The organism is Alterinioella nitratireducens (assembly GCF_013155465.1).
In the GTDB taxonomy this organism is placed as follows: domain Bacteria; phylum Pseudomonadota; class Alphaproteobacteria; order Rhodobacterales; family Rhodobacteraceae; genus Alterinioella; species Alterinioella nitratireducens.
This window is the reverse complement of the sequence record NZ_JABJVX010000003.1, coordinates 211,102-323,707: the sequence shown is the minus strand read 5'-3', so window position 1 is coordinate 323,707 and position 112,606 is coordinate 211,102. Positions and strand designations below refer to the sequence as shown.

Annotated in this window: 105 protein-coding genes, 2 tRNA genes and 2 pseudogenes (1 of these 109 cut by a window edge); 42 read left to right on the top strand and 67 right to left on the bottom strand. The window is 66.6% G+C overall.

The window, feature by feature from the left end; translation table 11 throughout:
- Positions 1-215 precede the first annotated feature (215 nt).
- Both HNS34_RS07250 and HNS34_RS07245 read left to right on the top strand, forming a co-directional pair.
- Positions 216-611 (top strand): hypothetical protein, encoded by a 396-nt coding sequence (locus HNS34_RS07250; protein WP_172319375.1) that lies wholly within the window; start codon positions 216-218, stop codon positions 609-611.
- Positions 612-689: 78 nt separating this feature from the next.
- Positions 690-1,235, top strand: coding sequence for a sugar O-acetyltransferase (locus tag HNS34_RS07245; protein ID WP_328700488.1), 546 nt, complete (start codon positions 690-692; stop codon positions 1,233-1,235).
- A 66-nt stretch (positions 1,236-1,301) separates the two neighbouring features.
- Here HNS34_RS07245 and HNS34_RS07240 read toward each other — a convergent pair whose 3' ends face one another.
- From HNS34_RS07240 to HNS34_RS07225, 4 genes are all read right to left on the bottom strand, one after another.
- Positions 1,302-2,102: an ABC transporter substrate-binding protein gene (locus HNS34_RS07240; RefSeq protein WP_172319373.1), complete on the bottom strand. Its 801-nt coding sequence runs from the start codon at positions 2,100-2,102 to the stop codon at positions 1,302-1,304.
- The gene (locus HNS34_RS07235; RefSeq protein ID WP_172319372.1) at positions 2,099-2,848 is read right to left on the bottom strand and encodes an ABC transporter ATP-binding protein; all 750 of its coding nucleotides are present in this window, start codon (positions 2,846-2,848) and stop codon (positions 2,099-2,101) included. Before HNS34_RS07235 ends, HNS34_RS07240 begins: the two co-directional genes overlap by 4 nt.
- Positions 2,841-3,548, bottom strand: coding sequence for an ABC transporter permease (locus HNS34_RS07230; protein ID WP_172319371.1), 708 nt, complete (start codon positions 3,546-3,548; stop codon positions 2,841-2,843). Before HNS34_RS07230 ends, HNS34_RS07235 begins: the two co-directional genes overlap by 8 nt.
- A gap of 171 nt (positions 3,549-3,719) precedes the next feature.
- Complete coding sequence (locus HNS34_RS07225; protein WP_172319370.1) at positions 3,720-4,496, bottom strand: hypothetical protein; 777 nt, start codon at positions 4,494-4,496, stop codon at positions 3,720-3,722.
- 194 nt (positions 4,497-4,690) lie between these two features.
- Here HNS34_RS07225 and infC point away from each other — a divergent pair, with 194 nt between their 5' ends.
- Positions 4,691-5,233 (top strand): translation initiation factor IF-3, encoded by a 543-nt coding sequence (gene infC, locus HNS34_RS07220; protein WP_172319462.1) that lies wholly within the window; start codon positions 4,691-4,693, stop codon positions 5,231-5,233.
- Here the strand turns inward: infC and HNS34_RS07215 are convergent.
- Complete coding sequence (locus HNS34_RS07215; RefSeq protein ID WP_172319369.1) at positions 5,200-5,361, bottom strand: hypothetical protein; 162 nt, start codon at positions 5,359-5,361, stop codon at positions 5,200-5,202. The two genes, infC and HNS34_RS07215, sit on opposite strands and share 34 nt — an antisense overlap.
- An 87-nt stretch (positions 5,362-5,448) precedes the next feature.
- Between HNS34_RS07215 and HNS34_RS07210 the strand changes: the two genes are divergently transcribed.
- Positions 5,449-5,757, top strand: a complete 309-nt coding sequence (locus HNS34_RS07210) for an EthD family reductase (protein WP_172319368.1) — start codon at positions 5,449-5,451, stop codon at positions 5,755-5,757.
- A 186-nt stretch (positions 5,758-5,943) separates the two neighbouring features.
- Here the strand turns inward: HNS34_RS07210 and HNS34_RS07205 are convergent, their stop codons facing one another.
- From HNS34_RS07205 to cysG, 6 genes are all read right to left on the bottom strand, one after another.
- The gene (locus tag HNS34_RS07205) at positions 5,944-6,792 is read right to left on the bottom strand and encodes a ferredoxin--NADP reductase (protein ID WP_172319367.1); all 849 of its coding nucleotides are present in this window, start codon (positions 6,790-6,792) and stop codon (positions 5,944-5,946) included.
- A gap of 73 nt (positions 6,793-6,865) precedes the next feature.
- Positions 6,866-7,261 carry a DUF934 domain-containing protein gene (locus HNS34_RS07200; RefSeq protein WP_172319366.1) on the bottom strand — a complete coding sequence of 132 codons (396 nt, stop codon included), beginning with the start codon at positions 7,259-7,261 and terminating at the stop codon, positions 6,866-6,868.
- An 11-nt stretch (positions 7,262-7,272) separates the two neighbouring features.
- On the bottom strand, positions 7,273-8,022 hold the full coding sequence (locus tag HNS34_RS07195) for a phosphoadenylyl-sulfate reductase (protein ID WP_328700487.1): 750 nt from the start codon (positions 8,020-8,022) through the stop codon (positions 7,273-7,275).
- Positions 8,012-9,676, bottom strand: coding sequence for a nitrite/sulfite reductase (locus HNS34_RS07190; RefSeq protein WP_172319364.1), 1,665 nt, complete (start codon positions 9,674-9,676; stop codon positions 8,012-8,014). The genes HNS34_RS07195 and HNS34_RS07190 overlap by 11 nt, the downstream gene beginning before the upstream one ends.
- 4 nt (positions 9,677-9,680) lie before the next feature.
- Complete coding sequence (locus HNS34_RS07185) at positions 9,681-9,980, bottom strand: DUF2849 domain-containing protein (RefSeq protein ID WP_172319363.1); 300 nt, start codon at positions 9,978-9,980, stop codon at positions 9,681-9,683.
- Entirely contained in the window at positions 9,970-11,370 is a 1,401-nt protein-coding gene (gene cysG / locus HNS34_RS07180) for a siroheme synthase CysG (RefSeq protein WP_172319362.1), read from the bottom strand. The genes HNS34_RS07185 and cysG overlap by 11 nt, the downstream gene beginning before the upstream one ends.
- Before the next feature lie 138 nt (positions 11,371-11,508).
- Between cysG and HNS34_RS07175 the strand changes: the two genes are divergently transcribed.
- On the top strand, positions 11,509-11,970 hold the full coding sequence (locus HNS34_RS07175) for an Lrp/AsnC family transcriptional regulator (RefSeq protein ID WP_172319361.1): 462 nt from the start codon (positions 11,509-11,511) through the stop codon (positions 11,968-11,970).
- Here HNS34_RS07175 and HNS34_RS07170 read toward each other — a convergent pair.
- The 3 genes from HNS34_RS07170 to dddP all read right to left on the bottom strand — a co-directional run bounded on the left by HNS34_RS07170 (position 11,967) and on the right by dddP (position 14,992).
- Positions 11,967-12,215: a DUF6455 family protein gene (locus HNS34_RS07170; protein WP_172319360.1), complete on the bottom strand. Its 249-nt coding sequence runs from the start codon at positions 12,213-12,215 to the stop codon at positions 11,967-11,969. The two genes, HNS34_RS07175 and HNS34_RS07170, sit on opposite strands and share 4 nt — an antisense overlap.
- A 72-nt stretch (positions 12,216-12,287) precedes the next feature.
- Positions 12,288-13,499 (bottom strand): bifunctional alpha/beta hydrolase/OsmC family protein, encoded by a 1,212-nt coding sequence (locus HNS34_RS07165; protein ID WP_172319359.1) that lies wholly within the window; start codon positions 13,497-13,499, stop codon positions 12,288-12,290.
- 164 nt (positions 13,500-13,663) lie between these two features.
- The gene (gene dddP, locus HNS34_RS07160; RefSeq protein WP_172319358.1) at positions 13,664-14,992 is read right to left on the bottom strand and encodes a dimethylsulfonioproprionate lyase DddP; all 1,329 of its coding nucleotides are present in this window, start codon (positions 14,990-14,992) and stop codon (positions 13,664-13,666) included.
- Positions 14,993-15,071: 79 nt separating this feature from the next.
- Here dddP and HNS34_RS07155 point away from each other — a divergent pair, with 79 nt between their 5' ends.
- Positions 15,072-15,875 (top strand): heme-dependent oxidative N-demethylase family protein, encoded by an 804-nt coding sequence (locus HNS34_RS07155; RefSeq protein WP_235952648.1) that lies wholly within the window; start codon positions 15,072-15,074, stop codon positions 15,873-15,875.
- On the top strand, positions 15,872-17,071 hold the full coding sequence (locus HNS34_RS07150) for a class I SAM-dependent methyltransferase (RefSeq protein ID WP_172319357.1): 1,200 nt from the start codon (positions 15,872-15,874) through the stop codon (positions 17,069-17,071). The genes HNS34_RS07155 and HNS34_RS07150 overlap by 4 nt, the downstream gene beginning before the upstream one ends.
- Positions 17,072-17,145: 74 nt before the next feature.
- Here HNS34_RS07150 and HNS34_RS07145 read toward each other — a convergent pair whose 3' ends face one another.
- The 8 genes from HNS34_RS07145 to HNS34_RS07110 all read right to left on the bottom strand — a co-directional run bounded on the left by HNS34_RS07145 (position 17,146) and on the right by HNS34_RS07110 (position 22,708).
- Entirely contained in the window at positions 17,146-18,228 is a 1,083-nt protein-coding gene (locus tag HNS34_RS07145; protein WP_172319356.1) for a 2'-deoxycytidine 5'-triphosphate deaminase, read from the bottom strand.
- Between the two features lie 57 nt (positions 18,229-18,285).
- Positions 18,286-18,362: transfer RNA gene (locus HNS34_RS07140), tRNA-Pro, on the bottom strand.
- Positions 18,363-18,442: 80 nt separating this feature from the next.
- Positions 18,443-19,162, bottom strand: coding sequence for a MerR family transcriptional regulator (locus HNS34_RS07135; protein WP_172319355.1), 720 nt, complete (start codon positions 19,160-19,162; stop codon positions 18,443-18,445).
- Between the two features lie 8 nt (positions 19,163-19,170).
- Positions 19,171-19,473 carry an integration host factor subunit alpha gene (ihfA, locus tag HNS34_RS07130; protein WP_172319354.1) on the bottom strand — a complete coding sequence of 101 codons (303 nt, stop codon included), beginning with the start codon at positions 19,471-19,473 and terminating at the stop codon, positions 19,171-19,173.
- 104 nt (positions 19,474-19,577) lie between these two features.
- Positions 19,578-20,567, bottom strand: a complete 990-nt coding sequence (locus HNS34_RS07125) for a beta-ketoacyl-ACP synthase III (protein WP_172319353.1) — start codon at positions 20,565-20,567, stop codon at positions 19,578-19,580.
- Positions 20,564-21,655 carry a phosphate acyltransferase PlsX gene (gene plsX / locus HNS34_RS07120; RefSeq protein ID WP_172319352.1) on the bottom strand — a complete coding sequence of 364 codons (1,092 nt, stop codon included), beginning with the start codon at positions 21,653-21,655 and terminating at the stop codon, positions 20,564-20,566. Before plsX ends, HNS34_RS07125 begins: the two co-directional genes overlap by 4 nt.
- A gap of 30 nt (positions 21,656-21,685) precedes the next feature.
- On the bottom strand, positions 21,686-21,892 hold the full coding sequence (gene rpmF, locus HNS34_RS07115; protein ID WP_172319351.1) for a 50S ribosomal protein L32: 207 nt from the start codon (positions 21,890-21,892) through the stop codon (positions 21,686-21,688).
- Positions 21,893-22,117: 225 nt separating this feature from the next.
- Positions 22,118-22,708: a YceD family protein gene (locus tag HNS34_RS07110; RefSeq protein ID WP_172319350.1), complete on the bottom strand. Its 591-nt coding sequence runs from the start codon at positions 22,706-22,708 to the stop codon at positions 22,118-22,120.
- A 151-nt stretch (positions 22,709-22,859) separates the two neighbouring features.
- Here HNS34_RS07110 and HNS34_RS07105 point away from each other — a divergent pair, with 151 nt between their 5' ends.
- Together HNS34_RS07105 and HNS34_RS07100 are read left to right on the top strand one after the other, a co-directional pair.
- Positions 22,860-23,321 (top strand): outer membrane protein assembly factor BamE, encoded by a 462-nt coding sequence (locus HNS34_RS07105; RefSeq protein ID WP_235952647.1) that lies wholly within the window; start codon positions 22,860-22,862, stop codon positions 23,319-23,321.
- A gap of 122 nt (positions 23,322-23,443) precedes the next feature.
- On the top strand, positions 23,444-24,226 hold the full coding sequence (locus HNS34_RS07100) for a GNAT family N-acetyltransferase (protein WP_235952646.1): 783 nt from the start codon (positions 23,444-23,446) through the stop codon (positions 24,224-24,226).
- Between the two features lie 116 nt (positions 24,227-24,342).
- Here HNS34_RS07100 and tyrS read toward each other — a convergent pair whose 3' ends face one another.
- On the bottom strand, positions 24,343-25,596 hold the full coding sequence (gene tyrS, locus HNS34_RS07095; protein WP_172319347.1) for a tyrosine--tRNA ligase: 1,254 nt from the start codon (positions 25,594-25,596) through the stop codon (positions 24,343-24,345).
- A 54-nt stretch (positions 25,597-25,650) separates the two neighbouring features.
- On the opposite strand from tyrS, the gene HNS34_RS07090 reads away from it, so the two are divergent.
- Positions 25,651-26,742 carry an anhydro-N-acetylmuramic acid kinase gene (locus HNS34_RS07090; protein ID WP_172319346.1) on the top strand — a complete coding sequence of 364 codons (1,092 nt, stop codon included), beginning with the start codon at positions 25,651-25,653 and terminating at the stop codon, positions 26,740-26,742.
- Here the strand turns inward: HNS34_RS07090 and HNS34_RS07085 are convergent.
- The 4 genes from HNS34_RS07085 to HNS34_RS20695 all read right to left on the bottom strand — a co-directional run bounded on the left by HNS34_RS07085 (position 26,739) and on the right by HNS34_RS20695 (position 30,257).
- Positions 26,739-27,158, bottom strand: a complete 420-nt coding sequence (locus tag HNS34_RS07085; protein WP_172319460.1) for a cupin domain-containing protein — start codon at positions 27,156-27,158, stop codon at positions 26,739-26,741. The two genes, HNS34_RS07090 and HNS34_RS07085, sit on opposite strands and share 4 nt — an antisense overlap.
- Complete coding sequence (locus HNS34_RS07080; protein ID WP_172319345.1) at positions 27,155-28,519, bottom strand: ATP-binding protein; 1,365 nt, start codon at positions 28,517-28,519, stop codon at positions 27,155-27,157. Before HNS34_RS07080 ends, HNS34_RS07085 begins: the two co-directional genes overlap by 4 nt.
- A gap of 105 nt (positions 28,520-28,624) precedes the next feature.
- Positions 28,625-29,899 (bottom strand): phosphopyruvate hydratase, encoded by a 1,275-nt coding sequence (gene eno, locus HNS34_RS07075; RefSeq protein WP_172319344.1) that lies wholly within the window; start codon positions 29,897-29,899, stop codon positions 28,625-28,627.
- A gap of 79 nt (positions 29,900-29,978) precedes the next feature.
- Positions 29,979-30,257, bottom strand: a complete 279-nt coding sequence (locus HNS34_RS20695; protein WP_235952645.1) for a DMT family transporter — start codon at positions 30,255-30,257, stop codon at positions 29,979-29,981.
- Between the two features lie 53 nt (positions 30,258-30,310).
- Between HNS34_RS20695 and HNS34_RS20690 the strand changes: the two genes are divergently transcribed.
- Positions 30,311-30,640, top strand: coding sequence for a hypothetical protein (locus HNS34_RS20690; protein ID WP_235952644.1), 330 nt, complete (start codon positions 30,311-30,313; stop codon positions 30,638-30,640).
- 110 nt (positions 30,641-30,750) lie between these two features.
- Here HNS34_RS20690 and HNS34_RS20685 read toward each other — a convergent pair.
- From HNS34_RS20685 to HNS34_RS07060, 3 genes and pseudogenes are all read right to left on the bottom strand, one after another.
- A pseudogene (locus tag HNS34_RS20685) lies at positions 30,751-30,816 on the bottom strand (hypothetical protein); the annotation flags it as partial.
- 138 nt (positions 30,817-30,954) lie between these two features.
- Positions 30,955-31,089 (bottom strand): annotated as a pseudogene (locus HNS34_RS07065) (transcriptional repressor); the annotation flags it as partial.
- A 112-nt stretch (positions 31,090-31,201) separates the two neighbouring features.
- Positions 31,202-32,455 carry a cation:proton antiporter gene (locus HNS34_RS07060; RefSeq protein ID WP_172319343.1) on the bottom strand — a complete coding sequence of 418 codons (1,254 nt, stop codon included), beginning with the start codon at positions 32,453-32,455 and terminating at the stop codon, positions 31,202-31,204.
- Positions 32,456-32,604: 149 nt separating this feature from the next.
- Here HNS34_RS07060 and HNS34_RS07055 point away from each other — a divergent pair, with 149 nt between their 5' ends.
- The gene (locus HNS34_RS07055) at positions 32,605-33,501 is read left to right on the top strand and encodes a DMT family transporter (RefSeq protein WP_172319342.1); all 897 of its coding nucleotides are present in this window, start codon (positions 32,605-32,607) and stop codon (positions 33,499-33,501) included.
- Here HNS34_RS07055 and HNS34_RS07050 read toward each other — a convergent pair.
- Positions 33,470-34,189: an endonuclease/exonuclease/phosphatase family protein gene (locus HNS34_RS07050; RefSeq protein WP_172319341.1), complete on the bottom strand. Its 720-nt coding sequence runs from the start codon at positions 34,187-34,189 to the stop codon at positions 33,470-33,472. The two genes, HNS34_RS07055 and HNS34_RS07050, sit on opposite strands and share 32 nt — an antisense overlap.
- A 77-nt stretch (positions 34,190-34,266) precedes the next feature.
- On the opposite strand from HNS34_RS07050, the gene HNS34_RS07045 reads away from it, so the two are divergent.
- Positions 34,267-34,908 carry a DUF2238 domain-containing protein gene (locus HNS34_RS07045; protein WP_172319340.1) on the top strand — a complete coding sequence of 214 codons (642 nt, stop codon included), beginning with the start codon at positions 34,267-34,269 and terminating at the stop codon, positions 34,906-34,908.
- A gap of 97 nt (positions 34,909-35,005) precedes the next feature.
- On the opposite strand, the gene HNS34_RS07040 is transcribed toward HNS34_RS07045, so the two are convergent.
- The 4 genes from HNS34_RS07040 to gltX form a co-directional block, all read right to left on the bottom strand.
- The gene (locus tag HNS34_RS07040) at positions 35,006-36,439 is read right to left on the bottom strand and encodes a protein adenylyltransferase SelO (protein WP_172319339.1); all 1,434 of its coding nucleotides are present in this window, start codon (positions 36,437-36,439) and stop codon (positions 35,006-35,008) included.
- A gap of 57 nt (positions 36,440-36,496) precedes the next feature.
- The gene (locus HNS34_RS07035; RefSeq protein WP_172319338.1) at positions 36,497-37,435 is read right to left on the bottom strand and encodes a nucleoside hydrolase; all 939 of its coding nucleotides are present in this window, start codon (positions 37,433-37,435) and stop codon (positions 36,497-36,499) included.
- Between the two features lie 240 nt (positions 37,436-37,675).
- A complete protein-coding gene (gene gltA, locus HNS34_RS07030; RefSeq protein ID WP_172319337.1) occupies positions 37,676-38,968 on the bottom strand; it encodes a citrate synthase in 1,293 nt (430 codons plus the stop codon).
- Positions 38,969-39,090: 122 nt separating this feature from the next.
- Positions 39,091-40,497: a glutamate--tRNA ligase gene (gene gltX, locus HNS34_RS07025; protein ID WP_172319336.1), complete on the bottom strand. Its 1,407-nt coding sequence runs from the start codon at positions 40,495-40,497 to the stop codon at positions 39,091-39,093.
- 110 nt (positions 40,498-40,607) lie between these two features.
- On the opposite strand from gltX, the gene HNS34_RS07020 reads away from it, so the two are divergent.
- Positions 40,608-42,707, top strand: coding sequence for a ComEC/Rec2 family competence protein (locus tag HNS34_RS07020; RefSeq protein ID WP_328700486.1), 2,100 nt, complete (start codon positions 40,608-40,610; stop codon positions 42,705-42,707).
- A 196-nt stretch (positions 42,708-42,903) separates the two neighbouring features.
- On the opposite strand, the gene lexA is transcribed toward HNS34_RS07020, so the two are convergent.
- The 7 genes from lexA to HNS34_RS06985 all read right to left on the bottom strand — a co-directional run bounded on the left by lexA (position 42,904) and on the right by HNS34_RS06985 (position 48,687).
- Positions 42,904-43,596 (bottom strand): transcriptional repressor LexA, encoded by a 693-nt coding sequence (gene lexA / locus HNS34_RS07015; RefSeq protein ID WP_172319335.1) that lies wholly within the window; start codon positions 43,594-43,596, stop codon positions 42,904-42,906.
- A gap of 80 nt (positions 43,597-43,676) precedes the next feature.
- On the bottom strand, positions 43,677-44,852 hold the full coding sequence (locus tag HNS34_RS07010) for a molybdopterin molybdotransferase MoeA (RefSeq protein WP_172319334.1): 1,176 nt from the start codon (positions 44,850-44,852) through the stop codon (positions 43,677-43,679).
- A 112-nt stretch (positions 44,853-44,964) separates the two neighbouring features.
- On the bottom strand, positions 44,965-45,438 hold the full coding sequence (gene moaC / locus HNS34_RS07005; RefSeq protein WP_172319333.1) for a cyclic pyranopterin monophosphate synthase MoaC: 474 nt from the start codon (positions 45,436-45,438) through the stop codon (positions 44,965-44,967).
- Positions 45,438-46,247: an indole-3-glycerol phosphate synthase TrpC gene (gene trpC, locus HNS34_RS07000; protein ID WP_172319332.1), complete on the bottom strand. Its 810-nt coding sequence runs from the start codon at positions 46,245-46,247 to the stop codon at positions 45,438-45,440. The genes moaC and trpC overlap by 1 nt, the downstream gene beginning before the upstream one ends.
- A 12-nt stretch (positions 46,248-46,259) precedes the next feature.
- Positions 46,260-46,910 (bottom strand): uracil-DNA glycosylase, encoded by a 651-nt coding sequence (locus HNS34_RS06995; protein ID WP_172319331.1) that lies wholly within the window; start codon positions 46,908-46,910, stop codon positions 46,260-46,262.
- Positions 46,911-47,074: 164 nt separating this feature from the next.
- Entirely contained in the window at positions 47,075-48,094 is a 1,020-nt protein-coding gene (trpD, locus tag HNS34_RS06990; RefSeq protein WP_172319330.1) for an anthranilate phosphoribosyltransferase, read from the bottom strand.
- Positions 48,091-48,687, bottom strand: coding sequence for an anthranilate synthase component II (locus tag HNS34_RS06985; RefSeq protein WP_172319329.1), 597 nt, complete (start codon positions 48,685-48,687; stop codon positions 48,091-48,093). Before HNS34_RS06985 ends, trpD begins: the two co-directional genes overlap by 4 nt.
- Before the next feature lie 191 nt (positions 48,688-48,878).
- Here HNS34_RS06985 and HNS34_RS06980 point away from each other — a divergent pair, with 191 nt between their 5' ends.
- A complete protein-coding gene (locus tag HNS34_RS06980; RefSeq protein WP_172319328.1) occupies positions 48,879-50,375 on the top strand; it encodes a divergent polysaccharide deacetylase family protein in 1,497 nt (498 codons plus the stop codon).
- Positions 50,376-50,592: 217 nt separating this feature from the next.
- On the opposite strand, the gene HNS34_RS06975 is transcribed toward HNS34_RS06980, so the two are convergent.
- Positions 50,593-51,795 (bottom strand): pyridoxal phosphate-dependent aminotransferase, encoded by a 1,203-nt coding sequence (locus tag HNS34_RS06975; RefSeq protein WP_172319327.1) that lies wholly within the window; start codon positions 51,793-51,795, stop codon positions 50,593-50,595.
- Between the two features lie 159 nt (positions 51,796-51,954).
- Here HNS34_RS06975 and HNS34_RS06970 point away from each other — a divergent pair, with 159 nt between their 5' ends.
- The 3 genes from HNS34_RS06970 (at position 51,955) to HNS34_RS06960 (ending at position 53,210) form a co-directional block, all read left to right on the top strand.
- Complete coding sequence (locus tag HNS34_RS06970; protein ID WP_172319326.1) at positions 51,955-52,368, top strand: helix-turn-helix domain-containing protein; 414 nt, start codon at positions 51,955-51,957, stop codon at positions 52,366-52,368.
- The gene (locus tag HNS34_RS06965) at positions 52,365-52,625 is read left to right on the top strand and encodes a succinate dehydrogenase assembly factor 2 (RefSeq protein ID WP_172319325.1); all 261 of its coding nucleotides are present in this window, start codon (positions 52,365-52,367) and stop codon (positions 52,623-52,625) included. Before HNS34_RS06970 ends, HNS34_RS06965 begins: the two co-directional genes overlap by 4 nt.
- An 87-nt stretch (positions 52,626-52,712) precedes the next feature.
- On the top strand, positions 52,713-53,210 hold the full coding sequence (locus tag HNS34_RS06960) for a MarR family winged helix-turn-helix transcriptional regulator (RefSeq protein ID WP_172319324.1): 498 nt from the start codon (positions 52,713-52,715) through the stop codon (positions 53,208-53,210).
- 75 nt (positions 53,211-53,285) lie between these two features.
- On the opposite strand, the gene katG is transcribed toward HNS34_RS06960, so the two are convergent.
- Positions 53,286-55,484 (bottom strand): catalase/peroxidase HPI, encoded by a 2,199-nt coding sequence (katG, locus tag HNS34_RS06955; protein ID WP_172319323.1) that lies wholly within the window; start codon positions 55,482-55,484, stop codon positions 53,286-53,288.
- A 107-nt stretch (positions 55,485-55,591) separates the two neighbouring features.
- On the opposite strand from katG, the gene HNS34_RS06950 reads away from it, so the two are divergent.
- Positions 55,592-56,515, top strand: coding sequence for a hydrogen peroxide-inducible genes activator (locus HNS34_RS06950; protein WP_172319322.1), 924 nt, complete (start codon positions 55,592-55,594; stop codon positions 56,513-56,515).
- Here HNS34_RS06950 and HNS34_RS06945 read toward each other — a convergent pair.
- The 3 genes from HNS34_RS06945 to HNS34_RS06935 are packed head-to-tail and all read right to left on the bottom strand — an operon-like array spanning position 56,476 to position 58,600.
- Entirely contained in the window at positions 56,476-56,943 is a 468-nt protein-coding gene (locus tag HNS34_RS06945; RefSeq protein WP_172319321.1) for a CinA family protein, read from the bottom strand. The genes HNS34_RS06950 and HNS34_RS06945 overlap by 40 nt on opposite strands.
- Complete coding sequence (locus HNS34_RS06940; protein WP_172319320.1) at positions 56,940-57,428, bottom strand: phosphatidylglycerophosphatase A family protein; 489 nt, start codon at positions 57,426-57,428, stop codon at positions 56,940-56,942. Before HNS34_RS06940 ends, HNS34_RS06945 begins: the two co-directional genes overlap by 4 nt.
- Positions 57,425-58,600 (bottom strand): bifunctional 2-C-methyl-D-erythritol 4-phosphate cytidylyltransferase/2-C-methyl-D-erythritol 2,4-cyclodiphosphate synthase, encoded by a 1,176-nt coding sequence (locus HNS34_RS06935; RefSeq protein ID WP_172319319.1) that lies wholly within the window; start codon positions 58,598-58,600, stop codon positions 57,425-57,427. The genes HNS34_RS06940 and HNS34_RS06935 overlap by 4 nt, the downstream gene beginning before the upstream one ends.
- A 170-nt stretch (positions 58,601-58,770) precedes the next feature.
- On the opposite strand from HNS34_RS06935, the gene dusB reads away from it, so the two are divergent.
- The 9 genes from dusB to hflX all read left to right on the top strand — a co-directional run bounded on the left by dusB (position 58,771) and on the right by hflX (position 70,810).
- The gene (gene dusB / locus HNS34_RS06930; RefSeq protein WP_172319318.1) at positions 58,771-59,742 is read left to right on the top strand and encodes a tRNA dihydrouridine synthase DusB; all 972 of its coding nucleotides are present in this window, start codon (positions 58,771-58,773) and stop codon (positions 59,740-59,742) included.
- Positions 59,739-60,797, top strand: coding sequence for a two-component system sensor histidine kinase NtrB (locus HNS34_RS06925; protein WP_172319317.1), 1,059 nt, complete (start codon positions 59,739-59,741; stop codon positions 60,795-60,797). Before dusB ends, HNS34_RS06925 begins: the two co-directional genes overlap by 4 nt.
- Positions 60,797-62,164, top strand: coding sequence for a response regulator (locus HNS34_RS06920; protein ID WP_172319316.1), 1,368 nt, complete (start codon positions 60,797-60,799; stop codon positions 62,162-62,164). Before HNS34_RS06925 ends, HNS34_RS06920 begins: the two co-directional genes overlap by 1 nt.
- A gap of 141 nt (positions 62,165-62,305) precedes the next feature.
- Positions 62,306-64,522 (top strand): sensor histidine kinase NtrY-like, encoded by a 2,217-nt coding sequence (locus tag HNS34_RS06915; RefSeq protein ID WP_172319315.1) that lies wholly within the window; start codon positions 62,306-62,308, stop codon positions 64,520-64,522.
- Positions 64,519-65,922: a nitrogen assimilation response regulator NtrX gene (gene ntrX, locus HNS34_RS06910; protein WP_172319314.1), complete on the top strand. Its 1,404-nt coding sequence runs from the start codon at positions 64,519-64,521 to the stop codon at positions 65,920-65,922. Before HNS34_RS06915 ends, ntrX begins: the two co-directional genes overlap by 4 nt.
- A gap of 323 nt (positions 65,923-66,245) precedes the next feature.
- Positions 66,246-67,622 carry a Trk system potassium transporter TrkA gene (trkA, locus tag HNS34_RS06905; RefSeq protein ID WP_172319313.1) on the top strand — a complete coding sequence of 459 codons (1,377 nt, stop codon included), beginning with the start codon at positions 66,246-66,248 and terminating at the stop codon, positions 67,620-67,622.
- Positions 67,623-67,646: 24 nt separating this feature from the next.
- The gene (locus HNS34_RS06900; RefSeq protein WP_235952642.1) at positions 67,647-69,140 is read left to right on the top strand and encodes a TrkH family potassium uptake protein; all 1,494 of its coding nucleotides are present in this window, start codon (positions 67,647-67,649) and stop codon (positions 69,138-69,140) included.
- A 147-nt stretch (positions 69,141-69,287) separates the two neighbouring features.
- The gene (hfq, locus tag HNS34_RS06895; protein ID WP_025312876.1) at positions 69,288-69,521 is read left to right on the top strand and encodes an RNA chaperone Hfq; all 234 of its coding nucleotides are present in this window, start codon (positions 69,288-69,290) and stop codon (positions 69,519-69,521) included.
- Positions 69,518-70,810 (top strand): GTPase HflX, encoded by a 1,293-nt coding sequence (hflX, locus tag HNS34_RS06890; protein ID WP_172319312.1) that lies wholly within the window; start codon positions 69,518-69,520, stop codon positions 70,808-70,810. The genes hfq and hflX overlap by 4 nt, the downstream gene beginning before the upstream one ends.
- Here the strand turns inward: hflX and HNS34_RS06885 are convergent.
- The 6 genes from HNS34_RS06885 to HNS34_RS06860 form a co-directional block, all read right to left on the bottom strand.
- Complete coding sequence (locus HNS34_RS06885) at positions 70,767-71,015, bottom strand: ribbon-helix-helix domain-containing protein (protein ID WP_172319311.1); 249 nt, start codon at positions 71,013-71,015, stop codon at positions 70,767-70,769. The genes hflX and HNS34_RS06885 overlap by 44 nt on opposite strands.
- Positions 71,012-71,191, bottom strand: a complete 180-nt coding sequence (locus tag HNS34_RS06880; protein WP_172319310.1) for a DUF4169 family protein — start codon at positions 71,189-71,191, stop codon at positions 71,012-71,014. The genes HNS34_RS06885 and HNS34_RS06880 overlap by 4 nt, the downstream gene beginning before the upstream one ends.
- Positions 71,192-72,583 carry a class II fumarate hydratase gene (gene fumC, locus HNS34_RS06875; protein ID WP_172319309.1) on the bottom strand — a complete coding sequence of 464 codons (1,392 nt, stop codon included), beginning with the start codon at positions 72,581-72,583 and terminating at the stop codon, positions 71,192-71,194.
- A 76-nt stretch (positions 72,584-72,659) separates the two neighbouring features.
- A complete protein-coding gene (gene tmpT / locus HNS34_RS06870; protein WP_172319308.1) occupies positions 72,660-73,307 on the bottom strand; it encodes a thiopurine S-methyltransferase in 648 nt (215 codons plus the stop codon).
- Positions 73,304-73,876 (bottom strand): class I SAM-dependent methyltransferase, encoded by a 573-nt coding sequence (locus HNS34_RS06865; protein WP_172319307.1) that lies wholly within the window; start codon positions 73,874-73,876, stop codon positions 73,304-73,306. The genes tmpT and HNS34_RS06865 overlap by 4 nt, the downstream gene beginning before the upstream one ends.
- A 37-nt stretch (positions 73,877-73,913) precedes the next feature.
- Positions 73,914-74,390, bottom strand: a complete 477-nt coding sequence (locus HNS34_RS06860; RefSeq protein WP_172319306.1) for an SspB family protein — start codon at positions 74,388-74,390, stop codon at positions 73,914-73,916.
- Between the two features lie 206 nt (positions 74,391-74,596).
- On the opposite strand from HNS34_RS06860, the gene HNS34_RS06855 reads away from it, so the two are divergent.
- The 5 genes from HNS34_RS06855 (at position 74,597) to HNS34_RS06835 (ending at position 88,631) form a co-directional block, all read left to right on the top strand.
- Positions 74,597-80,932 (top strand): type I polyketide synthase, encoded by a 6,336-nt coding sequence (locus HNS34_RS06855; RefSeq protein WP_172319305.1) that lies wholly within the window; start codon positions 74,597-74,599, stop codon positions 80,930-80,932.
- Positions 80,919-81,917: a glycosyltransferase family 2 protein gene (locus HNS34_RS06850; RefSeq protein WP_172319304.1), complete on the top strand. Its 999-nt coding sequence runs from the start codon at positions 80,919-80,921 to the stop codon at positions 81,915-81,917. The genes HNS34_RS06855 and HNS34_RS06850 overlap by 14 nt, the downstream gene beginning before the upstream one ends.
- 3 nt (positions 81,918-81,920) lie before the next feature.
- Positions 81,921-86,435, top strand: coding sequence for a MupA/Atu3671 family FMN-dependent luciferase-like monooxygenase (locus tag HNS34_RS06845; RefSeq protein WP_172319303.1), 4,515 nt, complete (start codon positions 81,921-81,923; stop codon positions 86,433-86,435).
- Positions 86,432-87,181 carry a 4'-phosphopantetheinyl transferase family protein gene (locus tag HNS34_RS06840; RefSeq protein WP_172319302.1) on the top strand — a complete coding sequence of 250 codons (750 nt, stop codon included), beginning with the start codon at positions 86,432-86,434 and terminating at the stop codon, positions 87,179-87,181. Before HNS34_RS06845 ends, HNS34_RS06840 begins: the two co-directional genes overlap by 4 nt.
- Positions 87,182-87,299: 118 nt before the next feature.
- A complete protein-coding gene (locus HNS34_RS06835; RefSeq protein ID WP_172319301.1) occupies positions 87,300-88,631 on the top strand; it encodes a Wzz/FepE/Etk N-terminal domain-containing protein in 1,332 nt (443 codons plus the stop codon).
- Here the strand turns inward: HNS34_RS06835 and HNS34_RS06830 are convergent.
- The 6 genes from HNS34_RS06830 to HNS34_RS06805 form a co-directional block, all read right to left on the bottom strand.
- Positions 88,625-89,701, bottom strand: coding sequence for a CpsD/CapB family tyrosine-protein kinase (locus HNS34_RS06830; RefSeq protein WP_172319300.1), 1,077 nt, complete (start codon positions 89,699-89,701; stop codon positions 88,625-88,627). The two genes, HNS34_RS06835 and HNS34_RS06830, sit on opposite strands and share 7 nt — an antisense overlap.
- An 86-nt stretch (positions 89,702-89,787) precedes the next feature.
- Entirely contained in the window at positions 89,788-91,878 is a 2,091-nt protein-coding gene (locus tag HNS34_RS06825; RefSeq protein WP_172319299.1) for an NAD-dependent epimerase/dehydratase family protein, read from the bottom strand.
- Between the two features lie 11 nt (positions 91,879-91,889).
- Positions 91,890-92,855, bottom strand: coding sequence for a glycosyltransferase family 2 protein (locus HNS34_RS06820; RefSeq protein ID WP_172319298.1), 966 nt, complete (start codon positions 92,853-92,855; stop codon positions 91,890-91,892).
- The gene (locus HNS34_RS06815; protein ID WP_172319297.1) at positions 92,852-94,081 is read right to left on the bottom strand and encodes a glycosyltransferase; all 1,230 of its coding nucleotides are present in this window, start codon (positions 94,079-94,081) and stop codon (positions 92,852-92,854) included. The genes HNS34_RS06820 and HNS34_RS06815 overlap by 4 nt, the downstream gene beginning before the upstream one ends.
- The gene (locus HNS34_RS06810) at positions 94,078-95,013 is read right to left on the bottom strand and encodes an NAD-dependent epimerase/dehydratase family protein (RefSeq protein ID WP_172319296.1); all 936 of its coding nucleotides are present in this window, start codon (positions 95,011-95,013) and stop codon (positions 94,078-94,080) included. The genes HNS34_RS06815 and HNS34_RS06810 overlap by 4 nt, the downstream gene beginning before the upstream one ends.
- On the bottom strand, positions 95,007-96,155 hold the full coding sequence (locus tag HNS34_RS06805; protein WP_172319295.1) for a Gfo/Idh/MocA family protein: 1,149 nt from the start codon (positions 96,153-96,155) through the stop codon (positions 95,007-95,009). The genes HNS34_RS06810 and HNS34_RS06805 overlap by 7 nt, the downstream gene beginning before the upstream one ends.
- Before the next feature lie 115 nt (positions 96,156-96,270).
- Between HNS34_RS06805 and HNS34_RS06800 the strand changes: the two genes are divergently transcribed.
- A complete protein-coding gene (locus HNS34_RS06800) occupies positions 96,271-97,023 on the top strand; it encodes a WecB/TagA/CpsF family glycosyltransferase (protein WP_328700483.1) in 753 nt (250 codons plus the stop codon).
- Here HNS34_RS06800 and HNS34_RS06795 read toward each other — a convergent pair.
- From HNS34_RS06795 to HNS34_RS06775, 5 genes are all read right to left on the bottom strand, one after another.
- Positions 97,014-97,769, bottom strand: a complete 756-nt coding sequence (locus HNS34_RS06795) for an SDR family oxidoreductase (protein ID WP_172319293.1) — start codon at positions 97,767-97,769, stop codon at positions 97,014-97,016. The two genes, HNS34_RS06800 and HNS34_RS06795, sit on opposite strands and share 10 nt — an antisense overlap.
- Entirely contained in the window at positions 97,766-99,319 is a 1,554-nt protein-coding gene (locus HNS34_RS06790) for a GMC family oxidoreductase (RefSeq protein WP_328700482.1), read from the bottom strand. The genes HNS34_RS06795 and HNS34_RS06790 overlap by 4 nt, the downstream gene beginning before the upstream one ends.
- A gap of 102 nt (positions 99,320-99,421) precedes the next feature.
- Positions 99,422-100,345, bottom strand: a complete 924-nt coding sequence (locus tag HNS34_RS06785) for a tyrosine recombinase (RefSeq protein WP_172319291.1) — start codon at positions 100,343-100,345, stop codon at positions 99,422-99,424.
- Positions 100,342-101,841 carry a hypothetical protein gene (locus tag HNS34_RS06780; protein WP_172319290.1) on the bottom strand — a complete coding sequence of 500 codons (1,500 nt, stop codon included), beginning with the start codon at positions 101,839-101,841 and terminating at the stop codon, positions 100,342-100,344. The genes HNS34_RS06785 and HNS34_RS06780 overlap by 4 nt, the downstream gene beginning before the upstream one ends.
- Positions 101,831-101,968 (bottom strand): hypothetical protein, encoded by a 138-nt coding sequence (locus HNS34_RS06775; protein WP_172319289.1) that lies wholly within the window; start codon positions 101,966-101,968, stop codon positions 101,831-101,833. Before HNS34_RS06775 ends, HNS34_RS06780 begins: the two co-directional genes overlap by 11 nt.
- Positions 101,969-102,120: 152 nt before the next feature.
- Here HNS34_RS06775 and HNS34_RS06770 point away from each other — a divergent pair, with 152 nt between their 5' ends.
- Both HNS34_RS06770 and aroB read left to right on the top strand, forming a co-directional pair.
- The gene (locus tag HNS34_RS06770) at positions 102,121-102,636 is read left to right on the top strand and encodes a shikimate kinase (protein ID WP_172319457.1); all 516 of its coding nucleotides are present in this window, start codon (positions 102,121-102,123) and stop codon (positions 102,634-102,636) included.
- Positions 102,633-103,748: a 3-dehydroquinate synthase gene (gene aroB / locus HNS34_RS06765; protein WP_172319288.1), complete on the top strand. Its 1,116-nt coding sequence runs from the start codon at positions 102,633-102,635 to the stop codon at positions 103,746-103,748. The genes HNS34_RS06770 and aroB overlap by 4 nt, the downstream gene beginning before the upstream one ends.
- Before the next feature lie 5 nt (positions 103,749-103,753).
- Here aroB and HNS34_RS06760 read toward each other — a convergent pair whose 3' ends face one another.
- From HNS34_RS06760 to fabI, 3 genes are all read right to left on the bottom strand, one after another.
- Positions 103,754-104,326, bottom strand: a complete 573-nt coding sequence (locus tag HNS34_RS06760) for a hypothetical protein (protein ID WP_172319287.1) — start codon at positions 104,324-104,326, stop codon at positions 103,754-103,756.
- Between the two features lie 97 nt (positions 104,327-104,423).
- Complete coding sequence (gene gpt, locus HNS34_RS06755; RefSeq protein WP_172319286.1) at positions 104,424-104,933, bottom strand: xanthine phosphoribosyltransferase; 510 nt, start codon at positions 104,931-104,933, stop codon at positions 104,424-104,426.
- 5 nt (positions 104,934-104,938) lie between these two features.
- The gene (fabI, locus tag HNS34_RS06750; protein ID WP_172319285.1) at positions 104,939-105,751 is read right to left on the bottom strand and encodes an enoyl-ACP reductase FabI; all 813 of its coding nucleotides are present in this window, start codon (positions 105,749-105,751) and stop codon (positions 104,939-104,941) included.
- Between the two features lie 144 nt (positions 105,752-105,895).
- On the opposite strand from fabI, the gene pdxH reads away from it, so the two are divergent.
- The 6 genes from pdxH to HNS34_RS06720 all read left to right on the top strand — a co-directional run.
- Positions 105,896-106,501: a pyridoxamine 5'-phosphate oxidase gene (pdxH, locus tag HNS34_RS06745; protein WP_172319284.1), complete on the top strand. Its 606-nt coding sequence runs from the start codon at positions 105,896-105,898 to the stop codon at positions 106,499-106,501.
- Positions 106,502-106,666: 165 nt separating this feature from the next.
- On the top strand, positions 106,667-107,188 hold the full coding sequence (locus HNS34_RS06740; protein WP_172319283.1) for a cold-shock protein: 522 nt from the start codon (positions 106,667-106,669) through the stop codon (positions 107,186-107,188).
- A gap of 1 nt (position 107,189) precedes the next feature.
- Positions 107,190-107,666, top strand: coding sequence for a DUF192 domain-containing protein (locus HNS34_RS06735; protein ID WP_172319282.1), 477 nt, complete (start codon positions 107,190-107,192; stop codon positions 107,664-107,666).
- 47 nt (positions 107,667-107,713) lie between these two features.
- A tRNA-Pro gene (locus HNS34_RS06730) sits at positions 107,714-107,790 on the top strand.
- 91 nt (positions 107,791-107,881) lie between these two features.
- On the top strand, positions 107,882-108,808 hold the full coding sequence (locus HNS34_RS06725) for a glycosyltransferase (RefSeq protein WP_328700481.1): 927 nt from the start codon (positions 107,882-107,884) through the stop codon (positions 108,806-108,808).
- 513 nt (positions 108,809-109,321) lie between these two features.
- Positions 109,322-112,606, top strand: the 5' portion of a protein-coding gene (locus tag HNS34_RS06720; RefSeq protein WP_172319281.1) for a vitamin B12-dependent ribonucleotide reductase. The gene runs 393 nt beyond the window's last position; only the first 3,285 of its 3,678 coding nucleotides appear in the window; the start codon lies at positions 109,322-109,324; its stop codon lies off the right edge, out of view.

Sequence of the window (112,606 nt, the reverse complement as noted above, 5' to 3'; positions counted from 1 at the left end):
ACGGCCCCACGATCGCTCGACACGAAAGTTTTCGTTTTCCGACGGCCGATTTCATGCTTGGATGGAGGCCCAAGGGCGGATCACGGCCCGCGCGGAGACGGCGCCAGAGTGCCCCGCGCCAGTTTGCCCGATCTGCGACAGGCGCGATTCGCGCATTCGTTCAGGCGCTCCGGCCTGCCCCCGCGTCCGGAGATTGAAACCAAGGAGATCATATCATGAACCGCATTTTCCTACCGCTTGTCGCCGTTGCCCTGGCCCCGTTTGCCGCCTCGGCGGAAGGGTTTTCCTCGGGCTACGTGACCGGATTCAACTCCGAGGCCGAGTGCATGGACACCGCGCGAAACTCGCTCGACGCGCATTTCCGCGAGAACGGCGGCACGCCCGATACCGGCGAGGGCAGCTATTCCATCTACGGCTTCGACGTGCCGCCGGGGATCACCCAGGTGGCCATTGTCTGCTCGGAGCATGACGGCTCGGTCGTGGCGACGGTGACGGGTTATTCGCTGGTCGAGAACGGCACGAGGCTGGAGACGGTGCAGACGATGATCGACCGCATCAACGGCACCTTCGCGCCCGCATTGCCGACCAATCCGCCGACTGGCAACAAGTAAGGCGGATCGAACCGCGAGATTGGACCGGCGTGGAGGAGACCCTCTCCATGCCGGTCGTTTCGTTTCAAGGGGATGGGCATGTCCGAGCAGGACAGGATGGCGGCGGGGGACTGGTACTCATGCCTCGATGACGGGCTGGAGGCCCTGCGCCAGCGCGCCCGCCGCGCGGTTCATGCCCATAACACGACCGCGCCCGATGCGCGCGGGGGCATGGCGCCGGAATTGGCCGCGCTCTTTGCCAGGATCGGTCGGGATGTCTTTGTCGAAGCGCCGTTTCATTGCTCCTACGGGATGAATATCCACCTCGGCGACCGGGTCTACCTGAACGCGGGCTGCACGGTGCTGGACTCGGGGCGGGTCGAGATCGGCGATGATGTGATGATCGGGCCGGGGGTGCAGATCTATTGCGCCGAACACCACAAGGACGCCGCGAAACGCATGGCGGGACAGGAGCGCGCGCATCCCGTCAGCATCGGCCCCGGAGCCTGGATCGGCGGGCGCGCGATCGTGATGCCGGGGGTGCGCGTCGGCGCGGGCGCGATCGTGGGCGCGGGCAGCGTGGTGACGCGGGACGTGGCCCCCGGCGCGACCGTCATCGGCATCCCGGCGCGCGCCATCGGATAGGGAGAAAAATCTTGTGCCAAGATTTTTCGGGCCCGAAGAATTTTGAAGGAAAATTCTTCCCCGCGCTCAGTCGCCCGCGTTGGGGAAGAACAACTGCTCTCCGTCCAGCATGAAACCCGCGATCACCGCCTGGCCATCCTCCAGCAGCCAGTCGGTGAAGGCCCGCGCGCCCTCCGCGTTCACATTCGGGCAATGCGCGGGGTTCACGGGGATGACGCCATATTGGTTGAACAGCGCCGGGTCGCCCTGGTTCAGGATCACGTGATCGCCCCGGTTCTCGAAGGCCAGCCAGGTGGCGCGGTCGGTCAGCGTGTAGGCCCCCATGCCCACGGCGAGGTTCAGCGTCGCCCCCATGCCCGAGCCGGTCTCACGATACCACCCGCCCGAGGCCGCGGCGACATCGGCGATGCCGTCCCAGAGGTTCAACTCCTTCTGATGCGTGCCGCTGTCATCACCACGGCTGGCGAAGGGGGACTCGGCAGCGGCGATGCGGGAGAGCGCCTCGGTCGCGCTGTCGGCCCCGGCGACACCGGCAGGATCATCCGACGGCCCCACGATGACGAAGTCATTATACATTAGGTCATGGCGCGCCGTGCCGTAGCCTGCGGCGACGAAGGCTTCCTCCGCCGCGCGGGCATGAGTGATCAGCATGTCGCCATCGCAGCGCTGCGCATTGCCGAGCGCCTGGCCGGTGCCGACCGCCACGACGCGGATATCGAGGCCGAGCGCCTCGGACGCGACCGGCAGGATATGGGCGTAGAGGCCGGAGTTCTGCGTCGACGTGGTGGATTGCACCAGCACGACGGGGTCGTTGGCGAGGGCCGGGGTGGCGGCAAGGGTCAGGAGGGCGGCACGCAAGATACTCATAGCAACAGCTTTCCGGTCAGGTAGGCACGCGCGGCAGCACTTTCGGGATGGGTCAGGAAGGCGGATTTCCCGGCGATTTCGTGGCAGCGCCCCTGGTGCAGGAACGCGACCTCATCCGCCAGGCGCTGGACCTGACCGGTGTCATGGGTGACGAGGATGACCTTGGTGCCGCCCTCGGTGACGCGGGCGACCAGCGCCTCGATGGCATGGGTCGCCTGCGGGTCGAGATGGGCGGTCGGTTCGTCCAGCATCAGGAGCAGCGGATTGGCGGCCAGCGCCCGGATGATGGCGAGGCGTTGCTGTTCGCCGCCCGAAAGCCTGCGGGCGGGCCGGTCGGCCAGCGCCTCCAGGTTGCCGAGCGCCAGCAATTCCCCCACGCGGGGCGCGCGGTGCCTGCGCGGGACACGGGCCAGCGCGAGGGCATGGCGCAGGTTGGCCGCGACCGAGCGGCGCAGAAGCACGGGGCGTTGCAGCACCAGCCCGATCCGTCCCTGCATGGCGCGCGGCACGATCACCCGGCCCGCGTCCGGCGCGATCAGCCCCGCGATGACCCGCAGGAGCAGGGATTTCCCGGCCCCGTTCGGCCCCAGAAGCGCGGTGACACCGCCGGGCGACAGCGTCATCTCGACCCCGTTCAAAAGCGCCGCGCCGGAGCGGCTGAGGCAAAGCCCCTCGATGCGCAGCGCGGGCGGATCGGCGGGGCGGGGCGGTTGGAACGGGATGACGCGCGGGGTGGGGTCAGGCATGCGCATGCGCCTCCATCCGGTTGCGGACGCCCAGGACCACGGCATTCAGCACCAGCGTGATCAGAAGCAGCACGATGCCCAGGCCGAGCGCCAGTGGCAGCGCGCCGCGCGATGTCTCCAGCGCGATGGCCGTGGTCATCACCCGCGTGACATGGTCGATATTGCCGCCGACGAGCATCACCGCGCCGACCTCGGCCAGCGCCCGACCAAGCCCGGCCAGCAGCGCCGTGGCCAGCGAAAACCGTCCGTCCCAAAGCAGGGTTGCCACGACATCGAAGCGGTTTGCCCCCAGAACCCGCAGCGTCTCGTCATATTCGCCAAGCAGATCGGCGAGGGTGGAGCGCGCCAGCGCCGCGATGATCGGCGTGACCAGCACGGTCTGCGCCACGATCATGGCGGCGGGGGTGTAGAGGAACTCCAGCACGCCAAGCGGGCCGGAGGCCGAGAAGGTCAGGTAGACGACCAGCCCCACCACCACCGGCGGCAGCCCCATCAGCGCGTTGACCACCACGATAAGAAGCCCGCGGCCGGGAAAGCGGACCACCGCCAGGACCGCGCCGAGCGGCAGGCCGATCAGCGCCGCCAGCAGAACGGCGGTCAGCGAGACGCGCAGCGACAGGGCGACGATTTCGATCAGGTCGGCATCGCCCGAGACGATGAGGCCGAGCGCGGTCAGGAAGCTGTCGGAAAGCGTGGGCATGGGCGGGATCCTCTCGGCCCAAACTGGCGCGAGAACTGCCAGGAGGGAAGCCCCGAAAGCGACCAGGTGGGATCGGGCTGCGAATTGCCGGTTCCGTCAGGTCTCTCAAACGAAAGACGCCCCCGGAAGCGATCCGGGGGCGTCGATCTGTCAGCCCTTGGCGGGCGCGCGTCAGTTGCCGAGCGCGTTTTGCAGGCGGGCCACGACCTCATCGACCATGCCGGGATTGTTGCGGGCCTGTTCGATGGCGGCGCGCAGGGCGACGCGGGAGACATCGGAAAGGCCGTCGGCCTCGTTGACCAGTTGCAGCGCGGCGTCGGGCTCGAACCCGTCGACGGTCAGGACCTGCGCGGGGTCGGGCGTCTCGGCGGTTTCGGTGCCGGTTGCCGCGTCAACAGCCTCCTCGACCGTGTCGGTGACGACCTCGGCGGCTTCCGTCGCAGCCTCGCCGACAGCCTGGGCAGCTTCGCCTGCGGCTTCTGCGGCCTCGGTTGCAGGTTCTTCCGCCGCTTCGGCCGCTTCGACTGCGGTTTCGGTCGTGGCGTCGACGGCCTCTTCGGTGCCTTCCGCCGCGGCCTCGGCGGCCTCCTCGACGGCTTCGGCAGCTTCAGCGGCCTCTGCCTCTGCGGCTGCCGCGGCTTCCTCGGCTGCGGCTTCTGCGGCGGCAGCTTCCTCGGCAGAGGCCTCTTCAGCGGCGGCGGCTTCCTCGGCAGCGGCGGCTTCCGCCTCGGCTGCGGCCTGGGCCGCGGCTTCCTCGGCGGCGGCAGCTTCGGCTTCCGCTTCCGCGACCGCCTCCGCCGCGGCGTCCTCGGCGGCTTCGGTGGTGTCTTCCATCACCTCTTCGGCGGGGGCGGGTTCCTCTGCGGTCTCCTGGCTCAGCGGGCTCATGAAATAGCCGATGGCGCCGATGGCGGCCAGGGCAATGATGATGATCAACGCGCGGGACATGGGGGTTCTCCAGTCTTGAAATGCTGTTTTTTGTTTCTCTCCTTCAAATACGCCGCCTGATGGGGTAGTGCAACGCCATCCCGGCCAACAATCGCCAAACATTGGCAAAACAGGCGGGGATTCGCCTTGAACCGTCAGAGGGGCAAGGTTAATTTCAATCAGACGAGAACAGTGGCAACAGAAGGAATTCGCCGATAGCCCGCAGACCCCATAACGCGCCGCCAACGCGCGACACCGGCCCCCGCGTCAATGAACGCATCCGGGCCGCAGAAATCCGCCTTATTGGCGCAGACGGTGACAATGTCGGGGTGGTCAGCCCCGAACGCGCCATGGACATGGCCGCCGAGGCGGGCCTGGACCTGGTCGAGATCTCGCCCAATGCCAATCCGCCCGTGTGCAAGATCATGGATTTCGGCAAGTTCAAATACGAACAGCAGAAACGCGAGAGCGAGGCGCGCAAGAAGCAAAAGACGATCGACGTCAAGGAAGTCAAGTTCCGCCCCAATACCGATACGCATGACTATGACGTCAAGATGCGCAACGTGCTGCGGTTCCTGGAAGGTGGCGACAAGGTCAAGGTGACCCTGCGTTTCCGCGGGCGCGAGATGGCGCACCAGAACCTGGGCCGCGAATTGCTTGAGCGGGTGGCCGAGGACGTCAAGGAGGTCGGCAAGATCGAGAACATGCCGAAGATGGAAGGCCGTCAGATGGTGATGATGATCGGGCCGACGAAGTAAGCTTTCCACTTGCTGTTGCACGGAAAGTCGGGAGACTTCGGGTGCAGGATGAAGACAAAAAAGGGGCGCGCCACCCGGGCGCGCCTCTTTTCTTTTGTCGCACGGCTCTTGATGCGCTGCCAGATCAAGGTCGGCCGAATTGGCTGGCTATCGGCAATATGTGACCCTAACGTCCTAAGGATCGTCCAATTCTGGACGGCCCAAAGGATTTCAAAATGACAGTTTCACTGCAAGTTCTCTATCCGACGGACAACGGCACCACGTTTGATCACGCTTACTATGCCGGTAAGCATATGCCGATTGTCGACCAGCATATGGGGCCACATATCGAGAATGTAATGATTATCAAGGGATTGGCAGGCGGTCCGGATGTCCCCGCGGGGTTCCACGCAATTGCGACAATGACGTTCAGGGATCAAGCCGCGCTGGACTCCGCTATGGGTGCCGCGGGGCCTGCCCTGGCTGATATTCCCAACTTCTACAGCGGGCAACCGCAAATGCTGATTGGCGAAGTTCAAGGGTAGCGGCACTGGCCTGCCGAAGGGAATGAGCTGGATCCAACCTGACTGGCGGGGGCCGGTTCCAGCGACAATTTCAGCAACGTGATAGCGTCTGGAATGCGCTGTATCTCTCGCGATCCCCGTCGCATTTTCGGAAGGGCGTAATGACCTGATCAGGACCGCAAATTCACCGCGACCCCGATTGGACGTTCAATCCAGGAACGCCTTTTCCACCACATATTGCGCGGGCTTGGAATTGGCGCCTTCCTCAAGCCCGTATTCCTCCAGCATCTCCTTCAATTCCAGGTTGAAGGCGAGGTTGCCGCAGATCATCGCGCGGTCGGTCTCGGCATTGAGCGGTTCGACACCCAGATCGACAAAGGCCTGACCCGAGCGCATCAGGTCGGTGATCCGGCCCATCCTGGCACTCTCTTCGCGCGTCGTTGTCGGGTAGTACTTGATCTTCTTCCAGAACCCCTCGCCGATCACGTCATTGAGCAGCTCATCCGTCTTGAGGCTTTCGATGATCTCGCGGCCATAGGTCAACTCGCCCGCCTCGCGGCAGGTATGGGTGATGATGACCTCGTCGTAATCCTCGTAGGTCTGCGGCTCGCGCAGGAGGCTGGCGAAGGGCGCGAATCCGGTGCCGGTGGCGAAGAACCAGAGCCGCTTGCCGGGCAGCAGCGCGTCATGGACCAACGTGCCGACGGGTTTGGGGCGCAGGATGATCTCGTCGCCCGGCTGGATATGCTGGAGCCGCGAGGTCAGCGGGCCGTCCTGCACCTTGATCGAGTAGAATTCCAGCTCCTCGTCCCAGGAGGGCGAGGCGATGGAATAGGCGCGCAGCAGCGGCTTCTGCTTGCCGGTCTTCGGGTTCACATCGCCCATCAGGCCGATCATCACGAATTCGCCCGAGCGAAAGCGCAGCGATGCGGGCCGTGTCACCCGGAAGGAAAACAGCCGGTCGGTGTAATGCGTGACCTCGGTGACGGTCTGGGCATCGGGCAGGGTGGGCACTTTGACGGCGCTGGTCTGGGTCACGGGGGATTGCTCGGTCATCGGAATACATGCGGCCCCGCAATGGGGTCGTCCTTCTAACTAGACGTTGATCTGGGTAAGGAAAAGGGGGCGTTCAGGCGGCGCGCAGCCGCGCCCGGTGGTCATGCGCCTGCCAGTCGGCGCGCGCAAGCCACTGATCCTCGGGCTGGCGCGCGGCGAGGTCGGCGTTGATCTGCACCGCATCGAAGCCCGACCGGCGCGCCATCGCGTATTGGTCGGCGAGGACATGACCGGAGGCAACAAGCCGCCCGGTATAGCCCCTCAGGCGCAGCCGCCGCGCAATGGTGAAGCCGCGCCCGTCGGCGAAGCTGGCGAAATCGACGCGAATCGCGGGGGTGGCAAGGTCCAGCGCGTCGAGATCGGCGTCGGGCGCGATGTCGAGCGCATCCTCGGCGGGAGCGGGCGCAAAGCCCGCATCGGTGACGAGAACGGCCTCGAGGGCGGCGGTTTCGGTGATCAGGTCTTTCATATCGGGTTCCTTCAGGAGGCTTGTTTCAGGGGCCCACGCACCATGCGCCCGTCGATGAAATGGATGCCGCATTCTTCCTTGTCCTGCCCCTTCCAGCGGCCGGATCGGGGATCCTCGCCGGGGGCCACTTTCGCGGTGCAGGGCGCGCAGCCGATCGAGGGGTAGCCCTTCGCCACAAGCGGGTGACGCGGCAGGCGGTTGTTGATCATGTAATCGCGCACATCCTCGGGCGCCCAATGCGCCAAGGGATTGATCTTGATGCGTTTCTGGCCTTCGGTCTCGAAGAATTCCAGGCTTGCGCGGCTGCCGGACTGGAACCGTTTGCGGCCCGTGATCCAGCTGTCGAAAGGGGCGAGGGCGGCCTCCATCGGGGCCACCTTGCGCAGGCTGCAGCAGGCATCGGTATCGCGCTCATGCAAGGTGCCGTCGGGGTCGCCCGCGATGGTGGCGATCTGGCTGGCATGGATGGTGCGCACATCCGTCAGGCCCAGGTGTTGGCTCACCTCCTGCTGGTAGGTCAGCGTTTCCGCAAACAGCATATTCGTGTCCACGAACAGGACCGGCGTGGCCTTGTCGATCACCGAAACCATGTGCAAGAGCACCACAGATTCCGCCCCGAAAGACGAGACCAGCGCGATCCGCCCCAGATCGGAATCGCTGAGCGCCCGCTCCATCACCGCCGTGGCGGAATGGTGCTTGTAGCGGGCGTTGAGGCCCGCGACCCATTCTGTGAGGTCGGTGAGGGTGGCATCAAGCGGCACGTTGGGCCTCCGGATAAAGCGCCGATTTGAACGGCTCCATGCCGACGCGTTTGTAGGCGTCGAGGAAGGTCTCATTGCGGCTTTCGCGCAGGTCCAGATAGGCCTGCACGATACGCTCGATCGCGGGCACGATCTGGTCATAGGCGAAACCGGGCCCTGTCCGGGTGCCGATCACCGCATCCTCGGTGCCGTCGCCGCCAAGCGTGATCTGGTAGTTTTCCACGCCCGCGCGGTCGAGGCCGAGAATGCCGATATGACCCACGTGATGATGCCCGCAGGCATTGATGCAGCCCGAGATCTTGATCTTGAGCGGGCCGATATCATGCTCCAGCTTCAGCGCGTCGAACCGCGTCGCGATCTCCTGCGCGACGGGGATGGAACGGGCCGTCGCCAGCGCGCAGTAATCCATGCCGGGGCAGGCGATGATGTCGCTGATCAGCCCGATATTGGCGGTGGCGAGATCAGCGGATTTCAGGCGCGCGTGGATCTGCGGCAGGTGGCGCTTGTGGATATGGGGCAAGATCACGTTCTGCTCATGGGAAATGCGCAGCTCATCATGGCCGAATTCGCGCGCGATCGCGGCCAGCACCCGCATCTGGTCCGCCGTCGCATCGCCCGGTGTCGCGCCCTGTTTTTTCAGGGACACGCTGACGATGGCATAGCCCTCGGCGCGATGCGCGGTCAGGTTGGTATCGACCCAGGAGCGGAAGACCGGATCAGCCTCGTAAGCCGCATCGAAGGGCTCGGTTCCGGCGGCTTCGAACGCGGGAGGGGCGAAGTGCCTGCTGATCTCGTCCAACAGGATGCTGGTCTGCCCGGCATCGAACTGCGTCTTGCGCAGCGCGAACTCCTTCTCGACCTCCTCGCGCAGGTTCTCCAGCCCGAATTCATGCACCAGGATCTTGATGCGCGCCTTGAACTTGTTGTCGCGCCGTCCGATCACGTTCCAGACCGCGACCGTGGCCTCCAGGTAGGGCAGCAGGTCATCGAGCGTCACGAAATCGGCCAGCACCTTGCCGATCATGGGCGTGCGGCCAAGCCCGCCGCCGACCCAGACCTGATAGCCGATCTGCCCGTCACGCTCGACAATCCGCAGGGCGAGGTCATGCGCCGCCGTCACCGCGCGGTCATTGGGCGCGCCGGTGATGGCGATCTTGAACTTGCGCGGCATGAACTGGAATTCGGGGTGATCGGTGGACCATTGCCGCAGCAGCTCGGCCAGTGGACGCGGATCGGCGATCTCATCGGCTGCCGCGCCCGCGAAATGGTCGGCGGTGACGTTGCGGATGGTGTTGCCGCTGGTCTGGATGGCGTGAATACCGACCTCTGCCAGGCTGTCCAGCATGTCCGGCACGTCGCGCAGTTTCGGCCAGTTATACTGGATGTTCTGGCGCGTGGTGAAATGGCCATAGCCCTTGTCCCAGGTCTGGGCCACATGGGCCATGCGGTCCATCTGCGCTGAATTGAGCGTGCCATAGGGGATCGCCACGCGCAGCATGTAGGCGTGCAGTTGCAGGTAGAGCCCGTTCATCAGCCTGAGCGGCTTGAACTCATCCTCGGTCAGGCTGCCGTCGATCCGGCGCTCGACCTGGGCGCGAAACTGGGCATTGCGCTCTGCCAGGAACGCGTGGTCGAAGTCATTGTATTCATACATGAGTTTACAGCTCCGCCTGTTTGCCATGGGCGTAGTTGGAGGGGCCTTGGGTGCGGAACACCTCGCGGAAATGCGTGGGCGTGGGACCATGAGGCCCGCGCTTGGCATCGGCCAGATAGGCGCCGACGATCTCTGCTGCCTGCCGCTCGGCATCAAGCAGGCGGATCGTGGCATGGGCCTCGTCCTCCAGCAGTTCGGCCTCCTCGATGCGGCGGGTCCAGCGGTCATCGACGGTCAGGTAGACGACATCGCCCTCCAGCAGGTGGTTTGCGGTGACGACTTTGGGCGTGAAATTACGGGCCATGTGCAGCCTCCGGGACTTGAGGGATTTCGGCAAGGGCCGCGCGCGGGGCGAGGCCGTAGAGAAGGATGGCGGGGCCGGACATCTCGGCCCGGTCAAGGTCGGCGGCCAGCGTGGCCAGACAGGATTGCAGCACGGTCTGATCGGCGCGCGAGGCGTTTTCGACAATGGTGACGGGGGTTTGCGGCGACGCCCCGTGCATCAGCAAGCGCCCTTGCAGGAACCGCGCACCGCGCTTGGCCATGTAGATGGCAGCAGCGGTGCCGGGGCGGGCCAGCGCGGCCCAATCCTGCTCGGCGAAGCCTTTCGTGTCGTGGCCCGTCAGGATGCGCAGGCTGGAATTGCGCCCGCGCTGCGTCAGGCTCTGCCCGATGCTGGCGGCAGCGGCCGAGGCGGCGGTGAGGCCGGGGATGATGGACCAACCGACGCCTGCCGCGTCCAATGCGGTCAATTCCTCGTCCAACCGGCCATAGATCGCGGGGTCACCGGATTTCAGCCGCACGATCTGCGCGCCGGTTCTGGCGTGTCGGGTCATGAGGGCGGCGATTCTGGTCTGGTCGGTGGAGGGGCCGAAACCCTCCTTGCCGACGTCGATCAGCGTGGCCTCGCGCCGGGCAAGCTCCAGGATTTCGGGCGCGATCAGGCGGTCATGGATGATGACATCGGCCTCATCCAGCGCGCGGCGGGCCTTGAGGGTCAGCAGTTCCGGATCGCCGGGGCCTGCACCCACAAGGGCGACATGGCCTGCCCGCGGAGCCGCGTTCAGGTGCGTGTCGAGGAGCGTATTCAGCGCCTCTTCCGCCCCTTGCGGGCCGTCCTCGGCCAGCGCGCGGGGGCCGGTGGTGAAATAGTAATCGGCCCAGAAATCGCGGCGTTTGCGGCCAAAGGGCAGCGCCTCGGCAGCGCGGCGAAACCGTTTGCCGATCCGGGTCAGCGCGCCCAGCGTCACCGGCAGACGCTCCTCCAGGTCGCGCTTGATGGCGCGCGCCAGCACCGGGGCCGCGCCCTCGGTCCCGATGGCGACCGTCACCGGGTCGCGATCGACGATGGCGGGGGTGATGAACTGGCTGTCGGCAAGGTTGTCCACGATATTGACCAGCGCACCCTCGGCCCGTGCGATGGCACTGGTGCGGGCATCCTCGCGCGCATCCTCATCGGCGGCATAGAATAGGACAGCCCCGGCCACGTCACCGGGTTGAAGCGCGCGGGCCGTGAGGTTGAGGCGGTCTTCCCCGGCCCAGGTCACGATCACGGGCGCGGGGTCTGCCGTGAAGACCTCGATCCGCGCCTCGGTCTTCATCAGCAGGCGCAGCTTGGCCAGAGCGGCATCCCCGCCGCCCGACAGCACCAGCTTTTGGCCCTCCATGGCCAGAAAGATCGGGAAATGTTTCATATTAGCCTGTTCCAAGTTCCTGCCCCAAACATAGGATATTTTCCCGGTTTTTGGCCAGATGGGCTTGCTGATAAGGACATTTGTTCGCTATGGAGGGTCGAAACCCGTTCACCGTTCCATCCATGGGAAGATTGCCAAATGTCTGTTCAGATCGACGCGCTGGATCGGAAGATCCTTCAAGCCCTGCAAGCGGATGCAGGCCAATCGCTGGATGAAATTGCCAAGAAGGTGGGCTCGTCCAAGACGCCGGTGTGGACCCGGATCAAGAAAATGCGCGAGGCGGGGATCATCGGCCAGCAGACGGTGCTGCTGGATGCCGAGGCCCTGGGGCTGGAGGCGTGTTTCTTCGTCCTCATCCGCACGTCGGAACATGAGGCGGAATGGCAGCAGAAATTTCTCGCCACCCTGCAAGCGCGCCCCGAGGTGATGGAGGCGCACAGGCTGGCGGGTGATATCGACTATATCCTCAAGGTGCGCGTGGCCAATGCGCGCGCCTATGACGTGTTCTACCAGGCGCTGATTTCAGAGGTGCGCATCTACAACGTCACCGCCCTGCTCTCGATGGAGCAGATCAAGTCGACGACGATGCTGCCGATCTAGCCGCGCTTCAGCAGGTGGCCGTTACGGCAATACTCCGGTGCCGCGTCCAGTTTGTCGTTTTCATCCAACAGCTTGCGGCAGCCGTCCTGATCGGAACAGGCGGTGCAGGACAGGATCATGTTGCGGAACTGGTAGGCGCCGGTTTCGACGTCCCTGAACAGCGCGCCCTCGAGATCGACATCGAGCCGTCCGGCCATGTCCTGAACGAGGGTCGCGGAAGTATCGAGCTTGGAAAGCAGGCCCATGGCGCGGTCCTTTCTGGTTTACGCAAGGTCATGATGGGCCAGCCAGAATTGCGCGCCTTGATTTATGTCAAGTCAGTCCACCAGCTCGGTTCTGACCGCAGCGCCTGATTCGAGCGTCCGGTGGACCGGGCATTTGTTGGCGATCTCCAACAGGCGCTTGCGCTGGCTTGCGTCGAGGTCGCCCTCCAGCGTGATGCGCCGTGTGAAGGTGTCGATCTTGTCGCCGCGCCCGCTGGCATCCTGGGCGTGAACCTTGTCATGCGTCACATCGACGGACACGCCGGTCAGGGGCCAGTCCTTGCGCCGCGCATACATGCGGATCGTCATCGAGGTGCAGGCGCCAAGACCGGCGGCGAGGAACTGGTAGGGGGTAAAGCCCTGGTTGGTGCCGCCATAGGCGCGCGGCTCATCCGCGACGGCATGGTGGAAGGGGCCGGCCTGCACGTCCTGGCGGAAGCCGTCGGGGTCGGCCTCGGTCACGCGGGTCACGCCTTCAGGCGCGCCGATGGGCGGCGCGGGCGGGCGCAGGTCGATATACTTGCCGGCCCAGGCCGCGATCACCTCGGCGGCGTATTCGGCATCGTCGGGATGGCTGATCAGATGATCGGCGTCATCCAGAGTGACAAAGCTTTTCGGGTGTTTCGCGGCGGTGAAGATCCGGGTGGCATTCTCGATCCCGACCAGCGCGTCGCGGGGGGCGTGCAGCACCAGAAGCGCCCTGTGCAGGTTGGCGATGGCCGGGGCAAGCTTTTCCGCGCGGACATCCTCGACAAAGCCCTTGCCGATCGTGATCTTGCGCCCGCCAAGCATGACCTCGCTGGAGCCGTCGGCCTCGATCCGTTCCAGCGCGTCGCCGAAATTATGCGTCACATGGCCGGGGTCGAAGGGGGCGGCGATGGTGATGACGGCCTTGACACTGTCCATATCAGGGGCCGCGCGCAGCACCGCCGCGCCGCCAAGCGAATGGCCGATAATGAGGTCGGGGGCCATGTCACGCTCGGCCAGGGCGCTGGCGGCGGCGTGCAGGTCGGCGACGTTGGAGGAGAACGAGGTGTTCTCGAACTCGCCCTGCGAATGGCCGAGCCCGGTAAAATCGAACCGCAGCACCGCGATGCCCATTCCCGCCAGCCGCGCCGCGATGCGCCGGGACGCCGCGATATCCTTGCCGCAGGTGAAGCAATGCGCCATCAGCGCCGTGGCCAGGTGCGGACCGTCGGGCAGGTCCAGCCGCGCGGCCAGCTCGATGCCGTCATGGCCGGGGAAGGTGAATTTTTCGGTGGGCATGGGCCGTTCCTTGCGCGGGGGGCGGTGCCTCAAGAGAATGTGGCCGCGGCCCCCGCGCCGCAACCCCGATCACGCGGGCGTGTTGCGGCGTGGGCGGGTGGCGGAAGAATTTTGCCCGAAAACTCTTCCCGTGGCGAAAAATCTTCTAGAAGATTTTTCCGGCGTCATGCCCCCATCAGCGCCGGATCGAACGGATACCGCGTCAGGTTCTCATAGCCATCCTCGGTGATCAGCACCTGATCCTCCAGCTTGATCGAGAAATCGCCCCCCTCGGGGCTGACCAGTGCCTCGACGCACAGCGTCATACCCGGTTCCAGCACGTAATCGAACGCGCCCTTCACCGCGTGGTCGGGATAGGCCACAAGGGGCCATTCATCGCAGAGCCCGACACCGTGCATCAGGCAGCCATATTTGAGCCTCTGAAAGGGCGGCTCTAAAACATGGGTGTTTGCCGTCAATTCCTCCAGCCCGACGCCGGGTTTCAGCATCTCCATATTGGTCATGATGTGCTCATGCGCGTGGCGCATCGCGTGGATCATGTCGGGGCGCGGGGGCAGGTCGCCGATCCACCAGGTGCGCGAGATGTCGGCGCAGATGCCGTAACAGCCGATCAGGTCGGTGTCGAAGGCGAGAATCTCGTTGTTTTGCAGCACCCTTGGCCCGCATTCCTGGAACCACGGGTTGGTGCGCGGCCCGGTGGTCAGAAGGCGCGTCTCGATCCATTCGCCGCCGCGCGCGATATTGGCGCGGTGCAGCTCGGCCCAGATTTCGTCCTCGGTAAGCCCCGGCCGCGTCGCGGCTTGCATCTCGGCCATGGACGCCTCGCAGGCCAGCATGGCGCAGCGCATCGCCAGGATTTCATCGGAGCCCTTGATGGAGCGGGCCTTTTCCGTGACCTCCTCGCCGGGCATCACCTCCAGCCCCTGCGCCTCCAGCGCGCGCAGCCCGTGCAGCATCGGCTTGTCGACGGCCAGGCGGCGCAGGCCCGGCGCGTGTCGGGCCATCAGGTCGGCCACGTCGCGGGCGAAGGCATCGGCGGCCACGTCCAGCTTGTCGCCCCGGTCGAAATAGAACAGATCCGCGCCGGCCCGCACCTCGCGCACCAGCGGGTTGTGGCCCGACAGGAAGGGCGCGTTCTTGTAATCCCACAGCACCATGTAGCCATCGGGCAGAACCAGGCAGGCGCGGAACGGGTTATGCGTGTTCCAAAGCTGCATATTGGTCGAATCGGTGGCGTAGCGGATGTTGAGCGGGTCGAAGACCAGGAGGCCGCCATAGTCCCGCTCGATCAGCTTTTCGGTCAGGCGGCCAAGGCGATAGCGGCGCATCATGGGCAGGTCGGGGAGGCGCAGGCCCGCCGCCGCAAACTCGGCATAGGCCAGTGGCGTCGGCCCGATCTCCATCCGGTCATTGTCATTCAGCGTGCCATCGGGCAGATGACTGCCCTTGGACGGGTCGATCTTGCGCACGAGCGGGCGATAGGCTTCATTCATCGCGGGGCCTCCCTGGCGACAGACTGAAGGTCCGGGGGCAGGGCGCGCTTGCGGGATTGCGGCATCATGGGGGTCGAATTTGGAACATATCTGCCAGAAGAGCCTGCCGCACGCGCCGTGGATGCAGCCCGCCACGCGGCGTCTGCCGGGGATCCAGCCGCTCGACATGGCCGATTGGCTGGTGATGGATGAGGCGTTCGGCCCGCAGATGGCCCTGCGCGACCGGCTGCTGAAGGACCGCCGCGAGGAGGTCTTCGCGACAATGGGCGGCGAGGAGGCGGCCGCCGAGGAGCTTCTGGCGCTGATCCTGACCCGTCTGGGGTCGGGCTACGAGGTCGGCGCGGGGAAGGTGACGCGCCCCGATGGCGTGACGGTCGCGCGCGACTCCGATCATCCGTTGCTGGTCGCGGGGCGGCTGGTGCAGGAGGATCTCTGCGTGCTGGACCAGGCCGAGTGTGCCGATGAGCATGTCCTGACCGGGGCCGTCCTGTGCTTTCCCGCCAGTTGGAGCCTGTCCGAGAAACTGGGCCGCCCGCTGACCGCGATCCACGACCCCGTGCCGGAATACGAAGGCCACCTTGCCGCGCGCGTTCAGCGCCTCTTTGACGCGCTGCATCCCGACCGCCCGCTCTGGCGTGCCAATGCGCTGCTCTATGCCGACCCCGCCCTGCACCAGCCGCGCCGCCATGCCGACCGGCGGGTGCAGCCGAAGGGCCAATCGCCCTTCCTGCGCTCGGAACGGCAAAGCCTGCTGCGCCTGCCGGAAACCCGCGCCGTGGTGTTTTCCATTCACACCTGGGTCGTGGCCTGGGACGATCTGACCGAGGACCAGCGCGAGGGGCTTGCCGCCCATCCGATCGACAAGGTGGGGGTGGGCGCGTGAGCCTGATCGAGGACCAGTACGACGCCTATCCCTACCCGGAACGCGACCCGAAGGACGAGGCCAGGCGCCTGATCACCGGGTCGCCTTCGCATCCGCTGGAGATCGACCATTTCGTCTTTGCGGGCAAGCGTGACTGGTCGCAGCCCTTCCGCGCCTTGGTCGCGGGGGGTGGCACGGGCGACGCGCTGATCCAGATGGCGCAGATCCTGACAAGTGCCGGAAAACCCTACGAGATCACCTATCTCGACCTCTCGACCTCGGCGCGCGGGATCGCCGAGGCGCGGGCCGAGGCGCGCGGGCTGTCAGGCATCAATTTCGTTACCGGGTCGCTCCTGGAGGCAGGGGATCATGGCCCCTTCGACTATATCGACTGCTGCGGCGTGCTGCACCATCTGCCAGACCCGCAGGAAGGCTTCGACGCGCTGGCGGGCGCGCTGAAACCGCAGGGCGGCATGGGGGTCATGGTCTACGCGCCCTATGGCCGCGCGGGCGTCTATCCCTTGCAGGAGGCGTTCGGCACGCTTCTGCAAGGCCCGCCCAGGGACCGGCTGCGCGATGCCAGGGCGATCTTCCAGCGCCTGCCCGAGGGTCATCCCTTCAAACGCAACCCGCATGTCAGCGACCACAAGGCCAGCGATGCGGGGTTCTACGATCTGCTCCTGCACAGCCAGGACCGGGCGTTCACGATCCGCGATCTTTCCGACGCGTTCGAAGCGGCCGGCCTCGCGATCACCGGCCTGCCGCAGGCCCATGCCTATGACCCCGCGCCGCTTTTGCCGGATCGGCGGATGCTGGTCGGGCTGGATGAGCTGACGCGGATGGAACTGGCCGAAAAGCTGCGCGGCACGATCCGGCTGCACGTGGCCTATGCCGCACCGAAAGCAACGGCAGAGGGGCGCGTGGCCAAGCCGACGCCTGGGTCCGTGCCGCATCTCAAGGGCGTGCAACCGGCGAAACTGGCCGCTGCCATCGCCAAGGAGGGCGTGCTGCCGATCAACCTGGGCGATGAGAAGATCGAGGTGCCGGTCTCCGCCGCTGCCGCCGGTCTTTTGCGGCACATCAACGGGCGCAGGACATTGGCCGAGATCGCGCAGGCCGAACGGCTGGACCCGATCGCGTTCTCGGCATTGTGGAACGGGGTGTCCGAGGTGCTCTGCCGCTACGGGCTGCTGTTCTACTCGACGCTTTTGCGCTGACGCCGCCCGAATGTTTTTCCGGAAAAATTTTCGGGCTGGAAATTTCTTGAAGCAAGAAATTTCGGCCTCCGGCGTCAGGACCGGAAATGCTTGGAGAGTTTCAGCCCCTGGCCCTGGTAATTCGACGCCAGATCCGCCCCATAGAGCGTGCGGGGCAGGGCGGCCATGCGTTCATAGACCAGGCGGCCCACCACCTGCCCGTGTTCCAGCACGAAGGGCGCCTCGTGGCAGCGCACCTCAAGCACCCCGCGCGCAGGCACGCCGTGGCCGAAACCGGGGTCGAAGAAGCCAGCGTAATGCACCCGGAACTCGCCCACCATGGCCAGGTAGGGCGCCATCTCGGCGGCGCAATCGGGCGGGATCGTCACCGCCTCCTGGCTGACCAGGATGTAGAAGGCACCGGGGTCGAGGATGATGCGGCCTTCCGTCGTTTCCAGCCGCTCCCAGAACTCGGCCGGTGCGTAATGCCCGATATTGTCGAGGTCGATCACGCCCGTATGCGGCTTGGCGCGGAAGCCTACGAGGCCACCGGGGCCGGGGCTGAGATCGACGGAAAAGCCGAGCCCGTCGCTGATCACCGCCTCGCCCGAGACCAGCGGCGTTTCGGCATGGCGGGCCTTCAACTCGGCATCGCTGAGCACGGCCTGCCCGTCGCGGAACCGGATCTGGTTCAGGCGCATTCCGGGGCGCACGAGCACGGAAAAGCTGCGCGGGCAGATCTCGGCGTAAAGACGACCCTCATAGCCTGCCGGGATGCGGTCGAACTCGGTGCCGCGATCGGTGATGGTGCGGGTCAGCAGATCCAGCCTGCCGGTGGAGCTCTTCGCGTTCGCCACCGCGCTGATTGTGCCGGGCAAGGCCAGGCCCTCCATCAACGGCACCAGGTAGACGCAGCCTTTTTCCAGCACCGCGCCATGCGTCAGGTCCACCTCGTGCATGGTGAACTCGGCCAGCCGGTCGGCGACCGTGTTCCCTGCCCCGGCCAGGAAGGACGCGCGCACGCGGTAGGCCTGCGTGCCAAGCCTCAGGTCGAGGCTGGCGGGTTGCACCTGGGTCTCGGCATAGGGGCGGTCGGGCCGGATCTGGCCCGATTGTGTCATCGCCTCGATGGCGTGGTCGGGCAGGACGCCGCGTTGGGGCAGATCAGGGGCCATCATATGCTCCAAGGACGCGAAAACCGCCCGCGCCGGTCAGGGCAGGGGCGGTTTTCAGGTTGGTCGGGCTAGCAGGACTCGAACCTGCGACCTTCCGTCCCCCAGACGGACGCGCTACCAGGCTGCGCCATAGCCCGACTGCGTGCGGTTCTAGCGAATTTGCCGCGCGGTGCAAGCAGGAAAGGGAGGGATTTTTCGACAAGGGACCGGTTTCGCCCTAACCGACGCGGCTGCGGGCGGTGAGCCGGTCGGCCAAAGCCTCCAGCCGGGCGAGATGCGGGGCGAGGGCGGCGGATTGCTCTGGGTCGAGCGGCCCGGCCTGGGTGATCAGGGTGTGCAGGACGGTGAGCGGGGTTGGGGAGTCGGGAGGGCTGTCAGTGGCGGGGTCGGGCTGTGCGGTGATCTCGATGGGGGCGGCGGGTTCCGGTTCGGGCGCCTCTTCCGGGGCCGGTTCGGGGCTCTGCGAGTCCTCCTCCGGCCCTGCCGCGTGGTCCTCCGGCGCGGCCTCGGTTTCCGTGGGGCCCTCACCTTCGGCGCGCTCCTCGGGCTGCGCCTCCTCGCCCGCCATCGCGGTCACGTCGAAGAAGCCGCTGGCGGGCGCATCCGCCTCGACCGGCTCCGTGCTTTCGGCCTCGACCAGATCGCCCTGCAAATCGTCGTCCAGCGCGGGCGAGAGGTCCGAGACATGGGCCACGCCTTCCTCGCGGATCAGCTTCTGCACGCCGCGAATGGTCAGGCCCTGGTCGTGCAGCAAATGCTTGATGCCGCCCACCAGCCGCATGTCGGCGGGGCGGTAATAGCGCCTGCCACCGGCGCGTTTCACGGGTTTGATCTGGCTGAACTTGCTTTCCCAGAACCGCAGCACATGGGCCTCGACCTCAAGCCAGTCGGCAACTTCGCGGATGGTGCGGAACGCCTGGGGCGATTTCGACGCCATCGCCCCGTCTACCGTTTGTTGCCCGAGGCGACACGGTCCTTCATCAGGTGCGAGGGGCGGAAGGTCAGCACCCGGCGCGGCGGAATCGGGGCCTCTTCGCCCGTTTTCGGGTTGCGGCCCACCCGCGCGGTCTTGGAGCGGACGGAAAACGTGCCGAAGGAGGATATCTTGACCTGTTCGTCATCGACCAGGCTGTCGGACATCAGTTCCAGCACCCTTTCGACCAGTTGCGCGCTTTCGTTGCGCGACAGACCGACCTCGCGGAACACCGCTTCGCTCAGGTCCATTCGTGTCAGTGTCTTACCGGCCATGTCACTTGATCCCCCGCAGTTTCACGCGCATCCTGCGCCTTGCAGTTTCCCAAGTCAATATCAAGGGCTTGGCGGGCAGAGTTTCGGCGGCGCGTGAACGCCGACTACCAGCGCAGAACCGCCGCACCCCAGGCAAGCCCGCCGCCGATCGCCTCGGCGACCAGCACATCGCCGCGCTTGATCTTTCCGCTGGCGACACCGACCGACAGCGCCAGCGGGATAGACGCGGCAGAGGTGTTGCCGTGATCCTGAACCGTGACGATGACCCGGTCCATGCCGACGCCCATCTTCTGCGCGGTGCGGCTGATGATGCGCAGATTGGCCTGGTGGGGCACGATCCAATCGACATCGTCGGCGCCCAGGCCCGCCCGCTCCAGCGCGGTTTCGGCGGTCTTGGCCAGTTTCTCGACCGCGTGGCGGAAGACCTCGCGGCCCTCCATGCGCAAGACGCCGGTGCTCTGCGTCTTCGACACGCCGCCATCGACATAGAGCAGGTCGCGGAACTGGCCGTCGGAATTGAGGTCGACCGAGAGGATGCCGCGATCCCCGGACCCGCCCGCGCCGTCCTGCGCTTCGAGAATCAGCGCGCCGGCCCCGTCGCCGAAAAGGACCGAGGTGGTGCGGTCATTCCAGTCCATGATGCGGCTGAAGGTCTCGGCCCCGATCACCAACACGCGTTTGGCCTGGCCGCACTGGATATAGGCATTGGCCGAAGACAGCGCGTAGATGAAGCCCGCGCAGACCGCCTGCACGTCGAAGGCGAAGCCATGCGTCATGCCAAGCCCGTGCTGGATCATGGTGGCGACGGAAGGGAAAGTCAGGTCGGCGGTCGAGGTGGCAACGATCAGCGCGTCGATATCGGCCCCGGTCAGCCCGGCATCGGCCAGCGCGGCCTCCGCGGCCTTGATACCAAGGTCCGATGTGGTCTGACCCTCGGCTGCGAAATGGCGGCGTTCGATGCCGCTGCGGCTGCGGATCCATTCATCGCTGGTGTCGATGGTCTTCTCGAACTCGGCGTTCTCGACGACACGCTCGGGCAGGTAATGGCCGACGCCGATGGCGACCGCGCGGCGCGTATGTCCCTGAGCATTCATTCGTCGCGATCCCCGTCTTCCGTGGTCAATGCCCGTTCCGATGCCGCGATGCGCGCGGCCAGCCGGTCGTTGAACCCGGCTGCGGACAATTGCGCGGCCAGCTTGATTCCCGCCGACACGCCCATCCCGTCCGACGCACCATGCGATTTCACCACCGTGCCGTTCAAGCCCAGAAACAATCCGCCATTGACCTGGCGCGGGTCGATCCGCGTGGACATGTGCCGCAAGGGCTTCATCGCCAGCGCCGCGCCGAGCCTGGACATCCACGAGCTGCGGAACGCGTCCTCCAGCAATTCGCGCACCAGCCGCGCGATGCCCTCGCCGGTCTTGAGCGCGACATTGCCGGTAAACCCGTCGGTGACGATCACATCGACCCGGTCCGACGGCATGTCGCCGCCCTCGACAAAGCCGACATAGTCGAACTGCCCGACAGGTGCCGCCCGCGCGATGGCCTGCGCGGCCAGCTTCAGCTCGGCCCGGCCCTTGAATTCCTCGGTGCCGACATTGAGAAGCCCGACCCGCGGGCGCGCAACGCCCAGGCCGTTGCGGGCATAGCTCGCCCCCATCAGCGCATATTGCAGCAGGTCGTTTTCATCGGCGCGGATATCGGCGCCCGCATCCAGCATGACGTTGAAACCGCCGGGATTGCGCGAGGGCCAGAGGCAGGCGATGGCGGGGCGGTTCACGCCCTCGATCTTGCGCAGGCGCAGCATCGACATCGCCATCAGCGCGCCGGTATTGCCGCAGGAGATCACGGCAGACGCCTCGCCGCTGCGCACCGATTCGATGGCCGACCACATCGAGGTGTCGCGCCCCGAGCGCATCACCTGGCTCGGCTTGTCATCCATCGAGACGATCTTGTCGGCATGGAATACCGTGCAACGATCCGCGAGGCCCGGATTGCCCCCGATCAGCGGGGTCAGCCTGGCCTCGTCGCCATGCACGATGAAGCGCGCGGAGGGCAGGGCGCTCGCAGCAATGGCAATGCCGTCGACAACCGCCGACGGCCCCTTGTCACCGCCCATGGCGTCGATTGACAGCACCGTCTCGGACGCGTCCGCGCCGGTCGATTGTGCTGTGTCCGCCATACCTGTCCTGCCTTGCGCGCGCCCGCCGCCCTAGGCCGCGTCGTCGTCGAGGTCGATCTCGCCGGCCTGTGCGATCACTTCGCGATCCGCGTACTGGCCGCAGGAGGGGCAGACGTGATGCGGGCGCTTGAGCTCGCCGCAGGAGGGGCATTCATTGGGGTTGGCCGCAACCAGGGCGTCATGCGACCGGCGCATGTTACGACGCGAGCGGGTTACTTTATTCTGTGGGACAGCCATGTCTCAACCTCGGGTCTGATGGGGCTGACCTTGCATTCAAGCGGCCCCGGAAAGTGGTGTCATCGGTTCGGTTCTCGGCCTCGCCTAACGCTTGAAATCCGGCTCGGCAACCCTAATTCGGGCCCTCTCCGGGCGCACCCGTTGGTGCTGCATTCTCACGCGGCGAATGAGGCCGGGAACATAGAGGGATTCTCTGCCCATGCAAGCCCTAATGCGCGCAGGTCGTCAGGCCCCGTCTTCGCCCTCGTCCTCCTCGGGCTTGTCCTTGCCCGCCAGGTGGTCGCGCAACCCGGCCAGCCCCGCGAAGGGGCGCGCGTCCTCGTCCTGCATCGGCGTCACACCCGGCGCGGCATAGACGGCATCGCCCAGGTCCGCGCCCTCGCTGCGCGGATGCAGCGGCAGGTTCAGCGCCAGCGCCTCGATCATCACGGCGGCCGGGTCGATGACGTTCCCGAGCGGCTCGATCGTGTCATCCGCGGGCATCTCGGCCTCGCCCTCTTCGTCGGGCACCGCCTCGGGCGGCTCCTGCATGAAGCGGCGGGTGACGGGCAGATCCAGCCGCGTCGTCACCGGCGCCAGCGTCACCACGCAGTCCTGCACCACGGTGGCGCCCAATTGCCCCTCCAGCAGCCAGTCGCGGTTGTCATCGGCCAGGATCTCGCCCGCGAAGCGCAGCTTGCGCAGCCCGCGGATATCCAGATCGGCGGCAATCGCGGCGCAGGCGGCGGCGTCGGGCGCCAGATCGAACGGGTTCGGCGCGCGGCTGCGCAGGCGGGCGACCGGGATCGGCTGCTTGGGAAGATCGTCTGTCGACATCGAGAACCTCTTCGCGTTCAACTTGGCGGACGCGGAACTTGCCCTGTCCGTTCTGGTCAGGTAAGCCGATAGAAAGCTTTGCCGGGCCTTGCAAGAGCCCGCAGGATATTCGGGGCACGCTGGACAGATGGCGCGAAAGAGGGCCGGGCAGATGAGAACGCATCCCAAAGGCAGGAGGGTCGCCCTGGCGCTTGCGCTGGCCGTCGGTCTCGCGGCCTGCACGCCCACCTTTGTCAATCACGGCTACACGCCCCCCGCCGATGAACTGGCCCAGATCACGCCGGGTTCCGACACCCGCGAGAGCGTGGCAGAACTGGTCGGCCAGCCCACGGCTTCGGGCATCATCTCGGGCGATACCTGGTATTACGTCGCCTCGCGGCAGCGCTTCTACACCTATAACCGTCCCGAGGTGATCGAACGCGACATCGTCGCCATCACCTTCGACGGCCAGGGCCGGGTGCAGAACATCCGCGAGTTGGGTCTGGAAGATGGCGAGGTCGTCCGCCTGTCGCGCCGCGTGACCGAATCGAATATCCAGGAAGTCACCTTCATGCGGCAACTGCTCGGCAATTTTGGCCGCATCAACCTGTCCGATACGCTGAACAACCTGTAGCGCCCAAGCCACGGGCGTGATCGCCATTTCAACCCGAAATGCCCTTGTTGGCGGCCCGTCATGGCTCCATTGTCGGGTGCGAGAGACCCCCCGCGCCACGGGGCAGGGGACGGGAGGCAGGTTTGGCCGGCGATCCGCGCGACATATCCACGGGGCACCTGGGCCGCTACCGCGCGCGCGCGGCGACGGGCGCGCGCGATCTGGACCGGGCGCAGGCCTTGCGCAAACTGGCCTTTCGCGGCGGCATGGTCCCCGATCGTGACCGGTTCGACGATCTTTGCCAGCATATCGTGATCGAGGAGGCGGCGACCGGCGCGCTGGTCTGCTGTTTCCGGCTGCTGTCCTTGGCGGGCGGGCCGGACATCGCCAAGAGCTACTCGGCGCAATTCTACGATCTTTCGGGGCTGGCCCGACGCAGAGGCCCGATGCTGGAGCTTGGCCGCTTCTGCCTGCACCCCGACCACCCGGACCCCGACATCCTGCGCGTGGCCTGGGGGCGGCTTGCGGCCCTTGTCGACGCGGGCGGGGTCGAGATGCTGTTCGGCTGCTCATCGTTTTCCGGCACTGACCCCGCGGCACATGGCGATGCGCTGGCGCTGCTGCGCGACCGCTACCTCGCGCCGCCCGACTGGCGGCCGGGGGTAAGATCACAGGAGACACTCGATCTCCTGACGGCCCCGCCGCGACAGCCCGATCCGCGCCACGCGCTGGCGCGGATGCCCTCGCTCCTGCGCAGCTACCTGATGATGGGCGGACGGGTCAGCGACCACGCAGTTATCGACCGCGACCTCGGCACGCTGCATGTCTTTACCGGGCTGGAGATTGCCGCCATCCCCCCCGCCCGCGCCGCACGTCTGCGCCAGATGGCGGGGGAACTTAACACTCCCCTACACCCGCCGCGTTAACCTTAACGCGCGCGCCGTTCACCATGACGCCCCCGCCCACCTTCTTTGTTCCGGAAAATATCCCCGCCGGAGGCTCCTGCCCGCGCAATCGGGCGCAACGCTTGCAAACCGGGCCCTTACCCCTGCAGCACTACCAAGGCGTGACGCTTCTTACCCGCGCTCAGCTTGATCGGCGCGGCCAGGTCACCTGCAAGGACGATCAGCCCGGCATCGGTCAGCGGCGCATCGTTCAGCCGCGCGCCGTTCTCGGAGATCAGCCGCTTGGCCTCCTTCCCCGATTTCGCAAGGCCCGCGCGGGTGATCAGTTGCACAACGGAGATCCCGTCGCCAATGTCCGCTGCCGTCAGGGTCAGCGTCGGCAAATCGTCCCCCATGCCGCCCTTCTCGAACACTTCGCGCGCGGTCGCTGCCGCCGCCTCGGCCGCCGCCGCGCCGTGCAGGAGGCCCGTGACCTCGTTGGCCAGCACGATCTTGGCCTCGTTGATCTCGGAGCCCGCAAGAGCGCCCAAGCGGTCGCATTCCTCGACCGGCAGCTCGGTATAGAGCTTGAGGAACCGGCCCACATCGGCATCGGTGGTGTTGCGCCAGAACTGCCAGAACTCGTACGGGCTGCGCATCTCCGCGTTGAGCCAGATCGCGCCATCGGCGGTCTTGCCCATCTTCTTGCCGTCGGACGTGGTCAGCAGCGGCGTGGTCATGCCGAAGATCTCCTGGTCCAGCACCCGGCGCGTCAGGTCGATCCCGTTGACGATATTGCCCCATTGGTCCGAGCCGCCGAATTGCACCAGGCAGCCATAGCGCCGGTTCAGCTCAAGGAAATCATAGGCTTGCAGGATCATGTAGTTGAATTCCAGGAAGCTGAGCGATTGCTCCCGATCCAGCCGCGACTTGACGCTCTCGAAGGACAGCATCCGGTTGACGCTGAAATGTCGGCCAATGTCGCGCAGGAAATCGAGGTAGTTGAGATCGGCCAGCCATTCGTCATTGTTGAGCATCAGCGCATCGGTCGTCCCGTCGCCATAGGTCACGTAATTGGCAAAGACCGATTTGATCCCGGCAATGTTCTCGTCGATCTGGTCTGGCGTCAGCAGGGGGCGTTCATCGGCGCGGAAGGACGGATCGCCCACCTTGGTGGTGCCGCCGCCCATCAGGGTGATCGGCTTGTGGCCCGTCTTCTGCAACCAGCGCAGGGTCATGATCTGGATCAGGCTGCCGACATGCAGCGATTTCGCCGTCGCGTCGAACCCGATATAACCCGGCACCACCTGCCTGCTCAGCGCCTCGTCGAAGCCCTGGTAATCGGTGCAATCGGCGAGAAAGCCGCGCTCCATCATCACGCGTATGAAGTCCGATTTGGGGTGGTAGGTCATGAGGCATCCGTCCATTCTGTCAGCAAGGGGCGTGATACCGGGAAGGGTGACGCGATGGAAGGGCCGATATGGGTTGCGGGCGCGATGTCGGGCACCTCGCTGGACGGGGTCGATGCGGCGCTGATCCAGACCGACGGGCAGAGGATTTTCGCCTTTGGCGAAACGCGCTACCGGGCCTATTCGGCCCAGGAGCGCGCGGTGCTGCGCGCGGGCCTCGGGCAATGGCACGGGCAGGCGGGCGTGGCAGATGCCGCCGAGGTGGTCGAGACCGCCCATGCCGCGGTGCTGTCGCGGTTTGCGAAGGCCGAAATGGTCGGCTTTCACGGCCAGACCCTCGCGCATGAGCCGCGCGGGCGCGGCACCCATCAGGCGGGCGACGGGCAGGTGCTGGCCGATGTGCTTGGCAAGCCGGTGATGTGGGATTTCCGCAGCGCCGATGTCGAGCTTGGCGGTGAGGGCGCGCCGCTGGCCCCGTTCTACCATTTCGCCTGCGCCAAGTGGATCAAGGCCGGTGCGCCGGTCGTTTTCCTCAACCTCGGCGGCGTCGGCAACCTGACCTGGGTGGACCCGTCCGCGCCGGGGCCGGAGACCCAAGGCGCGCTGATGGCCTTCGACACCGGGCCGGCCAATGCGCCGCTGGATGACCTGATCGCGGCACGAACGGGAGGGGCGCGCGATGAGGGGGGCGCGCTGGCGCTGTCGGGCCGCGCGGATGAGGCGATCGTCAGACCTGCGCTGACCCGTCCGTTCATGTCAAGAATGCCGCCAAAGTCTCTGGACCGGAACGATTTTTCAGATCTGGCCGACCTGGTCTCCGACCTCTACACCGAGGATGCCGCCGCCACGCTGGTGGCAATCAGCGCCGAGGCCGTGGCGCAGGGCCTCCAGTATTGCCCCTCGGCGCCCACCCGTATCCTGGTCACCGGCGGCGGTCGGCACAATGCGGCGATGATGGCGGCGCTGGCCGAGCGCACGGGATGCGTCGTGGACCCGGTCGAGGCCGTCGGGCTGGATGGCGACATGCTGGAGGCACAGGCCTTCGCTTTCCTCGCCGTCCGCGTCGCGCGCGGCATGGCGACCTCGGGTCCATCCACCACTGGCGTCTCCGCGCTGGTCGGCGGCGGGGTGCTGAGCAAACCCCGTTAGCGGGGGATGTTGAAACCGGGTGCGGCCAATGTGAAGCCCTCGAAGCGGAACCCCGGCGAGACGACGCAACTGACCAGCGTCCAGTCGCCCGTGCTGCGCGCGGCCTGGCAGTGATGGGCGGGCACCACGATCTGCGGCGCGCCCCGGTCCAGGTCCGGCGTCAGCAGGTGATCGGTTGCAGGGCCGTCCGCATCCGGGCTGATCGACAGGACCAGCGGCGCACCGGCGTGGTAGAGCCAGATCTCGGCCGCATCCACCCTGTGCCAATGGCTGACCTCGCCCGCCTTCAGCAGGAACTGGATGCAGGTGGCCGACGGTCTGCCATCCCCGGTCCCGGCGGCCCAGGTCTGGCGGTAATGCCCGCCCTCGGGATGCGGCGCGAGGTCGAGCCTTGCGATGATCTGGTCTGCGGTCATGGGCATGCCCCCTCCTGATCGTCGTCCTCTGGCGTCTGCGACGGCAGCCAGAAGGCGAATGTCGCGCCCTGGCCCGGCGTACTGGTCAATTCCAGCGCGCCGCCCGATTGTTCCACGAACCCCTTGGCCATGGACAGGCCGAGGCCCGAGCCCTTGCCCACCTGCTTGGTGGTGAAGAACGGCTCTGTCACCGTGCCAAGATCCTCGGGCGCGATGCCGGGGCCGGTATCGGTGACCGAGATACGGGCATAGACCCCCGGCGACAGCCTGACACCGCCAAACTCCCGCGCGTGGCGGGTCTGGATCCGGTCGAGGCCGATGGTGACGATGCCGTTATCCTCCATCGCGTCACGGGCGTTGATGACCAGGTTGAGCAGGGCGTTTTCAAGCTGATGGACATCCACCGTCACGCTTTGCGGCGGGTCCGCAAGCTCCAGTTGCAGGGTCACGGAATCGGGTAGAACCCGCGTGGTCATCGCGGTGAAATTCTCCAGCAGGCGCGCGGGGTTGACCGGCCTGGGGTCGAGCCGCGCCTTGTGCGAGAAAGCCAGCAATTGAGAGGTCAGCGTGGCGGCGCGCAGGGCGGCCTGGCGCGCCTCATCGGCCAGCATGTCCTTCTCGGACGGGTCCGAGACCTCTTGGTAGAGGTCGAGATTGCCGATCATCACCGTCAGCAAATTGTTGAAATCATGCGCAATGCCGCCGGTCAACTGGCCCACCGCCTCCATCTTCTGGGCCTGGACGTGACGTTTCTCGGCCTGTTTCAGTGCCCGTTGTGCGGTCAGGTTCTCTTGCAGCGAGATCAGGAAATAGGCGACCAGCAACACGGAAAACAACATGCTCAGCGCCATCGTGACCGTGCCCTCGGCGTGGCGTGCCAAGTCATAGCCGAAATAGAGCGCAATGGCCGAGATCAGAAGACCGTCCCAGATCACGATGCGGCGCAGGCCGGAATAGCGCGTCACGCTGTAGATCACCATGCCCGCAAGGAGCGAGACGGCGGCGAATTTCAGAACCTGGCTTTCAAACTGCCAGAGATAGACGGGCAGGGTCGCGAACCACAGGGTGGTGACGAAGTTCAGGCCGGTTGCCAGCCATTCCTCGGCGCGGCTGGCAGGCGCGCGGCGGGTGGCGAGGAAGGCGATGTTGACGGTCTCGGCCAGCATGTAGACCAGCAGCCAGTAGACCGCGAGGGCCATGTCCAGCCAGATTGCGGCGCTGATGCAGAAGATGGCCAGCAGCACAAAGCGCGCGGCGATCTCCAGCACCGGCTTCACGTCGGTGGCGACCATCAACGAGATGATCTCCCACGGGGTGGATCGGGGGTCGGGGTCGGCGCGGTTCGAAAAAGGGTGTTTCAAGGGAGCCGCGCCTGCCGTTGTCGGGCCGCCGTGGCGGCCCCTTCGCAACAAGTAAGACAAGGATCGCGCGGGGCTGTAAAGGGCAGGCGGCCCCGCGCCGGGGCCTCAGCGCAGGATCGAGCGGCCCGCATATTCGGCGGTCTCGCCCAACATCTCCTCGATGCGGATCAGCTGGTTGTATTTCGCCAGCCGGTCCGAGCGCGCCAGCGACCCGGTCTTGATCTGCCCGCAATTGGTGGCAACGGCCAGATCGGCGATGGTGGCATCCTCGGTTTCGCCCGAGCGGTGGCTCATCACGCAGGTCATGCGGTTGCGATGCGCCATGTCGACGGCGGCGAGCGTTTCAGACAGGGTGCCGATCTGGTTGACCTTGACCAGCAGCGAATTGGCCGCCTTCTTCTCGATCCCCATTTTCAGCCGCGCGGGGTTGGTCACGAAGAGGTCGTCGCCGACAAGCTGTACCCGGTCCCCGAGCTTTTCGGTCAGCAGGGTCCAGCCGTCCCAGTCATCCTCGGAACAGCCATCCTCGATCGACAGGATCGGGTAGTCGTCGCAAAGCGCGGCGAGGTAGTCGACATTCTCGGCGGGCGTCAGGCTGCGGCCCTCGCCGGTCATCTCGTATTTGCCGTCCCTGAAATATTCGGTGGCGGCGCAATCCAGCGCCAGCATGATGTCCTCGCCCGCCTTGTAGCCCGCCTTGTCGATGGATTTCAGAATGAAATCAAGCGCGTCTCGGGTGGAGTTCAAGTTCGGCGCAAAGCCGCCCTCATCGCCGATCCCGGTGGAAAGGCCCGCCGCCGACAGCTCCTTCTTCAGCGTGTGAAAGATCTCCGACCCCATGCGCACCGCCTCGCGGATGTTTTCCGCGCTCACGGGCATGATCATGAATTCCTGGATGTCGATCGGGTTGTCGGCATGTTCGCCGCCATTGATGATGTTCATCATCGGCACCGGGAGGACGCGGGCCGAGGTGCCGCCGACATAGCGGTAAAGCGGCTGGCCGGTATATTCCGCGGCGGCCTTGGCGGTGGCGAGACTGACGCCCAGGATCGCGTTGGCACCCAACCGGCCCTTGTTCTCGGTTCCGTCCAGCTCGCGCATGGTGGCGTCGATGGCGGCCTGTTCGGTGGCCTCATAGCCCACGAGGGATTCGGCGATTTCGCCGTTCACGGCCTCGACCGCCTCCAGCACGCCCTTGCCCATATAGCGCGCCTTGTCGCCGTCGCGCTTTTCCACCGCCTCATGCACGCCGGTGGAGGCGCCAGAGGGCACGGCCGCACGGCCCAGGGTGCCATCCTCCAGCACGACATCGACCTCCACCGTCGGGTTGCCCCGGCTGTCGAGGATTTCGCGGGCGTGAATGTCGATGATCAGGCTCATGGGGGTGGTCCTTGTGTCAAAGGGCGGTTTCCCGTTGCTATAGCAGCCACGGGGCGAAAGTAAACGATGGATGATAGCGCTAACAGCGCGGCAGGGTGGCGCGGGCCCGATGTTCGCGCCAGGCCGAATAGAGGCCGGTGCCCAGGATCAGCGCCGCGCCCAGATAGGTGGCCGCGTCGGGGCGCTCGGCGAAGATGGCGATGCCCAGGATCAATCCGAAGATCAGCCGCGAATAGCGGAAGGGGGTGACGGCGGCGACCTCGCCCACCCGCATCGCGGCGGTGATGGCATAGTAGCCCACCAATGTGGCCAGGATCGTGCCCAGAAGGATCGCCCAGGCTTGCAGGGGGGGCGGCAACCGGGGCGCCCGTAAAGACCAGCAGGATCGCGCCGGTGGGAATGAGGGCCGAGATGCCGAAGGTGGAGAGTTGCAGGCTGCTGAGCGATTTTGGGCAGGCGCGGGTGGCCAGGTCGCGCGAGGCCAGCCCCAGCATGGCGATCACGGCCCAGATCGCGTTGGGGTCGAACCCTGCCAGGCCGGGGCGCAGGATGATCAGCACGCCCACCAGCCCAATCAGGATCGCCGACCAGCGCCGCCAGCCCACGCGCTCACCGAAGACCAGCGCCGCGCCCATCGCCACGACAAGCGGGGCCGCCTGCAAGATCGCGGTCACCAGCGACAAGGGCGTCAGCGTCAGCGCCAGCACCATGCCGCAGCCCGCCACGATCTCGGAGATATAGCGCATGGCGACGGCAGGATGCAGCAGGGCGGGTGGCAGGACGGTCAGCCCCCGGGCCTTCGTCCAGGCCGCGAAGAGGGCGGTTCCCAGCAACCCGAGCGACCCCATGATCTGGCCGGGCGGCATGGCGCCCGCCAGAAGCTTGATGCCGACATCGCCCGCCGCGAAGGTCGCCATGGAAAACAGCATCCACAGGATCCCGCTGAGGTTATCCGTGTTCTGCGCCGGTTGGGGAAATGCCTGGGCCATGGCAATGACATGCCCGCAAGCGCGGGAAAAGACCAAACGCAGGCCGCGCCTATTTCTTCAGCGGCACGCCGTAGGGCCGCCATGAAGCTCCTCGACATCGGGGTGATCGTCGGACCCTTCCAGAACCTGCGCGATCATGCGCCGCTGGCCGGTCATGCGCAGGCCCTTGGCCGCGCAACGCGCTTCGATGGTGTCCGCCATGGCATTGGCCCCCGGTGTTATCCGGTGTCATCCGGTGTTCCGATCTGGCCGATTTGGCCCGGTGCCGGAAAGCCCCGTCCTTCAGGAAACGCGCCGCGCGGGGCGGAGGCGCTCATACATCGAGCTCCGGCTCACGGCTGACGCGCGCGGCCAGGCGCGCCACGGTCAGGCCCTGCACGATGATCGAGAACACAACGACCAGGTAGGTCGCCCCAAGGATCAGCGGTTTCCAGTCATTGTCGGGCAGGGACAGCGCCAGCGCGACCGAGATACCGCCCTTGAGGCCGCCCCAGGTCATCACCGGGATGGTGCCGTTGGCAAACTCCCGGAACGGGCGCAGGATCAGGATGGGGATGGACACGGCGGCCAGCCGCGCGACCAGCGCCAGCGCGATGGCGGCAAGCCCGGTCAGCAGCACATCGCCCGAGAAGACGACCGCGAAGACCTCGATCCCGATCAGGAGGAACAGGACCGCGTTCAGAATCTCGTCGATCATGAACCAGAACGCATCGACATGTCGGCGCGTTTCCTCGCTCATGCCGCCCTTGGGGCCGACCTCGCCAATGAGAAGCCCCGCGACCACGGCCATGATCGGGGCCGAGACATGCAGCCAGATCGCCAGCTCATAACCGCCAAAGGCAAGGCCGAGCGTCAGGAGAACCTCCAGCGAGGGATCGTCGATGCGCCGCATGACGCGGAAGGTGAGCCAGCCGAGCACACCGCCCAGAAGCGCGCCGCCGAACGCCTCCTGCACGAACAAGAGCCCCGCCGATTGCAGCGAACTATCGCCGAGCGCCTCGCCCGCCGGAAAGGCGATGCCGACGAGGACCAGGAAGACGACATAGCCGACCCCGTCATTGAACAGACTCTCGCCCGCGATCTTGGTCTCCAGCGCTTTCGGCAGGTCGGCCTCGCGCAGCACGCCAAGCACCGCGACGGGGTCGGTGGGGGTGACGATGACGCCGAAGACCAGCGCAATGAGCAGCGGCATGCCCGTCACCCAGGAAAAGCCCACCCCGATGATGACGGTGGACAGCCCCACGCCGATCGTCGCCATCAGCGCCACGGTGACCCATTCGGCGCGCAAGTCTTCCAGCTTCACATGCAGGGCGCCCGCGAAGAGAAGCAGGCCCAACATCCCGTCGAGCAGCGCCTCGGAAAAGTCGATATCGGCAATCAGCGCGCGTAATTCGTCGTCGAAGACGAAGCCCGGCACGACAAGGTCCAGCCCCAGGATGACCAGCGAGGCGGCCAGCGCCACGACCAGGATGCCGATGGCGGCGGGCAGGCGCAGGAAGAGGTAGTTGATCGCCCCGAACGCGCCCGCAAGCACGATCAGAAGCGAGGTGACCTGAAGCATCGTCATGGGGCGCGCAGTCCTTCGGCGGGGCGTGTGTCGGGTTTGGGTAGCACGCGGTGCACGGCGCGCAAATCCTGAAACGCCCCCATTGCTTGACTTCCCCGCGCGGGGCTGCGTTCTGGGCGGGAACCGGACGGGGTGGGGGGAGAGGACACATGCCGCGCAAGGACAGCATGGACGCGTTTGGCGCGACCTCCCTGATCGGGATCGCGATCGTTCTCGCCGTCAACCAGGTCGTGATCAAACTGGGCAATCAAGGCGTCGGGCCGGTCTTCATGGCGGGGCTCAGGTCATTGCTGGCGCTGATCGTGCTGCTGGTCTGGATGCGCATCCGGGGCATCCGCTTTGCAATCGTCGCACGCAGCGTCCCCGCCGGTCTGCTTCTGGGCGCGCTCTTCACCGTCGAGTTCATCTTCCTCTTCCTCGCGCTGGACCTCACTACGGTGGCGCGGACCTCGATCCTGTTCTATTCCATGCCGGTCTGGCTGACGCTGGCGGCGCATTTCCTGTTGCCGGGCGAACGGATGGGGCGGCTCAGGCTGATCGGCCTGGCGCTGGCTTTCACGGGTGTCGTTCTCGCGCTGCTGGACCGGGACGGGGGCGGGCAGGCGTCCCTCCTGGGCGATTTCCTTGCGCTTGGCGCGGCGCTGGCCTGGGGGGCGATTGCGCTGGCGGCACGGACCCTGCCCATTCAGCACGAGGCCCCGGAGATGCAGCTTTTCTGGCAACTCGCGGTTTCGGCGGTGCTGTTGACCCTGTTGGCGCCGCTCTTCGGCCCGCTCCTGCGCGAGCCGACGCTCTTTCATCTCGGCCTGCTTCTCTACCAGAGCGTCTTTGTCGCCTCCTTCGGCTTCCTGTTCTGGTTTCACCTCCTGATGACCTACCCGGCCTCCTCCGTGGCCTCGTTCAGCTTCCTGACGCCGATCCTGGGGGTTCTGCTCGGATGGGGCCTGTTGGGCGAGGACGTCGGTTGGGAAATCCTCGCCGCGATGGTGCTTGTCGCGGTCGGGATCACGCTGATCAACCGGCCAGCGAAAGGTCGGCCCAGATAGGCAGGTGATCGGAGGCGCGCCCCGCGATGCCGGTGCGGCAGACGCCTTGCTGCACGACCTCGATACCCGGCCCCGTCGCCAGCCGGTCGAGGGCCGCCATCGGCCTGCGGGCGGGAAAGCTGCGGCCGGAATTGTGCAGTGTGAAGAACGGATCCAGAGGCGCGAAGCCCTCGGTTGCCGACCATTCGTTGCAATCGGCCAGAAGGATCGTGGGACGGCGGGGCAGGTGGGCCAGCTCGGCCATGATCAGCGTCATCTGATGCTGCCGGTCGCGCCTGCGCAGCCCCAGATGGGTGGCCACGACGCGCAGATCCTGCGGGCCGGAGAGGTCGGCAATGACCGCGCCGCGTGGCTCCAGCCCCGGCAGGGGCAGGCGGTGCAGCGCCACCATGTGCCAGCCCGGCGTCATCAAGATCGCGTTGCCGTGCCAGCCAAGGCTGATCCGCGTGGTGGCGACAGGGGCGGCCAGCATGCCGCATTCCTCGACCACCACCTGCGGCGGCAGGGCGGCGGGGCGGGGCCCAAGCCGCTTGTCCGCCTCCTGCAAGACGGCAATCGAGGGGCCGATGCCACGGATCACCTGCGCCACCCGATGCGGGTCGCGGCGCCGGTCCAGCCCGACGCATTTGTGGATATTGTAGCTCAGGACTCGCAAATGTTCCGGCGCGGGCGGGGCAGGGTATGACATGGGGCCAATCTGCCCGTCCCGGCCTTGCACGGGCAAGCCCCATTGCGCATCTGTGATGGGAGCAGAAGGAGAGTGGCATGAACCGGCTTCGCGGCCAGAGCGGGCTGACCTATGTGATCTGGAGCGTGCTGACGGTCGAGCTGTTGCTGTCGGTCGCCACCGGGCGCTGGCCCGTGGCCTTTGTCTCGCTGGCGACGCTGGCCCTGACCATGACGCCGATCTTCCTGGCCCCGCGCCTGAACATCCGCCTGCCGCGCAGCATTGTCGCGGCCATCGTGGTCTTCATCTTCGCCACGCTCTTCCTGGGCGAGGTGATGGATTTCTATATCCGCCTGTGGTGGTGGGATATCGCGCTGCATGGGATGTCGGCCCTGGGGCTCGGGTTAGCCGGATTCCTCCTCGTCTTCATCCTCTTCGAAGGCGACCGCTATGCCGCGCCCGCCTGGGCGATCGGCCTCCTGGCCTTCTGCTTCGCCGTCACCATCGGCGTGATCTGGGAGGTGTTCGAGTTTGCGATGGACCAGACCTTCGGCCTGAACATGCAGAAATCCGGGCTGGTCGACACGATGGGCGACCTGATCGTGGACATCATCGGCGCGGGGGTCGCCGGGCTGACCGGCGCGCTCTACCTGCGCGGCAAGGCGCTCGGCTCGGTCTCGGCGCTGGTCGAGGAGTTCGTGGACCTCAACCGGCGCTTCTTCCGGCGCTTCAAGGGCTAGATCGATTCAGGTTCGAAGGAATCGGTTTTCCCTGCCACGTCCCTTTCAGGGCCGCACGCGAAAACCGATACCCAATTCCAAGAGAACCTGAAACGCCTTAGGTTCCGCAGAAGGTCGCGCGCACCTCTTCCTCGGGTTCCGGGGCCTGCATCAGGTCGGAATCGGCGGGCTCGGCGAAGGGCGTGGCAAGGGCCGCGTTCAGCCGGTGGAACGGCGCGAAATCGCCCTTCAGCGCGGCCTGGATCGCCTCCTCCATGCGGTGATTGCGCGGGATCAGCGCGGGGTTCACCGCCTGCATCGCGGCGATGCGCTTGGTATGCGGGATATGCTCGATGCGGGCCTGCCAGCCGGTCACCCAGGCATCGAAGGCGGTCGGATCCTTGAATTCCGCACGCGCGGCTTTCGGATCGGGGCCCGTGAGCGCGCGGAAGGTGCGGGTGAAATCGGCCTCGCCCAGGGCCATCCGGCGCAACAGGTCATAGGCCATCGCGGCATCCCCCTCACGCGGGGTATCCAGCCCCAGCTTGGCGGCAAAGACCCGGTCCCAGGCGGCGGCGAAACTGTCGGCGAAGCCCTGCACGACCTCGGTCGCCTGCTCGATGGCCTTATCGCGGTCCGCGCCCATCAGGGGCAGCAGCGCGGTGGCCAGTTGCGCCAGGTTCCAGACCGCGATCTCGGGCTGTTTGCCATAGGCGTAACGCCCCATCCGGTCGATGGAGGAGAACACCGTTTGCGGGTGATAGGCATCGAGGAAGGCGCAAGGCCCATAGTCGATGGTCTCGCCCGCGACGGACATGTTGTCGGTGTTCATGACGCCGTGGATGAACCCCACCCCCATCCATTTCGTGATCAGATCGGCCTGCGCCTCGACCACGGATGCGAGCAGCCCGAGGGGGCCTTGCGCCTCGGGGTAGTGGCGCGAAATGGCGTGATCAGTGAGGGCCTGCAACGCCTCGCCATCCTCGCGCGCGGCGAAATACTGGAAGGTTCCGACGCGGATATGCGAGGACGCAACACGGGTCAGGACCGCGCCCGGAAACACGCGTTCGCGGTGGACGGGGTCGCCGGTGCTGACGGCGGCCAGCGCGCGGGTTGTGGGGATGCCAAGTGCGGCCATCGCCTCGGACACGATATATTCGCGCAGCACCGGCCCGAGCCAGGCGCGCCCGTCGCCCATGCGGGAATAGGGTGTCGGGCCAGAGCCTTTCAGTTGAATGTCGCGGCGCTTGCCGTCGCGGCCCACCACCTCGCCCAACAGCAGCGCCCGCCCGTCGCCAAGCTGCGGCACCCATCCGCCGAACTGGTGCCCGGCATAGGCCTGCGCGATCCCGGCGGCGCCGTCGGGCAGGGCGTTTCCGGCCAGCATGGCCAGCCCCTCCGGACTGCGCAGCGCGTTGGCGTCCAGCCCGAGTGTTGCGGCCAGACCCTCATTGAGCGCGATCAGTTGCGGGTCGGAGACCGGGCTTGGCGGCACCGCGCTGTAGAATCGGTCGGGCAGGGTGGTGTAGCTGTTGTCGAATGCGATCTGCATGGGAAGTGGCCCCCTTCGCCCCTTACCTAGGTATGGCGGGCGACGGTTTCCAGCCGGTCAGAGCCGCCCGATCCGCTCCGTCAGCAGGTCGAAGAACCCGTCCGCGTCCAGATCGCCCATGAACATCGCATTGGCGGGCCGGTCGGTGACGCCCCACCAATCGGCGACGGTCATGCCACGGGTAAGCTCCGAGACGGTCTCGATCTCGACATTGACATGCCGCCCCTGGAAGAGCTTGGGGTTGATCAGGTAGGCGATGACGGTGGGGTCATGCAGCGGCGCACCGGGCGAGCCGTATTTCTCCTTGTCGAAACGCTCGAAGAACTCGGTCCAGGCGGCGACGGTGCGCCCGGCATGGCTGTCAAGCGCGCGGAAGGCGTCATTGCGCGGGCCGGTGACCAGCGCCTTATGCGTCACGTCAAGCGGCATCACCGTGATCGCTGCGCCGGATTTGAACACGATATCAGCGGCTTCGGGATCGACATAGATGTTGAACTCCGCCGCCGGGGTGATGTTGCCGACCTCGAAATAGGCCCCGCCCATCAGCACGATTTCCTGGACACGCTCCGCGATATCGGGGGCCTTCCGGAAGGCCGTGGCGATATTGGTCAGCGGGCCGAGCGCGCAGAGAGTGACGGTGCCGGGGGCCTCACTGCGCAGCGTCTCGATGATGAAATCGACCGCGTGGGCGTCTTGCAGCGGCATTTTCGGCGCGGGCAGGTCGGGGCCGTCGAGTCCGGTCTTGCCATGCACATGTTCGGCCGTGACGAGCGTGTGGGCCAACGGTCGGTCGCAACCGGCGAAGACCTTGATATCGGGCCGCTCCGCCACCTCGCAGACCTTGCGGGCATTCAGCTCCGTCAGCGCCAGCGGCACGTTTCCGGCAACCGCCGTGATACCGAGAAGCGTGATGTCCTCGGGGCTGGCCAGTGCCAGCAGGATCGCGACCGCGTCGTCCTGGCCGGGATCGGTGTCGATGATGATCTTGCGCGGCATGGGCAGCCTTTCCTGCGAGCGAGGGAATGATCCTCGCCGTTGGAGAGAAGAGATTCAATGCCTCCGGCGGGGATATTTGCGGAACAAAGAAGATGGGGCGGGGCGCGCGTTAAGGTTAACGGCGCGCGCGTTAAGGTTAACGGCGCGCGCGTTAAGGTTAATGCCTGAGGACGGCGGAGCGGGGACGTGAAAAGGGCCGCCCCCTTGGGGAGCGGCCCGAAATCCGTCAAGGCTGGCGGCTCAGCGGTTCTCGATATCCACGTAGTCGCGCAGCGTCGCGCCGGTATAGAGCTGGCGCGGGCGACCGATCTTGCCGGCCGGATCGCCGATCATTTCCTTCCATTGGGCGACCCACCCGACGGTGCGGGAAAGCGCGAAGATGGGCGTGAACATGGAGGTCGGGAAGCCGATCGCCTCGAGGATGATGCCGGAATAGAAATCGACATTCGGGAACAGCTTCTTCTCGGTGAAATAGGGGTCGTCCAGGGCCTGGCGCTCCAGTTCCTTGGCGACCTGCAGCGTCGGGTTGTCCTCGATGCCCAGAAGGTCCAGCACCTCATCGGCGCTCTGCTTCATCACCGTCGCGCGGGGGTCGAAATTCTTGTAGACGCGGTGGCCGAAGCCCATCAGGCGGAACGGATCGTCCTTGTCCTTGGCGCGCGCGATATATTCGGGGATGCGGTCGGGCGTGCCGATCTCCTGCAGCATTTCCAGGCAGGCCTGGTTGGCGCCACCATGCGCGGGGCCCCAGAGACAGGCGATGCCCGCCGCGATGCAGGCGAAGGGATTGGCCCCGGAGGAGCCCGCCAGGCGCACGGTCGAGGTCGAGGCGTTTTGCTCGTGATCGGCATGCAGCGTGAAGATCCGGTCCATCGCGCGGCTCAGGATCGGGTCAGGCTGGTATTCCTCGGCCGGCACGGCAAAACACATGCGCAGGAAGTTGGTCGCGTAGTCGCAATCGTTGCGCGGATAGACGAAGGGCTGGCCGATGGAATATTTATAGGCCATCGCGGCGATGGTCGGCAGTTTCGCGATCAGGCGGATCGAGGCGACCTCGCGCTGCCAGGGGTCCGAGATATCGGTCGAATCGTGGTAGAAGGCCGACATCGCGCCGACCACGCCGACCATCGTGGCCATCGGGTGCGCATCACGGCGGAACCCGCGGAAGAAATTGTGCATCTGCTCATGCACCATCGTGTGACGGGTCACCCGCAGCTCGAAATCCTCCAGTTCCGTGACCGAGGGCAGTTCGCCATAGAGCAGCAGGTAGCAGACCTCGAGGAAATGCGATTTCTCGGCCAGCTGGTCGATCGGGTAGCCGCGATGCAGAAGCTCACCCTTGTTGCCGTCGATGAAGGTGATGGTGGATTCGCAGGCCGAGGTGGAGGTGAAGCCCGGATCGTGGGTGAAGACGCCGCCCTGGGCGTAGAGCTTGCTGATGTCGATGACATCGGGGCCGAGGCTGGGGCTGAGGATGGGCAATTCGAGGGTCTTGCCGTCGAATTCCAGCTTAGCGGTTCTGTTTTCTGCCATATCTGTCCCTCATCTGTTGCGCACCGGCCCGAACGGTTCGGTCTGGTGGTCTGGTGGCGGGGCAGGGACCAGGCCCCCGTCCCCCATCTAAACTTACGTCCCCCGAATGGGGGTCCCGATCCTCAGGCGGCGGCCGCGTCGGACAGTCGGGCCAGCGTCTCCTCGCGGCCAAGAACCAGCATCATGTCGAAAACGCTCGGGCTGACCGGGCGGCCCGCCAGCGCGGCGCGCAGGGCCGGGGCAACCTTGCCGAGCTTCACTCCATGTGCCTCCGAAACCTGGCCAACGATGGCTTCAAGCGTGTCGCGTGTCCAGCTAGCATTTTGCAACTGCGGCGTCAATTCCTTCAGTATACCACGGGATACATCGGTCAGCGCTTCGCGTGATTTCTCATCCCGGTCAATGGGATGGGAGTTCAGGACAAAATACGCCTTTTCAATCAGTTGCGGCAGGGACCGGGCGCGATCCTTGAGGCAATACATCGCAGCGCGCAGCCCGTCTTTCAGCGCGGGCGAAAGTGGCTCTTGCTGCGTTGCAGCCAGAAACCGGTCAATCTCGGTCAGCAGGTCGTCATCGTCCATCCGCGCGATGTGATAGCCCGCGACATGCTCCAGCTTCTTGAAGTCGAGCCGGGCAGGGGATTTGCCGATACCGGAGAGGTCGAACCACGCTTTGGCCTGCGCATCGTCGAACAATTCATCATCGCCATGGCTCCAGCCGAGCCGCGCCAGGTAGTTGCGCATCGCGGCGGGCGGATAGCCCATGGCGGCGTATTCCTCGATCCCGAGCGCGCCGTGGCGCTTGGACAGCTTCTTGCCGTCGGGGCCATGGATCAGCGGGATATGCGCCCAGACCGGAATTTCCCATCCCATGGCGGTGTAGATCTGCGCCTGCCGCGCGGCATTGTTGAGATGATCGTCGCCGCGGATCACATGGGTCACGCCCATATCGTGATCATCCACGACCACCGCGTGCATATAGGTCGGCGTCCCGTCCGAGCGCAGCAAGATCATGTCGTCCAGTTCCGCGTTCCGGATCGTCACGTCGCCCTGCACCGCGTCCTTGATCACCGTCACCCCGTCGCGCGGCGCTTTCAGGCGCACGGCATGGGGCGCATCGGGGTGGCTGGCGGGATCGGCGTCGCGCCAGGGGCTGAGGAACAGGGTCGAGCGTTTCTCGGCCTTCGCGGCCTCGCGGAAGGCGGCGATTTCTTCCTGTGTCGAGAAGCATTTATAGGCGGTGCCGGCCTCCAGCATCTGCAACGCAACCTCGGCGTGACGCTCCTGCCGCGCGTGCTGGCTGATCGGCTCACCGTCCCAGTCAAGGCCGAGCCAGGTGAGACCCTTCAAGATCGCCTCGGTCGCCTCGGGGGTCGAGCGCGCGCGGTCGGTATCCTCGATGCGCAGCAGGAAGGTGCCGCCGCGCCCGCGCGCGTAAAGCCAGTTGAACAGCGCCGTGCGCGCGCCGCCGATATGCAGGTAGCCCGTGGGCGAGGGGGCGAAACGGGTGACGGGGGGCGTTGGGGACATGAGCGGCCTTTCGGGATCTCGCGGCACTTCGCGTTAAGGGTTTGGAAACCATGCGCGGCGCAATGATGGGTCACTGCGGTGTTTAGGCAAGGCCGGAAAGGGTGGCAAGGGTGCGCCTGATCAGCCACATCAACGCGGCCCAACAGGGCCAGCGCGGGGCCTTGATGCCCTGGTCGCCGGTCATGGTGGGCGCGGGCGTGGCGCTCTATTTCGCGCTTCCGGTGGAGCCGTCGGGGGTTGCACTGGCGGGTCTCGGGTTTCTGGGTCTGGCGCTGCTGCTCCTCGGCTGGCGCGCGCGCGAGGTCTTCGGGCCGCTCGCCTTCGCGCTCGTTCTCGTTATCGCCGGTCTCGGTCTCTCGGCGCTGCGCACGGCCCAGGTGGCGGGGCCGGTCCTTGGGTTTCGCTATTACGGACCCATCGAGGGGCGGGTCGTGATGGTCGATCGCTCCGCCTCGGACCGGGTGCGGATCACGCTGGACGAGGTCGTGCTGTCCCGGATGGACCCGGCCCGTGTGCCGACGCGGGTGCGCGTCTCGCTGCATGGGCAACAGGGGTTTCTCGATCCCGTTCCGGGTGCGCGGATCATGATGACGGGGCATCTCAGCCCGCCGGAAGGTCCGGGCGAGCCGCGCGGCTTCGACTTCCAGCGTCACGCCTGGTTCCAGCAGATCGGCGCGGTCGGCTATACCCGCGTGCCCGCCCTGCTGCTGGCCCCGCCCGAGCCCGGCACGATGCGCATCGCGACCCTGCGCCACGCCATGAGCGCCGCGATCCGCGCCCGCGTGCAAGGCGAGGCCGGGGCCTTTGCCACCGCCGTTCTGACCGGCGACCGCTCAAGCATCAGCCAGGACGTGCTGGAGGCGCTGCGTCAGTCCAACATCGCGCATCTGCTGGCAATCTCCGGTTTGCATATGGGGCTGTTGACCGGCTTCGTCTTCCTCTGCCTGCGCGGCGGGCTGGCGCTGATCCCGGCGCTGGCGCTGCGGGTGCCGACCAAGAAACCCGCCGCCATCGGCGCGTTGGCCGCGGGCGCGGTCTATCTCGCGCTCTCGGGCGGCAATGTCGCGACGGAGCGCGCTTTCATCCAGGTTGCGGTGATGTTCGTCGCGGTGCTGCTGGACCGGCGCGCGATCACTTTGCGCGCGGTCGCCATCGCGGCGCTGATCGTGCTGGCGCACCGGCCCGAGACGCTGCTTGGCCCCGGTTTCCAGATGAGCTTTGCCGCCACCACGGCCCTGGTCGCGGTGTTTAACGCGCTGCGCGGAAACACCTTCCTGGCGGGCTTGCCGAAATGGACGCGCGGGGCCGTGGCGCTGGTCATTTCCTCGGTCGTGGCGGGGGCGGCGACAGCGCCCTTTGCCGCCGCGCATTTCAACATGATCGCGGCCTACGGGCTGGCCGCCAACCTTCTGACGGTGCCGGTGATGGGCTCGCTGGTCATCCCGGCGGCCGTGGTCGCGCTCTTGCTCTGGCCCCTCGGGCTGGACTGGATCGCGTTTCGCGTGATGGAGGCGGGGCTCGACTGGATCATCGCGGTGGCGCTCTGGATCTCGGCGCAACCCGGCGCGATCCGGCCCGTGGTGATGCCGCCGGGCGTGGTCCTGGGGCTGATCACGGGCGGGATGCTGCTGGTGATCTTGTGGCGGGGCCGGGCAAGATGGGCCGGGCTGGCCCCGGTGGCACTGGCGCTGGCGATCTGGACGGGGGCGGAGCGGCCCTTGCTGCTGATCTCCTCCACCGGGCGGCTGGCCGGACTGATGGAAGAGGGCGCGCGCAGCCTCAGCCGCCCACGGGGCGACGGCTTTGTTGCGGGGCTGTGGCTGGAGAATGATGGTGACCTGGAGGATCAGGCACAGGCGGCGGCGCGTGCGGGCTGGACCGATGACGGCGCGGGGCGGGTGACGGCGCTGGCGGGCGGAACGCTCTGGCACGGGGTCGGACGGCGCGCGGGAGAGGAACTGATCGCGGCCTGCGCCCGCCATACATGGGTGATCACGCCCGAGGATATTCCGGCAGCACTGGCGGGCCAGCCGGGGTTGCCGGTGCAGGCCGGGGCGGGGGCGGCGGTTGCCTTGGGCGCGCAGGGGTGCCACCTGGTCGGGCCGGAGGTGTTGCGCGGGACCGGCGCGATTGCGCTCTATCTCGGGCGGGGGGGGCTGCGGGTCGAGACCGCGCGCGACCGTCAGGGGAACCGCCCCTGGGTGCGGTAAGCCTTGGGTTTGTGGGCCGGGGGTTTGTGGGCCGGGGGGGGGGCGTCCCGTCGACGGGACGCAGGTTGCGTATCGCTTGACCGTTGTGCAAAAGCGATGCCCATCGTGCAGGGACTTCACCGAACCAAGACCGCGTGAGGCGTCAAGCGCAACGCCAGCCCGCGCCTCGTCGACGAGGCGCCCCCCCCGCAAACCGTCAATAGCTGCGGATCAGACCCACCAGCTTGCCCTGCACCTTGACCTGGTCGTCGCGCAGCATCCGGGTCTGGTAGGCCGGGTTGGCCGCCTCCAGCGCGATCATGTTGCCCTTCTGGCGGAACCGCTTCAGCGTCGCCTCATGGCCTTCGATCAGGGCCACGACGATATCGCCGTTCACCGCCGTCGGGCCTTCCTCGATCACCACGATATCGCCTTCGTTGATCCCGGCCTCGATCATCGAGTCGCCCTTGACCTCCAGCGCGTAATGCGACTTGCCGGTGCCGAGCATCTGCTGCGGCACCGCGACATGGGTGGCAACCTCGCTGATCGCCTCGATCGGTGTACCTGCCGCGATGCGGCCCATCACCGGCACCTCCATCGCCGCGATGGCCGCGACGGGCATGGCCCCCTTCGGCGGATCGCGGCGGTCGCCGTCGATGACGCGCGGCGCGAAGCCGCCGAGTTTGGCCTCAAGGCTCTCGGGCAGTTTCACGATCTCGATGGCGCGGGCGCGATGCGCGAGGCGGCGGATGAAACCGCGCTCCTCAAGCGCCGTGATCAGCCGGTGGATGCCGGATTTGGAGCGCAGGTCCAGCGCCTCCTTCATCTCGTCGAACGAGGGCGGCACACCGTCGCGCTGCACACGCTTGTGAATAAGCTCCAACAGGTCGAGCTGCTTCTTGGTCAGCATCGCGGGCCACTCCCCTCAAATCCTCATCGTTCGAGGAATGTTCTACCCCTGTTCTTGCTTCGTGTCAACGAGGGGCAGGATCAGAGCCGCAAGATATCCACAAGTGTGCCTGCCTTGAGCGACCCTTGCCCGGCGGGGCGCACCATCAGAACGTCGGCTTCCGAAAGCACGGTCAACAATGCGCTGTCCTGCCGGTCGAACGGTTTCACATGGCCCGTCTGGTCCAGCCGCGCCCGCATGTAATGCTCCCGCGGGCCGTTTTCGGGCAGATCGACCGCCAAAGGGGCCTGCGATCTTGGCGCGGGCGCGCGGCCAAGCCCGAGCATGGCGCGGATCATCGGCAGCAGGAAGACATGGCCGCAGACCATCGACGAGACCGGGTTGCCGGGCAGCCCAAGCAGCACCGCGTCGCCCAAGCGCCCCGCCATCAGCGGCTTGCCGGGGCGCATCGCGACCTTGTAGAAACTGCGCTCCAGCCCCGCGCCGAGCGCGACCTTGCCGACGAGGTCATGATCGCCGACCGAGGCCCCGCCGATGGTGACGACAATATCGGCCCCTTCGGCCAGTTTCAGCACCGTGCCGAGGCTTTCCTCCGTGTCGCGCGCGATGGGCAAGAGACGCGCCTCGGCCCCTTCCGCCTCGACCATCGCCTTCAGCCCATAGCTGTTCGAGGCGATGATCTGGTCGGGTCGCGGGTCTTCGCCCGGTTGCACCAGCTCATCCCCGGTGGCGATGATCGCGACCACGGGCGCCCGCGTGACGGGCAGGGTGGGCAGGTTCATCGAGGCCGCGAGTGCAATATCGGCAGGCCGCAACCGGCGCGGCGCGCTCAGGCTGTCGCCGGCGCGGAAATCGCCGCCCGCCGCGCGGATGTTGCGGTTGTCGTCCAGTTGCCGGCCAAGCGTGATGCGCTGGCCATCGCGCGTCACATCCTCCTGGATAACGACGGCGGCGGCCCCGTCGGGAACTGGCGCACCGGTGAAGATGCGCACCGCCTCGCCGCGTCCGATCCGGCCCGCCCAGTGATGCCCCGCAGCGGCCTCGCCGACGACCCGCAGGGACCGACCGGGAATGAGGTCATCCTCGGTCACCGCGTAGCCATCCATGGCGGAGGAGGCGAAGGGCGGCTGGTCGCGCCGCGCTGTCACGGCGCGGGCGAGGGTGCGCGTGGCGGCCTCGGCCAGCGGCACCTCCTCGATCTCCAGCGGTGCGCAGAGGTCGAGGCAGGCGGAAAGGGCGTCGGAGACCGGGGTCATGGGGGGGCCATGGATGGTCTGGAGAGATCGGCAAATCGCAGCCCGCCAAAGGCCGTCAGCATCCCCTCCGGGTTGCCATCGACGAAGTGGAGCTCCAGCGACCGGCCCGCGTTCATGCTTCGAACCTGCCCGACTTGCCGCCATCCTTGAGCGTGACCCTTATGCCCGTGATCTCCATGCGTTTGTCGACTGCCTTGACCATGTCATAGACCGTCAGCGCGGCGGTGGAGACGGCGGTGAGCGCCTCCATCTCGACGCCAGTCTGCCCGCCGGTCTTGACGGTCGCGGTGATGCGGATGCCGGGCAGGTCCTCGTCCGGGGTCAGGTCCAGCGCGACCTTGGTGATCGGCAGCGGGTGGCACAGCGGGATGAGGTCGGCGGTCTTCTTGGCCCCCATGATCCCCGCCAGGCGCGCCACGCCCAGGACATCGCCCTTCTTCGTCGTGCCTTGCGTGATCATCTCAAGCGTCCCGGGCGCCATCACCACGGCCCCCTCGGCCACCGCGATGCGCGCCGTCACGGGCTTGTCGGAGACATCGACCATATGCGCCTGGCCGTCCTTGTCGAAATGCGTCAGCCCCGCCATCAGCGCCCCGCCACCAGCGGATCGGCCAGCAATTTGCGGGTGGCCTCGGTCACGTCCTCCTCGCGCATCAGGCTTTCGCCGATCAGGAAGCAGCGGGTGCCGTAGCGGGCGATCTCGGCCAGATCCTCGGCCGTGCTCAGCCCGCTTTCCGAGACCACCAGCCTGTCGCCCGGGATGCGGCGCACGAGATCCTTGGTGACATCAAGCGAGGTCTCGAACGTGTTCAGGTCGCGGTTGTTGATGCCGATCATCTGCGCGTCCAGAAGCAGCGCGCGCTCCATCTCTTCCTTGTTATGCACCTCGATCAGCGCGTCCATGTCCCATTCGGCGGCGGCGGCCTCAAGCTCGGCGGCCTGTGCGTCCGAGACGCTGGCCATGATGATCAGGATGCAATCGGCCCCGAGCGCGCGGGATTCCGCGACCTGCCACGGATCGTAGAGGAAATCCTTGCGCAGGACCGGCAGGTCGACGGCGGCGCGCGCCGCGATCAGGTAGTCGTCGGCGCCCTGGAAGCTTGGCCCGTCGGTCAGCACGGAAAGGCAGGTGGCGCCGCCAAGCGCATAGGCCTCGGCCAGCGCGGGCGGATCGAAATCGGGCCGGATGAGACCCTTGGAGGGGCTGGCCTTCTTGATCTCGGCGATCAGGCCATAGCCCTCGCGGCTGGCCAGATGCAGCGCTTCGGCAAAGCCGCGCACGGGCGGGGCGGCGCGGGCATCGGCCTCGACCGCCTCCTGGCTGCGCTCGGCCTTGCGGGCGGCGACATCCTCCAGCTTGTAGGCTTTGATCTTGTCGAGAATGGATTGGGTCATGGCTGCTCCGCTCTAGGTCCAGGTGATGGGGGCCTCACCCTTGCTTTCTAACCAGTTATTCACCCGTGAGAAGGGGCGCGAGCCGAAAAATCCGCGTCGGGCCGAGAGGGGCGAGGGATGCGCGGTCTCGATCTTGAGGTTTTGCGCGGGATCGACGCGCGCGGCGGCTTTCTGCGCGGCGGCCCCCCAGAGCAGATAGGCGCGGGGGGCGTCCGACAGGCGGTCCAGCACCTGGCCCGTCAGCGCCTGCCAGCCGAGCCGGGCATGGCCCCCCGCCTGATGCGCGGGCACGGTGAGGATGGTGTTGAGCAGGAGCACACCCTGCGCGGCCCAGAAGCGCAGATCGGCATCGGGTGGGCGTCCCCCCAGATCGGCCTGCATCTCCTTGTAGATATTGGCCAGGCTACGGGGCAGTGGCGTGACATGACGCTCGGCGGAAAAGGCCAGGCCATGGGCGTGGCCGGGTGTGGGGTAGGGGTCCTGGCCCAGGATGACGACGCGGGTGACCTCGGGCGGGCAGGCGGCCAGCGCGGCGAAGACCTGGCGCGGGGCAGGCAGCCAGGGGCGCGGTTCGGCGGCCAGCGCGGCCTCGATACCGGGCAGGGTGTCGCGGAAGAAGGGCAGGTCGGCCCAGGGGCCGAGGGGGGAGGTGTCGAGAGGCATATCAGGACGGTGGCCCGTGGCGCGCCCGGTTGCAAGGGGCGGCGGGAAGGCTTTTTGAAAAGCCTTTCTGGAAGGGCTTTCGAAAGCCCTTGCCAGCGCGGGGTCGACCCCGCGCGGGGCGCCTCGCGTCGATGCGAGGCGATCTCCGGGCCGATCCGGTGCGGCTATTTCGCGGCGGAGGTGATGCGCGCCAGGGTCTCCACGGCCGTCAGGGCCCTGCCGCTGTCGATGCTCTGCGCGGCTAACTCCGCGCCGTCCGGCAGGCTGTCCACCTTGCCCGCGATCAGCAGCGCGGCGGCGGAATTGAGCAAGACGGCATCGCGATAGGCCCCGCCCTCGCCCGACAAGAGCGCGCTGAAGGCGACGCCATTCTCCTCGGGCGTGCCGCCGAGGATGGCCTCGAAAGGATGGCGCGGCAGGCCGGCCTCTTCGGGCGCGATTTCGAATTCCTCGATTTCCCCACCCTTTAGCGCCGCGACATGGGACGGCCCCGCGATGGAGATCTCATCCGTGCCGTCGCCACCATGCACCAGCCAGGCCGCGTCTGACCCGAGGGCTGCCAGCACTTCGGCCATCGGGCGGATCAGCCAGGGCGCGAAGGCGCCGGTCAACTGCCGCTTGACGCCCGCCGGGTTGGTCAGCGGCCCGAGCACGTTGAAGAGCGTGCGCGTGGCAAGCTGCTGGCGCGTCGGCATGACATGGGCAATCGCGGGGTGGTGCATGGGCGCCATCATGAAGCCGATCCCCGCCTCTTTCAGCGCCTGTTCCACGACCGCGGCCCCCACCATCACGTTGATCCCGAGCGCACCAAGCGCATCCGCCGCACCCGATTTGGAACTGAGGTTGCGGTTGCCATGCTTGGCCACCGGCACGCCCGCACCCGCCACGACAAAGGCGGTGGCGGTCGAGATGTTCAGCGTCCCCTTGCCGTCGCCGCCGGTGCCGACAATATCCATCGCCTCCGCAGGCGCCTTCACGGGCACGCATTTCGACCGCATCACGCGGGCGGCGGCGGCGATCTCGTCCACCGTTTCGCCGCGCACCCGCATCGCCATCAGAAGCGCGCCGATCTGCGCATCGGTGGCCTCGCCGTTGAACAGCAGGTCAAAGGCGGCCTCGGCCTCGGGGCCGTTCAGGTTGCGCTCGGCCGCGATCGCGATCAGCGGTTTCATCTGGTCGCTCATGCCGGTTCCTCCACCCGGGCAGCAGTGACGCCATCGAGGAAATTCTTCAGCATCGCATGGCCGTGTTCCGAGCGGATGCTCTCGGGGTGGAACTGCACGCCTTCGATGGGCAGATCGCGGTGGCGCAGCCCCATGATGGTGCCATCCTCCAGCCAGGCGGTGACCTCCAGGCAATCGGGCAGGCTGTCCCTCTCCACCACCAGCGAATGATACCGGGTGGCGGACAAGGGCGAGGGCAGCCCGGCAAAGACGCCCTTGCCGTCGTGATGTATCGCGCCCATCTTGCCATGCACGATCTCATGGCAGCGCACGACCTTGCCGCCGAAAGCCTGGCCGATGGTCTGGTGACCCAGGCAAACGCCAAGCAGCGATGTGCGGGTTTCCGCCGCCGCCGCCGTCAGCGCAAGGCAGATCCCCGCCTGTGACGGGTCGCAGGGGCCCGGCGACAGCACGATTGCCTCTGGATCAAGCCCCATCGCCTCCTGCACAGTAAGCGCGTCATTGCGCACCACATGCGGCACCGTGCCCAATTCGCCGAGATAATGGACCAGATTGTAGGTGAAACTGTCGTAATTATCTATCAGCAGCAGCATGGGCGGCGGTCCTTGTCGCGAAAAAGGGGTGCGTCCGGGCCGCACCCCGCGCTATACATGCCCAGAGCCGCGCCGCAGGGTCAAGACTTGCGAGGCAGAACGGCAAGGGGCCAGCAGGGGGCCCGAGAAACGAGATTTGGCATCTGCGCCGGACTTGGGCGCATCGAGAAGGTAAGGCAGAGGGTAGGATCATGGGCAGAGGGCTTATTTCCGGTCTGATCTGGGGGGCGTTGGTGATGGTGATGGCGGTGGCGCTGCTGTCGCTCTCGTCGCCCTTGCCCGAGCGGCCCGAGCCGGTCGCGGGCAGCATGGCAGAGCCGGAACCCGAGGCCGCGCCCGAAACGGGCCCACTGGTCGATCCGCAGGCCCCCGCCCCCGAGGTCGATCCCGCGCCCGCGCCGCAAACCGGGCCGGCGCCGGAACCTGCCACGGATCCCGCCGCGCAGGACGGCCCGAGCCCGACCCCCGAAACCGATCCGGCCCCGGCCACTTCCGGTCCGGCCTCCGAAATCCCGCTGCCCGCAGGCTCCAACTTCAACCGCCCGCCAGAGGAACGCGAGGCGACCCTGCCGGGGATCGACACCGCGCCCGCCGCCGCGCCCTCCGTCCTCAGCGACCTGACAGCCCCCAGCGCGCCGCCCGTGCCCAACACCGCGCCCGCGCCACAGCCCGTTGCGACCGCCACGCTGCAACCGCCGTCCGAGACCGCGCTGCCCGAGAGCGCCGGACCGACGCCCGCCCCCGGCGATGGTCCGCAACCGGTGGCGACGGGCGACCAGCCCGCGCCGCTTGGCCTGCCGACGATCGAGGCCGACCCCGAGGCAGAGACCGCCGCCGCCGCGCCGCCCGCCCCGGTCGAGACGCCGACGCAGACCCCGGAGGAGACGCCAGCCGGAACCTCCACCGAGCCGCCCGCGCCGCAAGGCTCGCCCCTCCAGCGCCTGACCACGGGCGGCACGAGCCCGGTCGCCAACCCCGTCCTGGTGCCCGACACGCCTGCCGAGCCTGCCGCGGACCTGCCCGCCATCGAGGCCTTCGCGGCCCCGTTCGATGCCGAGGAAACCCGGCCCCTGATGGCGGTGATCCTGATCGACGATCCCAGCTTCCCGCTTGGCCGCAGCGCGCTGACGCGGTTCGATTTCCCCGTCACTTTCGCCATCGACCCGACCCGCCCCGACGCCGCCGAGGCGGCCGCCGACTACCGTGCGGCCGGGTTCGAGGTGGTGATGCTGGCCGACGGGTTCACGGATGTGACCGAAGCGGCGCAGGTCGCGCCCGCGATGCAGGCCGGACTTGCAGCACTGCCCGAGGCGGTCGCCCTGCTCGACACGCCCGCCAGCGCGATCCAGGCGAACCGGGTGGTGCTCGAAGGCGTGGTCGGGATGCTGGCCGAAACCGGGCATGGGCTGGTCGCCTATCCGCGCGGCCTGAACGTGGCCGAACAGACCGCGTCCCGCATCGACGTTCCGGCGGCAACGCTCTTCCGCCAGATCGACGAGGACCGCGAGCGCGCCACCGTGATCACCCGCTACCTGGACCGCGCGGCCTTTGCCGCGGGGCAGGAGGGGCAGGTGATCGTGGTCGGCCACACCTATTCGGACACCGTCACGGCGCTCTTCTCCTGGGCCCTCGGGTCGCGCTCGGAAGGGGTGGCGCTGGCCCCGCTCTCGGCGGTCCTGACCCGCTGAGGGGGGGGCGTAGTCGGCAGCACGACCATGTTAGCGTCGCGTCCCGCTCTGGCGGCAGAAATCAGGCATTTTGTCGAAGAAGATGACCTGCTTCCCTTTCATTTTGCTGAAAATACCTCGGAGTTTGAGGCTGGCCTCAATTGGCGGGTGAAGGCTCCCCCTTTGGGGCCTGAACCCGTCAACCCCACCCGCGACGGGGAAACCCCGGCGCAACCGCTCAGGTCAGTGCGGCGCAGAATTCCTGGATCCTTGTGCAGGCTGTCTTTAGGTTCTCATCCGAGGTCGCATAGGACACGCGGAAATTCGGGCTGAGCCCGAAGGCCCCGCCAAAGACCACGGCAACGCCCTTCTCTTCCAGCAGGGCGGTGGCGAAATCCTCGTCCGTCCCGATCCGCTTGCCGCCGGGCGAGGTCTTGCCGATGCAGCCCTCGATCGACGGGTAGACATAGAACGCGCCTTCCGGCACCGGGCAGACCACCCCTTCGGCGGCATTCAGCATCTCCACCACCAGGTCGCGGCGGCGTTTGAAGACCGCGTTGTTCTCGGCGATGTAGCCTTGCGTGCCGTTCAAAGCCTCGACCGCCGCCCATTGGCTGATCGAGGAGGGGTTCGAGGTGCTCTGGCTCTGGATCTTGCGCATCGCCCCGATCAATTCCTCCGGCCCCGCCGCATAGCCGATCCGCCAGCCGGTCATCGCATAGGCCTTGGAGACGCCGTTGCAGGTGAGCGTCCGGTCATAGAGCCCCGGCTCCACCTGGGCGGGGGTGGCGAACTGAAACCCGTCATAGACCAGATGTTCATACATGTCGTCGGTCATCACCCAGACATGGGGGTGGCGCATCAGGACATCGGTCAACCCCTTCAGCTCCGCCGCCGTGTAGCCCGCGCCGGTCGGGTTCGAGGGTGAGTTGAAGATGAACCACTTGGTCTTCGGCGTGATCGCGGCCTCCAGCGCCTCCGGGGTCAGCTTGTAGGCGTTATCCGCGCTGGCCATGGCGATAACCGGCTCACCACCGGCCAGCAGAACCATGTCGGGATAGCTGACCCAATAGGGCGCGGGGATCACGACCTCGTCGCCGGGGTTCAGCGTCGCCATCAGCGCGTTATAGAGGATCTGCTTGCCGCCGGTCCCGACGCTGACCTGTTTCGGCGTGTAGTCCAGCCCGTTATCGCGCTTGAACTTGTCGCAGATCGCCTGTTTCAACTCGATGATCCCGTCGGGCGCGGTATATTTGGTTTTCCCCGCGTCGATCGCGGCCTTCGCGGCCTGCTTGATATTCTCGGGCGTGTCGAAATCGGGCTCGCCCGCGCCCAGGCCGATCACATCCTTGCCCTGTGCCTTCAACTCGGCGGCGAGGGTCGAGACCGCGATGGTGGGCGAGGGTTTCACGCGGGCGAGGGTCTTGGACAGGAAGGTCATGGGGATGCGGTCTCCTCGGGATGGGCGGGGATGCGGGGCAATTGGTCCGGTTTACTATCGTCGGGCCCATGCTTAGGGTCCGCGCGGAACACGTTCAAGATGCGAAACGGCCCGTTGGCCGCGGAAATGGCCCCCGGATGGGCCGATGAGGGAGAGACGATGACGAGTGCCGAGACTGGGAACGAGGGCTGGTTCAGCGACGAGACCGCGACATTCGGCGACCGGCTGGAAGGCGCGCGGCAGGCCATGGGGATGACCCAGGAGGATCTGGCCCGACGGATCGGCGTGAAGCCGGTCACCATCGAGGCCTGGGAACACGACATGCGCGAGCCGCGCGCCAACCGGCTCCAGATGCTGGCCGGGCTGCTCAATGTCTCGATCCGCTGGATGCTGACCGGCGAGGGGGTCGGCCCCGAGGAGCCCGATCACAACGAGGCGGCCCAGGATTTCGACGCGCTGCTTCTGGACCTGCGCCAGGTGCGGCTGCAACACCAGCGCCTTGGCGAGACGCTCGGCAAGCTGGAAAAGCGGCTGCGCCACATGCGCCCCACGGCTGCGGGGGATGCCGAATGACGGCGGAAACGCGCGAGACGCGGATCAAGCGGCTCAAGATGCGGGCCGGCCATCGCGGCATCAAGGAGATGGACCTGATCCTGGGCGGATGGGCCGCGCGGCACCTGGACCGGGCCGACGATGCGGGGCTGGACCTCTTTGAACAGGTGCTGGCCGAGGATGATCACGACCTCTACCAATGGGTCTCGGGTCAGCGCCAGGCCCCTGATTACATGCGCGATTTCGCCGCCGAACTGGCCGCCGACCTGCGCGCCTGAGGGCCTGCGCGAAAATTATCGCCGCGTTTAACGCATTCTTTGGGTTTATCGGCAAATCTCTGGGTCAACCACTACGCGGAGACCATCATGAGTTTGCACAGCCCCATCGCGGAATCGTCCCGGCATGGTTTCATGTCCGGCTACCTTGAATCGCTTTCGCTTGTGGAACGGCTGCATCGCCTGCTCCTCGATGTGATCAAGGATGAATTCGAGCGTCTCGGCGTGCTGGACATCAACGCGGTGCAAGCCCTGCTTCTGTTCAACGTGGGCGACAATGAGGTGACGGCGGGCGAGCTGAAATCGCGCGGCTATTACCAGGGGTCGAATGTCAGCTACAACCTCAAGAAACTGGTCGAGATGGGCTATATGCACCATCAGCGCTGCGAGATGGACCGCCGGTCCGTCCGGGTGCGGCTGACCGAGCGGGGCCGCGATGTGCGCGACGTGGTGACCGACCTTTTCGGCCGCCACGCCAGCGGTTTGCAGGACAAGGGGGTGTTGGGGCCGGACGGGATCGACCAGATCAACCACGCGCTGAAACGGGTGGAACGCTACTGGTCCGACCAGATCCGCTACATCTATTGAGCAGAGCGGGCGACGTTCAGCGGCTCTCCAAGAAAAAAAGCGCGCCCGAGGGGGTCCCCCCGGGCGCGCCAATCGTCAGGCCAAGTCCAGGGCCAGGTCGAACCGGTCGGCCTCCATCACCTTGGTCCAGGCGGCGACGAAATCCCTGACGAATTTCCCGCCCGCATCCTCTGATGCGTAGACCTCGGCAATCGCGCGCAATTGCGAGTTGGAGCCGAAAACCAGATCGACGCGGCTGCCGGTCCATTTCGGCGCGTCCGTCTTGCGGTCCTTGCCCTCGAACTCGGTCTCGGCCTCGTTGGTGGCGTGCCAGACCGTGGACATGTCCAAGAGGTTGGCGAAGACCTCGTTGGTCAGCGTGCCGGGGCGGTCGGTGAAAACGCCATGGGACGTGCCGCCATGATTGGCCCCGAGGGCCCGCATGCCGCCGACCAGCACCGTCATCTCGGGTGCGCTGAGGCCCAGAAGCTGCGCCTTGTCCACCAGAAGCCCCTCGGCGGGCACCGTGTAATCGGCCTTCTGGTAGTTGCGGAACCCGTCCGAATGCGGCTCCAGCCAGCCGATGTTTTCCTCGTCGGTCTGCTCCTGGCTGGCATCCATGCGGCCGGGGCGGAAGGGCACGGACACGTCATGCCCACCATCCCTGGCTGCCTTTTCCACCGCCGCGACACCGCCAAGCACGATCAGGTCGGCCATCGAAACCCGCTTGTCCCCCGATTGCGCATCGTTGAACGCGGTCTGGATGTCCTCCAGCTTGTCCAGCACACGGGCCAGGCGCTCCGGCTCGTTCGCCTCCCAATCCTTCATCGGGGCCAGGCGAATGCGGGCACCATTGGCCCCGCCGCGCCGGTCGGAATTGCGGAAGGTCGAGGCCGAGGCCCAGGCCGCGAAGACGAGGTCCGCGACGGAAAGCCCGCTGTCCAGGATCCTCGCCTTGAGGTCCGCGATGTCGCCATCATCCACGACCTCATGATCCAGCGCCGGGATCGGGTCCTGCCACAGCAGATCGCCCTCGGGCACTTTCGGGCCCAGGTAGACCGTCTTCGGCCCCATGTCGCGATGGGTCAGCTTGAACCAGGCGCGGGCGAAGGCTTCGGTGAATTCCTCGGGGTTGGCGTGGTAGCGGCGCGAGATCTTCTCATAGTCCGGGTCCATCCGCATCGCCATGTCGGCGGTCGTCATCATCAGCTTGACCGGCGTGCCCGAGCCATCGACCTGCGGCGCGTGATCCTCCTCGCGGAGGTCCACCGCTTCCCAGATATGCGCGCCCGCGGGGCTCTTCGTCAGTTGCCAGTCATAGCCGAAAAGCACGTCGAAATAGCCCTGGTCCCACTTGGTCGGGTTCGCGGTCCAGGGGCCCTCGATGCCGCTGCCGATGGCATCGACGCCGAAGCCCGCGCCGTGGCGGCTGGCCCAACCCAGGCCCTGCGCGGCGAGACCTTCCGCCTCGGGGTCGACGCCCACCAGCGCCGGATCGCCCGCGCCATGCGCCTTGCCGAAGGTATGCCCGCCCGCCGTCAGCGCGACGGTGTCGGCATCATCCATGCCCATGCGGGCAAATGTCTCGCGGATATCGCGGCCCGAGGCGACCGGATCGGGGTTGCCGTTCGGCCCCTCGGGGTTGACGTAAATGAGGCCCATCTGCACGGCGGCCAGCGGGTTCTCAAGCTCCCGGTCGCCGGTATAGCGCTGATCGGCCAGCCATTCGGTCTCGGGGCCCCAGTAGATATCCTCCTCGGGCTCCCAGACATCGACGCGACCGCCCGCGAAACCATGCGTCTTGCCGCCCATGCTTTCGATCGCGACATTGCCGGTCAGCACCATCAGATCGGCCCAGGACAAAGCCGCGCCATATTTTTTCTTGATCGGCCAGAGCAGGCGGCGCGCCTTGTCGAGGTTGACGTTATCGGGCCAGGAATTGAGCGGTGCGAAGCGCTGCGAACCGGAGGTCGCCCCGCCGCGCCCATCCGCCGAGCGATAGGTGCCCGCACTGTGCCAGGCCATGCGGATGAAGAACGGCCCGTAATGGCCGTAATCGGCGGGCCACCAGTCCTGGCTGTCGGTCATCAGCGCGTGCAGATCGGCGATGACCGCATCGAGGTCGAGGCTCTTGAACGCCTCCGCATAGTCGAACGATTCGCCGAGCGGGTTCGTCGCCGGTTGATGCTGGTGCAGGATCTTGAGGTTGAGCTGATCGGGCCACCACTGCCGCGTTGCGCTGCCGGAATTTGTCGTATGGATCACCGGGCATTTGCCCATGTTGTTGCCGTCCATGTCTCGGTCCTCCCTGGATACTGGTTGATCTGTCTTTGCCCATTGCATAGCGGATTTTCCCGCGAGGGCTAAGTTGCATTTTTTCATTGGAGCGATAGGGTGGGGTTATGAAAACCTTCACACTGAAACAGTTGCGTTATTTCGATGCGCTCGCCCGGCATGGCCATTTCGGGCAGGCGGCGGCGGCCTGCGCGATCTCGCAACCCGCCCTGTCGGTGCAGATACGCGAGTTGGAGGATACCTTCGGCGCGGCGCTGGTCGAACGCGGGGCCCGCGCGGTGCGGGTGACGGCCTTCGGGGCTGATCTGCTGCCGCGTGTGCGCGCGATCCTGTCGGCTGCCGAGGATCTGCATGACCAGGCGCGCACGGGGTCGGGGCAGGGGCTGACCCGATTGCGCCTTGGGGTGATTCCGACGATTGCGCCCTATCTCCTGCCGCAGCTTCTGCCGCTGCTCACTGCCGCACGCCCCGGTCTTGACCTGCATATGCGCGAGACGCTGACGCCCAGGCTGTTGCAGGAACTGGGCGAGGGCGCGATTGATGCGGCCATCGTGGCGCTCCCCGTCTCCGAACCCGCCTTCCGCGAGTTGCCGCTTTTCGACGAGGATTTCCTGCTGGTCCGTCCCGGCACCGAGGCCGGCCAACCGGTGCCGCATGGTGCCGCGCTGGCGAAAATGCGGCTCTTGCTGCTGGAGGAAGGCCATTGCTTCCGCGACCAGGCGATCAGCTTCTGCAATCTCAAGACGCCGGTGCCCAAGGACGGGCTGGATGGCTCGTCGCTGACCACCTTGGTGCAACTGGTGGGCGCGGGGCTCGGGCTGACCTTGATCCCGGAGATGGCGGTGGCGGTCGAGGGCCGCGCCGCCCCGGTCGATATCGTGCGCTTCGCAGAACCGCGCCCATCGCGGACCATCGGCATGATCTGGCGCAAGACGACCCCGATGGAGGGTGAGCTGCGAGAGGTGGCAAGCCTCGTGCAGCGCGCGGCGGGTCAGTCGGAGAGGGCCGCCAGCACCAGCGCCAGCGCGTGATCGACACTTGCCCGGCGCACCTGCGCGCGCCCGATCGCGCCGAACTCGACGGTTTCGGTTCGGGTGCCCGCCCCGGTGGCGAGGCCGAAACAGACGCGGCCCTCGGGCTTGTGCTCGGACCCGCCGGGGCCCGCGATGCCGGTCACGGCAATGGCGATCCCGGCACCCGAGCGCTCCAGCGCGCCCGCCGCCATCTCGCGCGCGACCTCCTCGGATACCGCGCCATGGGCGGCCAGCGTGGCCTGCGCGACGCCCAACATCTGGGTCTTGGCGGCATTGGTATAGGTGACATAACCCCGGTCGAACGCGGCGGAACTGCCCGCCACATCGGTGATCGCTGCGGAAATCATGCCGCCGGTGCAGCTTTCCGCCGTCGCCAGCATCAGCCCGCGCGCGATCAGCGCCTCCAGGACCGCCTCGGCGCTCATCGCATCACCCCATGCGCGATCACGGCCAGCACGGCGACGACCAGCGAGGCCAGCGCGCCCGCGATCGCGTCATCGGCCATCACGCCCATGGCGCCTTTCTGGCGGTCGGCCCATCCGACAGGGCCGGGTTTCACGATGTCGAAGAACCGGAAGGCAAGGAAGGCCGTGACGACACCGGGCCAGAGCGTGAAGAGGCCCGCGCCCGCCATCATCGCGCCGTAGGAGACCGGCCAGAGCGCCAGGAACATGCCCAAGACCTCGTCGATCACGATCTCGCCGGGATCCTTGTCGGCGCGGTCGCGGATCTCCTCGGTCGTGGCCCACCAGCCGAGGGCGGCGACAAGCCCCGTGCCGAGGAAAAGCGCGGGAAACCCTGCGATGGCATGCAGCCCCCAAGCGGCGGGAATCGCGGCCAGGCTGCCCCAGGTGCCGGGGGCGGGGCGCAGAAGGCCGATATAGAAGAAGGTCGTGATGAGGCGGGTCATGATTTCACCAATGTGACGGTGGCCAATGCGGCGATGCCTTCGCCCCTGCCCGTGAAGCCGAGGCGTTCACTGGTCGTGGCCTTGACGGAGACGCGGGACGTATCGACGCGCAGAAGGCGGGCCAGTTCCTTGCGCATTGCGGGCGCGTGCGGGCCGATCTTGGGGGTCTCGCAGATCAGCGTCAGGTCGGCATGGGTGATGGTGAAGCCGTCGCCCGCCGCCAGATCGACGGCATGGGTCAGGAAAATGTGGCTGGCGGCACCCTTCCATTGCGGGTCCGAGGGCGGGAAATGCTGGCCGATATCGCCCTTCGCCAGGGCGCCGTAGATCGCGTCGGTGACGGTATGCAGCCCGACATCGGCATCGGAATGGCCTTGCAATCCGCGCGTATGCGGCACGCGAATGCCCGCCAGCATGACATGGGTGCCGGGGCCGAAGCGATGCACGTCGAAGCCGTTTCCGGTGCGGATGTCCAGCATTGTCCTTGCCTTCAGAATCGCCTCGGCGCGGGCGAAATCCCCCGCGCGGGTCAGTTTCAGATTGTCTTCATCGCCGCGGATGATGGCCACGTCCAGCCCGTGGGCGCGGGCAACCTCCACGTCATCGGCGGCGGGGCCGTCATGGGCCTCATGCGCGGCGCGGATCGCGGCGAGGTCGAAGCCCTGCGGCGTTTGCGCCCGGAAGAGGCCGTCACGGGCAGCAAAGCCGGTGACATGGGCATCGCCGCGCCAAAGCGCATCGGTGACTTCCAGCCCCGGTGCGGCACCGGGGCTCGTTCGCAACGCCGCAAGCACGTCCGAGATTGTCGCGGCAGAGACCAGGGGCCGCGCGCCGTCATGGATGAGGACATGGGCCACCCCCTCCGGCACCGCCGCCAGCCCCGCCTTGACCGAGGCCCCGCGGGTGGCCCCCCCGATCACCTCGATCAGGGGCGTCCCGGTACGGGGCAGGGCGGCCCGGCAGAGGTCGGAATCATCGGCGTGGCGCACGATCACGACGGCCCCGATGGCGGGATGTTCCGAAAAGGCGCGGATCGTCCGGGTCAGCACCGCTTCACCGCCAAGCACCTGATATTGCTTTGGAAGTTCGCCACCCATGCGCGTGCCGCGTCCGGCGGCCACGATCAGGGCAGCGGCGCGCGGCAGGGAGGGATCGGGGGCGGTGTCGCTCATGCCCTCCGTGATAGGAGGAATTGCCGCAAGGCACAATCAGGGGGCAGGCGGCGCGGCAGGGTGCCTCATTTTTGGGCATATCCGGAACGCGCGCGAAACCTGCCCCAGAACCTTTGCACTCTGGACCGAACGCGCGTAAATCTGGCGGCGGCTGCACAAGGATTAGGCATTTGGCGATTTCACTGGCAGATCGGAGGCTCAGCCCGCCCGTGCTCCTGGCCCCGTTGGCCGGGATCACAGATCTGCCGTTCCGCAACCTGGTCACGCGTTTCGGGGCGGGGCTGGTCGTGTCCGAGATGGTCGCAAGCCAGGAGATGGTGGAGGCCAAACCCTCCGTCCGCGCCCGCGCCGAGCTGGGGTTCGGGGCGGCGAACACGGCGGTGCAGCTGGCGGGCCGCGAGGCGCATTGGATGGCCGAGGCCGCCCGCATGGCCGAGGCGGGCGGCGCGCGGATCATCGACATCAACATGGGCTGCCCCGCCAAGAAGGTGACGACCGGCCTGTCGGGCTCGGCCCTGATGCGCGACCTGGATCACGCGCTATCCCTCATCGAGGCGGTGGTCGGCGCGGTGAATGTGCCGGTCACGCTGAAGACACGGCTTGGATGGGATGAAAGCTGCCTCAACGCCGCCGATCTGGCGCGGCGGGCCGAGGATGCGGGCGTGCAGATGATCACGATCCATGGCCGCACCCGGTGCCAGTTCTACAAGGGGGCCGCCGATTGGGACGCGATCCGTGCGGTGGGTCAGGCGGTGCGCATCCCGGTGATCGCCAATGGCGACATCACGGACAGCGCCAGCGCGCGGGAAGCGATGGACCGCTCGGGCGCCGATGGCGTGATGGTTGGGCGCGGCGCGCAAGGTCGGCCCTGGGCGCTGGCGCAGATCGCGCATGACCTCTTTGGCGCGCCCGCGCCGCAAATCCCGCACGGGGCCGCGCTGGCGCAGATGATCGTGGACCATTACGAGGCGATGCTGTCCTTCTACGGCCTCGATCTTGGCCTGCGCGTCGCGCGCAAGCATCTGGGCTGGTATCTGGAGGGCGCCGACCCGGCCCTGCGCCGCGAGGTGCTGACCGCGACCGACCCGGCCCATGTGATCCGCAGCGTCACGCAGGCCCTGCCCGAACTGGCCGCGGCATGAGCGATCACGCCGCCATCTGGGCCTCGCTGCCGATCCCCGGCATGATCGTGACCGCCACCGGCCTGATCGGCGAGGTCAACCCGGCCGCCGAATCCTTCTTCAACATCTCGTCGCGCTGGCTGTCCGGTGCGGCCCTGGCCGAGCGGGTCACGGTCGAGCCCGGTCTGGACGACGCCATCGCCCGCGTCCGCCAGGGGCGCGCGCCGCTCTACCTCAACGCGGTCTCGGTGGCGACGGGGGCGAAACCGGCGGAGCTCTGCGATGTGCAGATCGCGCCGGTGGGCGATGCCGATGACGTGCTGATCCTGTTCGAATCCCGCGCCCTGTCGCGGCGGCTGACGCGCGGGCGCTCGGCCAAGACGGCGGCGAAATCGGCCATCGGCATGGCCGAGATGCTGGCCCATGAGATCAAGAACCCGCTGGCAGGCATATCCGGCGCGGCGCAACTGATCGCCGAGGGGCTGAGCGGCGAGGATCGTGACCTGGCCGACCTGATCGTCGAGGAGACCCGCCGCGTCGTCGCCCTGCTGGACCAGGTCGAGGAGTTCGGCAACGTCTCGCCCCCCGCCCGCGCGCCCGTCAACCTGCATGACGTGCTGGACCGCGCCCGACGCTCGGCGGCGGTGGGGTTCGCCGCGCATATGCAGATCACCGATGCTTATGACCCGTCGCTGCCGCTGACCTATGCCGACCCGGACCAGTTGCAGCAGGTCTTCCTCAACCTGCTCAAGAACGCCGCAGAGGCCAGCGCAGAGGGTGGCACGATCCGGTTGCGCAGCTTCTATGAGCCCGGTCTCAAGGTCAGCCGCAAGGATGGTCGGCCCGCGCATGTTCCGTTGCAGGTCGAGATCGCCGATGACGGCCCCGGCCTGTCCCCCGAGATCGCCGCCGACATCTTCGAGCCCTTCGTGTCGGGGCGCGAGAACGGCACCGGGCTTGGCCTGGCGCTGGTCTCGAAGATCATCGCCGATCATGACGGCTGGATCGGCGTGGAAAGCCGCCCCGGCCGGACCGTGTTCCGCGTATCGCTGCCCGTTGCAGAAGGAGAAACCTGATGGATGGCACCGTTCTGGTCGCCGATGACGACCGCACCATTCGCACGGTGCTGACCCAGGCGCTGACGCGGGCGGGCTGCAAGGTTCATGCCACGGCCAGCCTGATCACGCTGATGCGGTGGGTCGAGGAGGGCAAGGGCGACCTGGTGATCTCGGATGTGGTCATGCCCGATGGCAACGGGCTGGAGACATTGCCGAAGATCACTGCGGCCCGGCCCGGCCTGCCGGTCATCATCATCTCGGCGCAGAACACCATCGTGACCGCGATCCGCGCCACCGAGAAGGAGGCCTATGACTACCTGCCCAAGCCCTTCGACCTGCCCGACCTGATGAAACGGGCGGCCCGCGCGCTGGAGATCAAGCGCCGCGCCCCCACGCCCGAGCCGCGCAACGAAGAGCCGACGGCCAGCCAGGACCTGCCCCTGATCGGGCGCAGCGCCAATATGCAGGCGCTCTACCGGCTGGTCGCCAAGGTAATGAACACCGATCTGCCGGTGCTGATCACCGGCGAAAGCGGCACTGGGAAAAGCCTCATCGCCCGCGCGATCCACGATTTTTCCGACCGGCGCAACCGGCCCTTCGTGGTGGTGCGCCCGCGCGATCTGAATGCGGCGGAGGGCCCCGCGCATCTGCTCGACCGGGCCGAGGGGGGCGCGCTGCTCTTCGATGAGGTGGGCGACCTCGATGATGACGCGCAGGGACGGGTGGTGCGGATGCTGGACGGGCTTGGGCCTGACGGGCCGCGCATCCTGGCGACCAGCCAGGCCGATCTTGCGGCCCGGATCAAGGCGGGCACGTTCCGCAAGGATCTGTTCTACCGGCTTGGCGGCATCACCGTGGCGGTGCCGCCCCTGCGCGAGCGTGTCGATGACATCGCGCTCTTGGCCGATCATTTCCTGGCCCGCGGCGAACAGGGCGGGCTGGCCCCGCGCCGGTTCTCGAAAGACGCCGCCGAGAGGATCCGCGCCCATCCCTGGCCCGGCAATGTGCGCGAGCTGGAGAACACCGTGCGCCGCCTGATGGTGACCAGCCCCGCCGAGGAAATCTCCAGGGGCGACGTGGCGGGTGTCCTCGGCCCCGCGACCGCGACGGAACCCGATAACGGCGGCAATGGCGACAAGCTGTCGACCTCGGTCGCGCGGCACCTGAAACGGTATTTCGACCTGCATGGCGGCGACCTGCCGCCCCCCGGCCTCTACCCCCGCATCCTGCGCGAGGTCGAGACACCGCTGATCGAGATCGCGCTGGAGGCGACCGGCGGCAACCAGGCCAAATGCGCCGACCTGCTTGGCATCAACCGCAATACGCTGCGCAAGAAGATCAGCGATCTGGATATTCGCGTGACACGCCGCCGCAAGTTGATGTAAAACCGCAACAGGTGCGTTGCCCTCTGGATACAGGGTCCGGGCGCGCGTCAAGGTTTGGCGGTTTGGGCAGGTCTATTGCCCCATATTTGGTGAGGCATTTGGGTGGATACCCCGGCGCAGAGTGAGGCAACTTCTCCGTTAATGCGGCTGATGTCGTTGAGATTGCGCCGGAAATGGCGGACCATCGGCACCTTCGGACTGGTCATCCTGGGCCCCGTTCTGGCGCTGTCGACCTTCTTCATCCTCGGGCCGCTGGCCGAAACCTCCACCTCGCCCGCGCTGCGGCTGATTCTGCTGGCCGACATGGTCTATATCCTCGTGGTGGCGGCCCTTGTCCTCTACCGCGTGACCAAGATGGTGGCGGCGCGCCGCGCCCGGTCGGCGGGATCGCGCCTGCACCTGCGGCTGACGGGTGTCTTCGCGCTGGTCGCGCTCTTGCCCACCATCCTGATCGCCGTCTTCGCCACGATCACCGTCAATCTGGGGCTAGAGGGCTGGTTTTCCGACCGGGTGCGCTCGGCGCTCGGCCATTCCGTCGAGGCCGCCTATGCCTATGAGGAAGAACACCGCGAGGATCTGGCCGCCGATGCCGAGGCGCTGGCGCAGTTCCTCGACATCAACCGCCGCGCGACGCCGTTCCTGGCCGATGGCGACCTGCGCCAATTGCTCAGCCAGGGCCAGCAGGCGATCCAGCGGGGCCTGCGCGAGGCCTTCGTGATCGACGGGGTGGGCGAAATCCAGGCGCGCGGCGAACGCAGCTACTTGTTTGATTTCGAACAGCCCTCGGAGGAGGATCTGGCCCGCGCCGCCGCCGGCGAGACGGTGCTGATCGAGGATCGCGACGTGAACGAGTTCCGCGCCCTCATCCGGCTGGACGCCTTCGCCGACCGCTACCTCTATGTCAGCCGCGAGGTCGATGGCCAGATCATCGCGCTGCTCGATGAGACACAGGAAACCGTCGGCCTCTACCGTCAACTGGAGAGCGAACGGGGCCAGTTCCTGTTCCAGTTCGGCCTGATCTACCTGGGCTTTGCCGTGATCCTGATCCTGGCTGCGATCTGGCTTGGCCTGTGGTTCGCCGAACGCCTGTCGCGCCCGGTGGGCCGTCTGGCGGGCGCGGCGCAGCGGGTGGGGATCGGCGATCTTGACGTGCGCGTGCCCGAGGAGGCGGGCGAGGACGAGATCGCCATGTTGGGCCGTCTCTTCAATCAGATGACCCGGCAATTGAAGGGCCAGCGCGACGCGTTGATCGAACAGCACGAGGAAACCGAAACCCGGCGGCGGCAGTTCGACAGCGTGCTGACCTCGGTGACTTCGGGCGTGATCGGGCTGGACGCCGAGGGCCGGGTCGATTTCATGAACCGCTCCGCTATCAAGCTGCTCGACCTGGTCGAGGCGCGCGACCACGGGCTGACCCTGTCGGTCGCGGTGCCGGAATTTGCGGCGCTGTTCGAGAAACTGCGCGGGCGCGGCGCCCAGGTGGTGCAGGAGGAGACCAAGATCACCCGTGGCGGCACCCAGCAAAGCCTGCTGGTGCGCATGTCGATGCGCCGCGACGAGGATGACGCGCTGGAGGGCTACGTCGTGGCCTTCGACGATGTGACCGACCTGGTCAGTGCGCAGCGCATGGCGGCCTGGGGCGACGTGGCCCGGCGCATCGCGCATGAGATCAAGAACCCGTTGACGCCGATCCAACTGTCGGCCGAGCGGGTGCAGCGCAAGTTCAGTCGCCTGCTGGAGGAGGCCGACGCCGAGAAGCTGCGCGAATTGACCGGCGTGATCGTGCGCCAGACCGGCGATCTGCGCCGCATCGTCGATGAGTTCGCCAAATTCGCCCGGATGCCCGAGCCCGAGCGCGCGCCCGACGACATCGCGCAACTGCTGACCGACGCGGTGACCCTGCAGGAGGCGGGCCAGCCCGATATCCGCTTTGTCACCGACATCCCCGATCATCCCGTCCCCGCCGAGATCGACGCGACCATGATCCTTCAGGCGTTGACAAACCTGATCAAGAACGGCGGAGAAGCCATTGAAACCCTGCAGGAAAAAGGCGCGCCCGAGGGGCATGAGCCGGAGCTCAGGATCAAGATGGCGCTGGCCCCGGAGACGGTCGAGATCACCATCAGCGACAATGGCATCGGCCTGCCGCCCGACCGCTCGCGCCTGTTCGAACCTTACGTGACAACGCGCGAGAAAGGCACCGGGCTTGGCCTGCCCATCGTCAAGAAGATCATCGAGGAACATGGCGGCGCACTTGAGCTGCTGGATGCGGAGCCGTTTTCCGAGGGCGCGCATCAAGGGGCTGCGGCGCGGGTCGTGCTGCCGCGCCTCACGGAGCAAGAGGGAGAGGAAAGTTGAGCGATATTCTGGTTGTCGATGACGAACGCGATATCCGCGAGTTGATCTGCGATATCCTTGAGGATGAGGGCTTTGCGACCCGCATGGCCTCGAACTCGGACGAATGTATGGCGGAACTGACGCGCGAGCCGCCCGGCATGATGATCCTCGATATCTGGCTGAAAGACAGCAACATGGACGGGATCGACATCCTGTCTACCGTCAAACGCGACAATCCCGGCGTGCCGGTGGTGATCATCTCGGGCCATGGCAATATCGAGATCGCGGTCGCGGCGATCAAGCAAGGCGCGTTCGACTTCATCGAAAAGCCCTTCAATATCGACCAGCTCATGGTGGTGATCCGCCGCGCGATGGAGGTCAGCCGCTTGCGCCGCGAGAACTCGGCCCTGCGCCGCCAGGACAGCGGCGGGGATGAGATGATCGGCGGCGGCGCGGCCTTCAAGCTGCTCAAAAGCCAGCTCGACAAGGTGACGAAATCCAATGGACGGGTGATGCTGACCGGGGGGCCGGGATCGGGCAAGGAGATCTCGGCGCGCTACATCCACGCCCATTCCGCCCGCGCCGATGCGCCCTTTGTCACGGTCAATTCCGCCTCGATCATCCCCGAGCAGATGGAGGAGGTGCTGTTCGGCCGCGAAAGCCCGGAGCGCGGCGTCGAACAGGGCTTGCTGGAACAGGCGCATGGCGGCGTGATCTTCTTCGACGAGGTCGCGGACATGCCGCTTGGCACCCAGTCCAAGATCCTGCGCGTGCTGGTCGATCAGAGCTTCACCCGCGTCGGCGGGGCCTCCAAGGTGCGCGTCGACCTGCGGGTCGTGTCCTCGACCACGCGCAACCTGACCGAGGAGATCGCCGCCGGACGCTTCCGCGAGGAGCTCTATCACCGGCTGAACGTGGTGCCGATCGACGTGCCGAGCCTGGAGGAACGGCGCGAGGACATCCCCGACCTCGCGCGCCATTTCATCGAACGGTTCAACCGCGACCAGGGCCTGCCCCTGCGCGCGTTGGGGCCGGATGCCGAGGCGATGCTGCAAACCATGCGCTGGCCCGGCAATATCCGCGAATTGCGCAACGTGATCGAACGCGTGCTGATCCTGGGCGATGGAACCGGCCCGATCGAGGCGCGCGACCTGCCGGGGCAGGTGGCCGAGGCGGGCGATGACGATGTGGCGCTGTCCACCGGTCTGACCACGTTGCCGCTGCGCGAGGCCCGCGAGCTTTTCGAGCGCAAATACCTGATGGCCCAGATCAACCGCTTCGGCGGCAATATCAGCCGCACCGCCAATTTCGTCGGGATGGAGCGCAGCGCGCTGCACCGCAAGCTGAAATCGCTCGGCGTCGTGACCACGAACAAGGCGGGCGCCCGCGTGGCGCAGGTGGGCGAGAGCCAGGAGGGGTAGGGGATGCGCGGGGTCGATCCCCGCGCGAGACAAGCGCCATCGACGGCGCGTCCCTCATGGCGGCGCGCGCCGCCTTCCCCCGGCCTCGGGCCGGTCCCGCGCCACTGGCTCCTTCAGTTTGAGATTCGCCGATCCGGCAGGGCGAGAGGGCGGGCAGATCGCTATCACGCGGATCATGGCAACATGTCCATTCGCGGGGGGATCACCATCCGAGCAGCGATGCCGGCAAGGCGAAAGCGCGCGCAATTGACCTTAGCCCCTGTCTCTGCCATTCAGAACGCCCGGGCCGGACCATCCGGCCATCACCCGAAGGGCAGGGGCGGATGAAGGTCATCATTTGCGGCGCGGGCCAGGTCGGCTGGCAGATCGCGCGCCATCTTTCACGCGAAAACAACGACGTGACGGTGGTCGACAACAACCCCGACCTGGTGCGCCGGGCCACCGACACGCTGGACGTGCAGGGCATCACCGGCTTCGCCTCCTATCCCGACATCCTGGACCGCGCCGGGGCGCGCGACGCCGACATGGTGATTGCCGCGACCTTCTCGGACGAGGTCAATATGGTGACCTGCCAGGTGGCGCATTCGATCTTCGCGGTGCCGCGCAAGATCGCCCGTTTGCGCGCGCAAAGCTATCTGACGGCGATCTATTCCGACCTCTACCGCCGCGAACACCTGCCCATCGACGTGGTGATCAGCCCCGAGCGCGAGGTCGCCAAGGCGGCGCTGCGCCGTCTCAATTCCCCTTCCACCTTCGAGGCGGAGGACTTCCTGGGCGGCGAGGCGCGGCTTCTGGGTATTCGCCTGGACGCCGATTGCCCGGTCCTGAACACGCCGCTGAAACAGCTCTCCGAGCTTTTCTCGACGCTGCGCGCCATTGTCGTCGGCGTCCGGCGCGACGGCAACCTGATCGCCCCCGATCCCGGCGATCAGCTGTTCGCCGAGGATCAGATCTATGTCTTCACCCATGAAAGCGATACCGCCCGCACGCTGGAGATCTTCGGCAAGCCGGTGAAACGCCCCGAACGGGTGATCATCCTGGGCGGCGGCAATGTCGGGCTTGGCGTGGCGCAGGAGCTGGAGGCAAGCTCGACCCGCATCCGCGCCCGCATGATCGAGATGAACCGCGCCAATGCCGAACGCGCGGCGGATGCGCTGAGCCGCACCATCGTGCTGCATGGCGACGGGCTGGACGTGGACATCCTGCGCGAGGCGGGGGTGGAGCGCACCGATGCCGTGCTCTGCGTGACCTCGGATGACAAGACCAACCTCCTGGCCTCGGTCCGGGTGAAATCGCTCGGCGCGAAAATGGCCATCGCGCTGGTCAACGACCCGACCATGGTGCCGCTGATGGAAGCGCTGGATATCGACGCCTATGTCAATCCGCGCGCTACCACGGTCAGTTCGATCCTGCGTCATATCCGCCATGGCCGGGTGCGCGGCGTCTATTCCATCGGCGATGCCGAAGCCGAGGTGATCGAGGCGCAGGTGCTTTCGACCTCGCCCATTGCCGGAAAGGCGATCCGCGATATCGACTTTCCCGAAGGCGCGCTTCTGGGGGCGGTGCGCAAGGGCGGCAAGGTGGTGCGCCCGACCGGATCGCTGCGCATCGAGGAGGGTGACACGGTGGTCATCTTCGCCCTGTCCAAGGACGTGCCGGGGGTGGAGGCGCTGCTCAGGGTCTCGGTCGATTTCTTCTGAGCCATGATGCAGTTTCTCGCCAGAATGCCCCTCCTGGTCGCCTTCACCGGCATCGCGGCGCTGGCGATGCTGGTGCCCGCCGCGATGGCGATGGCGACCGAGGATTTCGAGACCGGGCGCACCTTCCTGTATTCGGCGCTGTTCTTCCTGGTGCTGACCCTGCTGATGGGTTTTGCCACGCAAGGGGTGCGCCCCGTCACCTCCTCGCGCACACATCTTCTGTGGCTGATCGCGGCCTATGTCTTCCTGCCCGTGGTGCTGGCGGTGCCGCTGAATGACGCGGTGCGCAACACGACCTTTTTCAACGCCTATTTCGAAATGGTCTCGAGCCTGACCACAACCGGCGCGACCCTCTTCGACCCCGCGCGCCTGGCGCCCTCGGTGCATCTGTGGCGCGCGCTGGTCGGCTGGTTCGGCGGTTTCCTTGTCTGGGCCACCGCCGCCGCCGTGCTGGCCCCGTTGTCGCTTGGCGGCTTCGAGGTGACGGCCGAGACGCAATCCGAAAACTTCGTCAGCTCCGCCGCCCAGATGCGCGCCGCCAGCCCCGGCCACCGCCTGCGCCGCACCATCCGCCTGCTGGCCCCGATCTATGTCGGGCTGACCGGGGTTCTGTGGCTGCTCCTGGTCTTGGCGGGCAAGGGCGATCTGACGGCGATCAGCCTGGCGATGTCGACCATGGCGACCTCGGGCATCGTGCCGGGCGGGGGCTTGAGCGCGGGCGGCGGCGGGGTGCTGGCCGAGGCGCTGATCCTGTTCTTCTTCGTCTTCGCGATCACACGGCACAGTTTCAGCGACGGCCTCAGCCTCGGGATGGCGCGGACCCTGATCCATGACCGGGAGTTGCGCCTGGCGCTTTATGTCACCGTCACCCTGACGGCACTTCTGTTCCTGCGCCATTGGGTGGCGACGATGGAAGTGACGGCCGGGGGCAGCGGCGGCCATGCGCTGGCGGCGCTCTGGGGCGGGTTCTTTACCGCGCTGTCCTTTGTCACCACCACCGGCTTCGTGTCGGAATACTGGGGCGCCTCGCGCAGCTGGTCGGGCCTGCCGACGCCGGGTCTGGTCCTGGTGGGGCTGGCCATGATGGGCGGCGGCGTGGCGACAACGGCAGGCGGCATCAAGCTGCTGCGCGTCTATGCCCTCTACAAGCACGGCACGCGCGAGTTGGGCAAGCTGGTGCATCCCAACTCGGTCGCGCCGGGCGGGCATCTCGGCCGCCGCATCCGCCGCCAGGGGGCCTATATCGCCTGGGTGTTCTTCATGCTCTTCGTCCTGTCGATGGCGGCCACGATGCTGGCGCTGTCCATCGCGGGCGTGGGATTCGAAAACGCGCTGGTGCTGGCGGTTGCGGCGCTGACCACGACCGGGCCGCTGGCCGCGCATGGGGCCGAAGCGCCCATCGTCTATGCCTCGCTGACGCCCGCCGCCAAGGGCATCCTCGCCGCCGCCATGATCGTCGGGCGCTTGGAATCGCTGGTCCTGATCGCGCTTTTCAGCCCGAGTTACTGGCGCCTCTAGGCCGATTCCCGCCACATCGCCCGCATCTCAAACAGCAAACCGCTGAAATCGGGGTGGAAATCCGCATCGATCCCCCGCATACTCGCCCGAGATAGAAAATTACCGTTCGGATGTAAGGACGGCAGATAACGACAGGGCGCGTGATCAATGGCGGAAAACAAGCAGAATTTGCAGGACGCATTCCTGAACCATGTGCGCAAGACCAAGGTTCCGGTGACGATCTTCCTGATCAATGGCGTGAAATTGCAGGGCGTGATCACCTGGTTCGACAATTTCTGCGTATTGCTGCGCCGTGACGGGCAATCGCAACTGGTCTACAAGCACGCGATTTCCACCGTGATGCCGGCGCAGCCGATCAACCTTTATGACGGGGAAGAGTGACCTCTTCAGAGCTGACGGACACTGACGGCCCGGGTCCGACCCGCGCCTTTGTCCTCCACCCCGATATCCGTGCCGACCGCGACCGCCGCCCGGCGGGCCCCGCGCTCGAGGAAGCCGTGGCGCTGGCCGCGGCGCTGCCCGATCTTCAGGTCGTGGGGGCCGAGATCGTGGGCCTGCCCAGGGCGCAGCCCGGACTGTTGTTCGGCACCGGCAAGATCGCCGAGTTGAAGACCCGCATCGAGGCCGCCGAGGTCGATCTTGTGCTGATCGACGGCCCCGTCAGCCCGGTGCAGCAGCGCAACCTGGAAAAAGAATGGGGCGTCAAGCTTCTGGACCGGACCGGGCTGATCCTGGAGATCTTCGCCGACCGCGCCGCCACCCGCGAAGGCGTGTTGCAGGTGGAACTGGCCGCGCTCAGCTATCAGCGCACAAGGCTTGTCCGCGCCTGGACCCACCTGGAACGCCAGCGCGGCGGATTGGGCTTCGTGGGTGGTCCCGGCGAAACCCAGATCGAGGCCGACCGCCGCGCCATTGACGACGCCATCGTGCGCATCCGCCGCCAGTTGGAGAAGGTGGTGAAAACCCGCGCCCTGCATCGCGCCTCGCGCGCCAAGGTGCCTTATCCGGTGGTCGCCCTGGTGGGCTACACCAATGCGGGAAAATCGACGCTGTTCAACCGGTTGACGGGGGCCGAGGTGCTGGTGAAGGACATGCTCTTCGCCACGCTCGACCCGACCATGCGCTCATTGCAACTGCCCGACGGGGCGGAGGTGATCCTGTCCGACACCGTGGGCTTCATCTCGGACCTGCCGACGCAACTGGTCGCCGCCTTCCGCGCCACGCTGGAGGAGGTGCTGGAGGCCGATCTGATCGTGCATGTCCGTGACATCAGCCACCCCGACAGCGCCGCGCAGGCCGAGGATGTGGCCGCGATCCTGGCCGATCTGGGGGTGTCCTCCGAGGTGCCGCAGCTGGAGCTTTGGAACAAGATCGACATGGTCGCGGGCGAGGCGCGCGCCGAGTTGCAGGCCATCGCCGACCGGCGCGAGGAGGTCTTTACGCTGTCAGCCCTGACCGGCGAGGGCATCGACACGGTGCTGGAGGCGATGGGCCAGGCGCTGGCACCGCCGCGCTTCGCCGAGGTGCTGGACCTGCCCTATGCAGAGGGGCGCAAGCGCGCCTGGCTGCATGAGGAAGGCGTGATCGAGGCGGAGGAGGCGGGCGAGGACGGCTACCGCATCAGCGTCAACTGGACGGCGCGTCAGAAACAGGCGTTCGGCGCGCTTTGACCTCGCGCAGGATGTAGACGCGGATCGCCGAGGCAAGCCCGCTCTCGACGCCGCGCTCTACATCAACAAGGGCCGCCAATTCATTGATGGATAGGTGTTTTTCGTCCGCAATGGCGCGAAATTCCTGCCAGAACGCCTCCTCCAGGGACACCGAGGTGCGATGCCCGCGCAGGGTGAGGGAGCGTTTGACAGGGCGGGCGGTCATGGCTCCTCGCGCTTGGCGCCATCAAGCTCGCGGGCGGCTTTCCTGGCCCGCGCCTCCTCCAGCATCCGTTCCGCCTTGGCCCGCCCGAATCGCACGGCATTCTCGTCGGCGCGGGCCTTCTTCTCGGCCCGCGCTTTCTCCTTCCGCGCCCGGTTCAGGTTCACCGGGGCGGCCATTCACTTCGGCCCGATCATGTCTTCGGGGCGGACCACCTTGTCAAAGGTCTCCTCATCGACAAAGCCGAGCGCGATGGCCTCTTCCTTCAGCGTGGTGCCGTTCTTATGCGCCGTCTTGGCCACCTTGGTCGCGTTGTCATAGCCGATGGTGGGGGCCAGCGCCGTGACCAGCATCAGGCTTTCCTTCATCAGCTTGTCGATGCGCGGCGCATTGGCCTCGATGCCATTGAGCATCCGTTCGGTGAAACTGTCGGCGGCATCGCCCAGAAGCTGGATGGATTGCAGCAGGTTGTAGCTCATCATCGGATTGTAGACGTTGAGCTCGAAATGGCCCTGGCTGCCCGCGAACTTGATGCCCGCATCATTGCCCATGACATGCGCGCAGACCTGCGTCAGCGCCTCGGCCTGGGTCGGGTTCACCTTGCCCGGCATGATGGAACTGCCCGGCTCGTTCTCGGGCAGGATCAATTCGCCAAGCCCCGAGCGGGGTCCGGAGCCGAGGAACCGGATGTCATTGGCGATCTTGTAGCACGATCCCGCCACCGTCGCGATGGCGCCTGACAGGAACACCATGCCATCACGGGCGGCCAGCGCCTCGAACTTGTTGGGGGCGGTGACAAAGGGCAGGTCGGTGATCCGCGCCATGTTGGCCGCAACCGTGGTGTCCCAGCCTTGCGAGGTGTTCAGGCCGGTGCCGACAGCCGTGCCGCCCTGTGCAAGCTCGTAGATGCCGTGCATCGCGGCCTCGATCCGCGAGATGCCCATCCGCACCTGGTGCGCGTAGCCGGAAAACTCCTGTCCCAGGGTCAGGGGCGTCGCGTCTTGCGTATGGGTGCGGCCGATCTTGATGATGTCCTTGAAGGCGTCGGATTTGGCCTCCAGCCCCTCGGCCAGTTTGGTCAGCCCGGGCAGCAGCACGTCACGCACGGACATGGCGGTGGCGACATGCATCGCGGTCGGGAAGGTGTCGTTGGAGCTTTGCCCCATATTGCAGTGATCATTGGGATGCACCGGGTCTTTCGAGCCGATCTCGCCGCCGAGGATTTCAATGGCGCGGTTGGCGATGACCTCGTTGGCGTTCATGTTCGACTGCGTGCCGGACCCGGTCTGCCAGACCACCAGCGGGAAATTGTCGTCGAACTTGCCCTCGATGACCTCCTGCGCGGCCTGGATGATGGCATCGGCAAGGCGGGCGTCCAGTTTGCCGCTTTCCTTGTTGGCCTCGGCGCAGGCGCGCTTGATGACGCCCAAGGCGCGCACGATGGCCGTGGGCTGTTTCTCCCAGCCGATGGGGAAATTCATCAGCGAGCGTTGCGTCTGCGCGCCCCAGTATTTGTCGACGGGAACCTCGAGCGGGCCGAAGCTGTCGGTTTCAGTGCGGGTTGCGGTCATCGGGGCCTCCGGGTCTATCGAAACGCGTCTGGACATGGCTATACGTGGGCGCGGGCGCGGGGGCAATGCGACCTGTTCAGCGCAGAAGCCAGACCCGTTCCGTGGCCGGGATCTTGCCCTTGAGGCCGCCCTCGACCTTCTCGGCGGCGTGGTCGGTCAGGGCGTAAGTCTGCCCGTAGATACGGGCGACCTCGCGGACATCGATGGAAAAGGGCGGGCCCTCCATCAGGTTCTGGTCATATTCGAAACAGATCAGGAATTGCGGCGCGGTGCCTGTAATGCGCGCCAGATGCGCGCCGTAGCGCGGGCGCGTGTCACGGGGCAGGGCAACCAGCGCCGCGCGGTCATAGATGGCGTCGACAAGGCCGAGGATATCCGTGGTCAGGTCAAAGACGTCGCCGGTAAAAATATCAATATTCTCCGCGCTGTATCGGCGCAGGTTCATGTGTTGCGTGATCCGGGGCGTCACGTCGAGATCGTCAAAGAGCTGCTCGACCGCCAATGTGCTCAACTCCACGCCCGTGACGGAATAGCCTTGCGACAGCAGCCAGCCGATATCGCGCGTCTTGCCGCAAAGCGGCAGGAAAATCCGCGCCCCCGGTTCAAGGTCGAGCGCGCCGAGATGGTCGCGCAGGAGCGCATTGGCCTGCGCCTGGTGGAACCCGATGCGGTTCTCCTGCCAACGGCTGTGCCAGAAATCGGGATCGGCGGGGTTCTCACTCATTCCATGGGCCTCCGGTCGGGTTGGCAAAAGCGATAGACGCGCGCTGGCGGCAGGTTGCCCCAGATCTTGGCGCTTTTCGTCCAGGTCAGCCCCAGGGAGGCGCGCAACTCGGCACGCACGGGCGGTCTGGGGCCGTAAGTGAACTGGATGAACGGGGCGCCGGGGTCAAGATGCGCGAAACTGCCCGCGAGGATTGCGTGTTGCAGGGCCAATGGCATCGACAGCAGCGGCAGACCGGATACCACCGCCTGCGCGCCCCGCAGCGCAAGCCCGCCGACATCCGCCGCCGAGAGGCAATGCACGTTGAGGCCCGCGAACCGCGTCCGCAGATTGTCGCAAAAGGCCGGGTTCATCTCGACCGCGTGGACCTGGTCGGGGGCGAAGCCGCGCGCCAGGATCGCGCGCGTGATGCGGCCCGTGCCCGCGCCAAGCTCGATCACCGGGCCGCGGCGCGGGTCCAGCGTCGCGACCATTTCCTCGGCCAGGGCCCGCGAGGACGGGGCCAGCGCTACGACCTGATCCGGTTTTCTGAAGAGTTGGCCCCAGAACAGGCCAAGATCGCCCGACATCGGCGCGCAACTTTCAAAAGGTGTTCAATATCAAGGGCTAATGGGTCTTTCTGAATGTATCCAGGCTGACCACTTCGGCGTCGTGATGGGGGGTGTCCTCATCCTCGGGGTCGTCATCCTCGGGCGGCTCGCCATCGGGGTCGTCATGGCCTTGCGTCTCGAAACGCAGGCCAAACTCGACGGAGGGATCGACAAAGGTCTGGATCGCGTCGAAGGGGATGCGCAGGGGCTCGGGGCTGTCGCCGAAATTCAGGGTGATCGAGAACCCCTCATCATCGACGGAAAGCCCGTCGAACCAGTTCTGGATCACAATGGTCATTTCCTCGGGGTATCTATCGTGCAGCCAGGGCGCGATATCGACGCCGTCGGCGCGGGTGTCGAAGGTCACGAAGAAATGGTGTTCACCCGGCAGGCCGCGCTCGGCCACATCCGTCAGGACCGTCTGGATCAGCCCGCGCATCGCCCGGTGCATCAGGCGGCCATAGGCGATTGTGTCGGGATCCTCGGATGTCATGGGGCGCGCGGTCCTTTTGTCTCGGTGTTTTCTCCACCATAGTAGATTCGTTTCCGAAGGAAAGTGGCGCAGGTCTGTCCTGCGGGATTGATCCGCTCCGCCCTTGCGATATCGCCCTCACTCCATGGCTTTGCCCTAAAATCACCATGAAGCCGGGCGAAATCTGCGCCATACTGTTCGAGGAACGATTTTGGATACGTCTTTCGATGAGTGACAGCCGCACCGACCAGGGCGTCGGAGAGAACGATATCGCCATTGTCGGAATGGCCGCGCACCTGCCGGGATCGGCGGATGTGGCGGCCTATTGGCGTGGCTTGCGCGAAGGCGTCTGCGCAATCACGCGGCAATCGCGCGAGGCATTGCTGGCGGCAGGCGAGGCCCCGCATCTGATCGACCGGCCCGATTACGTGCCCTTCGCCGCGACGCTGGACCGGTTCGACCATGTCGATGCGGAGTTCTTCGGCCTGTCCCCGAAAGAAGCCGCCATCATGGACCCGCAGCACCGCCAGTTCCTGGAGGTCGCCTGGGAGGCGATGGAACAGGCGGGCCATCCGCCCTCGAAATTCCCTGGTCCCATCGGCGTCTATGCCGGCTGCGGCATGGGCAGCTATTTCTATTTCAACGTCTGCTCCAACCCCGACCTGGTCGATCAGACCGGCATGTTTCTGCTGCGCCATACCGGCAATGACAAGGATTTCATGACCACGCGGGTGAGCCATATTTTCGATCTGAAAGGCCCCTCGATCAACCTGCAAACGGCCTGCTCCACCTCGCTGGTGGCGACGCATTACGCGGCACAGGCGCTTCTCATGGGCGAATGTGACATGGCGCTGGCGGGCGGCGTGACCATCGAATTGCCGCATGCGCGCGGCTATCTCTTCAAGGAGGGCGAGATTCTCTCGCCCGACGGGCAATGCCATGCCTTCGATCACCGCGCGCAAGGCACGGTCTTCGGCTCCGGCGCGGGCTGCGTCGTGTTGCGGCGCGCGGAGGACGCGATCCGCGACGGCGATCATATCTGGGCGCTTGTCAAGGGCTCGGCGATCAACAATGACGGGGCCGACAAGGCGGGCTACCTGGCGCCCTCGGTCGGCGGTCAGGCCGAAGCGATTGCCGAAGCGCAGGCCGTCGCCGGAACCCCCGCAGACACCATCGACTATGTCGAATGCCACGGCACCGGCACCTATCTGGGCGACCCGATCGAGGTTGCGGCGCTGACCGACGCCTTCCGGCGCACCACGCGGGCCGAGGGGTTCTGCCGCATCGGCAGCGTGAAGACGAATATCGGCCATCTCGACACGGCCGCCGGGGTGGCCAGCCTGATCAAGACCGCGCTCAGCCTGCATCACGGCGAGATTCCGCCGTCGCTCGGCTTCGAAAAGGCCAACCCGGCGATCGGTTTCGACGGCTCGCCCTTCCGGGTGAATGACAGGCTGACGCCTTGGCCCGAAACCGATCATCCGCCACGCGCGGGGGTCAACTCGCTCGGCGTCGGTGGCACCAATGCGCATGCCGTGCTGGAAAAAGCGCCCGCGCGCGCGGCGTCCGAGCCATCGGACTGGCCGTTCCAGCTGTTCTGCCTCTCTGCCCGATCCAAGGGCGCGCTGGAGGGCAATGCCGCCAACCTCGCGGCGCATCTGCGGGACCACCCGGAGCAAGACCTCGCCGATATCGCCTGGACGCTGGCAGAGGGCCGCCATGGTTTCGACCGCCGCCGCGTCGTGGTGGCCGCAAGCCATGAGGAGGCGGCGCAGCTTCTGGAGGAAAACGACCCCCGCCGCGTCTTCACCCATAGCGCGATGGAAGCGCCCGAGATCACCTTCATGTTCCCCGGCGGCGGCGCGCAATACGCGGGCATGGCGCGCGATCTCTACGAGACCGAGCCGGTCTTTGCCGACTGGATGGACAAGGGGCTGGACCTGCTGGCGCCCAAGCTCGATTTCGATATCCGCGCCGTCTGGCTGCCCGAGGCAGGCGAGGAGGCGAAGGCCGAGGAGCGGTTGCGCAAGCCGTCCGTCCAGCTTCCCCTGATCATGATCGTCGAATATGCGCTGGCGCAGCTCTGGATGTCCTGGGGCGTGGCCCCGAAGGCGCTGATCGGTCATTCCATGGGCGAGAACACCGCCGCCTGCCTGGCCGGTGTGATCGGCTTCGAGGATTGCATCGGGCTGGTGCATCTGCGCGGGCAACTGATGGACAGCGTGGAGCGGGGCGGGATGCTGTCCGTGGCGCTTTCGCCCGACGACTTGCGCCCCCATCTGGGCGAGGATCTGGACCTTGCGGCAGTGAATGGCCCCGCGCTCTGCGTCGCCTCCGGCCCCGATGCCGCGCTGGACGCATTGGCCGCGCGGCTCGATGCGCAGGAGATCACCAACCAGCGCATCGCCATCGACATCGCCGCCCATAGCCGCCTGCTGGATCCGGTCCTGTCGCGCTTTGGCGCCTATCTGCGCAAGATCACCCTGACCCCGCCGCAGATCCCGTTCATCTCGAACCGGACCGGCGCGTTCATCACCGACGCCGAGGCCACCGATCCCGACTACTGGGTGCAGCACCTGCGCGGCGCGATCCTCTTCGCGGAGGGGCTCAAGACCCTCGCCGCCACCCCGAACCGCGCCTATATCGAGGTCGGTCCCGGCAAGGCGCTGTCCTCGCTCGCCGGTCAGCACCCCGATATTGACGCGGGCCAGGTGCTCTCGACCCTGCGCCATGCCGATGACGACACGCAAGACGATGCCTATTTCCTGGCGCAACTGGGCCGGATCTGGGCCGTCGGCGGCCATTTCGACTGGGGGCAATACTGGGGCGCGGCGCGGCGCAACCGCGTTGTCCTGCCCACCTACGCCTTCCAGCGCAGCCGCTATTTCATCGAACCGGGGGCGGCGCGTGAGGTCAGCGACGACTGGCTGATGCGCAATGACGATCCCGACACATGGGGCTGGCGGCCCGTCTGGCAGCCCACCTATGCGCCCTGCGCGGTGGACGTGGCGGGCGACCTGGCCGATGCCCCGCAGGAGACCTGGCTGATCTTCTCCGATGATACCGGGCTGGCCGAGGCCGCCGCGAAACGCCTGTCGGAGGCGGGCCAGACCGTGACCCTTGTGCGCCCCGGCGATGCCTTCGCCAAGACGGCGGATGGCTACCTGCTGCCGCCCGAGCGCGGGCGCGAAGGCTATGACCAATTGCTGCGCGCGCTGGCCGCCGCCGACACATTGCCCACCCGCATCGCGCATCTCTGGCTGGTGACGGAAGGGACCGGCCACCGCCCCGGCTCCTCCTTTTTCCATCGCTGCCAGGAACAGGGGTTCTGGAGCCTCTTCTACCTCGCGCAGGCCTGGGCCGATGAGGGCAGCGGCCCCCTGCATATCGACGTGATCACCTCGGGCGCGACGCAGGTGCGGGACGAGGCCCTGCCGCATCCCGAGAAATCCACCATCATGGGCCCCGCCCGCGTCATCCCGCGTGAATTTCCGGGGCTGACCTGCGCCGTCTTGGACATCGACACAGGCGACAGGGACGCCGCGCTGGAGGAGCTTCTGAGCCCGCCCGCCAACCGCATCGCCGCGCTGCGCAAGGCGAAGCGATATGAGGCGACATGGCGTCCGACCTCTCTGCCTGGGGCCGAAGCGCTGGAGATCAGCGATCACCCCACCGTGCTGCTCACGGGCGGGTTCGGCGGCATCGGCACCTCGGTGGCCCATGCGCTGATCACCCGCCACCAGGCCCGGATCGTGCTGATCTCGCGCAATGCCCTGCCGCCGCGCGCGCGCTGGCAGACCCTGCTGGCCAATGCCGCGCCGACCGACCGCACCGCCGCCCGCATCCGCGCGGTGGAACGGCTGGAACAGGCCGGCGGCGAGGTGCTGACTCTCTCTGCCGATGTCTCCAATATCGAGGAGATGCGCAGCGCGCTGACCATGGCCGAGACGCGCTTCGGCAAGATCAGCGGCGTTGTCCACGCGGCGGGCGTGATCGACGACGCACCGATCCTGGGCAAATCCTCGCTGTCCATCGAGGATGTGTTCACGCCGAAGGTCCACGGGGCCCAGGTGCTGGATCAGCTTTTCCCCGATGGCGCGCTGGACTGGATGGTGCTGTTTTCCTCCAGTTCCACCGCCACCGCGCCCGCGGGCCAGGTCGATTACGTCGCCGCCAATGAATATCTCAACGCCTACGCCAAATCGCGCAAGGGCGACCGCACGCGCGTACTGGCCATCGACTGGGGCATCTGGTCCGGCGTCGGCATGGCCGCCGAGGCGATGCAGGCCCGCGTGGCCGAGCCGCCCGCGCCGGTGCCCGTCGACTTGCCGCTACTCGACGCTGCCGGGTTCGATTCCGGTGGCAACCGCGTGTTCATGGCCGCGTGGGTGCCGTCCGAGCGGTGGGTATTGGACGATCACCGGACCCGCGCGGGCGATGTGCTGCTGCCGGGGACCGGCTACCTGGAATTGGCCGCCGAAGCGCTGGCGGGGCAGGGTGAGGATCAGCCCTTCGAGATCACCGACCTGTGGTTCCTGCGCCCGCTGAACACGCCCGACGGGGCGGCGACGCAGATCCGCCTGACCCTGCCGCGTAGCGACAGGGGCTACGCGATGACGGTCGAGGCGGGCACGGGGCGCGGGTGGAGCGTGACCGCCGAGGCCGCGATCAGCCTGCTGCCGCTGACCCCGCCCGAGCCAATGGACATTGCCGCGATCGAGGCCCGGATGGGCCCGCCGATCCGCGCGCAGGAGGGCGCCTTGACCTCGCCTCAGGAGGGGCATCTGCGCTTTGGTCCGAACTGGCGCGTGCTGCGCGAAACGCGGCTTGGGGATGGCGAAGGGCTGGCCCGGCTCTCGGTCGATACCCCCCGCGACATGGGGCTGCATCCGGGCCTGATGGACCTGGCGACGGGATGGGCGATGGACCTGATCGCGGGCTATGATGGCAGTGCGCTCTGGGTGCCGGTCAACTACGCATCCGTCAAGGTTTTCAAACCACTACCCGGCGATGTTGTCAGCCATGTCCGCAATGCCGGGAGCAATGAGGCCAGCGCGCAGACCGCCAGTTTCGACATCACCCTGGCCGCGCCCGATGGCACCGTCTGCGTGGACATCACCGGCTTCACCATCCGGCGGATGCAGGGCGATATTCTTTTCGCCAGCGCATCTGCCAAAGCCAGTGAACCCACCGGCCCGCGCCCGCTCTCGCCCGCGGAGGAACGCCTGCGCCACACCCTCGCGCAGGGCATCCGCCCCGAGGAAGGGGCCGAGGCCTTCCTGCGCGCGCTCGCCTCGGATCATGCGCAGGTGGCGATCACCTCGCTGCCGCTCGATGCGCTGATCCGTCAGGCGGAGCAGGACAGTGTCGAGACCACCGGCGAGGCTGGTTTTGAGCGCCCCGACCTCGACAGCGATTTCGTGGAGCCCGAAGGCGAGATCGAGACAAAACTCGCGGGCTTCTGGCGGGATCTTCTGGGCGTGGGCCAAGTCGGGGCCGAGGACAGTTTCTTCGATCTCGGCGGCCATTCCCTGATTGCCGTGCGCCTCTTCGCGATGATCAGGAAGACCTGGGGGATCGACCTGCCGATCTCTGCCCTGTTCGAGGCGCCCACCATCCGCAAATGCGCCGATCTGATCGCCGCGCAGGGCGTCGACACAAGCGAGGCGCGCGCGCCGGCGGGCGAGGAGCCGCAACGCCGCTTCACCCACCTTGTCCCGATGCACCAGGGCGAGGGCGGGCCGCGCACGCCGTTCTTCCTGGTCGCGGGCATGTTCGGCAATGTCCTCAACCTGCGCCACCTGGCCCATCTTCTGGGCACCGACCGGCCTTTCTATGGGCTGCAGGCGCGGGGCCTGTTCGGCGACGCCGCGCCGCACCGCTCGATCAGGGAGGCCGCGCGCGACTACATCGCCGAGCTGCGCCAGATCCAGCCGCACGGGCCGTATATGCTCGGCGGGTTCTCGGGCGGCGGCATCACGGCCTATGAAATGGCGCGCCAGCTTTCCGAGGCGGGCGAGGAGATCGCGGCGCTGGTCATGCTCGACACGCCCTTGCCGCAACGCCGCGCGCTGTCCCGCGCCGACCGTATCGCGATCCAAGTGGCCGAGCTGAAGTCGGGCGGATTTGCCTATCCGTTCCATTGGCTTGCGCGCCGGATCAGGTGGGAGTTTGTCAAGCGGCGGGCGCAGGTCGATGCCACCGGGGACACGCCGCAATTCCACAACGCCGCCATTGAAGCGGCCTTCCTGGAGGCGGTCGCCGCCTACCGATTGGAGCCTTGGACCGGTCCGCTGACCCTCTTCCGCCCGCCGTTGCGCGGCAAGTGGCAGGTGGCCAGGGACCGGCTGATCAACTCGGAACGCGCCTATGTCACGCCCGATAATGACTGGACCGAATGGGCCCCCGCGCTGGAGGTCTGCGAGGTGCCCGGCGATCATGACAGCATGGTGCTGGAGCCCAATGTACGGGTTCTGGCCGCCCGCATGAAGCGCGTCATAGACGCCGCCGACCGCGCCCGTGATGTCGCGCAGGCCTGGGAGGGCAGCCATGCCGCGGAATGAGCCGGTGCTGCTGACCGTGATCCTGAACTGGCGCACGCCCGAGATGACGCTGCGCGCCACTGATGCCGCCTTGCGCGAGATGGAGGGGATCGCGGGCGAGATCACCATTGTCGACAATGACAGCCAGGATGGCTCGTTTGAGAGGATGCAGGAAGAGGTCACGGCGCGCGGCTGGTCCCGCGTGCGCGTCCTGCAATCGGGCCGGAATGGCGGCTTCGGCGCGGGCAACAATGTCGGCATCCGTGCCGGGATGGCGGATGGCACCGCGCCCGATTACATTTATATCCTCAACTCCGACGCCTTCCCCGATCCGGGCGCGATCCGGGCCTTGCTGACCCATCTGGAGGCGCATCCAAAGACCGGTTTCGCGGGCAGCTATATCCACGGCGAAGATGGCGATCCGCACCTGACGACCTTCCGTTTCCCCTCGATCGCCAGCGAGTTCGAGGGCGCGATCCGGTTTGGCCCTGTCAGTCGCTGGCTGAAGGCCCGCGCCGTGCCGGTGCCGATCCCCGAGGCGACCACGCGCGTCGATTGGCTTGCCGGGGCCAGCCTGATGATGCGGGCCGAGGTGCTGGAGGAGATCGGGCTGTTCGACGAGGGCTTTTTTCTCTATTTCGAGGAAACCGATCTCTGCCATCGCGCGAAGAACGCCGGGTATCCTACGGATTTCGTGCGGGAAAGCTCGGTCACGCATATCGGCTCCGTCTCGACCGGCATGAAGGAATGGCAGGCCGTGCCTGGGTACTGGTTCGCCTCGCGCAGGCGCTATTTCAGCAAGACGCATGGCCGCGCCTATGGTGTGCTGGCGACGCTGGCCCATGTCGCGGGGGGCGGCTTGCATCGCCTGCGCTGCCTGGTCACGGGACGCAAGCCCGCCGACCCGCCGGGTTTCCTGCGCGATCTGATCGCCCATGAATTTCGCCGGCCCGCGCCGCAAGCCCCCCGAACGCGGTCCGATACCGCGCCTGTGAACGGAGTATAGATCATGTCCTTTTCCGCCCTCATCATCGGCCATGACACGCTGGCGCTGAATTGCGCCCGTATGCTGCGCGAGGCGGACCACGAGATCCGCGCCATCGTCACCCGCCACGCCGCGTTCCGGGACTGGGCGGGGGCCGAGGGGATCGCCTGCAAGACGCCAGGCGAGGCGTTGGAGGGGGTCAGCGCCGATTGGCTGCTCTCCATCGCCAATCTTGACATCATCCCCGATGCGGTTCTCGGCCTTGCGCGCAAGGGGGCGGTCAACTTTCATGACGGCCCGCTGCCGCGCTATGCGGGGCTGAACGCGCCGGTCTGGGCGCTGTTGGACGGGGAGACCCGCCACGGCATCACCTGGCACTGCATCGCGGGCGGGGTGGATGAGGGCAATATCCTGGTCCAGAAGACATTCGACATCGCCCCGAATGAGACCGCTCTCAGCCTCAACACCAAATGCTTCGCCGCCGCGATGGAGAGCTTTCCCGACGTGATCGAGGCGCTGGCAGGCGATGCCGCCGAGGGTCGGAAGCAGGATTTGAGCGAGCGCAGCTATTACGGGCGTCACGACCGCCCCGTGTCCATGGGCGCGCTGGAGTTTTCCAACAATACAAGTGACTTGCTGCGCATTGTTCATGCGTTGGATCATGGCGACTATTGGAACCCCCTGACCTGTCCCAAGCTGGATGCGGGCGAGGCCGTCCTGTTAATCTCGGGCGCGGCACCCGCCGAGGGGTCCGACGATGCGGGCCGCGTGTTGGAGGTCGAAAAGACCAGCGCCACGATTGCCACGCGCGATGGCGCGATCCGGCTGACGGGCCTGCGTGCGGCGGATGGCGGGCCGGTGGATGCGACGGATATCCTGGCACAGGGTCAGGTTCTCGGCACCCCAACCCCGCCCGACCCGGATTTCGCGCAGCGCGCCGCCAAGGCCGATCCGTTCTGGCGCGCAAGGCTGCTGGCGATGCCGGATCAGGCCCCGCCCTTCCAGCCCGCCGCCGCGCCCGAGCCTTGCGAGGCGATGTTGAGCCTGCCATCGGGCATGGACCTGGACGAGGTGCGCGGACGTCTGGCGGCGCTTGCCGCGCGGATGGGCCTGACCCACCTGGCGCTCGGCACGCTGGACATCGCGCCGGGCTATCTCTGCCGCTGGCTGCCGCTGACGATCCATGCCGACGGCACGCTGGAGGAGGCCGCCGCGGCCCTGGTCGAGGAGATCGGGCTGGCCCTGGAGAAAGGCCCCCACGCCGCCGATCTGCCGGCCCGGATGCAGGCCCCGCGCGCCTGTCCGCCGATTGCCGTCTCCTCGGATGGCGACCCGGTGCCCGGTGCCGCGCTGAGCCTTTCTGCTGATTGCACCCGGCTGGTCGGCGACACGGCATTGGTCAGCCAGGCCGATATCGACCTTTTCGCCGCCCGGCTGGTTCACGTGCTGAACATGCGTGCGGAGACCGAGATCGCCAGTCTCGACATCCTGCCCGAGGCCGAGCGCCGCGACCTTCTGGAGGCCCGCAACGCCACCGACACGGAGGTCGATCCCACCTGCATCCACACCGCCTTCGAGGCGCAGGCCGCGCGCACGCCCGCCGCGGAGGCGCTGATCTACGAGGGCGAGCGGCTGACCTATGCCGCGCTCAATGCCCGCGCCAACCAGGTGGCGCATGTGCTGCGTGGGATGGGCGCGGGGCCGGGGGGCTTTGTGGGCTTGTATATGCGGCGCTCGACAGAGCTGCTGATCGGCGCGCTGGCCATTCAGAAGGCGGGCGCGGCCTATGTGCCGCTCGACCCTGAATATCCCGCCGACCGTGTCGCGCTCTATATCGCGGATAGCGGCGCGGGGATCATCCTGACCGAGGCCGCCCTGGCGCGCGACCTGCCGCCCAATGACGCGGCATTGGTCAAGATCGACAGTGACCCGCGCATCGCGGAGGCCCCCGAGACCAACCCGGAGAGCGGCGTCACCCCCGACGATCTGGCCTATCTGATCTACACGTCAGGCTCGACCGGCACGCCAAAGGGGGTGATGGTCGAACATCGCAATGTGGCCAATTTCTTCACCGGGATGGATGCGCGCATCGACCACGAAACTGGCGGCACCTGGCTGGCCCTGACCAGCCTCAGCTTCGATATCTCGGTGCTGGAGCTTTTCTGGACCCTCGCGCGCGGCTTCACCGTGGTGATCTCGGGCGATGAGAGCCGGACGATGGTTTCGGACCGCCCCATCGGGCAGACGGGACGGGGCATGGAGTTCAGCCTGTTCTACTGGGGCAATGACGATGGCGTGGGCCGCGACAAGTACCGGATACTGCTGGACGGGGCCGAGTTCGCCGACCGCAACGGGTTTTGCGCGGTCTGGACGCCCGAGCGGCATTTCCATGCCTTTGGCGGGCCCTATCCCAACCCCTCCGTCACTGGGGCCGCGGTCGCTGCGGTGACGCGCAACCTGTCTGTCAGGGCCGGTTCCTGCGTGGCCCCGTTGCATCACCCTGCGCGCGTGGCCGAGGAATGGGCCGTGATCGACAACCTGACCAACGGGCGCGCCGCGCTTGGCATTGCCAGCGGCTGGCAGCCGCATGATTTCGTGCTTCGGCCCGAGAACGCGCCGCCCAACAACAAGCCTGCCATGTATGACACGATCGAAAAGCTGCGCGCCCTCTGGCGCGGCGAGGAGGTCGCGTTTCCGATGGCCGATGGCACGCCGCACAAGGTGATGACGCAGCCGCGCCCGGTGTCGAAAGAACTGGCGATCTGGGTGACCACGGCGGGCAATCCCGACACCTGGCGCGAGGCGGGCGAGATCGGCGCCAACGTGCTGACCCATCTGCTTGGCCAGGACGTCGCCGAGGTGGGCGGGAAGATCAAGATCTACCACGACGCGCTGCGCGCAACGGGCCGCGACCCCGCCGATCACCGCGTCACGCTGATGCTGCATTCCTACGTCGCCGGTAGCCGTGAAAAGGCCCGTGAGGTGGCCCGCGAGCCGATGAAGGATTACCTGCGCTCGGCCGCCGGGTTGATCAAGCAATTCGCCTGGGTCTTTCCGGCGTTCAAGAAGCCCAAGGGCGTCGACAACCCGATGCAGCTGGACCTCGGCACGCTGGACGAGTCCGAGTTGGAAGCGATCCTCGATTTCGCCTTCGAGCGCTATTTCAACGACAGCGGCCTCTTCGGCACGGTGACCGATTGCCTGGCCCGCGTCGAGCAGCTCAAGCGCATCGGTGTTGATGAGATCGCCTGCCTGATCGACTATGGCATCGCGCGCGACACGGTGCTGGAGGGGCTGCGCCCGCTGGCCGAGGTGCTGCGCCTCTCGAACATGGGCGACGCGGTGGAGGAGGGGGACTACTCCATCGCCGCGCAGATCATCCGCCATGACGTGACCCATCTGCAATGCACGCCCTCGATGGCGCGGATGCTGGTCGGCAATGACGAGGCGCGGCGCGCGCTGGCCCGCGTCAATCACCTGATGATCGGCGGCGAGGCGCTGCCGGGCACGCAGGTGCGCGATCTGCGCGCGGCGACGGAGGCGCGGATCCAGAACATGTATGGCCCGACCGAGACCACGATCTGGTCGACCACCGCCCCGGCGACGGAGGCCCCGGTAAACGGCATCGGAACGCCGATTGCCAACACGCAGGTCTATGTGCTGGACGAGGCCATGCAGCCAGTGCCGACGGGCATCGCGGGTGAGCTTTACATCGGCGGCGCGGGCGTGGCGCGCGGCTATTGGCAGCGCGACGACCTGACGGCGGAACGGTTCGTGGAGAACCCCTTTGGCGCAGGGCGGCTCTACCGCACCGGCGATCTGGCGCGCTGGCGGGCGGAGGGGGGGCTGGATTTCCTCGGCCGTGCCGACACCCAGATCAAGCTGCGCGGCTACCGCATCGAGATGGGTGAGATCGAGACCGCGATGGAGGGCTTTGCCGGGGTAAAGCAGGCCGTTGTCACGGCGCGCGAGGACAGCCCCGGAAACGTCCAGCTTGCGGGCTATTACCTGGCCGATGGGGTCGTGGACGAGGGCGCGCTGGCCCGGTCTCTGGCCGAGGTGCTGCCCGCCCATATGGTCCCGGCGCGGTTCATGAAGCTCGACGCCTTCCCCCTGACGCCCAACAAGAAGATCGACCGCAAGGCGCTGCCGGAGCCCGTCGCGCGGCGCAGTGCCAGCGTCACCCCGATCGCGCAGCAGCGCGGCACGGTGGGCCAGGTGGCGGCGATCTGGTCGCGCATCCTGGGTGTGGCGGATATCGGGCCGCAGGATCATTTCTTCGACCTTGGAGGCCATTCCCTGCTGGCGGTACAGGCGCATCGTGAGATCCGGGCCGAGTTGGGGGCCGAGGCGCTCTCCATCACCGACATCTTCCGTTTTCCGGTGCTGTCGGCGCTGGCGGCCCAGATCGACAAGCTGAGCGGCCCCTCCACGCCCGACCCGGTGCCGGACAGCCAGGCCGAGACGCGCGCGGCAAACCGCAGCGAGGCGATGTCGCGCCGCAGGGCGATGCGCGCGGCGCGGGGCGGGCGCGGATGAGGGGGGGTGTCGCTGATCTGGCGCATGCGCTCGGGGGCCGGATCGGCATCGGTCAGGCGCGGCTTGGCGACGGGGACGATCTGCGCCCCGAGGAAAGCTTGGCGATGGCGCGCGCCACACCCGCGCGCCGGGCCGAGTTCGCCGCTGGACGCAGCGCTGCACGGGCCGGTTTGCAGGCCATCGGGCTGGTGCCCTTGCCCATCCCCATGGCCCCCGACCGGTCGCCCATCTGGCCGCGCGGCGTGATCGGCTCGATCAGCCATGACGGGGATCAGGCAATGGCGATTGTAACGCGGTATCAAGGCGTTGCGGGGCTGGGGCTGGACATGGAGCCGCATGAGGATTTGCCGTGTGACCTGTGGGAAACCGTCCTGACCCCGGCGGAGACCCGCTGGCTGTCGATGCGCGATGCGGCGGCGCGCGGCCCCCTCGCGCGGATGATCTTTTCCGCCAAGGAGGCGAGCTACAAGGCGCTCTATCCCCTTACGGGCGCGGTCGTGGGGTTCGATGCCATGACCATTCTCCCTGACCCTGATCGGCGTCGGTTCACGGCGCGTCTCAATGTCGGGTTCGGCCCATACGGCCCCGGCACGGAACTGACCGGCCATCTCCTGACCCATGCCGACAGGATCGTGACCGCGCTGGTCTTGCCCCCGGCGGACGAATGTGGCCAGAATAGGGCCGCGATCCCGGATATGGAAATGCAATGTTTCCACGCAAATCCCCCCGAAGCCTTGGAAATTTGACGATACTTCATCTAAATTGAGGCATTGGCAGGGCAGCCCCGGGGGCAGCGCGCCAGGCCGAGATCGTATGTCAGGGGCGTGCGCGCCCCAGGACGGCTCGGATAAAGGAGCAATCGGCATGGGTCCGATTACATCGCTGCGCGACATCCCGCGCATCTTGAAGCGGCAATGGCGCATCGTCGCCCTGATCGTGCTGATCGGGTTTCCGCTGGCGTTGAACTATGCGCTCAGCCAGCCGCGCGTCTACGAGGCGACGGCGGTGATCCAGATCGAGGCGGCGCAGGTGGTCGAACGGCTGGCGACGCAATCGGGCGGCGGCACCGGCGCGCTTGACCCCGATAGCGAGCTGGACCTGATCGAACAGCAATTGATGTCGCGCGATCATATCCTGTCGGTGCTGGACCAGTTCGACCTCTGGACGGACGGTCGGAGCATGACCGAACGCGTGGCCTTGCTGCGTGAGGCCGTCTCGATCGTCAAGCTGATCGACCAGCAACAGGCCTGGCGGCCCGATGTGCACCCCTCGGGCCTGGTCATCACGGTGCGGCTTGGTGATCCGGATGTGGCTGCCGATGTGGCCAACGTGTTCCTTGACCGCGTGCTGGAGGAGGCGGAAGAACGCACCTCGGGCCGAACGGCGGCGACGCTGGAGTTTCTTGTCGCCGAAGAGACCCGGCTTGGCACCGCCATCGACGCGCTGGAATATGAGTTCTCGCAATTCCAGCAGGAGAACGCCGGATCATTGCCGGCCGCGATTGCCACGCAACGCACCCAGCTGGCCAGCCTCATGCAGAGCCGGATCGAGATCGAGGAGGAGATCATCGAGCTTGAGAACGCCTCGGGTCGCCTGCTGGCCGAATCGCAACAACGCAGGGCCGAGTTGCTGAACCAGCGCCTGGCATTGGTCGTCGATGCAATCATCGAGCTTGAGGCCGCAATTGCCGCCGCCCCCGAGGTGCAGCGCCAGATCAACGCCTATGAGCGCGAGATCGCGCAACTGCAGGGCGAGATGGAGGTGATCACCTCCAGCCGCGCCGAGGCGGCGATGAACCAGCTTCTGGACAGCCGCAACCAGGCCGAGCGTTTCGAGGTGCTGGAAACCGCCATCGCGCCGGAATTTCCCGTCTCGGCCAGCCGCCGCAAGATCGCGCTGGCGGGGGCCGTGGTGGTGACGCTGCTGGCGCTTGGCACGGCGCTAGCCATCGAGATCCTCGACGGGCGCATCCGCAGCCCCGCACAGCTTGAGCGTGAATTGGGCGTGACGCCGGTTGTCGCCATCCCCAACCTGCGCACCCGTCACGACATCCGGCGCGGGCGGCTTATCTGGATCGGGGCGCTGGTGGCCATCGTCGCGGGGCTGGCGGCGCTGGCGCGCGCGCTCTGGCGGAGGATCGCGGAGAACCTGCCGGCAATGCAGACACGGCTGGCCGGGTTGCGCCGGGGTCAGTAGCCGTAGGAATAGCCCGCCGACGCGTCGACCTCGGCCTTGTTCATGACGACGCCGAGGATGGGCATATCCTCGCCCAAGCGGCTCTGCACCTCGCGCATGTCGCGGGCGCGGGTTTCGCCGCCGCCGACCACGATCAGCACGCAATCGAGATGCGGACGCAACGCCAGAACGTCATCCATCGCCAGCGCGGGCGGCAGGTCGAAAAGGACCAGATCGGCCTGTAGATCGGTCTGCATCCGCGCGATGACCTCGGCCGAGCGCGGGTTGGCGAACAATTCGGAGGCGAAGGGCTCCACCCGGCCATTGACGCCAAGCGCCAGCCGGTCGCCGATATTGAGCATGTTGGGCGCGAAGGTGGAGAGATAGTCCTCGGCCCCGATCTCACCGCGCAGGAAATCGGCGGTGGCGGGCATGTCCTTGAGGCCCAGGATCCGCGAGAGGCCGGGCCGGTGCAGGTCGAAATCCAGCAAGACGGTGCGGAAATCGCTGAGCCGCGACAGGCTGACCGCGAGGTTGATGGCGGTGAAGCTCTTGCCGCAGCCCGCCGTGGGCGAGGTGATGCCGACCCGGTGCCAGCCCTTGTCGCGCATCGCCTGGATCATCCGCGTGCGCAACACGTCAAAGGCGGCGTGGGCCGGGTCGTGGCGGTTCGCGGTGATGACGAGGTTGCGCTCCATCCGGGCGGGATCGACGGGGATGCGGGGCAGGCGGTTCCAGAGGTTCGGCTGCGGTGTGCGTTCGGCGGCGGCCTGGGGTGCCGGTTCGGCAGGGGCCTGCTGGGTAGGTTCGGCAGGGGACTGCGCGGCGGGTGCGGGTTCGGCAGGGGCTTCGACCGGTGTAGCTGCGGGCGCTTCCTCCACCGCCACCGGGGAGATCTCGGCCTGCACCTCCGGCGCATCCTCGACCCGGTCGGTCAGGGGCAGGGGGGCGTCGTCCTCCTGCTCCGCCTCATCCGGGATCGGTTCCTCGCCCTCGATCAGCGCCGCGCGCAGGCGCTTTTCCAGCTCGCGCCGCGCGCGTTCGCTGTCGCTCAGGGCGTCGTCGCCGGGGCGTGTCCTGTCTCTGCTCATCTCGGCCTTTACTTTGTCGTCATTGGGCGGCCCGCGCCATGCGGCGCATCCTGCCCGGTGATCTTGGCAGAATTAAGCCGGTTTTCTCATATTCCAAACAATCGCGGCCCGTCGATAGCACGATCCAGGAAGGCCGCGCGGTCGGGTTCCGGCTGCCAGTTCAGCGCCGCCTTGGGATGGCTGTTGTCGAACCGGGCCAGATGCGCGCGCGATTTCCAGTCGGCAAGCGAGGGCCGCACCGCATCGCTTCGCCCAAGCGCATACCGTTTCAGCGCGTATTTGACAGACCCCGCCAGCCAGAGCCCGGTCAGATGCCCGGTGGAGACGCGTATCCCTGCATTCAGCCGCGCATGGATCGCGTCGAAATAGTCGCGGGCCGACAGCATCTGCTCTCCGGTCAGGTTGAAGCTTTGCCCGATCGCACCCGGCGCGTCCATCATCGCAATCAGCCCATCCGACAGGTCATCGGCCAGCACGAAGGGCAGGATATTGCGCCCGTTGCCCCAGAGCTTGACCGCCCCCGGCCCGTGCCAACGCCCGATGCCCCAGTGCTGCAACGGCCCGTCGCCGCCCACCACGATGCCGGGGCGCGCGATGATCAGGGGCAGGCCACGATCGCGCTGCATCCGCGCAAGCCGCGCCTCGCATTCGGCCTTGGAGCGGGCATAGAGGTTGCGGTTTTCCGTGTCGCCGAAGGGGGTCTTCTCGGTGATGACAGCCCTGGGGTCGGACATGTCGTAGCTGGCGATGGTGCCGGTATAGATCAGGCGGCTGACGCCTGCCTGCAACGCGGCCTCGCCGATGCGCATGGCGGTGCCGACATCGTTTTCCAGCGCCGAACCCCACGTCATGTCCATGGATTTGGCGAGGTTGTAGACAGTGTGGATGCCGTCCATCGCCTGCGCAATCGCGCCTTGGTCGCGCAGATCCACGGGCATGATCTCGACGTGATCGGCAATGTCGCTGAACGGCCCGTGCCGCCCTCGGCTGAGCACCCGCACGTCATGGCCGCGGGCCACCAGCGCGCGGGTGAGGTTGCGCCCGACATAGCCGGTGCCGCCGATGACCATGACGCGCGGCTTGGGCGTGCCCTGCGGGATGGCGGGCGCGGGCTGTGCGGGCAGGCGGGCCAATGTATCCTCGATCCCCTGCATGACCATGCGCGCCGAGGCCCCCGAGAATCGCCCATCGACCGGGCGACCGGCGGCCAGATCGGCATAGACCGTCGAAACCATGCCGCGAAAGCTCTGCCCGTAGGGGGATTTGCGGTTGAGCGAGGCCAGTTGCAGGGCGGCGTTGCGCAGGCCCTCGCGCAGGTGCCCGCCCGCTTGGCCAAGCGATTTGCGCAGCGGGTTCAGCACCAGGTCGGCGGTGTTGTCGCGGCTGGTGACAGCCGTATCGGCGGCAAAGTCCAGCCGTGCCATGCCAGTGGAGCCACGCACGGTAACGCTGCGGTCGTCGGTGGTCTCGACAAGGCTGAGGTGAAAGCTGACATCCACGCCGCCCGCGCGCGCCAGGATGCGCCAGCTTTGCGGTCGGGTCTCGCCGCCCGGCAGGGTCACGGGCTGCCCGGTCTCCAGCGCGCGGATCTCCAGCGGGCCGAGCAGATCGACCGCGAAGGAAAAGGGGTGCGGCCCAAGCTCCAGCAGCAGGTTCTTCGCCTCGCGAAGCAGCCACAGCCCGTAAGGCCCCGAACGCAGGGGGGAGAGCGGCAGCGCCCAGGTGATATGAACCGAGGATATGCGGCCAAGCGTTCCGGAGGCCACTTGATCCTTCAGGCGCAGATAGCGCGGCAGGCCGAGAAAATTATGCCCCGCGATGAAAGACGTGCCCGAGTCTCGCGCGGCCGTCTCGATCTCCTCGACCTCCGCCACGCTCAATCCCACGGGCTTTTCCACCAGCACATGCAGACCGCCGGACAGGCACTCCACGGCAATATCGCGGTGCAGATCGGGCGGCGTCAGGATATGCACCGCGTCACAACTGCTGCTGGCGATCAGGTCGGGAACGCTGGTGAAAACCTGCGCGCCATGGGCCTCGGCCAGGGGATGCGCCGCCGCCGCATTCCGGTCGCAAATGGCGGTGATCCGCACACCTTTCGTGGCCTTCAGTGCGGTGGCGTGCCAATCGGCGATGTAGCCAGCCCCAATCAGGCCGACGCGGATGGGGGAGGGCATTGCCGGACCTCTCACTTGTACTCGATGATCTGCATATCCGCCCCGCGCCGCTTGCGCAGGTGGAAACGGGCCATGCCGATCAGGTTGGGAAATTTCGAGAGGCTGAGAAAAAGCGCCTGATGCGCCGCCAGCCCCGTGGCCATGCCGGCCTGCCGCAGCCCGAGCCAGGTGCGCAAATACGATCCGAGATAGACCGCGACAACGCCAAGCAACAGCCAGGGCGTGATGAATGCGCCGATGAGGGCGAGGGCGGGCAGGATCAGCGCGAAGACCAGCACCCGCAACCTCTCGCGCGTCAGGTGGTTCGGGTGCAGCGCGCCAAGCTGCGCGAAGCCGTGGCCGTTGCGCACGGCGCGCTGCCACCATTGTGAAAACCGGTGCATGTCGGCGTCGTGGCGGGTCATGTCATGCGGCAGGCGGAGGAGCGTATAGCCGGACATGGCGACGCGCAGGCAGAACTCGTCATCTTCCGCCGCGATGACCTCTGGATTGAAGCCGCCCGCCGCCTGGAACGCCTCTGACCGAACAAGCATGTCGCCGCCGCAGGCCGTGATCGGGCCCGCCGGACGCTGCCATTCATGGTCGCAGATGGCGTTGTAGATGCTGGCCTCGGGCGCGATCTCCCGCCGCCAGCCGGTGACGATGCCAAGCTGCGGGTCGGCCTCGATGGCGGCAAGTCCCGTCTCCAGCCAGCCTTCGACCAGCACGCAATCGCCGTCGATGAAATGGATGAAATCGGGCAGGTCTTCGCCCAGGGCCGCGACGCCTGCATTGCGCGCGCGAGCGGCGGTGAAGGGGGTGTCCTGGTCAAGCTCGACCACCTTGATGCCGAGGCTGCGGGCAAATTCAACGCTGTCATCCGACGATCCGCTATCGACATAGATGATCCGTGCATCTGCCCCTTGCAGGCTGGTCAGGCAGGCGCGCAGGCGCTCGCCCTCATTCCGGCCAATGGCGATGATGGCAAGCTTGGTCATGGGTGGGCCTCCGGGCGTTTGTCATACGGCAGGTCGGGGCCTGCGCGCAGCAGATGCGCCAGCCGCGCGGCCTCGGTCCCGATGTCGAACCCGGCCTCGACGGCGGCGCGGCCCGCTTGGCCCATGGCCGTTCGGTCGGACCTCATCACCTGCTTGATGGCCTGCGTCAGGGACGCCACGTCGCCCGGCGGCACCAGGAGGCCGGACACACCGTCCTCGACCAGTTCGCTGACGCCACCGACGCGGGTTGCAATGACGGGCAGGCGCGCGGCCATTGCTTCCATCAGCACCACGGGCACACCTTCGGCAAAGCTGGGAAGGACAAGGCAATCGGCATAAGTCAGAAGGGCCGCGACCTCGGTTTGCGAGAGGTAGCCCGCGAATTCGACGGCCTCCGACAGGTCCAGCGCGCGGGCCCGGTCCAGCAGCGCCTCACGATCCGGGCCGTCGCCCACGAGGGTCAGGCACAGATCGGGCAGGCTCTCGCGCGCCGCGGCCAGTGCTTCCAGCAGCAGCGGCACGCCCTTGACCGCATCCAAGCGTCCGACAAAGGCCAGGTGATGCCCGTCACGCGGGCCGGACGCGTCATAGCGGGCGGGTTCCACCCCGCAATGGACGATCTTGAGCTTCGGCCAATGGGCCTGGTCCGAGAACAGCATCGCCTGCGCACGGGCGAAATCGCTGATGCAGGCGACAAAGCGCGCGCGGGCGATCTTCTCGTCCAGCCGCCAGTGCTCGGGCGCGAAAAAGATGTCGGGGCCGTGCAGGGTGAAGCTGTAGGGGATGCCCGAGAGCTGGCTGGCCAGCATCGCGACGGTGCAACTGGATTTGGCGATATGGTTGTGCAGATGGGTGACGCTCTCGCGGCGCAGGTGATGGGCCAGCACCAGCGCCTCGGCGAAATAGACCAGGTTATAGGCGCGCCCGCGCAGACCCCTGGGGGCCGTGCGCCAGGCCAGCGCCAGCGCCTTGAAGTATCGGGCGGGGCTACGCAGGGCGGAGAGCTTCGCGTGGGCGAGCGTCCAGAGGTTCAGCGCACCCGCGAGGACGTGGAAGGTGCGCGCGGCCTCGGCCTTCTGCTCCTCGCCGACAAGGTGCGCAGGCCCGGTGCGACGGATCGAACAGGTCAGAACGTCGAAGCCAAGGCCGCGCAGGGCGGCGACTTCGCGCTGGATGAAGGTGTCGGTGGCGCGGGGGTATTCGCCGGTGAGATAGGCGATCTTCATTGGGCCTCCAGCGCGGCGGCCATCAGCGCCTCGAAGCCCGGTTGTTCGGGCAGGTCCAGCGCGGCCTCGGCTTTCGCGGCGCTCCAGCCGACGGGTTTCATGCGCGCGTGCAATGTGGCTTGCCGCAACAATCCGGGGCGGCGCCGACCCGGCAGATGCGCGGCGATCCGGTCGAGAGCGTGCCAGCTCACGGGCAGCACCAGTTTCGGCCAGCCGCCGGCCTGCAACGCGGCCAGGTAGCGCGCGCGGTCGGGCAGGTCGTGGTCGAGGATGTTGAGCGGGTTGGCGCCGCTCGGGACAAGCTCCGTCGCCGCGACCAGCGCCGCCGCGGCGCGGGTGATATGGGCCAGCGGGATCTGCCCGTCGCGGGCGAGGCGGATCAGAACCGGCCCCTTCGCCACCCCGAGATGCGCATTCCACAGCCGCCCCGGCCCCCAGACCGCGCCGATGCGCAGGATCGTGGCGGGGCAGGGGCCGCCGATCGCGACATGCTCCTGCGCCAACTTGGCGCGGGTATAGGCGTCACGGTGTTTCAGGTCGGTTTCAAGCGGGCTGTCCTCGGTGATGACATGGCCCTCGGGGATGGATTTCAGCCCGTAGACAGAGACCGAACCGGCCAGCACGATATGCGCGACGCCCGCCACGCCCGCCGCCTGCACCAGCCGTTCGGTGGCGGTGACCGTATCGCGCTGCATCGCGGCCTCATTACCGTGCATCGCTGCCGCGCAATGCAGCACGGTGTCCACATCCTTCAGCGCCAGGGTCAGGTCGTCGGTGGCCAGGTCGGCGCGGGTGACGGTCAGGCGGTCTTGCGGCTCGAACGGCGCGCCGCCGCGCAGCAGCGCGCGCACGCTATGCCCACGTTCCAGCGCCCGTGCGACCGCCGCCCGCCCGATATGGCCCGCGGCCCCGGTGACAAGGAGGGTCAGCACGCCCATGGCATCGGCTTCATCTTTTCGCAAGACGTGGTCATCTCGTGCACGCCCGTCTTCTGGCAGGCCAGCGTCACCTCGGTCAGGTGCAGCGCGTAGTCGCCCGCCAGACGCGAGGGGCGGCGGGCGCGGATCGCCTCAAGCATTTCCGCCGGTCCAAGCGCGAAATTCATCGCCGCCGCGCCCTTGCGGGGCAGGTGGGGATGGGTCGGCCCGGGCAGCCGGATGCGCTTGGCGACCGGGCTTTCCAGCAGACGCCGCCGGATGCGCAGCCGCTTGCGGTGGCGCACGGGCGCGGCGTTGTCCCAGGCCTTGTCGATCTGCAACACGCCGTCATCGCCGACGATGCGCAGCCGGTGATCATGCGGCGCGGCGATGGAACAGGTGAGCCGCGCGACGGGGCCGGAGGCAAAATAAAGCATGGCGACCGAGACATCCGGGGCGCAGTCCTTGAGGCCCCGCTTGGCCGGGATGACCTCGGCCGTGGCCGTCACCACGCGGGTCACGGCGCCGAAATGGGCGATCAGCCACGACAGGTAATAGCCCGCATGTTCCAGCGTGCAGCCGGTGCGAAACTCATCCGCAAAGGGCCAGGGCGCGCCGCTTTCGCTGATCCAGGCCTCGACCGGGGCCTGCGGGATAAAGCCGTCATCCAGCTCGGCATAGATCAGGCGCGGGGTGCCGGGCAGGCCGTTGCGCAAGGCATGGCCCAGGGTCTGCGCGGCCTCGCCCAGGACCGAGGAGGGGGCCGTGGCCAGTTGCACCCGGCGTTCGCCCGCCAGCGCGCGCAGGGATTTCGCGGTGTCGAGATCCAGCACCATCGGCTTTTCACTGAAGACATGGCGGCCTGCCTCAAGGCTCGCGCGGATTACGTCGGCATGGGAGGTGGGGTTGGTCAGGTTGAGGATCAGACCGCCGGTGGCCAGGGCCGCGCCCATGTCGGGCAGGGCGGGGATGGACCAATGCGCGCAAAAGGCGGCCATGCGCTGTGCGTCGTGATCAAAGGCGCCAAGCACCTGGATTTGCGGGAAAGTCCTGAGCGACCGCATATAGAGATCGGCCACGAAACCGCAGCCGATCACGGTCACACCCTCAGGTGTCCCGCGCGCGCTTGCGCTGGTTCGCTGCGTCTCGCCTGCCATGTCCGGTCCGCTCTGCCTTGTCGTTTCGTTCATAGTGACCATAAAAGCATGGCAACAGTTTGTCTTGTATCGCAATCTCTTGCGACAACGGGGCCGGGTGGCGAGGAGCGTTCGGGTGGAGTTTCAGGCAGGCAGTTTCGCGGTCGCCGTCACGGTGCCGGACCAGGCAGTGCTGGAGCACAACATGCGCGACCGCTTCGCGCGGGGGCAGGGCTTTGCGCTGGCGACCCTGAACCTCGACCACCTGGAAAAGCTGCGCGCAAAGGGACCGTTCCGGGACGCCTACGCCGCGCAGGAGTTCGTCACCGCCGATGGCAACCCGATCGTCTGGTGTGCCGCGCTGGCGGGGCGGTCGGTGGAGCTGCTGCCGGGATCCGACCTGATCTTGCCGCTGGCGCGCATTGCGGCCGGGATGGGCGTGGCGGTTGGGCTGGTCGGCTCCACCGAGGACAGCCTCGCAGGCGCGACCGAGGCGCTGGAACGGGCGGTGCCGGGGTTGCGCGTGGTCGAGAGGATCGCACCGCCGATGGGGTTCGATCCCGAAGGGGATACCGCGCGCGCGGTGCTGAACCGGCTGGATGTGGCAGGCGTTGGCCTCTGCTTCCTCGCCCTCGGCGCCCCGAAGCAGGAGAGGTTGGCGGCCCTCGGGCGGCAGGTCACGCCGGGCATCGGCTTTGCTTCCATCGGAGCGGGTCTGGATTTCCTGTCGGGAAAACAGTCCCGTGCGCCGGAATGGGTGCGCCGCATCGCGATGGAATGGGCCTGGCGGATGTTGTCCGACCCGCGACGTATGGCGCGGCGCTATATCCTGTCCGCCCTGATCCTGCCCGGCCATCTCTGGCGCTCCTGGCGGATGCGTCAAAGGTGACGCGGTTTCACGCGCGGGCGCAGCAACACGCGGTCCGCCACGCGGCGCTTCAGCGACCGGGGCGGCGGGATCTCCGCTCCCATCTCCCATGTGGTGCCGGTCAGCGACGGATCATGCCAGAGCGCCAATTTCGCGCCCCATTTGGCAGCCGTTGCCGGGTCCAGCCCATCAGGTATCCCCATGCCGGTCTTCAGCATCCCCGGCATCCAGTCATTGACCACGATGCCCGGAAACCGATCGCCGATATCGGCGATCAGCGCACGGGTGAAGATGCGCGCGGCCCCTTTCGACACCGCATAGGCCGACGACGCGGGCAGGGGGTGCATGTCGGCGAAGGTGGCGACGTTGAGGATGCGGCCAAATCCCGTCGCGGTCATGTCACTCAGCGCGGCGCGGGTGCAGGTGACGATGCCGCCGAGGTTGATGGCGACCGTGTCCATGAAACTGCCCGCCGTCTCATCCAGGAAATCGCGGCGCGGATAGGTGGCGGCGTTGTTGATGAGAAGCGTGATGGGCGCGGTATTGCGCGCCGCCTCGAAGGCTTGCGCGACCTGCACGGGGTCCGAGACATCGGCCTGCAGGGGCAGGAAATTGCCGCCCGCGAGGCTTTCGGTTTCCTCCAGCGCCGCCATGCCCCGGCCAAGCCCCGCGACCTGCATCTGTTGCGCCAGTTCCAGCGCCAGCGCCCGGCCAAGCCCGCCGCCCGCGCCGGTGACGATGGCGCATCCATCCGTGATCGCGTTCATCTCTCTTCTCCCATGATCGAGGCCACCCTCAGCGCGTTGGCGGCGATGGTCAGGCTCGGGTTGACGCCCATCGAGGTCGGGAAGACCGAGGCATCCGTGACCCAGAGATTGCGTATTCCGTGAACCCGGCCCGACGCGTCCAGCACCGATCTCGCGGGGTCCGTGCCCATGGCGAGCGTGCCGCAGGGATGGCCGAAATTGGGCTCGGGCGCGTGGGTCAGGAAGGCGGTGCGCTGGCCCTTGAAGGCGCGGCGGATAAGACGGCGGAAGGCGCGGCGGCGGGCCAGAAGCTCGGGCGCGATGCGGTAGGTGAGGGCGATGCGGCCTTCCTCATCCGTGACGCGGTTTTCCGCATAGGGCAGGTCTTCCAACAGGCCGACGAAAACCTTGGCCTGGCCCATCAGCTTCGCGCCGATCGCCGCCGGGATGCGGGTGGCGTCCCTGGCGCCGGGGATATGCCGGAGCCAGGAGCGCGCGACCCGCCCGCGCAAGTGATGCACGATCTCGCCATAGCCCACATCCATCCCCATCGCCTGCACCATGCCAAGCCGTTGAGCGTCCTTGAAATAGAGGTCACGGAAGCCGACGGATTTCGACGGTCCGGTAAAGCCCGCCGCGCGCCCCGGCCAGAGCGCGAAGATCTCGTTGAGGTGGAACATCAGGTTGCGGCCCACGAGGTCATGCGCGTTGCCGATGCCGGTCGGGTCAGACTCAGACGCCGAGGCCAGCAACAGGCGCGGCGAGGACAGCGCACCGGCTGCCAGCACGACATGGCGGGCGGTGAGGGTGAGCGTCTCGCCCCCCTTGCGCGCAATTACCTGTGTCACGTTGGGCCCGTCGCGGTCCAGTCGCGTTACGTCGCAGCCGGTCAGAAGCGTTGTGTTGCCGGTGGACAGCGCCGGTTCCACCCCGGCGGAGCGGCCATCCATCTTGCAGGCGCGCGGGCATTTTCGGCCGAGGCATTCGGCGCAATTGTCGAGGTATTTCAAGGCCGTGTGCAGCCGGTAGGGATGCAACCCGTTGGCGCGCAACCTCTCCATGATCATGGCATCGCCGGGTTGGGCGGGCGGCGGCGCGGAAAGCGCGGGATTGGGCTGGTCCGAGAGGGGATCGGGGTCGCCATGCAGAGCATAGAGCGCCGTCGCCTTGTCGAACCAGGGCTGCATTTCGGCGAAACTCACCGGCCAGCCGCCGGTCGGATGCGGGCGGTCTTCGCTGTCATCCAGGTCATGCGGCTCGGGGCGTTCCAGCGTCGCCGCGTAGAAGACGGAAGACCCCCCGACACCCGCGCCAAGCGGCGCGAACATCTCCTGCCGCGTGCCGTTCACCTCGGCCAGGATCGGATCGGGCCAGAGCCCGCGCACCGCGCGCGCGACGGGATCGAATATCCCCTGATCCAGCCCGGTTTCCTCGGCCCGCAGCCCCTCGCGGCCTTTCTCGACGAAGAGCACCGACAGCCCCGCCTCGGCCAGCGCGCGGCCAGCCGTGCCGCCACCGATGCCGGTGCCGATCACGATCGCGTCCCAGTGACGCGCGGTGATATCTGCCAAGGGTTCAGAAATGACGCTGCCCATCCCGAAAGTGCCCGCCGACGCGGGTCGTTTGCCTTACGTTACAGCTACATTACGGCAAGTCTTTGGCAAATGCGCCGGTCAGTCCTCGGCCAGCGGATGGCGTTCCAGCACCAGCGATTTCAGACGTTCATCCAGCACATGGGTATAGATCTCGGTGGTGGCGATATCGGCGTGACCCAGAAGCGTCTGGATGGCGCGCAGGTCGGCGCCGTTTTCCAGGAGATGGGTGGCGAAGGCATGGCGCAGCGTGTGCGGCGTGACGGTCGCGGGCGAGATCCCGGCGGCAACCGCGATCTCCTTGATCAGGGTAAAGAACCGCACCCGCGTCAGGTGGCCGGACTTGCCGCGCGAGGGAAAGAGGAAGCGCGAAGGCGGCGCGCCGGTTTCCACGCGCGCAACCTCCTCGGTCCTGTCGCGATTGGCAAGCCATGCGGCCAGCGCCGCACGCGCCGGGGGCGAGAGCGGCACCATGCGTTCCTTGCCGCCCTTGCCCCGGATCAGCAGGAGTTGCGGATCGCCCCGCGCGGCGGAAACGGGCAGGAAGACAAGCTCGCTCACCCGCATTCCCGTCGCGTAGAGCACCTGCATCAGGCAGGTGTTGCGCAACCGGTCCCCGGCACTGCGGCCATGGGTCTCGGCGGCCTCCAGCAGGCGGTCGACCTCAGCCATGCTCAGCGTTTTCGGCAGCGCCCGGTCGCGCCCCGGCCCCTTGATCTGAAGCGCCGGGTTGTCGCCGCGCAGCCCTTCCTCATAGGCGAAGCGGTAAAGCTGCTTGATCGCCGAAAGCTTGCGGGCGCGGGTCGATTTCGCCATGCCCTGCGCGTCGAGATGGATCAGGTAGTCTTCGATATCGCCGCGCGTGGCGGTGTCGAAGCCCTTGCCCTGATCCGCCAGCCAGCCCTCGACATCCATCAGGTCGCGGCCATAGGCCAAGAGCGTGTTCTCGGCCGCGTTCAACTCGGCCGCCTGCGCCTCCAGGAAGGGCGAGATCCAGCTGGTCATCCGCGCCGCTCCAGGATCATCAGTTGCAGGGCGGCGCGGCGCGCGGTGCCCTCCATCCCCATGGCGCGCAGGAGTTGCAGCGCATCGCGCATGTCGTCCATGTCGCCATCGCCCCGGCTGAGCACCAGCGCCGCGCGCAGGATCGCCTCGCCGATGCGGTCCTCCTCGACCAGGCGGGCGTAGCGGTCGGGGACCACGGGGGCCGCGAAGGCCGCCGCGATCATATCCGCCATCGCGCCGCGCAACGTCACCTCCGGGGCCTGCCCGCGGGCAATGGCAAAGAGAAAGCGTTCGCGATCCGTCTGCGGCACCGAAAGCTGCGCCGCGCGTTCATAGTTTTCCGACAGAAGCGCGATGAGCCGGGCCAGTTCGGCGGTCTCGCCGGTCAGCGGCAGGCGCATCAGCCGCTCGGCATAGACCTCGGCAAAGGGCACTTCCAGCCGCGCCTCGTCCATGGCGCGCCAAACCGTCGGCAGCAGGCGGGCGACCTCGCCCGGATCCTGGGCCAGCATCGCCACGTCAAACTCCTGCAACGCATCGACCCGGTCCCAGACCCCGCCCGAGGCCGACGGCACGCGGGAAGTATAGATCACCTGCCACTGGTCGGGCGTGATCGCGCCCGAGCGCGCCAGCCGTTCGGCGGCGTCAAGCTGCGCGCGCCAGCCCGCGGTGGCCGTGAGGTCGGAATGCGCGAAGGCCAGCGGCAGGGTGGCGGCCCCCTGGCGTTCGCCGATGGCGGCGCGCATCTCGTAATGCAGCGGCGAGGGCACCGGGTCGTGCGGCAGCGGTGGCTCGCCTTCGAAGAGTTCTGGGTCGAGGAAGCGGGCGATCAGATCGCCCTCGTCCCGGGAGATGAAGCCAAGCGCCTCGCCGGTTTCCAGCGTCAGGGCGGCGGCGGGCCAGTCACCGTTGCGCGCAAGGCAGAAGATGCGCGCGGGAAAGGAGGGCGCGATATCGGGATTGGCGCGCATCGCGGCACAGGCGCGGTCGGGCTGTCCGGCCAGGAGGCTCACGTCGAACCAGCGGCGGAACACCTGCGGCGCGGTCGGCCCGGCGCGCTCCATCAGCGACCGCGCAGGCTCGATCGCGCCACGTTCCAGGAGCAGGTCGAGCCGGGCCAGGAACAGCTCGGAGTCAGGCGCCGCATCCTCGGGCGGGTTCACCTCGGCCAGCGCCAGCATCATCGTCATCGACTGGATCGCGGGCAGCCCCTCATAGGGTTGCGCGCGAAAGAGACTGGCCAGCGTCGCGGATGAGGAACCGCCCCAGAGATCGGCGGGCAGCCCCGTCTGCCTGGGCGTCAACAGGCCCACGGCATCCAGTTGCACCGCGCCGATGGGCATGACGGTGATTTCCTCGGGCGTGGCCGAGGTGGCGATATCGCCATGCGGCGACAGGATGGTTTCCGACAGCCAGTCGGGCGGCGTGCCCGTCTCCTCCTGCGCGAGCGCCGGTCCGGCCAGCGCAAGGGCGATACAGGCGGGTCTAATCCACATTCAGATCTACCGGGCGCGTGATCTCGCGCGTGGGGGGCTGCATCATGCCCGAATAGGCATAGGCCACCAGCCCGATGCCCGCGAGAACCGCCAATATAAAGAGGAGTTTGAAGAGACGCCCTATCATTCTTTCCCAGCCTGCCTGTTTTCGGCGTTTGCCGCCGCTTTTGATTCACTATAAGCCATCTGGAAGGGGATTGCGCCAGTGCGGGGAAGAATTTTTTGGGATTGGGCGAAAGAGTGCCGGAGCCGGGTTTGCAACTGACGCGCACTGTGGTCATGGTCGGCATGATGGGGGCCGGAAAGACCGCCATCGGCCGTGCGCTCGCCGCGCGGTTGGGCGTGGCGTTCGAGGATTCCGATGCCGAGATCGTCGCCGCCTCCAAGTTCGAGATTTCCGAGATATTCGAGCGCTACGGCGAGGATTTCTTCCGCGAGAAGGAAGCCCGGATCATCGCGCGCCTGCTGGACGGGCCGCCTTGCGTGCTGTCCACCGGCGGCGGCGCATGGTTGAGCGCCGAGAACCGGGCGATGATCGCGGAACGGGCGGTGTCTGTCTGGCTCAAGGCCGATCTGGAGCTTCTGTGGACCCGTGTGCGCCACAAGGACACGAGGCCGCTTTTGCGCACCGACGATCCGCGCGCCACATTGGCGGAGCTTCTCGTCGCGCGCACGCCCGCCTATGAACAGGCCGCGATCACGGTCGAGACGCGGGCGCATTGGTCGATCGACCAGACCACGGAGGCGGTTCTGAAAAGCCTCACGGGCGCGGGCGTGGTGGAGGTGGCGCGATGAGCGGCGCCATCGTGCATGTCCCCTTGGGCGCGCGCGCCTATGAGGTGCGGATCGGGTCCGGGCTGCTGGACCGCGCCGGGGCCGAGATCGCGCCGCTATTGCACCGCCCCCGCGTCTTCGTGGTGACCGAGAGCCGCGTGGCGGGGCTGCATCTGGAGGCGCTGAAGGCGGGGCTGAGGGCGAGGGGGATCGCGGCGGAGGTGCTGACCCTGCCGCCCGGCGAGGCCACGAAAAACTGGCCGCATCTGACGCAAGTGGTTGAATGGCTGCTGAAAAAACAGGCCGAACGGCGCGATGTCGTGGTGGCCTTCGGCGGCGGCGTGATCGGCGATCTGGTCGGCTTCGCGGCGGCCATCCTGCGCCGGGGCGTGCGCTTTGTGCAACTGCCCACCAGCCTTCTGGCGCAGGTCGACAGCTCGGTCGGCGGCAAGACCGGGATCAACTCACCCCTTGGCAAGAACCTGATCGGAGCCTTCCACCAGCCCGCGCTGGTGCTGGCCGATATCGGTGTGCTCGGCACGCTGAGCCCCCGCGATTTCCGGGCGGGCTATGGCGAGGTGGCGAAATACGGGCTGCTTGGCGATGCGGATTTCTTTGAATGGCTGGAGGAAAACGGCCCCGCGCTGGCCAAGGGCGACGAGGCTTTGCGGCTGGAGGCGGTGCGCCGCTCGGTGCAGATGAAGGCCGATATTGTCGTGCGCGACGAGACCGAGCAGGGCGACCGCGCGCTGCTCAACCTCGGCCACACCTTCTGTCACGCGCTGGAGGCTGCGACGGGCTATTCCGACCGTCTGCTGCATGGCGAGGGCGTGGCGATCGGCTGCGCGCTGGCGTTTGAACTCTCGGCGCGGTTGGGCCTGTGTTCGCAGGAAGATCCGAGCCGGGTGCGCGCGCATCTCGCCGACATGGGCATGAAGCGCGACATTGCGGATATCGAGGGCGACCTGCCCGACGCCGACGGTCTGCTGGCACTGATGGCGCAGGACAAGAAGGTGCTGGACGGGCAATTGCGCTTCATCCTTGCACGCGGGATTGGGGATGCCTTCGTGACGGCGGATGTCCCGCGTGAGGCTGTGCGCGGGGTGTTGGAGGATGCCCTCTCGGCGCGATGAAGCCGTTATGCTTGCAGCAGGACGTAGTAGATCGCGTAACCAACGGCGGCCAGGACGGCCAGCCCGACAGCCATGCGCAGGAGGTTCAGCGTCAGGGTCAGCGCAGCCGTCAGCACTGTCGTCAGGATCGTACATAAGGCAAAGAGAGTGCCAAGTAGCGCGTAGGGCAGGGCGAAACCGGCAAGGGCGAGAGTGGCCTCGGCATAGCCAAATTGCAGCTGCATGGCCGCAGGCACCCCGACCCCGTAGCCATAGGCCAGGGCCGCGACTCCGCAGAGAACCGCAATCAGAAAAGTCAGGCGCTGCGTCAGGGCGTCGCCGACCAGCATTGCCGCAAACTCGACCCCTTCCACCAAGATAGCGCCGGTCACGATGCGCATTAGGAGCGGCGAGTCGATGTTGGGCAAGGATACCCCCTGGCCGCCGCCGATATCCGGGTTGCCGATGAAAGGTTGCGGGCCTGTGGGCTGTTGATGCGTATCTGCGCCGACGCTGGACATGCCGTTATAGCGTACGCCGGTATTCGCGCCGGTCAAGAAATCATGAGTGTCGCGGTTGGTTGAATCGATCGTCGGCATGGCGGCCTCCTCTTGAAAGCGTTAAGAAAACCCGAGCTCATCTGAAATGAACTATTTCACACTAACAGTCTGAGTGCCACCACGCAAGACCGCGGCCTCAGTCGTCCTTGCCGCTATAGGGCTTCACATATTGCAGCGCCATGTCCCAGGGGAAGAAGATCCAGGTATCCTGGCTGACCCCGGTGATGAAGGTATCGACCATCGGCTCGCCCTTGGGCTTGGCATAGACGGTGGCGAAATGCGCCTGCGGCAGCATCCTGCGCACCACTTCCAGCGTCTTGCCGCTATCGACAAGGTCGTCGATGACCAGGACCCCGGTGCCGTCGCCCACCATGTCGGGGTCGGGCTTCGACAGCACCACGGGCTCGCTCTGCGTCTGGTGGTCATAGGACTTGATCGAGACGGTATCGACAGTGCGGATGTCCAGCTCGCGCGCGATGATCATCGCAGGCGCCATACCGCCACGGGTGATCGCCACCACGGCCTTCCACGCGCCATCCTCGCCCGGTCCGCGCCGGTCCAGCCGCCAGGCCAGCGCGCGGCTGTCGCGGTGGATCTGGTCCCAGGAGATGTGGAACCCCTTTTCATGCGGCAGTTGTGTGCTCATCGCGCTCAGCCCTCTTTCTTGTCCAGGGTCATGTCGGGCGCGTCGATCGCCTTCATGCCGACCACGTGATAGCCTGCGTCCACATGCAGCGTCTCGCCGGTGGTGCCCGAGCCGAGATCGGAGAGCAGGTAGACCGCCGATTTGCCGACCTCCTCCTGCGTGACGTTGCGGCGCAGGGGGGAATTCAGCTCGTTCCATTTCATGATGTAGCGGAAATCGCCGATGCCCGAGGCCGCCAGCGTCTTGATCGGCCCGGCCGAAATGGCGTTGCAGCGGATGCCGTCCTTGCCCAGATCCTCGGCGATATACTTGACCGAGGCCTCGAGCGCGGCCTTGGCCACGCCCATCACGTTGTAATGCGGCATGACCTGCTCGGCCCCGTAATAGGTCAGCGTCAGCAGCGATCCGCCCGGCTCCATCATCGCGGCGGCGCGGCGGCAGACGGCGGTGAAGGAGTAGACGGAGATGTCCATCGTCATCTTGAAGTTGTCCGACGAGGTATCGACATAGCGCCCGCGCAACTCGGATTTATCCGAGAAACCAATGGCATGAACGACGAAGTCAATGCTGCCCCATTTCTCTTTCAGTGTCTCGAACAGGGCATCCATCGACGCGGTATCCGTCACGTCGCAGGGGATCATCAGGTCCGACCCGATCTGGGCGGCCAGCGGTTTGACCCGTTTCAGCAACTGTTCGCCCTGGTAGGAAAAGGCCAGTTCCGCGCCCTGGTCGGCGCAGGCTTTCGCGATGCCCCAGGCGATGGATTTGTCATTGGCGAGCCCCATGATCAGCCCGCGTTTTCCCGTCATCAACCCCATCGCGCGTCCCTTTGGTGTTTTTTCTGTTTATTAACACTTGCGTTCGTTTAGGCCATTGGCGCGGTTGCATCAAGACGCGCGGTTGCGGAGGGAGAAAGCGGCGGATAGCCTGCGCATCGCGGCGATCATCAGGCGAGGCGGGACATGAGCGACAGAACGGGCATCTTTGCCGGGGACGACCCCTTTGCCATCGCGCGGGACTGGCTGGCGCAGGCCGAGGCGAGTGAGCCGAATGACCCCAACGCCATCGCGCTGGCCACGGTGGATGCGGACGGGCTGCCCAATGCGCGCATGGTGCTGCTGAAGGAGATCGAGGCCGGCGCCTTTGTCTTCTATACCAATTACGGCTCGGCCAAGGCGCGCGAGGTCGAGGCCACCGGCAAGGCCGCCTTTGTCTGCCACTGGAAATCGCTGCGCCGCCAATTGCGGGTGCGCGGCACCGTCACCCGCGAGGATGGCCCGCAGGCCGACGCCTATTACCAGAGCCGGTCGCTGAAAAGCCGCCTCGGGGCCTGGGCCTCGGACCAGTCGCAACCCTTGTCCTCGCGCGCGGCGCTGATGGCAGAGGTGGCGAAGGTCACGGCGCAGAAGGGCACGCATCCCGAACGGCCCCCCTACTGGGGCGGGTTCCGCCTGACCCCGGTCGAGATCGAGTTCTGGGCCGACGGGGCCTTTCGTCTGCATGACAGGTTCCGCTGGACCAGGGCGGACGCCTCCGACCCGTGGGCGATTTCCCGCCTGAACCCCTGAGATCGCGGGCGGGATTGCCTGCCGCACCGGCGCAAAACCTGTAATTCTAGCCACAAAGTATTGTTTTTCACTACCTTTTTATTCTTGCGAAGTTGCAAACTAACCGTCAAGTTACGGCTCTAGGCACAGATCTGTCATTGAACCGCAAAATAAGGTTGGGAGACCATGGCGGATGAAGAGCGTCCGAAGGGCGCGATGATTGCGGGTACTGTTAAATGGTTTGATATTTCCAAGGGTTTCGGGTTCATCGTCGCGGATGAGGGTGGGCCGGATATCCTGCTGCACGCCAACGTGTTGCGCAATTTCGGTCAGGGCTCGGTCGCGGACCAGGCCCGGATCGAGGTCATTGTGCAGCAGACGGAACGGGGCGCGCAGGCGCAGGAGGTGATCTCGATCGCCCCGCCCGAAGCTGTGGATGTCGACGAGGAGCTTGGCCCGGGTGTCGAGATCCCCGAGGACGTGCCCTTTGTCGCGGCGCGGGTGAAGTGGTTCGACAAGGCCAAGGGATTCGGGTTTGCAAATGTCTTCGGCAACGCCGAAGATGTCTTTGTGCATGTCGAGGTGCTGCGCCGGTTCGGCCTGTCGGACCTGCAACCCGGCGAGGCGGTGGCGATCCGCGTCGTCGACGGGCCGCGGGGCAAGATGGCGGGCGAAGTGCGCAGTTGGGATTACGTTCAGGAGGATTAGGATGCGGAGTTTGCGCTTGGGGGGGCTGTCCCTCGTGGTGGCCCTTGTCATGGCGGGCCAGGTCCAGGCGGCCTGCGCGCCGGGCCGGGTGGAATTGCGCGGCGATTGGGGTACGGCGCGGTTCCGCGTCGAGGTGGCCGACGATCCCGAGGAACGCGCCATCGGCCTGATGAACCGCGAGGAGATGGCCCTGTCGGCGGGGATGCTCTTTGTCTATGACAGCCCGCAGCGGGTCTCGTTCTGGATGGAGAACACGCTTATCCCGCTGGACATGCTGTTTCTCGACGCCACCGGCACCGTGACCCGCGTGCATGAAAATGCCGTGCCGCTTGACCGCACGCCGATCCCCGGCGGCACCGACATCCAATATGTGCTGGAGATCAATGGCGGGCTGGCCCGGCAGATCGGCATCAGCGAGGGCGACGTGCTGCGCCACCCCGATGTCGATCAGGATCTGGCCGCCTGGCCCTGCGAATAATCGGGCTTCCATCGGCGCGTGACCCGCGCTAGGAGGGGGCCTCGAGTCGGGGTGTAGCGCAGCCTGGTAGCGCGTCTGTTTTGGGTACAGAAGGTCGTGAGTTCGAATCTCGCCTCCCCGACCATTTCCCCGGCCCCCGGCTGCCCCTCGCGCTTTACCTGTCGCGCCGATCTCTGATAGTCCCCGGACCTGACTGAACAAGGGCGATTTCCCCCGTGACCGAACACGTGACCATTGTGATGGCGGTCTATGACGGGGCCGAATTCCTGGCCGCGCAGATGGAAAGCTTCGCGGGCCAGACCCATCGCGACTGGGATCTCGTGATCAGCGACGATGGCTCCACCGATGACAGCGACAAGGTGATCGCGGAGTTTGCGGCCACGCACCCGGTGCGCGTGATGGCCGGTCCGCGTGCAGGCGGCACGATGAATTTCCTGTCCGCCCTGGTGGGGATCGAGGGCGAGCCCGACTACGTGGCTTTTTCCGACCAGGACGACGTGTGGCTGCCCGAGCGGCTGGCGCATGGCATCGCGGCGCTGGCGTCCGTGCCCGCCGACCGGCCCGCGCTTTATGGGTCCGCGACCTGGATCGTCGAGGAGGATCTGACCAATCCCCGCCGCTCGCCGACATTTCCGCACCCGCCCGCCTTCCGCAATGCGCTGGTCCAGAGCATCGCGGGCGGCAATACCATGCTGCTCAACCGGCCCGCCTGGGAAATGGCGCGCGACGCGGCGGGCGAGGCGATGGCGGTGGGTGGGCCTTACATGCACGATTGGTGGCTCTACCAGCTGATTTCGGGCGCGGGCGGCACGGTGCTGCGCGACAATCGCCCGACGCTGCTCTACCGGCAGCATGGCGGCAACATCTTCGGCACCAATCGCGGGCGCAAGGCGATCAAGGCGCGGTTGAAACAGGTCTGGCGCGGCGATCTCAAGGCTTGGGTCGATGCCAATATCCGCGCGCTGGACGCCTCGCGCCACCGCCTGACCGAGGAGAACCAGAGGCTGCTGGCCGCGTTCGTGGACATGCGGCGCGCGGGGCTTCTGTCGCGTCTGCGCGGATTCGCCGGGCTCGGGCTCTGGCGGCAGGGCCGGGTCGGGCAGGCGATGCTCTGGCTGGCGGTGCTGCTGAAAAAGCTCTGAGTCCGGGGCAGGGCCGGGCGCCGCACACCACATCTTGTGTCATTCGGGTCACGTGCGAGGATTATCCACAAGATTTAATCCCCCCACCGGATTCAGGCGCGCGCGCGGTTGCCAAAGGTTAACACTTCGCAACAACGCCTGCTAAACTTGCCACGTTTCAACAGAAATTCCTGTCCAGCGGCCTGGGGATGAATCGTTGCAGGCGGCGGCGGCCCGTGGATCGGTCACATTGCAAGTCATAATCGGAGCCGAAAGCGGTAAAAAATCCGTTGACGCACCGACCCGAATTGCATCAGGTTGTAGGGACTGGCCGGATCAACACTACATATAGTGGATCGGGCCAGAACTGGGGCAGATGACTTCCTCATCGCATGGGATGTGCCATCGCATGTCCGACCGGCCTGTCGCAAGACCTGCCGGGGCGCGAGGAAGCTTTGCATGACATTGGACGACCTGACGCCCTCGCGCAGTGGTGCTGGCAGGGGTTGGGATAATTTTGGGCAGGGACCACTCATGAAGATCGAACGCAGATTCACATCGGCAGATGCGGAGACCTATGCAGGGCTGGAATTCACCCTGAAGTCCTCGGAGATTCGCAACCCGGATGGCACGGCTGTGTTCAAGCTCGATGAGCTGGAAGTGCCCGTCGGCTGGAGCCAGGTGGCCTCGGACGTGCTGGCGCAGAAATATTTCCGCAAGGCAGGTGTCGCGGCGATCCTGAAGCCGGTCAAGGAAAAGGGCGTGCCCTCCTTCCTGTGGCGCTCGGTCCCCGATGAGGCGGCGATGGCCGATCTGACCAAGGAAGAGCGCTACGGCGGCGAAACCAGCGCCAAGCAGGTCTTGCGCCGTCTGGCGGGGGCCTGGTGCTACTGGGGCTGGAAGGGCGGCTACTTCACCGACGAATCCGATGCCCGCGCCTATTTCGACGAGATGCAGATGATGCTGGCCCGCCAGATGGCGGCCCCGAACTCTCCCCAGTGGTTCAACACCGGCCTGCATTGGGCCTACGGCATCGACGGCCCCGCGCAGGGCCATCATTATGTTGATTACAAGACCGGCAAGCTGACCAAATCGAGCAGCAGCTACGAGCACCCACAGCCCCATGCCTGCTTTATCCAGGGGGTACAGGACGACCTGGTGAACGAGGGCGGGATCATGGATCTGTGGGTGCGCGAAGCACGCCTCTTTAAATACGGCTCGGGCACCGGCACCAATTTCAGCCACCTGCGCGGCGAGGGCGAGAAACTGTCGGGCGGCGGCAAATCCTCCGGCCTCATGGGCTTTCTCAAGATCGGCGACCGGGCGGCGGGCGCGATCAAGTCAGGCGGCACCACGCGGCGCGCGGCCAAGATGGTCATCGTCGATGCCGACCACCCCGATATCGAGGAATTCATCAACTGGAAGGTGCTGGAGGAGCAGAAGGTCGCCTCGATCGTGGCCGGCTCCAAGATGCACGAGAAGATGCTGAACGCGATCTTCGCGGCCATCAGTTCGTGGGACGGGCTGATGGAGGACGCCGCCGATCCGGCCAGGAACGAGAGCCTGAAAACGGCGATCCGCGAGGCCAAGAAGCTGGCGATCCCCGAGACCTATATCAAGCGCGTGCTGGATTACGCCCGGCAGGGCCATACCAGCATCGAGTTTCCGACCTATGACACGGATTGGGACTCCGAGGCCTATAACTCGGTCTCCGGCCAGAACTCCAACAACTCGATCCGCGTCACCGATGCCTTCCTGCGCGCCGTCGAAAACGATGAGATGTGGGATCTGATCAACCGCACCGATGGCTCGGTGTCCAGGAGCGTCAAGGCCCGCGACCTGTGGGAGAAGGTCGGCCATGCGGCCTGGGCCTGTGCCGATCCCGGTATCCAGTTCCACGACACCGTCAATGCCTGGCACACCTGCCCGGCGGATGGCGAGATCCGCGGCTCCAACCCGTGCTCGGAATACATGTTCCTCGATGACACGGCCTGTAACCTGGCCTCGATGAACCTGCTCACCTTCCTCAAGGATGGCGTGTTCGATGCCGAGGAATACATGCACGCCACGCGCCTCTGGACGCTGACGCTGGAAATCTCGGTGATGATGGCGCAATTCCCGTCCAAGGAAATCGCGCAGCTCTCCTATGATTTCCGCACGCTCGGGCTTGGCTATGCCAATATCGGCGGCCTCCTCATGACGATGGGCTACGGCTACGACTCGGACGAGGGCCGCGCGCTTTGCGGTGCGCTGACCGCGATCATGACCGGCGTGTCCTACGCCACCTCGGCCGAGATCGCGGGGGAGCTTGGGCCCTTTGCCGGGTTCGAGCGCAACCGCGACCACATGCTGCGGGTGATGCGCAACCACCGTCTTGCCTCCAAGGGGGCGACGGATGGCTATGAAGACCTCGCCGTCAAGCCGGTGCCGCTGGACCACGCAAGCTGTCCCGACCAGACGCTGATCGCCCTGGCGCAGCAGGCCTGGGACGAGGCGCTGGAACTGGGCGAAACCCACGGCTACCGCAACGCGCAGGTCAGCGTGATCGCCCCCACCGGCACGATCGGGCTGGTGATGGATTGCGACACCACGGGGATCGAGCCCGATTTCGCCCTGGTCAAGTTCAAGAAACTGGCGGGCGGCGGCTATTTCAAGATCATCAACCGGGCCGTCCCCGGCGCGCTGGAAAACCTCGGCTATTCGCCGAGCCAGATCGAGGAGATCACCTCCCACGCCGTGGGCCACGGCACGCTCGGCAATGCGCCGGTGATCAACCACACATCGCTGAAAGGCCACGGTTTCGGACCGGGCGAGATGGAGAAGATCGAAGCCGCGCTGCCGTCCGCCTTCGACATCCGCTTTGTCTTCAATCAGTGGACCCTGGGCGAGGAGTTCTGCACCGGAACGCTCGGCATTCCGGCGGCGAAACTGAACGATCCCACCTTTGATCTGCTGCGCCATTTGGGCTTCAGCCGTGCCGATATCGAGGCCGCGAATGATCATGTCTGCGGGACCATGACCTTGGAGAACGCGCCGCATCTGAAGGCGGAGCATTACAGCATTTTCGACTGCGCCAACCCCTGCGGCAAGAAGGGCAAGCGGTTCCTTTCCGTCGACAGCCACATCAAGATGATGGCGGCGGCGCAGAGCTTCATTTCCGGCGCGATCTCCAAGACGATCAACATGCCCAATGACGCCACGATCGAGGATTGCCAGAAGGCCTATGAGCTCAGCTGGTCCCTCGGCGTCAAGGCCAACGCGCTCTACCGCGACGGCTCGAAACTGTCGCAGCCTCTGGCCGCGAGCCTGGTCGAGGATGACGATGAGGCGGCGGAGGTGCTGGAAAGCGGCACCACGATGGAGCGCGCGCAGGTGCTGGCCGAGAAGATCGTCGAGAAGATCGTGATCAAGGAGGTCATCAAGGCACATCGCGAGAAACTGCCGGAGCGCCGCAAGGGCTATACCCAGAAAGCGATTGTCGGCGGGCACAAGGTCTACCTGCGCACCGGCGAATATGAGGACGGCCAGTTGGGTGAGATCTTCATCGACATGCACAAGGAAGGTGCGGGCTTCCGCGCGATGATGAACAATTTCGCCATCGCGGTTAGTGTCGGCCTGCAATATGGCGTGCCGCTGGAGGAATTCGTCGACGCCTTCACCTTCACCAAGTTTGAACCCGCCGGCATGGTGCAGGGCAACGACTCGATCAAGAACGCGACCTCGATCCTGGACTACATCTTCCGCGAACTGGCGGTCTCCTATCTCGACCGCACGGACCTGGCGCATGTGAAGCCGGAAGGGGCCAGCTTCGACGATCTG

Bases quoted from the DNA above. Each gene is read 5' to 3' on its own strand.
- HNS34_RS07250 (WP_172319375.1), top strand. From the start codon at position 216: ATGAACCGCATTTTCCTACCGCTTGTCGCCGTTGCCCTGGCCCCGTTT.
- HNS34_RS07245 (WP_328700488.1), top strand. From the start codon at position 690: ATGTCCGAGCAGGACAGGATGGCGGCGGGGGACTGGTACTCATGCCTC.
- HNS34_RS07240 (WP_172319373.1), bottom strand. From the start codon at position 2,102: ATGAGTATCTTGCGTGCCGCCCTCCTGACCCTTGCCGCCACCCCGGCC.
- HNS34_RS07235 (WP_172319372.1), bottom strand. From the start codon at position 2,848: ATGCCTGACCCCACCCCGCGCGTCATCCCGTTCCAACCGCCCCGCCCC.
- HNS34_RS07230 (WP_172319371.1), bottom strand. From the start codon at position 3,548: ATGCCCACGCTTTCCGACAGCTTCCTGACCGCGCTCGGCCTCATCGTC.
- HNS34_RS07225 (WP_172319370.1), bottom strand. From the start codon at position 4,496: ATGTCCCGCGCGTTGATCATCATCATTGCCCTGGCCGCCATCGGCGCC.
- HNS34_RS07210 (WP_172319368.1), top strand. From the start codon at position 5,449: ATGACAGTTTCACTGCAAGTTCTCTATCCGACGGACAACGGCACCACG.
- HNS34_RS07205 (WP_172319367.1), bottom strand. From the start codon at position 6,792: ATGACCGAGCAATCCCCCGTGACCCAGACCAGCGCCGTCAAAGTGCCC.
- HNS34_RS07200 (WP_172319366.1), bottom strand. From the start codon at position 7,261: ATGAAAGACCTGATCACCGAAACCGCCGCCCTCGAGGCCGTTCTCGTC.
- HNS34_RS07190 (WP_172319364.1), bottom strand. From the start codon at position 9,676: ATGTATGAATACAATGACTTCGACCACGCGTTCCTGGCAGAGCGCAAT.
- HNS34_RS07185 (WP_172319363.1), bottom strand. From the start codon at position 9,980: ATGGCCCGTAATTTCACGCCCAAAGTCGTCACCGCAAACCACCTGCTG.
- cysG (WP_172319362.1), bottom strand. From the start codon at position 11,370: ATGAAACATTTCCCGATCTTTCTGGCCATGGAGGGCCAAAAGCTGGTG.
- HNS34_RS07175 (WP_172319361.1), top strand. From the start codon at position 11,509: ATGTCTGTTCAGATCGACGCGCTGGATCGGAAGATCCTTCAAGCCCTG.
- HNS34_RS07170 (WP_172319360.1), bottom strand. From the start codon at position 12,215: ATGGGCCTGCTTTCCAAGCTCGATACTTCCGCGACCCTCGTTCAGGAC.
- HNS34_RS07165 (WP_172319359.1), bottom strand. From the start codon at position 13,499: ATGCCCACCGAAAAATTCACCTTCCCCGGCCATGACGGCATCGAGCTG.
- dddP (WP_172319358.1), bottom strand. From the start codon at position 14,992: ATGAATGAAGCCTATCGCCCGCTCGTGCGCAAGATCGACCCGTCCAAG.
- HNS34_RS07145 (WP_172319356.1), bottom strand. From the start codon at position 18,228: ATGATGGCCCCTGATCTGCCCCAACGCGGCGTCCTGCCCGACCACGCC.
- HNS34_RS07135 (WP_172319355.1), bottom strand. From the start codon at position 19,162: ATGGCGTCGAAATCGCCCCAGGCGTTCCGCACCATCCGCGAAGTTGCC.
- ihfA (WP_172319354.1), bottom strand. From the start codon at position 19,473: ATGGCCGGTAAGACACTGACACGAATGGACCTGAGCGAAGCGGTGTTC.
- HNS34_RS07125 (WP_172319353.1), bottom strand. From the start codon at position 20,567: ATGAATGCTCAGGGACATACGCGCCGCGCGGTCGCCATCGGCGTCGGC.
- plsX (WP_172319352.1), bottom strand. From the start codon at position 21,655: ATGGCGGACACAGCACAATCGACCGGCGCGGACGCGTCCGAGACGGTG.
- rpmF (WP_172319351.1), bottom strand. From the start codon at position 21,892: ATGGCTGTCCCACAGAATAAAGTAACCCGCTCGCGTCGTAACATGCGC.
- HNS34_RS07110 (WP_172319350.1), bottom strand. From the start codon at position 22,708: ATGTCGACAGACGATCTTCCCAAGCAGCCGATCCCGGTCGCCCGCCTG.
- HNS34_RS07105 (WP_235952647.1), top strand. From the start codon at position 22,860: ATGAGAACGCATCCCAAAGGCAGGAGGGTCGCCCTGGCGCTTGCGCTG.
- tyrS (WP_172319347.1), bottom strand. From the start codon at position 25,596: ATGACCTACCACCCCAAATCGGACTTCATACGCGTGATGATGGAGCGC.
- HNS34_RS07090 (WP_172319346.1), top strand. From the start codon at position 25,651: ATGGAAGGGCCGATATGGGTTGCGGGCGCGATGTCGGGCACCTCGCTG.
- HNS34_RS07085 (WP_172319460.1), bottom strand. From the start codon at position 27,158: ATGACCGCAGACCAGATCATCGCAAGGCTCGACCTCGCGCCGCATCCC.
- eno (WP_172319344.1), bottom strand. From the start codon at position 29,899: ATGAGCCTGATCATCGACATTCACGCCCGCGAAATCCTCGACAGCCGG.
- HNS34_RS20690 (WP_235952644.1), top strand. From the start codon at position 30,311: ATGCCGAAGGTGGAGAGTTGCAGGCTGCTGAGCGATTTTGGGCAGGCG.
- HNS34_RS07060 (WP_172319343.1), bottom strand. From the start codon at position 32,455: ATGACGATGCTTCAGGTCACCTCGCTTCTGATCGTGCTTGCGGGCGCG.
- HNS34_RS07055 (WP_172319342.1), top strand. From the start codon at position 32,605: ATGCCGCGCAAGGACAGCATGGACGCGTTTGGCGCGACCTCCCTGATC.
- HNS34_RS07050 (WP_172319341.1), bottom strand. From the start codon at position 34,189: ATGTCATACCCTGCCCCGCCCGCGCCGGAACATTTGCGAGTCCTGAGC.
- HNS34_RS07045 (WP_172319340.1), top strand. From the start codon at position 34,267: ATGAACCGGCTTCGCGGCCAGAGCGGGCTGACCTATGTGATCTGGAGC.
- HNS34_RS07040 (WP_172319339.1), bottom strand. From the start codon at position 36,439: ATGCAGATCGCATTCGACAACAGCTACACCACCCTGCCCGACCGATTC.
- HNS34_RS07035 (WP_172319338.1), bottom strand. From the start codon at position 37,435: ATGCCGCGCAAGATCATCATCGACACCGATCCCGGCCAGGACGACGCG.
- gltA (WP_172319337.1), bottom strand. From the start codon at position 38,968: ATGGCAGAAAACAGAACCGCTAAGCTGGAATTCGACGGCAAGACCCTC.
- gltX (WP_172319336.1), bottom strand. From the start codon at position 40,497: ATGTCCCCAACGCCCCCCGTCACCCGTTTCGCCCCCTCGCCCACGGGC.
- lexA (WP_172319335.1), bottom strand. From the start codon at position 43,596: ATGCTGACCAAGAAGCAGCTCGACCTGTTGGAGCTTATTCACAAGCGT.
- HNS34_RS07010 (WP_172319334.1), bottom strand. From the start codon at position 44,852: ATGACCCCGGTCTCCGACGCCCTTTCCGCCTGCCTCGACCTCTGCGCA.
- moaC (WP_172319333.1), bottom strand. From the start codon at position 45,438: ATGGCGGGGCTGACGCATTTCGACAAGGACGGCCAGGCGCATATGGTC.
- trpC (WP_172319332.1), bottom strand. From the start codon at position 46,247: ATGACCCAATCCATTCTCGACAAGATCAAAGCCTACAAGCTGGAGGAT.
- HNS34_RS06995 (WP_172319331.1), bottom strand. From the start codon at position 46,910: ATGCCTCTCGACACCTCCCCCCTCGGCCCCTGGGCCGACCTGCCCTTC.
- trpD (WP_172319330.1), bottom strand. From the start codon at position 48,094: ATGAGCGACCAGATGAAACCGCTGATCGCGATCGCGGCCGAGCGCAAC.
- HNS34_RS06985 (WP_172319329.1), bottom strand. From the start codon at position 48,687: ATGCTGCTGCTGATAGATAATTACGACAGTTTCACCTACAATCTGGTC.
- HNS34_RS06980 (WP_172319328.1), top strand. From the start codon at position 48,879: ATGGGCAGAGGGCTTATTTCCGGTCTGATCTGGGGGGCGTTGGTGATG.
- HNS34_RS06975 (WP_172319327.1), bottom strand. From the start codon at position 51,795: ATGACCTTCCTGTCCAAGACCCTCGCCCGCGTGAAACCCTCGCCCACC.
- HNS34_RS06970 (WP_172319326.1), top strand. From the start codon at position 51,955: ATGACGAGTGCCGAGACTGGGAACGAGGGCTGGTTCAGCGACGAGACC.
- HNS34_RS06965 (WP_172319325.1), top strand. From the start codon at position 52,365: ATGACGGCGGAAACGCGCGAGACGCGGATCAAGCGGCTCAAGATGCGG.
- HNS34_RS06960 (WP_172319324.1), top strand. From the start codon at position 52,713: ATGAGTTTGCACAGCCCCATCGCGGAATCGTCCCGGCATGGTTTCATG.
- katG (WP_172319323.1), bottom strand. From the start codon at position 55,484: ATGGACGGCAACAACATGGGCAAATGCCCGGTGATCCATACGACAAAT.
- HNS34_RS06950 (WP_172319322.1), top strand. From the start codon at position 55,592: ATGAAAACCTTCACACTGAAACAGTTGCGTTATTTCGATGCGCTCGCC.
- HNS34_RS06945 (WP_172319321.1), bottom strand. From the start codon at position 56,943: ATGAGCGCCGAGGCGGTCCTGGAGGCGCTGATCGCGCGCGGGCTGATG.
- HNS34_RS06940 (WP_172319320.1), bottom strand. From the start codon at position 57,428: ATGACCCGCCTCATCACGACCTTCTTCTATATCGGCCTTCTGCGCCCC.
- HNS34_RS06935 (WP_172319319.1), bottom strand. From the start codon at position 58,600: ATGAGCGACACCGCCCCCGATCCCTCCCTGCCGCGCGCCGCTGCCCTG.
- HNS34_RS06925 (WP_172319317.1), top strand. From the start codon at position 59,739: ATGAGCGATCACGCCGCCATCTGGGCCTCGCTGCCGATCCCCGGCATG.
- HNS34_RS06920 (WP_172319316.1), top strand. From the start codon at position 60,797: ATGGATGGCACCGTTCTGGTCGCCGATGACGACCGCACCATTCGCACG.
- HNS34_RS06915 (WP_172319315.1), top strand. From the start codon at position 62,306: ATGCGGCTGATGTCGTTGAGATTGCGCCGGAAATGGCGGACCATCGGC.
- trkA (WP_172319313.1), top strand. From the start codon at position 66,246: ATGAAGGTCATCATTTGCGGCGCGGGCCAGGTCGGCTGGCAGATCGCG.
- HNS34_RS06900 (WP_235952642.1), top strand. From the start codon at position 67,647: ATGCCCCTCCTGGTCGCCTTCACCGGCATCGCGGCGCTGGCGATGCTG.
- hfq (WP_025312876.1), top strand. From the start codon at position 69,288: ATGGCGGAAAACAAGCAGAATTTGCAGGACGCATTCCTGAACCATGTG.
- HNS34_RS06885 (WP_172319311.1), bottom strand. From the start codon at position 71,015: ATGACCGCCCGCCCTGTCAAACGCTCCCTCACCCTGCGCGGGCATCGC.
- HNS34_RS06880 (WP_172319310.1), bottom strand. From the start codon at position 71,191: ATGGCCGCCCCGGTGAACCTGAACCGGGCGCGGAAGGAGAAAGCGCGG.
- fumC (WP_172319309.1), bottom strand. From the start codon at position 72,583: ATGACCGCAACCCGCACTGAAACCGACAGCTTCGGCCCGCTCGAGGTT.
- tmpT (WP_172319308.1), bottom strand. From the start codon at position 73,307: ATGAGTGAGAACCCCGCCGATCCCGATTTCTGGCACAGCCGTTGGCAG.
- HNS34_RS06865 (WP_172319307.1), bottom strand. From the start codon at position 73,876: ATGTCGGGCGATCTTGGCCTGTTCTGGGGCCAACTCTTCAGAAAACCG.
- HNS34_RS06860 (WP_172319306.1), bottom strand. From the start codon at position 74,390: ATGACATCCGAGGATCCCGACACAATCGCCTATGGCCGCCTGATGCAC.
- HNS34_RS06855 (WP_172319305.1), top strand. From the start codon at position 74,597: ATGAGTGACAGCCGCACCGACCAGGGCGTCGGAGAGAACGATATCGCC.
- HNS34_RS06850 (WP_172319304.1), top strand. From the start codon at position 80,919: ATGCCGCGGAATGAGCCGGTGCTGCTGACCGTGATCCTGAACTGGCGC.
- HNS34_RS06845 (WP_172319303.1), top strand. From the start codon at position 81,921: ATGTCCTTTTCCGCCCTCATCATCGGCCATGACACGCTGGCGCTGAAT.
- HNS34_RS06840 (WP_172319302.1), top strand. From the start codon at position 86,432: ATGAGGGGGGGTGTCGCTGATCTGGCGCATGCGCTCGGGGGCCGGATC.
- HNS34_RS06835 (WP_172319301.1), top strand. From the start codon at position 87,300: ATGGGTCCGATTACATCGCTGCGCGACATCCCGCGCATCTTGAAGCGG.
- HNS34_RS06830 (WP_172319300.1), bottom strand. From the start codon at position 89,701: ATGAGCAGAGACAGGACACGCCCCGGCGACGACGCCCTGAGCGACAGC.
- HNS34_RS06825 (WP_172319299.1), bottom strand. From the start codon at position 91,878: ATGCCCTCCCCCATCCGCGTCGGCCTGATTGGGGCTGGCTACATCGCC.
- HNS34_RS06820 (WP_172319298.1), bottom strand. From the start codon at position 92,855: ATGACCAAGCTTGCCATCATCGCCATTGGCCGGAATGAGGGCGAGCGC.
- HNS34_RS06815 (WP_172319297.1), bottom strand. From the start codon at position 94,081: ATGAAGATCGCCTATCTCACCGGCGAATACCCCCGCGCCACCGACACC.
- HNS34_RS06805 (WP_172319295.1), bottom strand. From the start codon at position 96,155: ATGGCAGGCGAGACGCAGCGAACCAGCGCAAGCGCGCGCGGGACACCT.
- HNS34_RS06795 (WP_172319293.1), bottom strand. From the start codon at position 97,769: ATGAACGCGATCACGGATGGATGCGCCATCGTCACCGGCGCGGGCGGC.
- HNS34_RS06785 (WP_172319291.1), bottom strand. From the start codon at position 100,345: ATGACCAGCTGGATCTCGCCCTTCCTGGAGGCGCAGGCGGCCGAGTTG.
- HNS34_RS06780 (WP_172319290.1), bottom strand. From the start codon at position 101,841: ATGTGGATTAGACCCGCCTGTATCGCCCTTGCGCTGGCCGGACCGGCG.
- HNS34_RS06775 (WP_172319289.1), bottom strand. From the start codon at position 101,968: ATGATAGGGCGTCTCTTCAAACTCCTCTTTATATTGGCGGTTCTCGCG.
- HNS34_RS06770 (WP_172319457.1), top strand. From the start codon at position 102,121: ATGGTCGGCATGATGGGGGCCGGAAAGACCGCCATCGGCCGTGCGCTC.
- aroB (WP_172319288.1), top strand. From the start codon at position 102,633: ATGAGCGGCGCCATCGTGCATGTCCCCTTGGGCGCGCGCGCCTATGAG.
- HNS34_RS06760 (WP_172319287.1), bottom strand. From the start codon at position 104,326: ATGCCGACGATCGATTCAACCAACCGCGACACTCATGATTTCTTGACC.
- gpt (WP_172319286.1), bottom strand. From the start codon at position 104,933: ATGAGCACACAACTGCCGCATGAAAAGGGGTTCCACATCTCCTGGGAC.
- fabI (WP_172319285.1), bottom strand. From the start codon at position 105,751: ATGGGGTTGATGACGGGAAAACGCGGGCTGATCATGGGGCTCGCCAAT.
- pdxH (WP_172319284.1), top strand. From the start codon at position 105,896: ATGAGCGACAGAACGGGCATCTTTGCCGGGGACGACCCCTTTGCCATC.
- HNS34_RS06740 (WP_172319283.1), top strand. From the start codon at position 106,667: ATGGCGGATGAAGAGCGTCCGAAGGGCGCGATGATTGCGGGTACTGTT.
- HNS34_RS06735 (WP_172319282.1), top strand. From the start codon at position 107,190: ATGCGGAGTTTGCGCTTGGGGGGGCTGTCCCTCGTGGTGGCCCTTGTC.